The sequence below is a fragment of the Novosphingobium rhizosphaerae genome, from assembly GCF_050920675.1.
GTDB lineage: Bacteria > Pseudomonadota > Alphaproteobacteria > Sphingomonadales > Sphingomonadaceae > Novosphingobium > Novosphingobium rhizosphaerae.
In genome coordinates, this window is record NZ_CP137861.1 from 2,969,751 (window position 1) to 3,084,753 (window position 115,003).

The window sequence follows — 115,003 nt, forward strand, 5'->3', positions numbered from 1 at the left end:
GGCCAGCACGCGTGCCTGGTCCTCGCCATCCAGCTCGACGAGCGCGGCGGCCAGATCGGCCTTGGCGCCATCGGCAAAGGTCACGCGCGTGGCAAGCGCTGCGGGGAAGCCGGCAGGCAATGCCCGGATCGGCGCACCGGGCAGGATCACCGCGTGGTTGCCGGTGGCCAGCACCGCGCCCAGCTGCCGCCACAGCCCATCGGCTGTCGTCGCGTAAAGGGCGATCGCCCCGCGCGGCGCCAAGCGATAGCGATTGCTTTCGCCCACCGGCCCGGGCAGCGCCACCTCGATCCCCAGGCGGCTGCGGGTGGCATCGGCGCGCACGGCCTGGGCAGTTGCGCCGTGGCCCTGGCTTTCCAGCCAATCGGCCAGCATGGCAACCGCCGGATCGGCCACGGCGCGTGCACCGGCCAGGGCCGGGGGCGTGGCCACCGTGCCGCGCACCAGCCGCGCCAGGTAAAGCGGGCCGCCAGCCTTGGGGCCAGTGCCGGAAAGCCCGCGCCCGCCAAAGGGCTGAACGCCCACTACGGCGCCGATCGTGTTGCGGTTGACATAGAGGTTGCCCGCTTCCACCGCGCGCGTCACCCGCGCCACGGTTTCGTCCAGGCGCGTGTGCAGGCCAAACGTGAGGCCATAGCCGGTGGCATTGATCGCCGCGATCAGCCGATCGAGATTGCGCGCGGCATAGCGCACCACGTGCAGCACCGGCCCGAACACTTCACGGCCCAGCGCCTCGATACCGGGAATTTCAATCAGGGTTGGCGCCACGAACGTGCCGTGCACGCACGATGCGGGCAGGGGCAGGCGGTGGATGCGTGCGCCGCGCGCGGCCATGGCGGCCACGTGCGCTTCGATCCCGTCGCGCGCCTGGGCGGTGATCACCGGGCCGATGTCGGTCGCCAGCGTATCGGGGTTGCCCACCGCCAGTTCGGCCATCGCGCCGCGCAGCATTGCCAGGGTGCGGTCGGCCACGTCTTCCTGCAGGCACAGCACGCGCAGGGCCGAGCAGCGCTGCCCGGCACTGTCGAACGCCGAGGCGATGACATCGGCCACCACTTGTTCGGCCAGTGCCGAGGAATCGACGATCATCGCGTTCTGGCCGCCGGTTTCGGCGATCAGCGGGATGGGGCGGCCCATGGCGTCGCTGCGCGTGGCCAGGGTGCGCTGGATGATGCGCGCCACTTCGGTCGATCCGGTGAACAGCACCCCGGCCACGCCGGGCGCTTCCACCAAGGCGGCACCGATCGCGCCGTCGCCGGGCACGAGTTGCAAGACATCGGCCGGGATGCCGGCCTGGTGCAACAGCGCAACCATCTGCGCGGCGATCAGCGGGGTTTCCTCGGCCGGCTTGGCAAGCACCGGATTGCCCGCCACCAGGGCAGCGGCCACCTGTCCGGCAAAGATCGCCAGCGGGAAATTCCACGGCGAAATGCACACGACCGGGCCGAGCGGGCGGGTATGGGCCAGGCCACTGCGGGCCTGCACCGCGTAATAGCGCAGGAAATCGACCGCTTCACGCACTTCGCCCACGGCGTTGGCGGCGGTTTTCCCCGCTTCGCGCATGATCAGCCCCAGCAAGGCGCGGCCTTGTTCTTCCAGCAAGGTGGCCGCGCGCTCCAGCATGGCCGCCCGCGCGGCCACGGGCGTTGCTGCCCACACCGGCGCGGCACCTTGCGCGCGCGCCACTGCGGCGGCCGCCGCCTCGGGCGTGGCTGGCCAGACATGCCCCACCACGTCGCGGTGATCGGCAGGGTTGCAAACGGCCTCGCCGCCGTCCTGGTCGGCCGGGGTGCCGGCCTGCCAGGCCTGCTTGGCCGAAGCGTCCAGGCGGGGCGCCAGGTCGGCCAGCACCGCTTCGTCGGCCAGGTCCAGCCCAGCCGAATTGCGCCGATCGGCAAAGAGGGCAGCGGGTAGGGCCACCGCCGGATGCGGCGCGCCGGGATCGGCACTGGCCGCTACCAGCGCCACCGGATCGGCAGCGAGTTCTTCCACCGATACCGCCGGATCGTTGATGCGGTTGACGAACGAGGAATTGGCCCCGTTTTCCAGCAAGCGTCGCACCAGATAGGCCAGCAGCGTTTCGTGCGTGCCCACGGGGGCATAGACGCGGCACGGGCGGTTCAGCTTGTCCGCGCCCACCACCTGGTCATAAAGCCCTTCGCCCATGCCGTGGAGGCACTGGAACTCGTAATCGCCGATAACAAAGTCCGGGCCGGCCAGGTGCAGCACCGTGGCGACCGATTGCGCGTTGTGCGTGGCAAACTGCGGAAACACCACGTCGCGCGCCGCCAGCAGCTTGCGCGCACAGGCCACATAGGCAAGGTCGGTATGTACCTTTTGCGTGTAGACCGGGAAATCGGGCAAGCCATCCACTTGCGCGCGCTTGATTTCCGCGTCCCAATAGGCGCCCTTGACCAGCCGCACCATGATGCGCCGGTCGCTGCGCCGCGCCAGGTCCACGATCCAGTCGATCACGAAGGGGCAGCGCTTCTGATAGGCCTGCACCACAAAGCCCAATCCGTTCCAGCCCGCCAGTTCAGGATCGAGCGCCAGGGCTTCGAGCAGATCGAGTGACAGTTCCAGCCGATCGGCCTCTTCGGCATCGATGTTGAGGCCGATGTCATGCCCCTTGGCCAGCAGGCACAGTGCCTTCACGCGGGGCAGCAGTTCCGCTTTCACCCGCTCCACCTTGGCGCGGGCATAGCGCGGGTGCAGGGCCGACAGCTTGATCGAAATGCCCGGCCCGGCGTGGATGCCGCGCCCGGCGCTGGCCTGGCCGATCGCCGCGATCGCCTGCTCGTAGGATGCGTTGTAGCGGTCGGCATCGGCCGCCGTCATCGCCGCTTCGCCCAGCATGTCATAGGAAAAGGCAAAGCCCTTGGCCTCGCGCGGCGCGGCGCGGCGCAGCGCTTCCTCGATGGTTTCGCCGGTCACGAACTGCTCGCCCATCATGCGCATGGCCGCGTCCACCGCGCGGCGGATCACTGGCTCGCCCATCCGCGCGATCAGCCGCGTGAGGCTGGCACCCAGGCCTGCCTCATCCTCGGCCTGGACCAGACGGCCCGTCACCAGCAGGCCCCACGACGCCGCGTTCACGAACAGCGGGCGATCCTTGCCCACGTGGCCGCGCCAATCGCCCGGCGCGATCTTGTCGCGGATCAGCGCGTCGCGCGTGGCCACGTCGGGAATGCGCAGCAGCGCTTCGGCCAGGCACATCAACGCCACGCCTTCCGGGCTGCTCAGCGCATATTCCTGCACCAGCGACTGCACGGCGCCCGGTCGCGAGTCGGCGCGCAGGCTGGTGATCAGCGCAGAAGTGGTCGCCGCGATCGGCGCTTCCAATCCGGCCGGCACGCGCGCCTGTGGCAGCAGCGCGGCCACGCAGGCGCGCTCAGGCCGGCGCGTGGCAGCCGTGATCGCCTTGGACAACGGCGATTGTCCGGCAAGCGGCGGGGCAAAGCTGGCAAAGGGGTGGGCGGCAGGCGCAGTCTGATCCATGGCGCCATGGTATCATGGTGCTGGCAGGCCATTGGCCTTATTTCGTGCTCGCACCAATCCAGATAGCCTGAAAATGGCGGGTCAAACAGACCGCCCAGGCGCGCTCAGGCAACGGCCGCGGTCACCACGATTTCCACGCGCCAGGCCGGATCTGCCAGGCTCGCCTGGCCCGTGGCACGAGCAGGGGGCGGCACCTCGGCGACAAAGGCATCCCAGGCGCGGTTCATTTCGTCGAAATCGGCCATGTCGGCCAGCCAGATCATGGCTGACAGCATGTGTGCCTTGGTGCTGCCCGCCAGGATCAGCAGCCGTTCGATCTCGGCCAGGGCGGTGCGCGTCTGGTCGAACACGCTGTCGCCAGCCTCGCCCACCTGGCCGGCCAGATAGACGGTGCCGTTGTGGACCACGGCCTCGCTCATGCGGGGGCCCGGTTCGATGCGGATGATGGTGGACATGGCTGCGGCCCCTTGAACAAATGATACGCGCCGGGAAGCCTGTAAGCCGGGTTCTGTCGCACCGACGGTATCCCACTGGTGGACCGTATCGGCACGGGCAGCCATTCCTCTCGGCGGCCTGTTGCCAGGCCGCTCCAGCAACCAACCCGGGCAACTGGCGCGAAACCCGCCTGCATCTTTTCAGATGCGCGTTGCCCCTATTCGGTCTTGCTCCGGGTGGGGTTTGCCATGCCGCTTCCGTTGCCGGTCGCGCGGTGCGCTCTTACCGCACCCTTTCACCCTTGCCCGGGGCCCAAAGGCCCCGTCGGCGGTTTGCTCTCTGTGGCACTTTCCCTTGCCCGGTTTGCACCGGGCCGGCGGGCGTTACCCGCCACCCTTGTTTCGTGGAGCCCGGACTTTCCTCGGCATCAGACGAAGTGATGACGCGGCTGCCCGGCTCCCCGGCGCGAGGCGGTCACCTAGCATGGCCCAGATCGCGCGCCAACAGCAGTTCGAACAACAATGCGCCGATTTGTCCGTCCACCTGGCCATCGATCTTGTGCGGACGCCAGCGCCGCTGGAATGCCGCTACTGCGGCTTCCTTGTCGGTCACGTCATAGCCAAAGCGTTCCAGTGCCAGGAAAAACGCGCCTTCGTTGTCATAGAGTAGGCGCATCTTGGGGCGCGGGCGGGGCAGGGTGAGGTTGTAGCGCGCCAGCATGTCCCAATCGAACAACTCACCCGGATCGGTCTTGCGCGCCGGCGCCACGTCGGAATGGCCGACCACGTTGGCGCGGGGAATGTCGTGCCGGCGGACGATGTCACCCAGCAGCGGGACCAGGGCTTCCATCTGCGCATCGGGAAAGGGGCGATAGCCGAACTCGTGCCCAGGGTTGACCAGTTCGATCCCCACGCTCGCCGAATTGACGTCGGTGATCCCGCGCCAGAAACTGCGCCCGGCGTGCCAGGCGCGCTTGGCTTCATCGACCAGGCGCACCACCGTGCCGTCTTCGTCGATCAGATAATGCGCCGAAACTTCGGCTGTCGGGTCCTTCAGCCGCTCCAGCGCTTCGGCCCCGCTTTGCATGCCGGTGTAATGCAGCACGACCATGGACACCGGCAGCCGCCGCTCGTTGAAATTGGGCGACGGTTCTTCGCGATGGACCAGCCAGCGGTTCATGCCTGCCTGATGCGCTCAGCGAACCGGCAGCACCGCGCCCAGCACCAGGGCATCGGCAGCAACGTGGGTCTGGAAGCCGCCGCCCAGGCCCTGCGCCAATTGGTAGAGCATGGCGGCCGGCGCCGTGCGGCTGGAAAGATCGGCCGGGGCCAACGTGCCGGCCAGGGCCTGGCCGACCAGCGGATCGAAGGCGATGCGCGGCCCGCTCGCGCGGATCACCAGTTCGGTCGCGCCACCTCTTACTTCTCCCGCAATGTCCAGGTTGCCACCGCGCACCAGCGCTTCGATCCCGATCAGCGACAGGTTGAGCAGCGTCTTGACCGCCGCCTTGGGCAGCATGTCGTCGGCCAGCGCCCAAGCCACTGAAATGCGCGGGTTTGCCGCCACCAGCGCGTCAACCAGCGCGCGCGGTTCGTTCACCGGCACCATCTCGCCAAAGCCACCCGCCGCGCCGAATGCCAGGCGGAAAAAGCGCAGCTTGTTGGCCGAACTCGTCGCGCTTTGTTCCAGCAATTCCATGCACTTCTGGCGCATTTCCGGGTCGCGTTCCTCTGCCAGCAGTTCCAGCCCGTTGGTGAGCGCGCCCACCGGGCTCAACAGGTCGTGGCAAAGCCGCGAGCAGAGCAGGCTGGCAAGATCGAGGGTGGCGATGGTCATGGAACGTGGACAAGCCTTTACCAGATATGTGCGCGGGATCACGTGCCTGATGCACCCTCTCCCCGGCCAATCGCCTTAACCGTCTGCGACGCGATAGGAAAGCGCTTGAAATGCGGATGGCGCATCCCGCCACAACGTCACTTGCCCACCGGTCACGATTGCCCAGATCCGCCCGTCGCCAGCCCGGCTTGCAGAATCGGTGGCAGAAGGTTTTGCTAAGCCATTGGGGTGGCTGTGAAAATAGCCCAATATCGCGGGCCCTCCGGCGCGCGCCGTGCGGTGCGCGGCGATCAGCGCCAGGGGATCGATCTCGAAATGATGCAACGGATCTGGTGCCACATTGGTGCATTCCTGCGCCAGGCCGATGTGCAGGCCGGTACCCAGCAAGAGCCCGCACGCTTCGCGTGGGTGGGCCTGCGCCGCCGCGGCGAGCATCGTGGCATGGGCGGCGGGCGAAAGGGTGAGAAGAGCAGTCAGCTTCCCATGACCTCGGTCCCCTCGGCGCGGGCGGCCTGCGCGAGCGCTGTATCTGCCGTTGCGAGCGGCACCGCAAGGCGCTGGGCCAGTTCGAGATAGGCCGCGTCATAAACGGTCAGGCCATGTCGGCGCGCCAGGCGAAGGGTTGCGTTCCAGGCGTGCTGATCGGTTTCGGGATCTATGGCAATGGGCAACCGCGCGAGACGCGCCAAGGCTGCGTCCACATAGGCTTCGGTGCATCGTTGTCGGCGGGCCGCATTGCGAAGGACATTCGCCACTTCCAAACGCCAAAGACTTGGCACGAACGCCTTGTCATCAGCCACTGCGGTCAATACCGCGCGGCAGGCCGGGGTGTGCTCATCTTCAAACAGCCATGCAACGGCGATCGAGGCATCGAGCACAAGACTCACCCGCGGCGGCCCTCGTCCAACAAGTCGCGCAGCGAAAGCGTGCCAAGCGCCACGCCGGCGGCATTGGCAATAAGCTCGGCGGCAGCCGCTTGGGCATCCTGGCGAGCGGCCTGCCGGGCCTTGGGGCGGCGCACCACGATGTCGCCATCCAGCGATTCGATTTCCACCGGTTCGCCATCGGCCAGGCCCGACGCGCGAACCACGTCTAGCGGAACCCGGATCGCCAGGCTCTTGCCCCATCTACCCACCACAACCTTGGTCATCGGCCAAACCTTTCGAATACGGGATATCTTGGCATATTCCTGATTTGTGAGCAAGTGTGGCACACCCCTTGTCGCAGGCCGCAATCGTTCCCATATCGGCCTTCCAATGGGGGGAACCGACGACATTCTGACTGGCACGATCGCCGCGCCCGGCCGCCTTGACAAGGCACTGGCCGACGCCAGCGGGCTTTCGCGCGAGCGGGTCAAGGCGCTGCTCGAAGAGGGGCGCATCACGCTCGATGGTCAGGGCGTGCGCCAGGCCTCGCTCAAGGTTGCGGCCGGCGCCGCGTTTGCCGTGCAGGTTCCGGCGGCCATTCCGGCCGAGGCCGTGGCGCAGGACATTCCGCTGTCGGTGACTTATGAAGACGATGCGCTGATCGTGGTGGACAAGCCGGCCGGCCTGGTGGTGCACCCGGCGGCGGGCAATCTCGATGGTACGCTGGTCAATGCCTTGCTGCACCATTGCCGCGGCCAGCTTTCCGGCATCGGCGGGGTGGCACGGCCGGGCATCGTGCACCGGATCGACAAGGATACCTCGGGCCTCTTGGTCGTGGCCAAGAGTGATGCCGCGCACGAAGGGCTGGCGCGCCAGTTTGCCGACCATTCGATCATCCGGGCCTATAAGGCGGTTACGGTGGGGCAGCCGATCCCGGCTGCCGGCACGATTACCGGCGCCATCGCCCGGTCGGTGCATGACCGCAAGAAGATGGCGCTGGTGGCCGATGGGCGGGGCAAGCACGCCGTCACCCACTATCGCACGCTCGCACGCCTCGACGGTGCGGCCCTGGTGGAATGTCGATTGGAAACAGGCAGAACCCACCAGGTGCGCGTTCACCTTGCATCAATCGGGCATTCGCTATTGGGTGATCCTGTCTATGGACGCGCGCCCGCCAAAATTCGCCCCATCCTGGCCCGGATCGGCTTTGCCCGACAGGCGCTGCATGCGGCAGAATTGGGTTTCATTCACCCGATCAGCGGCGAAGCGCTCCATTTCACCAGTTCGACGCCCGTCGATATGACGGAACTGATTGTCGAACTGGGCGGTTCTTGAGTTCGATCATGGTATAAATCGATTACTGTGTATCAAAAGGATGTGTGGCCCCACCGGGGAATGCTCGCTAGAGGTTCTCCATCGGGGAACTGACGCGACGAAAGGATGTGTTCAGGTGAGCAACAAGACAGCAGTGGCCAAAGCCCCCGCGACCGTTCCGGCCCTGGGCGGGGAAGCCAGCCTCAACCGCTATCTCTCTGAGATTCGTAAGTTTCCGGTGCTGACGGCTGAGCAGGAATACATGCTCGCCAAGCGCTACCAGGAACATGCCGATCCCGAAGCCGCCGCCCAGCTGGTGACGAGCCACCTGCGACTCGTGGCCAAGATCGCCATGGGTTATCGCGGCTATGGCTTGCCCGTGTCCGAGCTGATTTCCGAAGGGAACATCGGCCTGATGCAGGGCGTCAAGAAGTTCGAGCCCGATCGTGGCTTCCGTCTGGCGACCTATGCCATGTGGTGGATCAAGGCCTCGATGCAGGAATTTATCCTGCGCTCGTGGAGCCTGGTCAAGATGGGCACCACCGCGGCGCAGAAGAAGCTGTTCTTCAACCTGCGGCGCATGAAGAAGAACCTCGAAGCGTTCGAGGATACCGATCTTTCGCCTGAAGACGTCCGCAAGATCGCAACCGACCTCGGCGTGCCCGAGCAGGAAGTGATCAACATGAACCGGCGCATGATCATGGGTGGCGATGCCAGCCTGAACGTGCCGCTGCGCGAAGACGGCGAAGGCACCTGGCAGGATTGGCTGGCCGACGATCGTCCGCTGCAGGACGAAACCGTGGCCGACGCCGAGGAAGCCCATTTCCGCCACGACATGCTGGTGGAAGCCATGGGCAGCCTCAACGAGCGTGAGCGCCATATCCTGACCGACCGCCGCTTGGTGGACGATCCCAAGACCCTGGAAGAACTGAGCCAGGTCTACAACGTCAGCCGCGAACGCGTGCGCCAGATCGAAGTGCGCGCCTTTGAAAAGCTGCAAAAGGCGATGCAGCGCATCGCCGGTGAACGGCACCTGCTGCCGGCCGGTTGAGCCTCTTTACCTTGAAAGCAAAAGCCCGGTTATCCAGTAGGATAGCCGGGTTTTTTGTTTGATGTTTCAAGAAGCGGGACCCCGGACGTGATCCGGGGGCCCACGCAACGCCTACCCCTCAATGAAAATCCCGCGAGCGCGGCAACACCCGCACTTGCCGGGGATGGCGGGCCATGGCCGGATCGGGCGTGGGCGCCGCGCCATCCTCGTGCAGCTGCGCCAGGGCCTCGCTGGCATCGTGTACCAGCGCGGCCATCAAGTGCACCACGCCTTCCTTGCTGCGCTGCACTTCGCCTTCGATCACCATGAGCCGCGCGGCCATGACCTGGCGCCGCTGTTTCTCGAAATCGCGCGCCCACAGCAGCGCATTGACCACGGCGGTTTCGTCTTCCAGCGTGATGAAGATGGCGTTGCCCTTGCCCGGCCGCTGGCGCACCAGCACCACGCCGGCCACGCGCACTTTCTGCCCATCCTTGCCGGCATTGACCTGCGCGCACGATAGCACCCCCTGCGCCGCGAAACGCGCGCGCAGGAATTGCATGGGGTGGCCTCTGAGCGAAAGCCGCTGGGTCTGGTAATCGGCCACCACTTCCTCCGCCATTGGCATGGCAGGCAGGGCGGCATCGGGCTCTGCCGCCAGTTCCGGCGCATCGAGCGCAGCGAACAGCGGCAATTGCCGGGGCGGCACGCGGCGCACGTCCCATCCCGCCTGGCGCCGGGAGCGGCCCAGCGATCCCATGGCATCGGCATCGGCGAGCAGAGCCAGCGCGCGCGAGGGCAGTTCCGCCCGCCGCGCCAGGTCTTCGGGAGAGGTGAAAGGCCCATCGATCCGCGCCCGTACGATGGAAGCGGCCCATTCTTCATGGAACCCGTCGATCAGGCGCAGGCCCAGGCGCAGCACGCGCTCTTCATCCAGCGTGCAATCCCACCAGCTGGCATTCACATCGGCGCCATGCACCTGCACGCCATGTTCACGCGCATCGCGCACCAGTTGCGCCGGGGCATAGAAACCCATGGGCTGGCTGTTGAGCAGGGCGCAGGCAAACACGCCGGGATAATGGCATTTCAGCCATGACGAGACATAGGCCAGCCAGCCGAACGCCTGCGCATGGCTTTCGGGAAAGCCATATTCGCCAAAACCCTTGATCTGTTCGAAGCAACGCTCGGCAAAGTCTTCCGGATAGCCGTTTTTCATCATGCCACCGATGAACTTCTCCTGATAGTTGGTAACAGTGCCGTGGTTGCGGAACGTGGCCATGGCGCGGCGCAGGCCATCGGCCTCTGGCGGGGTGAAGCCGGCAGCCACGATGGCCAGTTTCATTGCCTGCTCCTGGAACAGCGGCACGCCCAGGGTCTTTTCCAGCACGCTTTTCAATTGGCCTTCAGGGCCAGGGAAAACCACCGCCTCTTCGCCATTGCGGCGGCGGAGGTAGGGGTGGACCATGCCGCCCTGGATCGGGCCAGGCCGCACGATCGCTACCTGGATCACCAGGTCATAGAGCTCGCGCGGCTTCATGCGCGGCAGCATGGCCATCTGCGCGCGGCTTTCCACCTGGAACGTGCCTACGCTGTCGCCCTTGCACAGCATGTCGAACGTCGCCTTGTCCTTGCGCGGCACGGTGGCCAGCGAGAAACGACCCAACTTCAGCCGCTCCATCAGGTCGAAGCTCTTGCGGATGCAGGTGAGCATGCCGAGGGCCAGCACGTCCACTTTCATCAGCTGGAGCGTGTCGATGTCGTCCTTGTCCCATTCGATGAACGTGCGATCGGGCATGGCGGCGTTGTGGATCGGCACCAGTTCGTCCAGCCGGCTTTCGCACAGCACGAACCCGCCGACATGCTGCGACAAATGGCGCGGAAAGGTCAGCAGCCGGTCGACCATCTCGCGCAGCCGCGCGATCTCGCGGTTCTCAGGATCGAACCCGGCCTGCGACAGGCGCTCCTCGGGCAGCGAGCCGCGCCCCCAACTGCCCCAGACCGTGCCGGAAAGCCGCGCCGTCACGTCTTCGGAAAGGCCCAGCGCCTTGCCCACGTCGCGGATCGCGCTGCGCTGGCGATAGTGGATCACCGTCGCCACGATCCCGGCGCGCGCCCGGCCATAGCGGCGATAGATGTATTGCATCACTTCCTCGCGCCGCTGATGCTCGAAATCCACGTCGATATCGGGCGGTTCATGGCGCTCTTCCGACAGGAAGCGGGAGAACAGCAGGCGTTCCTGCACCGGATCGATCGGGGTGATGCCCAGCAGGTAGCAGACCAGCGAATTGGCGGCAGAGCCGCGCCCCTGGCACAGGATCGGCGGGGAAAGGCTGCGGGCATAGTGCACCACATCGTGCACGGTGAGGAAGTAATAGGCGTAATTTTTCAGTTTGATGAGGCGGAACTCCTCATCCAGAATCTTACGATAGCCCTCGGGCAGGCCAGCGGGAAACTGGCGGCCCGCGCTTTCCAGCACCAGGTGCTCCAGCCAGCCCTGCGGGGTCCAGCCGGGCGGGACGGGCTCGTGCGGATATTCGTACTCGATCTGGTCGAGTGTGAAAGTGATGCAATCCAGCCAATCTTGCCCCGCCACCAGCGCCTGCGGACACAGGGCAAACAGGCGCGCCATTTCGGCCGGCGGCTTGATATGCCGCTCGCCATTGGCGGCCAGGCGGCGCCCGGCGGCGCGCACCGTGGTGCCAAGGCGCGTGGCGGTCAGCACGTCGTGCAGGGGGCGGTCTGCGGGCACGGCGTAAAGCGGGTCGTTGCTGGCAATCAGCGGCACCCCGGTTTCCTGCGCCAGGGCCATGCGCCGGGCCAGTTCGCGTCCGTCGCGCCCGGCGCGGGGCATCGTGGCGGCCAGCCACAGATGCGGCGTTGCCGCGCGCAGCCGCTCCAGCAGATCGGCGCTGCCGTCCATGGCAATCAGGGCCAGGCCCAGCGCATGGTCCAGCAGATCGGGCAACGTGAGGTGGCAATCGCCTTTTTCCACGCGGCGATTGCCCAGCGTAAGCAGGCGGGTCAGCCGCCCCCAGGCCGCGCGCGTGGTGGGATAGGCGGCAATATCGGGCGTGCCATCGGCAAAGCACAGCCGGGCGCCCACTTTCAGGGCAAAGCCGTTCGCCCGCCCGCCCACCTTCCGCCAGGCGGCATGGGCGCGCACCACGCCGGCCACGCTGTTCCTGTCGGCAATGCCGATGCCTTTCAGGCCCAGGGCATGGGCCCGCGCAACCATTTCAGCCGGATGCGCTGCGCCGCGCAGGAAGCTGAAATTGGTGGCCGCCACCGGTTCGGCGAAGAACGGCGTGTCGCTCATGGAAACAGCCCGTGGACATACCAGGACGGCGCGTTTTCCATGCCGTCATAAAGCCCGCGCCGAAACACCCACAGACGGCGGCCGCGCGCATCCTCGATCCGGTAGTAATCGCGCGTGGTGCGGGCGGCGCCTTCGCCCATGTGGCCGCCGCGCTGGCGCCACCATTCGGGTGCAATGCGTTCCGGCCCTTCGGCGTGGATCACTTCATGCACTGCGCCGCGCCAGCGCAGGCGCAGCGGCGGGCCATCGGGCACCCCGGCAATCACTTCGATCCCCTGCGGCGGATCGAACAGCAGCAGGGGGCGTGGCATGGTCGGAAGATGAAATGAAACGGAGCCGTTCAATTCTGCGGCAGGCAGGCTGACTTGTGCGGCTTCGGGCATGTGCCGGTCGGCCGGGGCCAGGCGCAGAACGGCATCTTGGCCCAGGCGCACGCCCAGCCGGTCGATCAGCGCTTGCAGGCTGTCTTGCGTTTCCTCGCTCTGGTCCAGCCCGGTCTGTCGCGCATCAAGCGGATCGGCCCGCTTGACCGACAGCGTGATGGCATCGAAGCCAAAGCCGGGATCGATCGGGTCGGCCAGGCTGTCGATCCGCTCGCGCAGCAGGCGCACCACCAGCGGTGGATCGCGCGTGGGCTGGCCGGTTTCCACCAGCAGGCACCGCCGCGCGCCATCGCTGCGATGCAGAGTGAGGGCAAAATGGCGCCCGCCCAGGCGGCGCTGCTCCATCTGCGCGGCCACTTGGCGCAACAGATCCTCGGCCACTTCCAGCACGTCGTCAGTGCGGGCGATGGGTTCAGCAAAGCGCGCTTCGGCCCGGATCGGGGCCTGCACCGGCTGCGGCGCCAACGGCGCAGCCACATCGCCCATCACCTGGCGCAGGCGCAGCACCAGCCCTTCGCCAAAGCGGGCAGCGAGTGTTGGCGCCGGGCGCGTGACCAGGTCACCCAGCCGCTTGAGCCCGGCGCGGCGCAAGGCGGTGGTGGCGGCCTCGCCCAGGTCCAGCGCGGAGACGGGCAGGGCGGCCACGTCTTCGGCGCGGCGCTGGGCCAGGGTGCCATGGCGGGCGAGGGCACGCGCTGCCGCCGGATTGCCGGCCAGCGCATGGATTGTGGAAAGGCCTGCAATTTCAGTTGCCTTTGCCACCATCTTCGCTTCCGATCCGAAGAGATGCGCGCAGCCGCTGATATCGAGCAGCAGGCCATCGGGCGGATCGGGCATCACGCTGGGGGTCAGCGCGTGCATCGCCTTGGCCAGGTGCGTCAACAGCGCAGCATCAGCGGCCGGATCATGGGGCAGGGTGGCCAGATCGGGACAGCGGGCGCGGGCATCGGCCAGGGTCATACCCGGCGCCAGGCCCTGGCGGGCGGCATCGCGCTCCACCGCCATCAGCCGCAACGCCTGCCCGCTGCGCGCCACCAAGGCCAGCGGCGCGCCTTCGGGCAGCGGGTCTGTTGCCGTGGCTCTAACCCGTTCGCCCCTAACCCGTTCGCAGGGCAGCCATGGGAAGTACAGCGCCAGATGGCGCCGTCCTTGCGTTTTCGTTCCGTTTGGGGGTGCCGCCAAGGGACCCGGTGGTGTCCCGGAAACCGCCATGTTGTTCATCCCATTGCAAATGCCACGTCTGCCCCGCCGGCCCACCCCGCCAGCGCAGCGCCTCAACCGCGATCATCGGCAGGCCGGGCGGGCGCACTTGCGCGCCGGGTGGCGCCTCCAGCGGCAGGGATGGGGCACTGGCCACTTGCCAGCGGGTGTGCGCCGCACTGGGCTGGGCATTTGCCGCATGGCGCAGCAAGACCAACGGCGTCTGCGTGCGTTCGGCGGCCAGCACGAAGCGGCGGCTGGCGGTCAGGTCATAGCCCTTGAGCGGGCCTTCGCTTTCCAGCAGGACCAGCGCCAGGCCGGGGCAACGCGCCCCTTCCAGCCCGGCGCGCAGCAGGGCCGCGGCATCGCGCGCTTCCACCAGCAGCAGCCGCGCGGGATCGATACCCAACCGCGCCAGCCCTTCGCCATAAAGCCCCAGCCCTTGGCGCAAGGCCCCGCGCACCACCAGCACCGCGCCTGGGCGATTCGCCGTGCCCAATCCCAGGGCAAAGGCCAGCCCCGCCGCGCGATCATCGCCTTCCCCATGCACTTCATGCACTTGCCCCGCCGCCAGCACCGGCATCGGCCGGCGCAAGGCCGGCCTCAGACGCCAGGTGGGCGAAGAGAGGATCGGGGCGGAAGGCGTTTCCATGTTCCTATTATGTTCCATTTTGCCTGCCCTGTCGAGGCTGGCCGTTGGAACAGGTGGGGACAGCAGGATGCCTTGCCGCCCATGGCGCCGGCCAAGATCACGCAAAAAAGGCCGCACGACCATCTGGTTGTGCGGCCTTTTGTCACATAGGAGAACGGTTCACTTCATCGTGGGGATCACGAAACTTTGGTCCACCACGCCGCCTGATGTGCTGGGCCAGCGCTGGGTCACGGTCTTGGTGCGGGTGTAGAAGCGCACGCCGTCCATGCCGTATTGGTTGAGATCGCCAAAGCCCGAGCGCTTCCACCCGCCAAAGCTGTGATAGGCCACCGGCACCGGGATCGGCACGTTGATGCCAACCATGCCCACTTCCACCTTGGCGGCGAAATTGCGGGCGGCCGCGCCGCTGCGGGTGAACATCGCGACGCCATTACCATAGGCGTGGTTGGTGGCGAGCGCGATGGCCTGGTCCACATCCTGCGCGCGCACGATCTGGAGCACCGGGCCGAAGATCTCTTCCTGGTAGCTGCGCATTTCGGGCGTCACCCGGTCAAACAGCGTGGGCGCCAGGAAATAGCCGTTTTCATAGCCTTGCAGCGAGAAGCCACGGCCATCCACCACCAGTTCGGCGCCTTCATCCAGGCCCATCTGGATGTAGCTTTCGATCCGCGCCTTGTGCTGGGCGGTCACGACCGGGCCATAGTGCGCGGCTTCGTCGGTGGAAATGCCCACCTTGAGGCTGGCGATCCCGTCGATCAGGCGGGCGCGCAGTTCCTCGGCGGTTTTGTCGCCCACCGGCACCACCACGGGCAGCGCCATGCAGCGTTCCCCGGCCGAGCCATAGGCCGCGCCGAGAATGTCGCTGACGACCTGGTCGAAATCGGCATCGGGCAGCACGATGCCGTGGTTCTTGGCGCCGCCCATGCACTGCATGCGCTTGCCCGCCTGGGCGCCGCGCTGGTAGACATAGTTGGCGATGTCGGACGAGCCGACGAAGCTGACCGCCTTGATGCGCGGGTGGTCGAGAATGGCATCGACGGCCACCTTGTCCCCATGCACCACGTTGAACAGGCCCACCGGGCCGCCGGCTTCGAGGAACAATTCAGCCAGCATATTGGGCACCGAGGGATCGCGTTCCGACGGCTTGAGGATGAAGGCATTGCCGGTGGCGAGCGCCGGGCCGCTCATCCACAGCGGGATCATTGCGGGGAAATTGAACGGGGTGATCCCCGCCACCACGCCCAGCGGCTGGCGCATCGAGAACACGTCGATCCCCGGCCCGGCGCCTTCGGTATATTCGCCCTTGAGCAGGTGGGGGATCGCGCAGACGAACTCGATCACTTCCAGCCCGCGTTGGATATCGCCCTTAGCATCGGCAATCACCTTGCCGTGTTCGGCCGACAGCGCGTGGGCCAGCTTGTCCATGTCGCGTTCGATCAGGCGCTTGAATTCGAACATGACGCGGGCGCGGCGCTGCGGGTTGAGGGCGGCCCATTCGGGCTGCACGGCCGCGGCGAGCGCCACGGCCTGATCGACATCGGCCTCGCTCGCCAGGCCGACCTGCGCCTGCACTTCGCCGGTGTTGGGATCGAAAACGTCGCTCTTGCGGCCAGAAGTGGCGGCAACGGCGGCGCCGTTGAGGAAATGGTCGATCTGGCGCATGGCAACTCTCCCGGCAAAGTTTGATGCCTGCTTGTAGCCCGTGCGCAAATATCCTGATACTGGCATTTTCGCCAAACAGGCCGTGCAAATTTGCAGGAACACCATGCGCATTCGCCAGTGGGACGACTTGAGGATATTTCTGGAAGTGGCGCGCCATGGCCGCCTGACCGCCGCGGCCCGTGCGCTGGGGCTGGACCATTCCACTGTCTCGCGCCGGCTTGATGGGCTGGAAAGCGGGCTGGGGGCGCGATTGGTGGACCGTTCGCCCAGTGGCGCGCGGCTGACCGAGGCGGGCCGTGCCCTGCTGCTCCATGCCGAGCGGATCGAGGCGGAAACCCATGCGGCCGACAGCGCGCTGGGCGGGGTGGACACCGAATTGACCGGCACGGTGCGGGTGGCGACGCCGGCGGCTTTCGGCACATACCTGGTGGCGCCGCGCATGCCGCTGTTCATGGCCCGGCACCCGCGCATCGTGCTGGAACTGGCGCCCGAAACCCGCGCCGTCAGCCTCTCGCAACGCGAGGCGGACCTGGCCGTGACGCTCAAGCGGCCGCCGCGCGGGCGGCTCTATGCCCGGCAACTGGCGCCCTTCACCGTGGGCTTCTATGCCGCGCCCGCCTATCTGGAGCAGCACGGCACCCCCGAAAGCGTGGACGATCTTTCGCGCCACCGGCTGATTTCCTATATCGACGACCTGATCGACTGGCCCGAGCTGCGCTATCTGGATGAAGTGGCGCCGGGCATGCAGGCGCAGTTCCGCTGCACATCGGCCACGGTGCAACTGGCGGCGGTCCAGGCGGGCGGGGGCATCGGCCTGTTGCACACCTTTGCCGCCGATGGCGATCCCACTCTGGTGCGGGTCCTGCCCGATGTGGCGGTGCCACGCGCCTATTGGCTGGTGGTCCACGCCGAATTGCGCCGCTTGCCGCGGGTGCGCGCCGTGGCGGAATTCCTGGAGGAAGCGGCGCAGGGCGCGGGTCTTCACACAAAATAAGCCGCTGCCGGGGCAGACAATCACGCCACGCCTTCCTATCTGGATGGGCAACGACATCTTGCCGGAGCGCCCCTTTGACCGATACCGCCACGCTCGACGCCAAGTTTCCCCTGCTTGCCGCGCATGACCAGCCACCCTTTTCCGCAATCCGTGCCGACGACATCGTGCCGGCGATCACGGCCGCGATTGCCACGCACCGGGACGCCATGGCGCAATGCGTGGCCCGCGCCGGAGACCCGGCGATGCTGGCCTTCAAGGAAGAGGCCGACCGCCGCATCGGCGAGGCCTGGGGTGTGATCGGCCATCTGCTGGCCGTGACCAACACCCCGGAACTGCGCGCCGCCCATGCCCAGGCGCAGCCGCTGATCGCCGCGCACTTTGCCGCCGTGGGCCAGGACCGCGCGCTTTACGAAGCGATCCGTGCCATCGACCCGGCGGCGCTGGATTCGCTGGCGGCCCGTGCGCGGGAACTGGCGCTGCGCGATTTCGAGCTTTCCGGCGTGGCGCTCGATGGGCAGGACGCTAACGATTTTGCCGAGAACCAGGTGGAGCAGGGGCGCCTGGCCACCGAATATGCCAATGCCGTGATGGATGCGACCGAAGCCTGGAGCCTGCACGTGACCGACCCGGCACGGCTGGTCGGCGTGCCCGAGGCCGATCTGGCCGGCATGGCCGCTGCCGCGCAGGCCAAGGGGCATGGAGAAGGCTGGCTGATCACGCTGCACGCCCCGGTGGTGGTGGCCGTGCTGACTTATGCCCAGGACCGCGCGCTGCGCCAGGAAGTGAGCCGCGCCTATGCCACGCGGGCATCGGACCAGGGGCCGAATGCTGGCCAGTTCGACAACGGGCCGCGCATGGCCGCACTGCTGGCCCTGCGCGCCAGGGCGGCGCAGCTGCTGGGGCAGGGCGATGCCGCCAGCCTGTCGCTGGCCACCAAGATGGCGCAAAGCCCGGCGGCGGTGGAAGCATTCCTGACCGACCTGGCCGCCCGCACCCGCCCGCTGGCGCAGGCCGAACTGGCCGATCTGGCCACGTTTGCCCGCGCCGAACTGGGCATCGAGACGCTGGAGCCCTGGGACATGGGCTTTGCCACCGAGCGCGCGCGGCTGGCGCGTCATGCGCTCGATCAGTCCGAAATCCGCCGCTACCTGCCGCTGGACAAAGTGCTGCCCGCGCTGTTCGGCCATGTCGAGCGGCTGTTTGGCGTGACCTTCCGCGAAGTGGCGGGCGAGGGGTTGTGGCACGAGGACGTGCGCCGGTTCGACCTGTTCCGCGCTGGCCAGGATGCGCCGTTCGCCCGGCTTTACGCCGATTTCTTTGCGCGCGAAGGCAAGCGCGGTGGGGCGTGGATGAACGTGTGCCGCTCCCCCAGCCGCGCGGCGGAACAGGCGCAGATGCCGGTGGCCTATCTGATCACCAATTTCGCCAAGGCGGCGCCGGGCAAGCCCGCGCTGCTCCAGCATGCCGACATGGTGACGCTGTTCCATGAAATGGGCCACTGCCTGCATCACCTGCTGGGCGAGGGCGACTTGCCCTCCATCGGCGGGATCAGCGGGGTGGAATGGGATGCGGTGGAACTGCCGAGCCAGTTCCTGGAAAACTTTGCCTATGATGCGCACGTGCTCAAGGCGGCTTCGGCCCACGAGGAAACCGGACAGCCGCTGCCCGATGACCTGATCGCGCGCCTCAACGCGGCGCGGGGCTTCATGGGGGCGCTCGCCGTTTTGCGGCAGATCGAGTTCGCGCTGTTCGACATGCGCCTGCATCGCGCCGCGGCCGATGCGCCCGATGTGCAGGGCCTGCTCGATGCGGTGCGGGCCGAAGTGGCGGTGATGCGCTATCCGGCGTGGAACCGCTTTGCCCACGCGTTCAGCCACATCTTTGCCGGTGGCTATGCCGCGGGCTATTATTCCTACCTCTGGGCAGAGCTGCTTTCGTCCGACGCCTATGAGCAGTTTGCCCAGGCACCGCAGCGCCAGGGCGAGCTTGGCGCGGCATTCCGCCGCGAAGTGCTGTCCCAAGGCGGCGGACGCGCGGCCATGGACAACTACGTGGCGTTTCGCGGGGGCGCGCCCGATCCGGGTGCGCTGCTGCGCGTGCGCGGGCTGGCGGCCTGAGTGAAGGCGTGGTTTAGCAAATACATATGAAGTGCTCGTCACCCCGGACTTGATCCGGGGTGACGAAGAATGAAGTCAGCGCAAAGGCCGCTTTTCCAGCTTTCGCGCTAGGGTGCGGCGGTGCATGCCCAGGCGTCGCGCGGCTTCGGAAATGTTGAAATCGCATTCGACCAGGGTGGAGTGGATGTATTCCCACTCCACCGTCTTGATCGAGGACTTGCGCGTGTCGAGCGGCACGGTGGGGTCGCCACCCACCCGGCCGAACGCTTCCTCGATATCGTCGGTGTTGGCGGGCTTGGCCAGGTAGTGCGCCGCGCCCAGCTTGATGGCTTCCACCGCCGTGGCGATGGAGGCAAAGCCGGTGAGCACCACGATCCGGGTTTCGGGATCACGTTCGGCCAGCATGTGCACGCAAGTGAGGCCCGAACCGGTGCCGAGCTTCAAGTCCACCACCGCGAACTGGAAATCGTGGTGCTCCAGCAGCGCTTCGAGTTCGTCGGGCGTGGCGGCATGCTCCACGGCATAGCCGCGCCGTTCGAACGAGCGGCGCAGGGTGCGGGCAAAGGCGGGATCGTCTTCCACGATCACCAGCGGCAGGGCTTCGTCCTGCGCGGCCAGGATCAGTTCGCCCGGGGTCAGTTCAGGTGGCGTCGGTTCGGGATCGGTCATCAGGGTTCCCCCGTGCGATAAGCCAGCGAGGCCATCGGGATTTCCAGGCGCACCATGGCGCCGCGCGCGGTGCGGTTCTTCACGTCGACCCGGCCGCCCAGCTTGCGCACGACGTTGACGACCAGGAACAGGCCAAGGCCACCGCCGTCACGGCCCTTGGTGGAATTGTAGGGGCGGCCGATCGATTCCAGCATTTCCGGGGCGAAGCCGGGGCCTAGATCGAGCACGGTCAACACGATATCGCCGCCGGACATTTCCGCGCGGATTTCCACGAAATCGGGCGAGACTTCCAGGGCGTTGTCGATCACGTTGCCGATGATCTGGCGCAGCGCCGGATCGGCCACGATCGGGCGATCGGTCTGCACCATGTTGCGCAGGCGGATCGCACCGTGGCCGCGCGCGTTCCATTCGGCCGCAATGGTTTCGAGGAATTCGCTCAGCGTGGTGATCTGCGGGTTTTCGCCCCGCGCTTCCCCGGCGCTGAGCAGGATGCCTGAAAGGATCGATTTGCAGCGCTTGAGTTCGGAGGCCATGTCCTGCAACTCGTCGCGCAAGTCGGGATCGGCGATGATCGCCGGGTGGCGCTGCCAATCGCCCAGGATGACCGACATCGTCGCCATCGGCGTGCCCAGCTCATGCGCCGCGCCGGAGGCGAGCAGGCCGAGGCGGACGATGTGCTGTTCCTCCGTCGCCTGCTGGCGCAGCGCGGACAGCGCGGTTTCGCTCTGCCGGCGGTTGCGGTCCATGCGGATCACGAAGAACACCAGCAGCGCCGCGACCAGCACGAAGCAGACGAGGTTGCCCAACTGGAACAGCTCGATCGTGCCGTCGAAGGTGCCGGCGGGCAGATCGAGCGGGCGGTGGACGAAGGCGAGGCGAGCAACGATCAGCCCGGCCATGACGGCCACGATCGCGCTCCAGTTGGGCGGCAAAAGGATCGCCGCGATCACGATCTGCATCAGGAACAGGAAGGTGAACGGGTTGGACGTGCCGCCGCTGAAATAGAGTTGCCAGGCCAGCGCCAGCATATCGAGCGTGAGCGCGCCGAGCAGTTCGACATGGCTGTACCCCTCGCGCCCGCGATCGAGCAGCAGGGTAAGGCCATTGATCACCACCATCAGGATCGGCACGGCCACCAGCGGCGCCACGTCGAGCCTGACTCCCAGTACCTGCACGCTGACCCAGATGGCCACCAACTGGCCCGCCGCCGCGATCCAGCGCAATTGCACCAGCAGCGCCATGTTGCGCGCGCTGGCAGCGGGGTAGATCGGGCGGGTGGGTGACTGGGTCTGGGTCGCGTTCATCGCGCCTTGCGCCATACCATGATTGCCGCGCCAAGCGAGAGGGCGCAAAGGGCAAACCAGGTGAGCGCATAGGACAGGTGGTTGTTGGGAAACGCGATCACGGTCAGGCCCGTCACCGGCACCGGGGCGGCGGTGGGCCGTGGCGTTTCGCTTTGCGCATCGAGGAAATAGCGGGTTTCGCTGGCAACACCGCGCCGCGCGGCCATGACCGGCAGATCGCGGGCATACCAGCGTTCGGCTTCGGGCCGGTTGGCGCGAAGGAACGTGCCATGCGGTTCGTTGGGGCGGACGAGGCCGACGATGGCCACCGGCCCGGCCGGCACTGCAGCGCGGGCCGTATCCAGGCGGGTGCCCAGCGGCACGAAGCCACGGTTGATCCACACCGGGGCGGCGCCGCCGGGCGCGGCCAGCGGGACCATCACCCAATAGCCATTGCCCAGGTTGCTGGTGGCCGTGACGAGCACGGTGGCGGCGGGCAGGAAGCGGCCCGACAGGGTGACGCGGTGATAGGCGAGTGGCGCGATATCGCCCGCCGGAATGGCCGTGGGCGCGATGGGCGCGGCGTGCAGCGCGCGGTCCACATCGGCGATCAGTGCTTCTTTCCAGGCGAGGCGCTTGACCTGCCAGATGCCCAGGCCGGCAAAGGCCAGGGCCAGCACCAGCAGAATCGAAACGGGCAGCAAGCGCCGCCTGCTGCCCGTTTGCGGTGTCATGATCAGTCCATCTGCTCGGCGTGCATCGGCATCATGTTGGCGTTCATGTGGTACATCACCCACATCGAGCCGGAGATGACGATCAGCACGACCACGCCGGTGAAGATCAGGGCCAGCATGTTCCAGCCCCCTTCGGCCTTGCCGTTCATGTGCAGGAAGTAGACCATGTGCACGATGATCTGCACCACGGCGAAAGCCGCGATGACCAGGGCCGTGGTGGTCTTGTCGGCAATCGCGCCGCTCATCACCAGCCAGAACGGAATGGCGGTGAGCACCACCGAAAGCACGAAGCCGATGACGTAGTCGCGCAGCGAGCCGTGCGCTTCCTCGCCATGGTGGCCGATGGCATGGGGATTGGCGTCCCCATGCGCGTGGGCATGGGCCAGGTCGTTGTAGTTCTTCGCGCTCATCGCAGCATCCCCATCAGGTAGACGAAGGTGAAGACGCCGATCCACACGACGTCAAGGAAGTGCCAGAACAGCGACAGGCACATCAGGCGGCGCTTGTTGGCCTGGATCAGGCCCTTGCGCGAAACCTGCACCACCAGGGTGAACAGCCAGACCAAGCCGAACGTCACGTGGAGGCCGTGGGTGCCAACCAGCGTGAAGAAGGCCGAAAGGAACGCGCTGCGCTGGGGCGTGGCGCCTTCGTGGATCAGGTTGGCGAATTCATAGAGTTCGATCGACAGGAACGCCGCGCCGAACACGGCGGTGACCAGCAGCCACATCTGCGTCTGGCTGACCGAACCGCGCTGCATCGCCAGCATGGCAAAGCCATAAGTGATCGACGAGAACAGCAGCATCGAGGTGTTGAGCGCCACCAGCGGCAGCTCGAACAACTCGCGCGGGCCGGGCCCGGCGGCATAGTTGCCGCCGAGCACGCCGAACGCGGCGAACAGCATCGCGAAGATGAGGCAGTCGCTCATCAGGTAGATCCAGAAGCCCAGCATGGTGCTGTGGCCTTCGGGATGGTCGTGCTCGTTCAGGTCCCAGAACTTGCCCAGCTTGGCCAGCGAGGCCGAAGCGATGGAATCGGGCAGGGGCGCCGACGAATGGGTGGCATCGCTCATGCGGCGGCTCCCTGGGTCTGGCCAAGGCGTTCCAGCTGGGCCGTGCGCTGCGCCTCGACGGCGGCAACGTCTTCGGCCGGGATGTGGTAATCGCGCTTGTAGTTGAAGGTGTGGATGATCGCGCTGGCGATCAGGCCCACGAACGAAATGCCGGCCAGCCACCAGATGTGCCAGATCAGGCCAAAGCCAAGCACGGTGCTGATGCCCGCCAGGATCACGCCCGCGCCGGTGTTGCTGGGCATGTGGATCGGGCGATAGCCATCGAGCGGGCGGCCGACGCCGGCGCGCTTCATGTCTTCCCAGGCGTCCAGGTCATGGACGATCGGGGTGAACGCGAAGTTGTAGGCCGGCGGGGGCGAGCTGGTGGCCCATTCCAGCGTGCGGCCGTGCCACGGATCGCCGCTTTCGTCCTTGAGCTCTTCCCGCTTCCAGATCGACACGCCGTATTGCAGCACCATCGCGCCGATGCCGGCGGCGATCAGGACGGCGCCGAGCAGGGCCACGACGAAGAACGGCTGGAGGCTGGGATCGTCGAACACGCGGGTCCGGCGGGTCACGCCCATCAGGCCCATGATGTAGAGCGGGGTGAAGGCGATCCAGAAACCGGGCACCCAGCACCAGAAGCTGACCTTGCCCCAGAACTGGTTGAGCTTGAAGCCAAAGGCCTTGGGCCACCAGTAGTTGATTGCCGCGAACACGCCGAACACCACGCCTCCGATGATCACGTTGTGGAAGTGCGCGATCAGGAACAGCGAGTTGTGCAGCACGAAGTCGGCCGGGGGCACGGCGAGGAGAACGCCGGTCATGCCGCCGATGGTGAAGGTGAGCATGAACGCCACCGTCCACATCATCGGCAGGTCGAAGCGGATGCGGCCGCGATACATCGTGAACAGCCAGTTGAACAGCTTGGCCCCGGTCGGGATCGAGATGATCATCGTGGTGATGCCGAAGAAGCTGTTGACGCTGGCGCCCGAGCCCATCGTGAAGAAGTGGTGCAGCCACACCAGGTACGACAGGATGGTGATCACCACCGTGGCGTAGACCATCGAGGTGTAGCCGAACAGGCGCTTGCCCGAGAAGGTGGAGGTGACTTCCGAGAACACGCCGAAGATCGGCAGGATCAGGATGTAGACTTCCGGGTGGCCCCAGATCCAGATCATGTTCACGTACATCATCGGGCTGCCGCCGAAGTCGTTGGTGAAGAAGTTGGTCCCCACGTAACGATCGAGCGAGAGCAGCACGAGCACGGCGGTCAGCACCGGGAAGGAGGCGACGATCAGCACGTTGGTGCACAGCGCGGTCCAGGTGAACACGGGCATGCGCATCAAGGTCATGCCCGGCGCGCGCATCTTGATGATCGTGGCGATCAGGTTGATGCCCGAAAGCGTGGTGCCCACGCCGGCCACCTGCAGCGACCAGATATAATAGTCCACGCCGACCCCGGGGCTGTAGGCACGGCCCGACAGCGGCGGGAAGGCCAGCCAGCCGGTCTGCCCGAATTCACCCAGGAACAGCGAAGCCATGACCAGCACGGCGCCGCCCGTGGTCATCCAGAAGCTGAAGTTGTTGAGGAACGGGAACGACACGTCGCGCGCGCCGATCTGCAGCGGCACGACATAGTTCATCAGGCCGGTGACGAAAGGCATCGCGGCAAAGAAGATCATGATCACGCCGTGGGCGGTGAACACCTGATCGTAGTGATGCGCGTTGAGATAGCCTTCGCTGCCGTTGAACGCGATGGCCTGCTGGAGGCGCATCATGATCGCATCGGCAAAGCCGCGCATGAACATCACCAGGCCCAGGATCATGTACATGATCCCGATCTTCTTGTGATCGACGCTGGTGAACCATTCCTTCCAGAGATAGCCCCAGAGACGGAAATAGGTGAGCGCACCCACCAGCGCGATCCCGCCAAGGACCACGCCGGCGAATGTTGCCGCCACGATCGGTTCGTGGACGAAGGGTAGCTGCTCTAGGGAAATGCGTCCCAGGAGCGGGGACCACTGCGGCGGGGCAGTGGCTGGAAGGGGGACAGCGGTCATCGCGGTATCCATCGATCAGAAGAACAGGACTGGATCAAATCTGGTACGACTTGAGAATTCGGCAATCTGCCTCAAGAGGCAGGCTGCAGCAGCGGACCAGCCAGGCTGACCCGGGGACCGCTTGCCTGGTTGATGCCGGCGCCGCGCAGGCGGTCCAGCGTCTTGGGCGGGGCGGTTTCGGCGCCGGGGGCAGCCATCGGACGGTTGTCGCTGCAATAGGCCTTCACGAAGCGGTCGGTCTGGGCAATCACGCTGCCGGGCAGGACCGGGGTTTCGGTGGCGCGGCCGCTCTTGTCATAGGTGAGCGCCGCAACGTTGAGACGGGCCGCTTCCTTGGGCACGCCGCCCTTGGCATCGAGCATGGCCATCTGGCTGGCGCAGATCTTGCCGGGCTGCACGCACAGGTCGACCACGGCGTTGAACAGGTCGGGCGCGACAGAGGTATAGTGGTGCACGGGCTCGGCAATGCTGGGCTTGTCGAGCTGGAGATAGCTGTCGCGGGTCAGTGCGCCATCGTTCTTGCCGGCCTTCACGCTGGCCACCCACTGGGCGAACTGCTGGTCGGACACGGCGCGCGTGGCAAAGTGCATGTGGGAGAAGCCGGCGCCGCTATAGTGTGCGGAAATGCCCTGGAACGAGCCTTCGCTGTTGAACACGGCGTGCAGCTTGGTTTCCATGCCGGGCATGGTGTAGATCATGCCGGCCAGCGCCGGGACATAGAAGGTGTTCATCACGGTGGACGAAGTCAGGCGGAAGCGCAGCGGGCGACCCGCCGGAACGACCAGTTCGTTGACCGTGGCGATGTTCTGTTCAGGATAGATGAACAGCCACTTCCAGTCCATCGACACCACTTCGACATCGAACGGCTTCTCGTTCGAAACCAGCGGCGTCTGGGAATCGATGCGCGAAATCGCGCGGTAGGGATCGAGCAGATGGGTGCCCACCCAGGTGACGGCGCCCAGCGCGATGATGATCATCAGCGGCGCGGCCCAGATCAGCAGTTCCAGCTGGGTGGAGTGGTTCCAGTCCGGATCGTACTTGGCCTGCGTGTTGCTGGCGCGATAACGCCAGGCAAACAGCACGACCGTGGCCATGACGGGCACCACGATCAGCAGCATGAGCAAAGTGGCCACGATGACCAGGTCGCCCTGCTGGCGAGCGACGTCGCCCGCGGGGTTGAGCACAACCCAGTCGCAGCCGGCAAGCGGCAGGGCCAGGAGCGGGACGATGGCGCAGCGCAACAGGCGCGCCCGATTCAGGAGTTTCGCACGCATGGTGCGCACCTAGAAGCGGTGGCCTGTGCAAACGATAGGACATTTTGTCCAATCCCCTTCGCGGCTGCACAATTCCAATAGCGTATATCACAGGCAGGCTGCACATGCGGCCGGCCATTCGGCGCGTTTGCGAGAAATGCGCGGAAGCCAAGGAGTTTGTGTCAGCCATGACTGCTGCCGTAGTCGATTACAACGCAGAGCTGGGGAGCGATTCCCACGCCGGACACGGCCCGATTTCCCCCGGCGAGATCGCCATCGGCGTGATCATCGGGCGTACGTCGGAGTTCTTCGACTTCTTCGTCTATGCGATCGCATCGGTGATCGTGTTCCCGAAGGTGTTCTTCCCGTACCTCGATCCGCTCAACGCCACGCTGGCTTCGTTTGCGGTGTTCCCGCTGGCGTTCATCGCCCGCCCGGTCGGCTCGTTGTTCTTCATGTGGCTCGACCGCGCCTATGGCCGCGGCTTCAAGCTGACGGTGGCGCTGTTCGGCCTGGGTGGCTCGACCGCGGCGATCGCATTCCTGCCCGGCTATGCCGACCTGGGCCGCAACGCCGTGCTGCTGCTGGCGCTGTTCCGCCTTGGCCAGGGTTTTGCCCTGGGTGGCACATGGGATGGCCTGGCCTCGCTGCTCGCGCTCAATGCCCCCGAAGGCCAGCGCGGCTGGTATGCCATGATCCCCCAGCTTGGCGCGCCGCTTGGCCTGATCGTGGCCAGCCTGCTGTTTGCGTTCTTCACCTCGTCGCTGCCGGCCGAAGACTTCCTGTCGTGGGGTTGGCGTTTCCCGTTCTTCGTGGCTTTCGCGATCAACGTGGTGGCCTTGTTCTCGCGCCTGCGCATCGTGGTGACGCCCGAATTCCAGCGCCTGTTCGAATCGCGTGACCTGGTGGCCGAAAGCCCGCTCGTCACCATCCGCGAACAGTGGAAGACCATCCTGATCGGCGCCTTCGCCCCGCTCGCCAGCTTTGCGCTGTTCCACATGGTCACCGTGTTCCCGCTGTCGTGGGTGTTCATCTTCACCAGCGAAGAACCCACCCGCTTCCTCACCATCGAAGCCGGCGCTGCGGCCTTGGGCGTTGCTGCCATCGTGATTTCGGGCCTGGTGGCCGATCGCGTGGGCCGCCGCACCCTGCTGGGCTTCTCGGCCGCCGCGATCGCCGCGTTCTCGGGCTTTGCCCCGCAGTTGCTCGGCATCGGCGTGGCGGGCGAGATTTCGTTCATGCTCACCGGCTTCCTGCTGCTCGGCGTTTCGTTCGGCCAGTCTTCGGGCGCCGTGGCCGATGCGTTCGAAACCCGCCACCGCTACACCGGCTCGGCCCTGACTGGCGACTTGGCCTGGCTGCTGGGCGCGGGCTTTGCGCCTTATGCGGCGCTGTGGCTCTCGGCCAACTATGGCCTGCTTGCTTCGGGTGCCTACCTGCTTTCGGGCGCGGCCGGCACGATCTTCGCGCTGTGGGCGAACCGGACGGCGGCCACCCGCTAAATCGCGGTCGCAAGACACACAAAAAGGGCGGTTCGGACAGGCTCCGAACCGCCCTTTTTTGTCTCTATCTCCCCCTCCTCTTCAGAGGAGGGGGGCGGGGGGTGGTGGAAGCCTTGCGCTACCCATCGCACCACCCCCAAACCCCCTCCTCTGAAGAGGAGGGGGCTTTGTTCGCAGGTCAGGATTGTGCGGCTTGCACGGTATTGGCCAGCAGGCAGGCGATGGTCATCGGGCCAACGCCGCCGGGCACCGGGGTGACGGCGCGGGCGTGGTCCATTTCGTGCGCGGCGCAGTCGCCCACCAGGCGGGTGGTGCCATCGGGCTGGTTCACGCGGGTGATGCCCACGTCGATCACCACGGCACCGGGCTTGACCCAATCGCCCTTGACCAGTTCGGGCGCGCCGGCGGCGGCCACCACGATATCGGCCTTGCGCACGATGTCGGGCAGGCCCTGCGTGGCGATGTGGGTGACGGTAACCGTGCATTCGCGTTCCAGCAGCAGCATGGCCACCGGCTTGCCCACGATGTTGGACTTGCCGATCACCACGGCATCGAGCCCGCGATAGTTGTCGATCACGGTATCGAGCAGCATCATGCAGCCCAGCGGGGTGCAGGGCACCAGGCCGCCGGTGCCGGTGGAGAGGCGGCCGACGTTGACCGGATGGAACCCGTCTACGTCCTTGGCCGGGTCGATCGCATCGAGCACCTTGCCGGCATCGATCTGCGCCGGCAGCGGCAATTGCACCAGGATGCCGTGCACCGTGGCATCGGCATTGAGCGCGGCGATCAGGGCGAGCAGATCGTCCTGCGCGGTATCGGCTGCCAGGCGATGCTCGATCGAATGGATTCCCACTTTGGCGCATTGGCTGATCTTGCGGCCGACATAGACCTCGCTCGCCGGATCGTTGCCCACCAGGACGACGGCCAGGCCAGGCGTGGGCAAGCCATCGGCGACCATCTGCGCCACGGCCTGGGCGGTGGTGTTCGAAAGCGCGCGGGCGATTGCCTTCCCGTCGATAAGCGTAGCCATGTTCTCTCCCCTGGCAGTTGCGGTTTGCGGCTCTTGTCGGCCCAGCCCATAGCGCAAATATTGTATGTGTTGCATACAATATTTGCGTGAACGCATGGCGCGCGGACAAAAAAAGGGCCGGTCGGAAATCCGATCGGCCCGGGAAGTTTTGGGAGAGGATGCCTGAAAGGCCTTATCCGAATGACCCATTCAGAGCCGGCAAGCAAATGCGTTTCGCGCAAGGAAACATGCATTTTTTGCAATCAAAGCCCCGGAAACGTTGGATTGACAGCGGCCGCCAACATTTGCAGATAAAAATGCAAACGATTTTATGGGTTTGTGCAGCAGCATGGTGTTAGCGCTATCTCGGGTCGGCGATAATACCAATCGCAAATGCATTGGTATGCACCTTGTTCAACGCGCATCGTTGCCGCCACCGGCGTGGGCGGCAACCCCGGTTTTTGCGCGAATCACCCGGCGAGCAGGTCTGCCGCCAGCGCCTCGGCCACGCGAATCCCGTCCACTGCCGCCGAAAGAATGCCGCCGGCATAGCCAGCGCCTTCGCCGGCGGGATAGAGCCCGCGGGTGTTGAGGCTTTGCAGGTCCTTGCCGCGCGTGATCCGCACGGGAGAGGAGGTGCGCGTTTCAACCCCGGTCATCACCACGTCGGGGTGATCATAGCCAACCATCTGCCGGCCGAACACGGGCAGCGCCTCGCGCAGCGCATCGGTGACGAAATCGGGCAGGCATTCTTCCAGCGCCGTGAGGTGCACGCCGGGCTGGTAGGAGGGCACGATGCTGCCGAATTCGCTGCTGGGGCGGCGGGCCAGGAAATCGCCCACTTTCTGCCCCGGCGCCTGGTAGTTCGATCCGCCGGCCACGAAGGCGCGCTCTTCCCAATGGCGTTGCAGGGCAATGCCCGCCAGCGGATGGCCGGGAAAATCGCGTTCGGGCGTGATATCCACGACCAGGCCCGAATTGGCGTTGAATTCTGCGCGGGAATACTGGCTCATCCCGTTGGTCACCACGCGGCCTTCCTCGCTGGCTGCGGCGACCACGCGCCCGCCCGGACACATGCAGAAGCTGTAGACCGCGCGGCCATTGCTGGCCTGGTGCGCCAGGGCATAGGCCGCCGGGCCGAGCACGGGGTGCTTGGCGCAGGCGCCATAGCGGGCCTGGTCGATCAGGCTTTGCGGATGCTCGATCCGCACGCCGATGGCAAAGGGCTTGGCCTCGATATGCACGCCGCGATTGTACAGCACCTCGAAAGTGTCGCGCGCGGAATGGCCCACGGCCATGATCACGCGGCGCGCGGGCAGGAATTCCCCGTTGGACAAGTGCAAGCCGGCCAGGCGCCGCTCGCCAGCGGCGTCGGTCTCGACGGCGAAATCGTCGACGCGGGTGCCGAAGCGGTATTCCCCGCCCAGCTTCTCGATCGTTTCGCGCATCGACATGACCATGGTGACCAGGCGGAAGGTGCCGATATGGGGGTGCGCCTCGGTGAGAATGTCGTCAGGCGCGCCGGCCTTGACGAATTCCACCAGAACCTTGCGGCCCAAGTGGCGGGGGTCCTTGATCCGGCTGTAGAGCTTGCCATCGGAAAAGGTGCCGGCGCCGCCTTCGCCGAACTGCACGTTGGATTCCGGCGTCAGCACCGACTTGCGCCACAGCGCCCAGGTGTCCTTGGTACGCTCGCGCACGGCCTTGCCGCGCTCCACGATGATGGGTTTCAGGCCCATCTGCGCCAGGATCAATCCGGCGAGCAGGCCGCACGGGCCCGCGCCGATCACCACGGGGCGCTCGCCTTCGCCGGGCTGCCAGCCTGCGGGCGCCTTGACCGGAAAACGATAGGCGGTGTCGGGCGTGGGGCGCACGTGGCTGTCGCCGGCAAGGCGCGCCAGCACGTCGGCTTCATCCGCGTCACTCAGCGTCACGTCCACGGCATAGACCAGCTGGATCGCGTTCTTGCGCCGCGCGTCGTTGCCACGCTTGGCCACGGCAAAGCGCACGACCGCGCTTTCCGCCACGCCCAGGCGCGCGGCGATGGCGGGCAGCATGGCGGCGGGATCGTGATCGAGCGGCAGCTTGAGTTCGGTAAGACGCAACATGGGGTGCGCCTCTAGCCCTTGCGCGGCGCGAGGGAAAGCCGGATGAAGGGACCATGCGTTTCCCCCGTCCCGCCATTGCCGCGCTTGTCGCCATGTCCCTGGCATCACCGGCCCTGGCCGATGCGCCGCTGCCCACTAAGGCCGAGCGTGCGGTGCACGAGCGCGCGCTGACGCTTGACACCCATCTCGACACGCCGGCCTCGCTCGTGCTGCCGGGCTGGTCGATCACCCAGCGCCACAGCGTGGCGGCCGACCGCACGCAGGTGGACGTGCCGCGCATGGTGGCTGGCGGCCTCGATGGCGGGTTCTGGGCGATCTATACGCCGCAAGGGCCACTCGATCCGGCCAGCACGCGCGCGGCGCGGGATTATGCGTTTCGCCGCGCGGTGGCGATCCATGACATGGTGGCAGCGCATCCCGATGCCTTTGCGCTGGCAGACAAGGCCGCCGATGCCGCGCCCATTGCCGTCAGCGGGCGCCGCGTGGTCTATCTTTCCATCGAGAATGCCTGGCCGCTGGGCGATGACCCCACCTTGCTCCAGTCCTTTTATGCGTTGGGCGTGCGGATTTCGGGCTTTGCCCATTTCAAGACCAACCAGTTTGCCGACAGCAGCACCGATGCGGCCAAGTGGGATGGCTTGAGCCCCGCGGGCGTGCAGCTTCTGGCGGAAATGAACCGGCTGGGCGTGGTGCCCGATCTCTCGCACAGTTCCGATGCCGCGCTCGACGATGCGCTGCGCCTGTCGAAAGCGCCGATCATCCTCAGCCATTCGGGCTGCAAGGCGGTCTATGACCATCCGCGCAATATCGATGACGCGCACTTGCGCGCGCTGGCGGCGCAGGGCGGGGTCATCCAGATCAATTCGGTCTATGTGAAGAAGCTGGAGCAAAGCCCGCAGCGCAAGGCCGCGCTCGACGCGCTGGAGCAACGCTTTCCCGAAGACCGCGTGCTGACCGTGGCCGAGCGCGCCGATTACCTCGCTGCGCGCCAAAAGATCGACCGCGAATGGCCCGAACAGCGCGCCGGGTTCGACGATGTGATGGCCAAGCTGCTCCACGCGTTGAAAGTGGCCGGGGTGGACCACGTCGGCATCGGTCTGGATTGGGATGGCGGCGGCGGGGTGTCTGGCCTTGAGGACGTGGCCGACCTTCCGCGCCTGACCACCGCGCTGCTGCGCGCCGGCTATAGCGAGGCGGACGTGGCGAAGATCTGGTCGGGCAATGTGCTGCGGGTTTTGGCCGCGGCAGAGGCTGAGGCAGCGAAGGAGCAGGGCGCACCACACCCGCTCTAATTTTTGCAACCATCCGTTCCGATCATTGCGTTGGATCGATAGGGGGGTGGTCGCTATCATCGCCCCATCATGGTCGATCAGCCCCAGCTATCCCTTCCCATCTTGCCGCCAGAGGCCTTGGCACTGCCCGCCACAGAGGTTGAGGCCCAGGCCGCTGCCCAGCGCGATGGCTGGCAGATTCCGCCGGCGTGCGTGCCGGGCGTTATGGGCAACCTGGCGTTGCTGGCGCGCCATGCCGCGATCTTTGCCGGAAACGCCGCGTGATGTCCGCGCTCGAACAGGCTGCTGCTGTCCGCACTGGCAAGGCAAGCGCGGTGGACCTGGCGCAGGCCGCGCTCGCGCGTCTCGCGGCAGACCCGCATGTCGCGGTCACGCGCCTGCTGCCTGCACGCGCGCTGGATGAAGCCGCGCGGGTGGATGCCCTGGTGGCGCAAGGGCGCGATCCTGGGCCGCTCGCCGGAGTGCCCTATGGCGTGAAAGACCTGTTCGACGTGGCGGGCGAAGTGACCACGGCCGGTTCTGCCGTGCGCGCCGATGCCGCGCCGGCTGCCACCGATGCAGAAGCGGTGCGGCGCTTGGCTGCGGCGGGCGCGGTGCTGGTGGCGACGCTTAACATGGACGAATTCGCCTATGGCTTTGCCACGATCAACGCGCGCCATGGCACCACGCGCAATCCGCACGATCCCGCGCGGCTAGCCGGTGGCTCTTCGGGTGGATCGGCGGCGGTGGTGGCGGCGGGCGCGCTGGCCTTTGCCCTGGGGTCCGACACCAATGGTTCGATCCGCGTGCCGGCCAGCCTGTGCGGGCTCTATGGCCTGAAACCCACGCACGCCGACCTGCCGCTCGACGGCACCTTTCCCTTCGCCCACAGCTTTGACGATATTGGCCCCTTCAGCGGCAATCTGGCCGATCTGCGCGCGATCTGGGCGGTGCTTTCCGGGCGCGTGGATGTGGCGCCCACGGCGCTGCACCTGGGTGCACTGGGCGGCCGGTTTGCCGAAAACATCGATCCGGCCCAGGCCAGCGCCATTGCCGCGATCGTGGGCGAGGGGCCGTGGCTGACGCTGCCCGATCTGGCGCGCTATCGTTCGGCGGCGTTCCTGATCACCGCCTATGAGGGCGGCAACCTGCACCGCGCCGACCTGGCGCGCGCCGCGATGGCGTATGACCCGGCGGTGCGCGACCGGCTGATCGCCGGAAGCCTGCTGCCCCGCGCGCTCTATGATGCCGCGCAAGAATTGCGGGCCGCGGCGCGTGACCATGTTGATGCGCTGATGGAAGCGGCAGGCGTTGATGTGCTGCTGGCGCCGGCCACGCCCTGCACGGCGCCGGCGATTGCCGATCCGCGTATCCTGATCGACGGCGCCATGGTGCCCGCGCGCGCGGACCTGGGCATTCACACCCAGCCGATCACGTTCCTGGGCCTGCCCTCGCTTTGCGTGCCGCTGCGGCGGCCGGGACAACTGCCGCTGGGCTTGCAACTGATCGGGCGCCGTTTTGGCGAAACGGCTCTTTTCGCGTGCGCACAAATGCTGGAAGAACGGGGCGTGGTCGGTGCAACTGCGCCGGGGGCAATCGCGCCGCAAGACATCGCGCCACAAGAAATTTCAGGGGAATTGCAATGACAGAGGGCGTGGCGCAGCGGATCGGCGCCTATTTCGATTTCGCGGGGCGCGGCACCAGCATGCACACCGAAGTGGTGGCGGGCGCAACTACGTTCCTGACCATGGCCTATATCGTGCTGGTCAACCCTTCCATCCTCGGCCAGGCGGGCATGCCGGTGGCGGCGGTGGCGGCGGCCACGTGCTTTGCCGCCGCCTTCGCCTCGATCCTGATGGGCGTGGCGGCCAACACGCCGCTGGCGCTCGCACCAGGCATGGGTCTCAACGCCTATTTCGCGTTTACCGTGGTGGGGCAGATGCACGTGCCATGGCAGGTGGGCCTGGGCTGTGTGATGATTTCGGGGCTGGTGTTCCTGATCCTGACGCTGACGGGCGTGCGGCAGCTGATCGTCTCGGTCATTCCCAATTACCTGTTCGCGGCGGTCGCCGGGGGCATCGGCCTGTTCATCGGTTTCATCGGGTTGAAGGATGCGGGCATCGTGGTGGGCAACCCGGCCACGCTGGTGGCGCTGGGTGACCTCAAGAGCGCGGGACCGGCGCTGGCGCTGCTTGGCCTGCTGATCATCGGCGTGCTGTCGGTGTGGAACGTGCGCGGGGCCATGCTGCTGGGCATTGTCGCCACCACGCTGGTCGGCTGGTTTTCCGGCATGGTCCACGTCGCGCCGCAGCCCTACTCGCTCGATGCGCTCACTGCCACGGCGTTCCAGCTCGATCTGCCCGGCGTGCTCAAGCTTTCGGGCGGGGTGATCGAGATCGTCTTCGTGTTCCTGTTCGTCGATCTGTTCGACAATATCGGCACGCTGGTGGCCGTGACCAAGCGCGCCGGGCTGATGGACAAGGCGGGCCGCATTCCCGGCCTTAACCGCATCCTGATCACCGATGCCGTGGCGACGATGGTGGGCGCCCTGGCCGGCACCAGCACGGTCACGTCCTATGTGGAAAGCGCGGCCGGCGTGCAGGCGGGTGGGCGCACGGGCCTGACCGCGATCGTCACGGGCCTGTTGTTCTTCGCCACCATGTTCGTGGCGCCCTATGCACAGCTCGTTCCGCTGGCGGCGACGGCCCCGGCGCTGATCATCGTGGGCGGGCTGATGCTGCTGCCGCTGACCGAAGTGGAGTGGGAAGACCCGATGGCGGCGATCCCGGCGTTCCTGACCGTGGCGATGATCCCGCTGACCTTTTCCATCGCCAATGGCCTGGCGCTGGGCATCACTGCCCACGCCGTGCTCACCCTGCTGCGTGGCCGCGCGCGCAAGAGCGACTGGTTCCTGTTCGTGCTGGCGGCGCTGTTCGTGGCCCGGTTCGTGTGGATGGGGGCGGCATGATGCGCAAGTTCAAGACAATCCTTGCGGCAGCGGCAGCGCTGGTGGCCATTCCGCAGGCTGCGCAGGCCGCTGCCGTGACGCTCGATCCCACGCCGCGCACCTTGGTGCTAACCGCCTATGCCCCCGAATGGGAGGCCATGGCCGCCGTCATCACCCATGGCCGTCGCGTGAAAGTCAATGACCGTGAAATCGTGCTGGGTACGCTGGCCGGGCGGCCGGTGATCCTGATGTCGAGCGGCGTTTCCATGGTCAACGCGGCGATGAACACGCAGCTGGCCATCGACCATTTCAAGGTCAAGCGGATCGTCTTTTCCGGCGTGGCCGGCGGGGTGGATCCGGCGCTCAATATCGGGGACGTTTCGGTGCCCGAGCAGTGGGGCCAATACCTGGAAGTGATGTTTGCCCGCCAGACGGAAAGGCCGGATGGCACGAAGGGTTGGCAAACCCCATCGCCAAGCCCTGCCGGCGCGCCGGAAAACTGGCAGTTCATCTTCCCCAACGGCACCCGCGTGGGCAACGCGGTGGAACCGGCGAAGAACCATATCCTGCTGCCGGTCGATCCGGCGCTGGTTGCCCTGGCGCGCAAGGTGACGGCGGGCCTGACACTCAAGCGCTGCGTGGCCCCTTCGGCCGGGATGAGCGCGGAGGCCAAGCTCTGCCTGCCGCACGATCCCAAAGTGGAAGTGGGCGGCACCGGGGTTTCCGCCGGCGTCTATGCCGACAATGCCCAGTTCCGCGAATATCTGTTCCGCGCCTGGCACGCCCGCCTGCTCGACATGGAAAGCGGCGCGGTGATCCAGGTGGCCTATGCCAACCGCGTGCCGGCCATCGTGTTCCGCTCGCTGTCGGACCTTGCCGGTGGGGATGCCGATCGCAACATGGAATATGTGTTCGATCACGTCGCTTCGGTCAATTCGGCCACCGTGGTGCGCGCGTTCATCGCCGCGCTGCCGGATTGAGCGCGATGGCGGGTAAACTCCACACTGTGCGCGGGCGGGGCGGGATCGTCACTGCGCCGCATCACCTGGCCGCGCAGGCGGGCCTCGATGTGCTGAAAGACGGCGGCAGCGCGGCGCAGGCGACGATTGCCGTCGCCGCCACCCTGGCCGTGGTCTATCCGCATATGACCGGGCTCGGCGGCGATGGCTTCTGGCTGATCCGCGAGGCCGACGGGCGGGTGCATGCTGTGCATGGCGTGGGCGGGGCGGCGCAGGCGGCGACGCTCGATCGCTATGCCGGGCATGCCGCCGTGCCCTGGCGCGGGCCGCTGGCGGCCAATACCGTGGCCGGCACGCTCTCGGCCTGGGAAGCGGTGCTGGCCACCGAGCCAGCGCCCCTGCCGCTGTCTCGCCTGCTCGCCCCGGCGATTGCCCATGCCGAAGCGGGCGTGGCGGTGACCGCCGGGCATGCCGCCCTTGCGGCGAGCAAGGGGCCGGAACTGCGCGCGCAGCCGGGCACCTATGCCCAGGTGTTCGAACCCGAAGGGCGGCCCTTGCGCGAAGGCGACGTGCTGCGCCAGCCTGCCCTGGCCCGCACGTTGCGCCGGTTGGGTGAAGCGGGACCAGCCGATTTCTACACCGGCGCGCTGGCGGCGGACGTGGCGGCCGACCTTGCCGCGCTGGGCAGCCCGGTTGCGGCGGCCGATCTTGCTGCCCATCGCGCCACGCGGCCGGAACCGCTCGCTGTCGAAACGCAGGCCGGCACGCTCTACAACAGCGCACCGCCCACGCAGGGCGTGGCGTCGCTGCTCATCCTCGCCCTGGCCGAGCGTGCCGGGCGCAGCACGGGAGTGGGCTTTGCCCATGTCCACACGCTGGTGGAAGCGACCAAGCAGGCGTTCCTGTGGCGTGACGGGCATTGCGGCGATCCGGCCTATATGACGGTGGCGGCGCAAGACCTGCTGGACGATGCCGAGGCGCTCGATGCCATGGCGGCGCGGATCGATCCGGCCCAGGCGCTGCCCTGGCCGCAGCCGTCGCAATGGGGGGATACCTGCTGGTTCGGTGCGGCCGATGCGCAGGGGCAGGTCGTCTCGGCGATCCAGAGCACCTATTTCGAATTCGGCTCCGGCCTGGTGTTGCCGCAGACCGGGATCACCTGGCAGAACCGGGGCGCTTCGTTCCGCCTGACCGAAACCGGCTGGAATGCCTTGAAACCCGGGCGCAAGCCGTTCCACACGCTCAATCCCGCGCTGGCGGCGCTCGGCGATGGCCGCGTCATGGCCTATGGCACGATGGGCGGGGAAGGGCAGCCGCAGACGCAAGGCGCGGTGTTCAGCCGTCATGTGTGGCACGGGATGGATTTGCAGGAGGCGATTTCCGCGCCGCGCTGGCTCTTGGGGCGCACCTGGGGCGAGGACAGCACCACGCTCAAGATCGAGGATGGCTTTGCCCCGGAAGTCTATGCCGCGCTGGAAGCGGCGGGGCATGTGGTGGAGCGCGTCGGGCCGCTGACCGCAATGATGGGCCATGCCGGCGCGCTGGTGCGCCATCCCGATGGCGCGCTGGAAGGCGCGACCGATCCGCGCAGCGATGGCGGAGTCGCGGCATGGTGACGGGCGGCCCCCGTGCGGTGGCGCGTTGTCAGGCGCTGGGCCGCGCGCCCTATTCCGACATGGAGGGTGGACTCTATCGCGGCTGGCTTTCCCCGGCACACCGCGCCAGCGTGGCGCAAGTGGCAGCCTGGATGAGGGAAGCCGGGATGGCCACGCGCATCGACGGCGCGGGCAATCTGATCGGGCGCTATGAAGGCGCCGAGTATGGCCTGCCGCTGATCATCGCCAGCCATATCGACAGCGTGCGCGATGGCGGGTTCTACGATGGGCCGCTGGGCGTGATGCTCGGCATCGAATGCGTGGCCGCGCTGCATGAGGCCGGGCGGCGCATGCCTTTCGCCATCGAGGTTATCGCCTTTGGCGACGAGGAAGGCAGCCGTTTTCCCGCCGCGATGCTGACCAGCAAGGCCGTGGCCGGGCTGCTCGACGCCGTGCCGGAGATGGCCGATGCCGCCGGGGTTTCGCTGGCGCAGGCGCTGAGCGAATGGGGCCTTTCGCCCGAAACGCTGCTGGCCGCCCGCCATCCCGGCGCGCTCGCCTATCTCGAAGCGCATATCGAGCAGGGTCCGGTGCTGGAAGCGGAAGGCCTTGCGCTGGGCGTGGTGACGGGCATTGCCGCACAATTGCGCTATGAAGTGGACGTGGCGGGTCTCGCCGGCCACGCCGGCACCAGCGCCATGCCGCTGCGTCGCGATGGGCTGGCGGGGGCTGCCGAGATGATCCTGGCGATCGAGCGGATTGCCCGCGCCGATGCCAGCGATCTGGTGGCGACGGTGGGCCGGATCGAGGCCATGCCGGGCGCGGCCAACGTGATTGCCGGGCACGTGCGCTTCACTATCGACGTGCGGGCGGGCGAGGCGGCGCGACGGGATCGTGGGGCCGGTGCGATCCTGGCCGAAATCGCCACGATTGCCGCGCGGCGCGGTCTGTCGCTGAGCCATCGTCTGGTTCACGATCTGCCGCCGTCGCCCTGCGATCCGGCACTGATGGACAGCCTGGAAGCCGCGCTGGTTGCCGCTGGCCACCCGGCGCACCGGCTGGTTTCCGGGGCGGGGCACGATGCCATGAACCTGGCCCATCTATGCCCCACGGCCATGCTGTTCCTGCGCTGCCGCGGCGGCGTGAGCCACAATCCTGCCGAGCATGTCGAACCGGCCGACGCGCAAGCTGCGCTGGCGGTCATGCTTGGCTTCATCGAAAATCTGGGAGCGTCCTGTGCTTGATCCCTTGCTCTTTGGCGAAATCGATCCGCCCCAGCGCCTGTTGATGGGGCCGGGGCCGGTCAATGCCCATCCCCGCGTGCTGCGCGCGATGAGCGCCGATCTGCTGGGCCAGTTCGACCCGGAAATGACTGGCTATATGAACCAGGTCATGGCGCTCTATCGCCCAATCTTCGGCACGCGCAACCACTGGACCATGCTGATCGACGGCACGGCGCGCGCGGGGATCGAGGCGGCGCTGGTCAGCCTGATTCAGCCTGGTGAAACCGCATTGGTGGTCAATTTTGGCCGCTTTGGCTTGCTCTTGCAGGAAATCTTGACGCGGATCGGCGCAAAGTTCGAAACCGTTGATGCGCCCTGGGGCGAAGTGGTGCCGATGGAGGCGATCCGCGAGGCGGCCCTGCGCGTGCAGCCGCGCCTGATCTGCACGGTGCATGGCGATACGTCCACGACCATGGCCCAGCCGCTCGACGGCATTGGCGCGGTGGCGCGCGAAGTGGGCGCCTTGGTCTATGTCGATGCCACGGCCACGCTGGGCGGGATGGACATTGCTGCCGACCGCTGGGGCGCCGACGTGATTACCGGCGGCTTGCAGAAATGCCTGGGCGGGCCATCGGGCAGCGCGCCGATCACCATTTCCGATACAGCGGCAGAGGCGATCTTTGCCCGCCGCCACGATGAGAAGGGCATCCGCGCCGCCGATGCGGTGGACGGCACGGGGCCGCGCATCCCGTCGAACTATTTCGACCTCGCCATGATCATGGATTACTGGAGCGAGAAGCGCCTCAACCACCATACCGAGGCGACCACCATGCTCTATGGCGCCCGCGAATGCGCGCGGGTGGCGCTGGGCGAGGGGCTGGACGCGCGCTATCGCCGGCACAAGGCAGCGAGCGCGGCGATGAGCGCGGGGCTGCGCGCCATGGGCCTGACGCTGTTTGGCGACGACGCGCACCGCATGACCAACGTGACCGGCGTCTATATCCCGCAAGGCGTGGATGGCGAGGCGGTGCGCCGGGCGATGCGCGAGCATTTCGAGATCGAGATCGGCACGGCGTTCGGGCCGCTGATCGGCAAGATCTGGCGCCTGGGGGCGATGGGCTACAACGCGATGAAGCACAAGGTCTTGCTCACGCTCGGCGCGCTGGAAGCCTGCCTGGCGGCGCAGGGCGTGTCGCTGCCGCTGGGCGCCGCCGTGCCCGCTGCGCTGGCGGCGTGGGACGCGGAGATCATGGCATGACGCGCGATCTCGTCGGCTATGGCGCCATGCCGCCCGCTGCCCAATGGCCGGGCGGGGCGCGCGTGGCGGTAAACTTCGTGATCAATTACGAGGAAGGCGCGGAAAACAGCGTCTTGAATGGCGACGAACTGTCCGAAGGGTTCCTGTCCGACATGGTCGGCGCCGCGCGCCATCCGGCGCGGGCCATGGCGATGGAAAGCCTCTATGAATACGGCAGCCGGGCCGGGTTCTGGCGGCTGCATCGCCTGTTTGCGACGCGCGGCGTGCCGGTGACGGTGTTCGGCGTGGCGAGCGCCATGGCGCAGAACCCGGCGGCGGTAGAAGCGATGCTCAAGGCCGGGTGGGAAGTGGCGAGCCACGGCTTTCGCTGGATCGACTATCAATATGTGCCCGAAGAGGTGGAAGCCGCGCATATTGCCCAGGCCATTGCCCTGCACAGGCAGCTGACCGGCAGCCGCCCGCTGGGCTGGTATCAGGGCCGCACCAGCCCGCAGACCGCGCGGCTCGTGGCGCAGGAGGGCGGGTTTGTCTATGACGCCGACAGCTATGCCGACGACGTGCCCTATTGGGACGCGCAGCACGGGCACCCGCAACTGATCGTGCCCTACAGCCTCGATGCCAACGACATGAAGATGGTGGCGCTCAACGGCTTTACCGAGGGCGAGCAGTTCTTCCGCTATCTGCGCGATACCTATGACCAGTTGGCCGAGGAAGGCGGGCGGATGATGAGCATTGGCCTGCATGGCCGCATTGCCGGTCGCCCGGCGCGCGCGCGGGCCGTGGCGCGGTTTGTCGATCATGTGCTGGCCGATGGGCGCGGCTGGGTGGCGACGCGGCTGGACATTGCCCGCCACTGGATCGCGACGCACCCCTTTGGAGGCCAGGCGGCATGACCATCGACGATCCCGTGGCGCTGGCCGAAGTGGAGGCCGCCTTTGCCGCATACGAGCGCGCGCTGATGGCCGACGATATCCCGGCAATGGACGCGCTGTTTCACGATGCGCCCACCACCAACCGCTTTGGCGTGGGCGAAGTGCTCTATGGCATCGACGCGATCCGCGAATTCCGCAAGGGGCGCGGCGGCTCGCCGCAGCGCAAGCTGGGGCGCGTGGCGATCACTGTTTATGGACAGAATTTTGCCACCGCCGATGCCGAATTCTTTCGCGAAGGCTCGGTCCGGCGTGGACGGCAGAGTCAGGCCTGGGTGAAATTCGCCGATGGCTGGAAAGTCGTTTCGGCCCATGTCAGCCTGGAAGGGGACAGCCATTGACCGCCCTGTTCGAACATTCGCCCTGGGTGGAAGAGCGCGCCGATGCCGCGCCATCTTCGGGCGATCGCCATGCCGATCTGATGGCTGTGGTGTACGCCGCGACGCGCGCGGAGCAACTGGCGCTGATCCGCGCGCACCCCGAACTGGCGGGCAAGGCGGCTGTCGACGGCACGCTGACGCAGGCTTCCGCCGCCGAGCAGGCCTCGGCCGGGCTGGACCGACTGACGCCGGAGGAATTCGCGCGGTTTCATGCGCTCAACGCCGCCTATCGCGCGGCGCATGACATGCCTTTTATCATCTGCGTGCGGCTGACCGACAAGGCCGGCATCCTCGCGGCGATGGAAGCGCGCGCGCAGAGCGACACCGACACCGAAATCGCCACGGCGCTTGCCGAAATCGGCAAGATCACCCGGCTCCGACTGGAGGATATGGCATGAGCGAGAAACAACCCGTCGATATCCAGGCGCTGGCCGCACTGGAAGCGGACCTGGCGCGGCAACTGGCGCTGGTGGACAGTTTCGGTCCGGACTGGACGCGCCCGCGCACGCATCCGGACGGCCCCGTATATGACGTGGTGATCGTGGGCGGCGGCCAAAGCGGCCTTGCCACAGCGTTCGGCCTGAAGCGCGAGCGGATCAACAACATCCTGGTGCTGGATGAAAATCCTGCAGGCTTTGAAGGCCCGTGGGAAACCTATGCCCGTATGATCACGCTGCGCACGCCCAAGGGGCTGACGCCGATCGACTATGGCATTCCCGCGCTGACGCCGCAGGCCTGGTTCACCGCGTGTTTCGGCGCGGCGGCGTGGGAGGCGCTCGACAAGATCCCGCGCGGGGTATGGATGGACTATCTGCGCTGGTATCGCCGCGTGCTCAACCTGCCGGTGCGCAACGATGCCAGAGTGACTGGGATCACCCCGGCGGGCGAGGGGATATACAGCGTGGCCCTGGCCGATGGCGACGCGGTGCTGGCGCGCAAGGTGGTGCTGGCCACCGGCATCCAGGGCGGCGGCGAATGGCACACCCCGGCGATGATCCGCGAAAACCTGCCGCGCCATGCCTATGCCCATACCAGCGAGCCGATCGATCTCGCCGCGCTGAAAGGCAAGCGCGTCGGCATCCTGGGCGGCGGCGCCAGTGCATTCGACAATGCCAACCATGCGCTGGCGCAGGGCGTGGGCGAAGTGCACGTGTTCATGCGCCGCAAGATGCTGCCGCGCATCAACCCGATTCGCTTCATGGAGCGGGTGGGCTTCACCGCGCGCTATCCGGCGCTGAGCGACGCGGAAAAGTATAGCGCAATGGCTGCGTTTCTCTCGCACAACCAGCCGCCGACCAACGACACGTTCAATCGCGCGGCAAGCTGGCCCGGCTTTGGCCTGCATCTGGGCAGCCCGTGGACCGATGTGGCGTTCGAGGATGGCCAGGTCATCGTCACCACGCCGCACGACCGCTTTGCCTTCGATTTCGTGATCCTCTCGACCGGCCTCATATCCGATCCGCGCCTGCGGCCCGAACTGGCCGGGCTGGCCCCGCATATCGCGCTGTGGGGTGACAGGGTGGCCATGCCCGAGGCGGAGCGCAACGCCCTGATCGACGCGCATCCCTATCTGGGGGAAGCGTTCGAGTTCACGCCGCGTACGCCGGAAGCCGCGCCGCTGCTGCACGGTCTGTTCGCATTCAACTATTCCGCGCTGATCAGCCTGGGGCTGTCCGCCTCGGCGCTGTCGGGCATGAAGAACGCGCTGCCCCGCCTGGTGCGCGGCATTGCCGACCAGCTCTTCCTCGACGATCGCGAAGCGCTGCTGGCGCAGTTCATCGCCTATGACGAGCAGGAATTCGTGGGGGAATGGCCGCGCCCGGCCTCGGCGGTGGAGGCGGCGGCATGACCACGCTTTCCACCCATGTGCTCGATACCACCAGCGGCCGCCCGGCAAAGGGCATGCGGATCATGCTGTGGTCTGCCGATAGCCTGCTGGCCGAAGGCGAGACCGACGCCGACGGGCGTCTGCGCGATTTTCCCGCGCTGGAACCAGGCGCCTATACCCTGGCGTTTCATGTCGCCGAATACTTCCGTTCGGCTGGGCATGAACTGCCCGAGCCACCGTTCCTGGACGTGGTGCCGATCCATTTCGGGGTGGCGGACGGCGGGCATTATCATGTCCCGCTGCTCGCCTCGCCTTGGGCCTATTCCACTTATCGGGGCAGTTGACATGGCCTTGCGATTTGTCTGCGATGGGGAATTGGTGGAACTCGATGGCGTGGCGCCGGGCGATACCGTGCTCGATTTCCTGCGCGGCCGGGCGAGCAAGACCGGCACCAAGGAAGGCTGCGGCGAAGGCGATTGCGGGGCCTGCACCGTGCTGGTGGGAACGCCGGTACCGGGCGCGGACCGCCTGGACTGGCGCGCGGTCAATGCCTGCATCCAATTCCTGCCGATGCTGCATGGCAAGGCCGTGCTGACGGTGGATGGGCTGGGCGACAGCCTGACCCCGCTGCAACAGACCATGGCCTGCAATGGCGCGTCGCAATGCGGGTTCTGCACGCCGGGCTTTGTCATGTCGCTGCGCGGGCGGGCGATGGGCGCCGCTGGGTGTGACCTGCCGGTGGGCGATGTCCTGGCGGGCAACTTGTGCCGCTGCACCGGCTATGGCCCGCTGCTGGACGCGGGCGCGCAGCATCCCCCGGCAGAGCGCGACGATGCGCCCTTGCTGGCCATGCTGCGCCGCGCGGCGGGGCCGGCCTGTGGCCATGCCACCCTGCCCGATGGGCGCACCGCGCGCTGGTTCATTCCCGACAATGCCGATGCCCTGGCCACGCTTTTGGCGCAATATCCCGGCGCGCGGATCGTGGCCGGCGCCACGGACGTGGGCCTGTGGGTGACCAAGAAGCTGGTCGATCTGGAAACCGTGATTTTCGTGGGGGACGTGCCCGAACTGGGCGTGATCGACGATGGCGCCGAGGGCCTCACGCTGGGCGGAGCGGTGCGCTATGCCGATGCCCATGCCGCGCTGGCCCAGCTCAGCCCGGAACTGGGCGAACTGGTGCGGCGCCTGGGCGGCTTGCAGGTGCGCAATGCCGGCACGGTGGGCGGCAACATCGCCAATGGCTCCCCCATCGGCGATGGCCCGCCTGCGCTGATCGCGCTGGGCGCCACGCTGACCCTGCGCTCGGTGCGCGGGCGGCGGACGATGCCGCTGGAAGACTTCTTCATTGCCTATGGCCGGCAAGACCGCGCTGCCGATGAATTCGTCGAAAGCGTGTTCGTGCCGCGTCCGGGGGCGCAGGATGTGGTGCATATCTCCAAGCTCTCCAAACGGTTCGACAGCGACATTTCGGCGGTCTGCGGCGCGTTCCGCCTGACGGTGGAGCAGGGCACGATCACGGCGGCGCGCGTGGCGTTCGGCGGGATGGCGGCTACCCCACGCCGCGCGCCGCTGGCCGAAGCCGCGCTGACCGGCGCGCCCTTCACCGCCGCAACCATGGCCGCTGCGGCAGCGGCGATCCGCGCCGATTTCGCGCCCCTCAGCGATGTGCGCGGCAGCGCGGCCTATCGGCTGGAGGCAGCCGGCAATCTGGTCTGGCGGCTGTGGCACCAGGCACAGGGCCAGGCGGTGCGCGTGCAGGAGGTGGCCCTTGGCTGACACCCTGACGCAGACGCCCGGCCCGGTGGTGGGCATCGCCCATCGGCACGACAGCGCGCACCTGCATGTGGCGGGCAAGGCGCGCTATATCGACGACGAGCCCGAAGCGCCGGGCCTGCTGCACCTGGCCTTTGGCGTGTCGAGCGAAGCGCGCGCGCGGATCGTGGATATCGACCTTTCCGCCGTGCGCGCCGCGCCGGGCGTGGTGGCCGTCTATACCGCTGCCGATATTCCCCATGCCAACGATGTGGCCCCCGTGGCGGGCGACGATCGCCTGCTGGCCGATGGCGAAGTGGTGTGGCTGGGCCAGCCGGTGTTTCTGGTGGCGGCCACCAGCCGCCGCGCCGCGCGGCAGGCGGCGCGGCTGGGCACGATCCGCTATGAACGGCAGGACCCGATCCTCACCGTGGAACAAGCCCGCGCCGCGCAGAGCCTGATCGAGCCGACCCAGCGCATGGCGCGCGGCGATGCTGCCGCCGCGCTCGCCGCCGCGCCGCATCGCCTGGCCGGGCAACTGGCCATGGGCGGGCAGGACCATTTCTATCTCGAAGGGCAGATCGCGCTGGCCCGCCCGCTGGAAGACGGCCAGGTCCATGTGCTGTCTTCCACCCAGCATCCGAGCGAAGTGCAGCATCTGGTGGCGCACATGCTGGGCCTTTCTTCGGCCGACGTCACCGTGGAAGTGCGGCGCATGGGCGGCGCGTTCGGCGGCAAGGAAAGCCAGGCCGCGCTCTATGCCGCCGCCGCCGCATTGGTGGTGCACCACACCGGCCGCCCGGCCAAGTTCCGCGCTGACCGCGACGACGACATGGTGCAGACCGGCAAGCGCCACGATTTCTTGGTCGATTACGACGTGGGGTTCGATGGCGAAGGGCGGATCGAGGGCCTGCACCTCACGCTCGCCTCGCGCTGCGGCGCCACGGTCGATCTTTCGCCCGCGATCAACGACCGGGCGATGTTCCATGCCGACAATGCCTATTTCCTGCCCGCCGTGGAAATCGTTTCGGAGCGGCTGAAGACCAACATGGTTTCGGCTACCGCGTTTCGCGGCTTTGGCGGGCCGCAGGGCATGCTGGCCATCGAGCGGGTGATGGATGCGGTGGCCGGGCGCCTCGGGCTCGATCCGCTGGCGGTGCGGCAGGCCAATCTCTATGGCCCGGGCCGCGACGTGACGCCCTATGGCATGACCGTGGCCGACAATATCGCGCCCGAACTGATCGCCCGCCTGCGCGAGGATGGCGATTACGCGGCGCGCCAGGCCGCCGTGGCGCGGTTCAATGCCGAGAATGCGATCTTCAAGAAGGGTCTGGCGCTTACCCCGGTGAAGTTCGGGATCAGCTTTACCACCACCCATCTCAACCAGGCCGGCGCGCTGCTGCATGTCTATGCCGATGGCTCGATCCAGATCAACCACGGCGGCACCGAGATGGGGCAGGGCCTCTATACCAAGGTGGCGCAAGTGGTGGCCCAGGCCTTTGGCGTGGGGCTGGACCAGGTGCGGATCACCGCCACGCGCACCGACAAGGTGCCCAACACGTCGGCCACGGCGGCTTCATCGGGGGCAGATCTCAATGGCATGGCGGCGCTGAACGCGGCGCAGACCATCCGCGCGCGCCTGGCCGAGTTTTGCGCGCGCACCTTTGGCGGCGCGGCCGAAGATGTCGTGTTTGCCGGGGGACAAGTGCGCGCCGGCGGCGAAGCGATGCCCTGGGCCACGCTGTGCCGCCGGGCGCACATGGCGCGGATTTCGCTGTCTTCCACCGGATACTACGCCACGCCCGATCTGCATTATGATCGCGACGCCCACCAAGGCCAGCCGTTCTATTACTTCGCTTATGGCGCGGCGCTCGCCGAAGTGGTGATCGACACGCTGACCGGCGAACATCGCGTGCTGGCCGCCGACATTCTTCACGATTGCGGCCAGTCGCTGAACCCGGCGATCGACAAGGGGCAGATCGAAGGCGGCTTCATCCAGGGGCAGGGCTGGCTGACCAGCGAGGAGCTGGTCTGGGACGATGCGGGCAAGCTGCTGACCCACGCGCCTTCCACCTACAAGATCCCCACCGCCAACGACCGGCCCGACCGGCTGACCGTGACGCTGTGGAACGGGACCAACCACCGACCCACGATCCACCGCTCGAAAGCGGTTGGGGAGCCGCCGTTCATGCTGGCCAATGCCGTGTTTTCCGCGCTGGGCGCGGCGGTGATGGCCTGCAACCCGGCGGCGGGCTGGCCGGCGCTCGATGCCCCGGCCACGCCCGAGCGACTGCTGGCTGCGGTCGCCCGGCAACGGGGCGGCGTGTCATGACGTGGTGGGAAACGGCGCGGGCCTGGGCGGCAGACGCGCCGGTGGCGATGCTTTCCGTGCTGGCCAGCGAAGGTTCCGCGCCGCGCGGGCCGGGCACGCGCATGCTGGTGGGCATGGGGCGCACCTGGGGCACGATCGGCGGCGGCGCACTGGAATTCCAGGCGATCGAACAGGCGCGTCGCACGCTGGACCTGGCCCCTGGGGCCTGGCGCATCCAGGACTATCCGCTCGGCCCCCTGCTGGGTCAGTGCTGCGGCGGGCGGGTGCGCCTGCTGGTGGAGCACCTCGATCCACAAACCCTGGCTCCGTTGCAGGGCATGGAGGAAGGCGCGCTGCTGATAAGCCACTTTACGCCGCACCGGATCGACCGGCACTGGACGGCAGAAGGCCAACCTTCTGCGCTGTCCGCCCGGGGCGACAAGCCCGAAGCCGGCACCCGCATTCTGGAACCGGTGGGCCAATGGCGCCGCCCGGTCTATCTGTTCGGCGCCGGGCACGTCGGCCAGGCCATCGCGCGGCACAGCCATGGCCTGCCGCTGCGGCTGTGCTGGTTCGATACCCGGCCGATGTTCGAAAGCATCGACGGGGTTACCATCGTGCCCGACGACGCAATCCTTTCATGCGTGGCACAAGCCCCGCCGGAGGCTGCGATCGTGATCCTCACCCACGATCACGCACTCGACTATCGCCTCACCCGCGCCGCGCTGCAACGGCCGGCGGGTGGCTTTGTCGGCCTGATCGGCTCGGCGACCAAGCGCGCGCGCTTCGTTTCGCGCTTGCACGGCGATGGGCTCGATGCCACGGCGCCCGGCCGCCTGACCTGCCCGATCGGCGTGGCCGGCATCGGCGGCAAGGAGCCTGACGTGATCGCCATCGCGGTCTTGGCGCAATTGCTGCAGTTGCCAGCAGATGTGGCGGAAACAACAGAGAAAGTTTCGATCCTTGGGTAAGTTGCGTGCCTTTCGCGGGGAAATCCTGTCGGTGGGGGAAGACCCGCTCCAGGCAGGCGACGCGGTGGAATACCAGGCCGATGGCCTGCTGGTGGTGGAACAGGGCGTTATCGTGGCGCGTGGCGATCATGCCGATCTGGCGCCGCACTTTGCCGATGTGCCGGTTACGTCGCTGGGCGGGCTGATCGTGCCCGGCTTTGTCGATGCGCATATCCACTATCCGCAAATGGATCGCATCGCATCGCATGGTGAGCAGTTGCTCGATTGGCTGGAACGGCACATCTTTCCCGCCGAGACGGCCTTCGCCGATCGCGATCATGCCGATGAAGTGGCGCAGGCGTTCCTGGCCGAACTGCTGCGCCACGGCACCACGTCGGCGCTGGTCTTTCCCACCGTGCACGAAGGGTCGGTCGATGCGCTGTTCCAAGCGGCGCTCGCGCGGAACATGAGGCTGGCATCGGGCAAGGTCTTGATGGACCTGGGGCCCGAGGGGCTGAGGGACACCGTGGAGACGGCACGCGCGCAGACCGAGTCCTTGATCGCACGCTGGGCCGGGCGCGGGCGGCTGTCTTACGCCATCACGCCGCGCTTCGCGCTGACATCTTCGGACGAACAGCTTGCGCTGGCCGGGGAACTGCTGGCTGCTCATCCCGAAGTGCTGCTACACACGCACCTGGCCGAAAACCGCCACGAATGCGCGGCGGTGGCGGCGCGCTTTACCCAAGCGGCCGACTACCTCGACGTTTACGACCGCTTTGGGCTGGTCTCCGATCGGTCCGTATTTGCCCATGGCATCCATTTGTCCGAGCGCATGGGTACGCGCCTAGCGCAAAGCGGCGCCGGGATTGCCGTGTGTCCCTCGTCCAACCTGTTCCTGGGATCGGGCTTCTTCCACTTTGGCGAGGCAGACCGCCTGGGCGTGAAGCTGGGGCTGGGGACGGACGTGGGCGCGGGCACCAGCTTTTCGATGCTCTATACCCAGGGGCAGGCCTATCAGGCCGCCCTGGCGCGCGAGGAGCGGCTCGATCCGTTCCGCGCGCTCTACCTCGCCACCACGGGCAGCGCGCGGCTGTTGCATATCGCGGACAAGGTGGGCGCGCTCGCCGTGGGGCAGGAGGCCGATTTCGTCGTGCTCGACAGCGCGGCAACGCCGCTGCTGGCGCGGCGCTGTGCCGGGGCGAGCCTGGCCGAGCGGCTGTTTGCCATGCAAATCCTGGGTGATGATCGGGTGGTTCGGCAAACCTGGATCATGGGCGAATGCGCCTGGGACAAAGACAGCGCAAAAGGAGCGAATTGTGGTTGAATTGGAAGCCTTTGTGCGCGGCCTGCCCAAGGCGGAACTGCACCTGCACATAGAAGGCAGCCTTGAGCCGGAACTGATGTTCGCGCTCGCCCATCGCAACAGCGTGGCGCTGCCCTATCCCAGCGTGGAGGCGGTGCGCGCGGCCTATGCCTTTTCCAACCTCCAGGATTTTCTCGACATCTATTACGCCGGCGCGGGCGTGTTGCTGACCCGGCAGGACTTTCACGATCTCGCCATGGCCTACTTCGCACGCGCGGCCGCCGACGGCGTGCGCCATGCCGAGATCATGTTTGATCCGCAGACCCACACCGATCGCGGCGTGCCCTTTGCCGAAGTGATCGAGGGGCTGCTGTCTGCCATGGATGAGGCGAAGGCGCGCCATGGCATGACCAGCGCCCTGATCCTGAGCTTCCTGCGCCATCTGTCTGAAGACGCGGCCTTTGCCACGCTGGCCATGGCCGAACCGTGGCTCGATCGCATTGCCGCGGTCGGCCTCGATTCTTCGGAAGTGGGGCATCCGCCCGAAAAGTTCGCGCGGGTCTTTGCCGCTGCTGCGGCCAAGGGGCTCAAGCGCGTGGCCCATGCCGGGGAAGAGGGTCCGCCGGCCTATGTGCACGAAGCGCTTGACCTGTTGCAAGTGGACCGCATCGACCATGGCAATCGTGCGCTGGAAGATGAGGCCCTGGTTGCCCGTCTGGCGGCAGAGGGCATGACGCTGACGGTGTGCCCGCTGTCGAACCACAAGCTCTGCGTGGTCAACGATCTGGCCGATCATCCGCTGGACAGGATGCTGGATCTGGGCTTGGCAGCCACGGTCAATTCCGACGATCCGGCCTATTTCGGCGGCTATGTCGCCGATAATTATCTGGCCGTGGCGCGGGCACGTGGGCTTTCGCAGGATCATCTGGTGCAATTGGCCCGTAACAGCTTCACCGGCTCTTTCCTGCCAGCTGAAGCCATTGCCCGCCATCTGGAGGATATCGAGGCTTATGCTGCGGCACATTAAGCTCTTGGCCGTGGCGGCGCTGCTGGCGCTGTCTGCCACGGCGCAAGCGGCGCCGGAAAAGCGCCCAGATGCACGCAAGGTGATCATCGACGACGATGGCTTTGGCCTGATGCAGGTGATGCTGCTGTCTTCGCCCGATGTGGAGGTGCTGGGTCTCACCACGGTTTCGGGCAATGCCTGGGAAAACCGGGTCAGGGCGCAGGCGCTGCGTGGGCTGGAATGGATCGGGCGCACCGATGTGCCGGTGGTTCCGGGCGCCACGTTTCCCCTGCTCAATTCCGAAGTGCTGACGGAGCGGTGGGAGAAGGACCACGGGCCCCTGGTGTTCAAGGGCGCGTTCATGAAGCGCTGGGTGGAAGACACCCAGCAGGCGCCGCCGCCCTATCACGGACCCAACGATCCGGTGGACCTGCCGGGTGGCAACCCCACCACGCACGCTGTTGACGAGATCGCCGCCAATTTCCTGATCCGCATGGTGCACAAGTATCCCGGCCAGATCACCATCGTGGCCTGCGGGCCGATGACCAACCTGGCGCTGGCGCAGCGGCTGGACCCGGCGTTTGCCGGCCTGGCGCGCGAACTGGTCTACATGGGTGGCAGCCTGGCGCCGCGCCAGGTGATCGACAACCGCGCCGCCGCCGATTTCGCGCGGGAATTCGTCAACACCCCGCGCCGCGAATTCAACATCCGCTTCGATCCCGAGGCGGCCAGCATCATGGCCCGTGCGCCCTGGCGCAAGATCACGATGGTGCCGGTCGATCCTTCCACCGCAACGCAGCTCAGCCCCGCGTTGATCGCGCGGCTGGGCAAGGCCGCACGGCCGGGCGTGGACCGGTTCGTCACGGCGCTGGAGCCCGGTTTCCCGCTATGGGACGAGATTGCCGCCGCGGTCTGGCTCGATCCCGCGCTGGTGGCCACGCATCGCCGGCTCTATATCGATTTCGAAAGCCAGCAGGGCGCTGGCTATGGCGATACGCTCAGTTGGGACGAGGCCTATCACCCCGGCCTGGGCGAGCAGGCGCAGGACGTGATCCTGGCGATCGACGTGCCCAAGCTGGAAACGATGCTGGCGCGGCTGGTCGGGAAATAGAAGGCGGATCAGGCCAGCCGTTCGGGCACTTCGTTGGCCTGGCCGGTCAGCGTTTCGGTGGTGGCGACCGCTTCCCACGGGAACACGAACCAGCGCTTGTCGGTGGTGCGGTCGATCGTCTGCACCGCATAGTCAACGGTTTCGAGCGACACCGCGTTGTTGATCATCACCGCAAAGCGCAGGTGGTCTTCCACCGTATCGTGCGCGCGCAGCAGGCGGCGCAACTGGGCGATGGTGCGGCCGGAATCGTTGATATCGTCGATGATCAGGATGCGCTGGCCGGCCTTGGTCATCGTGGCGAGCTTGACCAGCAGTTCGTCGGCAAAGCCGGGCACTTTGGCCGACTGGTCGATCGACAGCATCGGCACATCCAGGATCTGGCTCATGTAGACCGCCGGGACCAGCCCGCCGCGCCCGATGCCGACGACGAAATCGGGCTTCCAATCGCCCGCGCCCACGGTGTGCGACAGCGTGCGCACGATCGCCAGGAAATCGTCATAGGCGATGTAATCGAAAACAGGCTGGGTCATGGCGCAGGTCCGCGTGGGATAGGGGAAAGCAGAAGGCGGGTGGCCACCCGTTCCGGCCAGTCCCGATTCGAAGTAGCCGCCCTTACAGGCTTGCTTAACTGGGGTCCATATAGTCGAGCGCGGTAAAGCTGTTCTGGATTTCCTGAAGCACGACATCGGCGGCATAGGACGTGGCGCGCGATGTGGCCGTGCACAGCGCCAGAGTCATCGGCTTGAGCACCGGGTCGGTAAGCGGGACGAATGCCAACAGGCCGCCTCGCACTTCGTTGGCCACGTCGAGCGAGGTGAGCAGGCCCAGGCCCACGCCTTCGAGCACGAGCGACGTGATCATCTGGATATTGTCGGATGAAGCCTTGCGCTCCAGCGGCATTTTCGACGTGCCGGCCAGTACCTGGACCTGCTGCGCCACGGCCAGCGGCGGCGCGGGCAGGATCATCGGCATGCCGGCGCAGGCAGAAAACCGGGCCGAGGCGCGGGCGGCAAAGGGATGGTCTGCCGGCACGACGAAGCCCAGGCGGATATTGGCATAGGCCAGCACGGTAAGATCGCGAAAGGTCTGCGGATCGAAGCATATGCCGAAATCGACTTCCCCACTGGCGATGGCCCCGCGGATGTGCTCGTTGGCCATCACCCGCACGTCCACGGTGATCCCGGGATAGCGGTTCTGGATCGTGCGGATGCGAGCAGGGATATAGCCCTTGGTGAGCGCGTCCATGATCGCGATGGTCACGTGCCCGCGCTTGAGCCCGCGCAAATCCTCGATCTGGGCGCGCACGTCGATCAGGCCTTTTTGCCAGCGCGTGCCGGCGGCCATCACGATTTCACCCGCAGCGGTCAGGCGCAGGCCCGTGGGCAACCGCTCGAATAGCGGCATGCCCAGTTCGGCTTCGGCATTGAGGATCTGGCGATCGATGGCCGAGGCCGAGACATTGAGTTCGTCGGCCGCCTTGCGAATGGAGCCCAGCCGGCCAACGGTCATGAAGTAGCGGAGGAAGCGGGAGAAGGCTGGCATTTGGGGGCTCTCTAATTTTTGCAACGCTCTGTCAAATTCATTGTGATTGATTGCAACGCCATAAGTCTTTTAGCAAGCTTCAGACACAAAATATCATTCAGGGAACGTGTTTTGGGGCGCATAACGGCAGCAAGGCCCGGCAATCAGCCAGGGGCCATCAAAAGGCTTGTGACCACGGGCAGCGCGATGATCGCGGCGCTTGCACTTGCCATGCCGCTGTCTTCGCACGCGGCCGAACCCGCGCTGCCGGCCGTGCCGGCGGTGCAGGCGATCCCGGTCAAGGTCATGGTGATCGCCAATTTCGAGCCCGGCGCCGATACTGGCGACGCGCCGGGAGAATTCCAGCTTTGGGCAGAGCGCGAGCACCTGGACGAAGTGATCCCGGTGCGTGGCGCGCTGCATCCGCTGCGCCGCAACGCCGACGGGCTCTATGGCATGGTGTGGGGTGATGCCCATTCGCTGGTGGTCACGCCCGAAATCCAGTTGATGGCGCTGCTGCTCGATCCGCGCTTTGATTTCTCGCACACCTATTGGCTGTTTACCGGCATTTCCGGCGCCGATCCCAAGGCCGCCTCGGTAGGCAGCGCCGCCTGGGCGCGCTGGGTGGTGAGCGGCGACGCGCTGCGCGAGTTCGCCGAGGCCGATGTGCCCAAGGGCTGGCCTTATGGCCTCTTTGCCATTGGCGCCAAGGCACCGGGGCAATTGCCGCAATCGGCCGACAGCTTTGGCGGGATGACCGACACCAGCTCGCTGGGCATGGCCGTGCCGCTCAACCAGGGATTGGCGCAATGGGCCTTTGCGCTCAGCAAGGACACGCCGATTCCCGATACGCCCGCGCTCAAGGCCGCGAGGGCGCGCTGGAAAGGCTTTCCCCAGGCGCAGCGTCCGCCTTTCGTGCTGATGGGCGAAACGCTGGGTGCGCTGCGTTATTGGCATGGCGCCGGGCGCACGCAATGGGCACGCGATTGGGTCAAGCTGTGGACCCAGGGCCAAGGCCGCTTCGTGATGACCAACATGGAAAGCCAGTTGATGGCCGGCACCATGCTGGCTGCCAGCCGGGCGGGTCTGGTGGACATGAGCCGGGTGATGGTGCTGCGCAGTGCCAGCAACCCCTCGATGCCGCCACCGGGCCAATCGCCGCTGGCAAGCGTCGGGGACGAAGGACCGGGCCAGGTCGCAGCCTATGAAGCAAACTATCGCGTTGGCGCGGTGGTGGTGCATCGGCTGCTGGCGGATTGGCCGCGCTATCGCGACAGCGTACCGAGCGCGGGCCAACCATGAGGCTGGGGGCTGCCAAAGCCGCGCTATTGGCGGGGGCCCTGGCCTTTGGCCTGGCCGGCGCTGCGCCGCTCTGGGCCAAGTCTGGCACGCCCGTTTTGACGCATGCAAACCGGGCACGCGAAGCGGCCATGGGCGCGATCCTGGCCAAGGCCGCGCGCGATCCGGGGGAGTTGCGCCTGCTACTGCGATCCTTTCCCAAGGGCGGCGATCTGCACAACCATCTGTCGGGCGCACTCTATGCCGAAGACATGATCGCCTGGGCCGGGCGCAAGGGGCTGTGCGTGGCGGCGGATGGCGCCGGCTTTGCCTCTCCGCCATGCACACCGGGCGGCGATGCGGCCAGCCTGGGGGCAACCCAGCCCGCGCTCTATGCCAGGCTGGTAGACAGCCTGTCCACGCGCGCCTGGCAATCCGGGGTAGGGGCGGGTGCCACCAGCGGCCATGACCAGTTCTTTGCCACGTTCGATCGTTTTGCACCTGCCTTGGTGGGCGAAGACGCCCAGGCAATGATCGCGGCGCGGCGCCAGGCGGCCCGCGATGGCCTGCTGTATCTGGAACTGGACCACAACCCGCCCGCGCTGCTGGGCGCTGCCCTGTCTGCCCCGGCCCAGTCGCTCGACAGGGCTGGCCTGCCCGCTTTCCTGGCTCAAGAGGGGCCGCGCCTGGCCGCGCTGGTTCCGGCCATGCGCGCGCAGATCGATGCAGCGGAAGCCGAAGCCCGCGCTGGCATGGCTTGCGGCACGCCCCGGGCAGAGCCGGGCTGCGCGGTGGCGGTCCATTACCTGGCATGGGCGCTGCGCGACGTGCCGCCCGCGGCGGTGTTTCGTGCGCTGATCCTCGCTTTCGCCCTGGCCGAGCAGGACCCGCGCTTTGTTGGCGTCAATATCGTCCAGCCCGAAGACTGGCCCGTGGCCCGCGCCGATTACGATCTGCACATGGCGATGTTCCGCCTACTGGAACAGCGCCATCCCGGCGTCGCCGTCTCGATGCATGCGGGCGAACTGGCATTCGGCCAGGTTCCGCCCGCAGACCTGGGCGATCATATCGAAAAGGCAGTCGCCTCGGGCGCGCGGCGCATCGGCCATGGTGTCGATATCGCCTTTGAAGACCACGGCCGGCAAACCCTGACGCGCATGGCCCGCGATGGCGTGGCCGTGGAAATCAACCTCACCAGCAATGCCGTGATCCTGGGGGTGAAGGGCGCCGATCATCCGCTGGCGCTCTATCGCCGCCACGGCGTGCCGGTGGTGCTGGCCACCGACGACCAGGGCGTGCTGCGCACCGACCTTACCAACGAATACGTCCGCGCCGTGCGCGAGCAGGGCCTGGGCTATGCCGATCTCAAGGCCATCACGCGCGCCAGCCTGGAATACAGCTTCCTGCCCGGCGCCAGCCTGTGGCGCGGCCGTGAGCCCGGCCAATGGGCCGCGCCCTGTGCCAACGCGGCACTGGCAACCGCCGCCTGCCAGGCCTTCCTCGCCGGCAGCGAAAAGGCCCGCCTGCAAATTGAACTGGAACGCAGGCTTGACCGGTTCGAGGCCGAAGAGATCGCACAAGCGACCCAAGTTTCGAAGAAAGCAGCATAATTACAAAGGCATAAAATCAAAGCCAGGCCCGGGAGGGGCGCGAAGGCGAAAAAACAGCAACGGACGGCGCGCCCACCGCGGCGCGGCCCGATCATGGGGGTTATTGAAAATGAGCAAGATGCAAGCACGGCCGCACCAACCCACACCCACGCGCGCCACATCCACGCGAGCAGGGCGCCGCGCCCTGGTGGCCCTGGCCCTGTTGGCGGGCACCGCCATGGCCCGTCCGGCCCTGGCCGACCAGGCCGCTCCGGCGCCCGAAGCCGATGGCGACAAGCCCGAAATCGTCGTGTCGGGTTCGCTCGGCGCGCTGCCGCTGAAGGACGTCGGCTCGGTCTTCGGGTTCGACAAGACCCTGGCCGAAACGCCGCGCGCGGCTTCGTCGGTCAGTTCCGAACAGCTTGAACGCTTTGGCATCACCCAGATCTACGATCTCGTCAGCCAGGTGCCCGGCACGTTCACCAGCTCGTTCTTCGGCACCGGCGGCGCGCTCGACATTCGCGGCACCCCCGGCGAAGTCTATTTCCGCGGCATGCTGCGCCTGGAAAACCCCGGCAACTATCCCACCCCGATCGCCGCGGCCGACCGCATCGACATCGTGCGCGGCCCTGCCTCGCCGATCTATGGTCCGTCCAAGACCGGCGGCTACATGAACTTCTTGCCCAAGACGGCGCGCGCCGCCAATGGCACCTATGCGCCCGAGGCGCACGGCTTCCTCAGCTATGACACGGGCAGCTGGGCGCGCAGCGTGCTCAAGGGCAGCGTGACCGGCCCCGGCAAGATCGGCGACCACCAGTTCGGCTACAGCCTCTATGCCGAAAACGAGGATTCGGGCAGCTATTACCGCAATATCCACCCGCGCAACCTGGTGCTTTCGGCGGCGTTCGACACCGACATCACCAGCAACCTGCGCACCGAATTCGGCGGCATGTACCAGAAGTTCCGCGGCCAGCAGAATGGCGGCTGGAACCGCCTGACGCAGGATCTGGTCGATAACGGCACTTACATCACCGGCAATGCCAGCACCTCGGTCGATACCAATGGCGATGGCCAGATTTCGCGCTCGGAAGCCTACGCCGCCAATGGTGGCAAGGGCTTGACCATCTTCGGTTCTTTCGGCTGCGGCGGCGGCATCGGCGCTTCGGGCTGGACCGACGCCTGCCTCAAGGCGAACTATCCCGATCTGGCGCTGGTCAACCCCGGCACCACCAAGCTGAGCAAGCGTGACACGCTGACCGGCCCCAACGACAAGCTCAACAACGACCAGAAGACGTTCTATTTCGACCTGATCTGGACCGGGCCGGGCAAGCTCGAGATCAAGAACCAGGTCTTCTACGACGGCACCAAGAATCTCAACGAGAACTATTACGGCTTCTCGCAGATGATCGATTCCTACGTGCTGGAAGACAAGGTGGTGATCAGCGACAGCTTCACCACCTCGGGCGCCAAGATCTCGGTCCAGGCGGCACCCTCGCTGCGCTATACCAAGTTCAAGTTTGCCGACGACTTTGGTGTGGAGCTGTGGAACCGGCCCGATATCACCACCGGCTATACCGCCGCGTCCACGCGCCAGCTTTCGACCGATTGCGATTGCGATTATTCGGATTACCTGAAGGGCCACTATCTCGATGTCGGCCTCGCCGGCCTCGTCGATGTCGATTTCGATTTCGGACTGGACCTGATCGGCGGCCTGCGCTGGGACCACGTGCATGCAGAATCGACGGCGATCGAAACCAAGTATGATCCAACCTCTCTGCCCCTATTGGTGCCCAAGGCGAAGGGCAACGACAGCGGCCTGTCGTGGAACGGGAGCATCTCCTATCGCACGCCGATCGGCCTGATCCCCTATTTCACCGCCTCGCGCCAATCGACCGTGGTGGCCGGGGAAGGGGCTGAAATCCAGCCGGCAGCAATCGCTTCGGGTACGTTCCTCTCGGCTTCGCGCCTCTATGAAGCCGGGGTAAAGGGCGAATTCCTCGACAAGCGGCTCTATGCGGCGGTCTCGGTCTACAAGCAGGAGCGCACCGACGTCGTTTCCGACAGCCCGCTGACCAACCAGTCGATCCGCACCAAGGGCGTCGAAGCCGAAGTGCGCTGGTCGATCGATCGCCACGCGCTGGTCACCGCCAACTACACCTATATCGACGTGGTCAATATCTCGGCGCTCTCCAGCGGCGGCTATTTCAACTACTTCGGCATCGGTGATCTGGTGAACGTCAAGGATGCCTCGCTCTATCTGGGCGGCAGCCAGATCGGCTACCTGTTCCCCAGCACCAATTCCGAGGCCCGCCGCCCCGGCATTCCGCACAACGTGGTTTCGGCCACCGGCACTTATGCGTTCGACAATGGCCTCGCGGTCAATGCCGACGTCAGCCATGTGGACTCGGTGTTCTCGGGCTATAGCCAGAAGGTGCGCCTGCCGGCCTATTGGCTGGTCAATGCCGGCGCTTCGTTCACCACGGGGCCGTGGCTGTTCCGCGCCGTGGTCAAGAACCTCAACAACGCGCGCTATTTCCGCGCGGGTGGCCAGGATCTGTTCGGGGCCGACATCGCGCTGCCGCAACAGCCGCGCAGCTTCCAGGCGACCATTCAGTACAAGTTCTGATCCCTCGGGCAGGGCGGCGGTGTTCTGCCGCCCTGCCAACCTGTTATCGGATAAAGATGATGTTTGATATGAAGGGCCTGCGCCGCGCCGCCACCGCCTTGGCTTTGTTGGCAGGGGTTACCGGCACCATGGCTCAAGCTGCGCCGACGCCTTCGGTGCCCCCCGCTGTCTCGGCCGCACTGCGCTGCGCACCCGGTGGGCCTTGCGCTGCCAAGTTTCCGGTCAAGGTCGTGATCGTGACCATGTTCGAGGTTGGCCAGGACACCGGCGACGCGCCGGGCGAATTCCAGTTCTGGCGCGAGCGGCGCAAGCTCGACGTGCGTATTCCGTTTCCACAATCGCACCACGATCTCTATTACAACCCGCAGAGCCAGATCCTGGGCATGGTAACCGGCATGGGCTCGATCCGCTCGGCGACCGCCACGCTGGCCCTCGGGCTCGACCAGCGGTTCGATCTTTCCCACGCCTATTGGCTGGTGGCGGGTATCGCCGGGGTCGATCCACACCAGGCCACCATCGGTTCCGCCGTCTGGGCGCATTACCTCGTCGATGGCGACCTGGCGCACGAGATCGACGCCCGCGAAATTCCCGCCGACTGGAAAAGCGGCTACTTTGCGCTGCACTCCAATGGTCCTGGTGACAAGCGTCCGCAGCAGGCGGACGAGGGCGAGATGTTTGCGCTTAATCCCAAGCTGGCGGATTGGGCCTATGGCCTGACCAAGGACATCAAGCTGGCCGACAGCGCCGAACTGGCATCGGCCCGCGCGCCTTATGCCGGCATGGCGCCCGCGCAATCGCCACCCAAGGTCATGACCGGCGACAACCTGGCGGCCATGACGTTCTGGCACGGCGCCAAGATGACCGACTGGGCGCACGATTGGGTAGACTTCTGGACGGCGGGCAAGGGTGTGTTCGTCACCTCCGCGATGGAGGAAACCGGCACGTTCCAATCGATCGACTATCTCGCGCGCATCGGCCGGGCCGATCGCAACCGGGTGATGGTGCTGCGTGGGGCATCCAATTTCACGATGCCGCCACCCGGTGAAGCGCCGGCGGAATACCTGCTCAAGGAAAACCAGAACTATTCGGGCATGCGCGCCTCGCTCGAAGCGCTTTACACGGTGGGCTCCAAGGTCGTCGACACGCTGCTGGCCGATTGGCCGCGCTATGCCAAGGCGCCGCCGCAATGAGCAGTCTGGCCGTCATCCATGCCGATATCGTGGCCACGATGGATGATGCGGCAACGGAAATCGCCGATGGCGGCGTGGTGTGGCGCGATGGCGCGATCGTGGCAGTGGGTAGCACGGCCGATCTGGCCCCGCTGCTCGATGGCATCGAAATCATCGATGCGCGGGGCTGCGTGGTTACGCCCGGCCTCGTCAACACCCACCACCACCTCTATCAGTCACTCACCCGCGCGGTGCCGGGTTGCCAGGACGCCTCGCTGTTCGGTTGGCTCAAGACGCTGTATCCGATCTGGGCGCGCTATACCCCCGACGACGTGTTTGCAGCGACGCAACTGGGGCTGGCCGAACTGGCGCTGTCGGGCTGCACGCTGTCTTCGGACCACCTCTATCTCTTTCCCAATGGTGTGCGCCTGGAAGACACCATTGCCGCCGCGCAAGGCGTCGGCATCCGCTTCCACCCCACGCGCGGGGCGATGAGCGTGGGCGAAAGCCTGGGCGGCCTTCCGCCAGACAGCCTTGTGGAACCCGAACCGGCGATCCTGGACGACATGGTGCGCGTGATCGATGCGTTCCATGATCCCGCCGATGGCGCGATGGTCCGCGTGGGCGTGGCGCCATGCTCGCCGTTTTCGGTCAGCCGCGAACTGATGCGCGATGCCGCGATCCTGGCGCGCGACAAGGGTGTGATGATGCACACCCACCTGGCCGAAGACGCTGACGACGTGCGCTACAGCTTGGAGAAATTCGGCTGCCGGCCGGGGGACTATGCCGAAAGCCTGGGCTGGACCGGGCCAGACGTGTGGCACGCCCACTGCGTGCAGCTCGATGCGGCCGAAATCGCCCTGTTTGCCCGCACCCGCACGGGCGTGGCCCATTGCCCGTGCTCCAACTGCCGCCTTGGCTCGGGCATCGCACCGGTGCGCGCCATGCTGGATGCAGGGGTGCCGCTTGGCCTCGGCGTCGATGGCTCCGCTTCCAGCGACAGCGGCAACCTCTTGGCCGAAGCGCGCCAGGCCATGCTGCTCCAGCGCGTGAACGGCGGGGCAGGGGCGCTTTCCGCGCGCGAAGCCTTGCGCATGGCGACGCGTGGCGGCGCCCAGATCCTGGGCCGGCATGATTGCGGGCAACTGGCCGCGGGCAAGCGCGCCGACCTGGCGATCTGGCCGGTGGACGAGATCGCATCGAGCGGCAGTTGGGACAAACTCGCTGCGCTGGTCCTCGCGCCACCACCGGGGCCGCGCGACGTGTTCGTCGAAGGCCGCGCGGTCGTGCGTGATGGAGAACTGGCGCGGGTTTCGCGCCAAAGCGTGGCGGCCGGCGCGCAGGCCGCGCTCGCTCGGTTGATGGCATAGGCACAGGAAGCGAAGGCAGCAGCGATGGCATCAGCAGCATTACCCGAAGCGGCACCGGCCGATGCCGCCACCGGCGACGGTCTCACGCCCGAGCAGCGCCGCGATCCTGCCTATGTGCCGCCGCTGCCGATGGCGGTGGCGCTGGGCGTGCAGCATGTGCTGGCCATGTTCGTTTCCAACATCACCCCGCCGATCATCGTGGCGGGGGCGGCCGGCTTCGGCTTTGGTTCGGCCGATCCGTCGGCACTGATCTACATGATCCAGGCCGCCATGCTGTTTGCTGGCGTGGCCACGCTGTTGCAGACCGTGGGCCTGGGGCCGATCGGCGCGCGCCTGCCGCTGGTGCAGGGCACCAGTTTCGCGTTCATTTCGGTGATGATCCCGATCGTTGCCGGCAAGGGCGTGGAAGGCATGGCCGCGCTGACCACGGCGGCGTTCCTGGCCGGGCTGCTTCATGCCGGGCTCAGCCGCCTGGTCGGCCCGATTCGCTTTGCCCTGCCGCCGCTGGTCACCGGCCTTGTCGTGTTGATGATCGGCCTGTCGCTGGTGCGCGTCGGCGTGGAATATGCCGCTGGCGGCGTCACTTTGCGCGGGCAGCCGGCCTATGGCGCGCCGGCCAGCTGGTTCCTGGCCGGGGTGGTGGTCTTCGTGACTCTGGGCCTCAAGTTCTTTGGCAAGGGCGTGCTGTCCACTGCGGCGGTGCTGCTCGGCCTGCTCGCCGGCTATGGCGTGGCCCTGATCATGGGGCGGGTGGATTTCGCGCCGGTGGCCCAGGCGCACTGGGCCATGCTGCCGCGCTTCCTCGCCTTCGGATGGGAACTCTCTCCCTCGGCGATCCTCGGCTTCTGCCTGATCGGCTTCGTCTCCTCGATCGAATCGATCGGCGATGTCGAGGCGATCTGCGAAAACGGGGCGGGGCGCCGGGCGACGGACCGCGAAGTGATGGGCGCGGTGGCTGCCGATGGCGTGGGCACCGCGCTCTCCGCCCTGTTCGGCGCCATGCCCAACACCACCTTCAGCCAGAACGTGGGCCTGATCGCCATGTCGGGCCTGATGAGCCGCTTCGTCGTCACGCTGGGCGCCGTGTTCCTGATCGTCTGCGGCCTCTTGCCCAAGATCGGCGCGGTGATCACCACCGTCCCGATCGAAGTGCTGGGCGGCGGGGTGATCGTGATGTTCGGCATGGTCGCATCCTCGGCGCTCGCCATGCTCTCGGGCGTATCCTGGAACCAGCGCAACATGCTGGTGGCCGGCACCGCGCTGTCCGTTTCGCTCGGACTTCAGCTGGAGCCGGAGGCGCTGGGCCATTTGCCCGAAACCGCGCGCATCCTGCTGTCTTCGGGTGTGTTGCCGGTGGCGGTAATTTCGGTGGTGCTCAATCTGGTGCTGCCAAAAGAGATCTGACTGCGCGGATTTTTGCAACGCTGCGTCAGAATCAATGCGTTTGATCGAACGCGCGCTCGACAGCATCATGGCTGCATCGCATGGAATTCAACGAGGTATCGCCCATGGCCACCGCCCTGATCGCGCCAGATGAACCGGCCCTGCCACACGGCTGCACTTTCGCACCAAAGGACTGGGCGATCCTAGCGCAGCACTGGTACCCCGTCGCCCTGGCGCGCGAAGTGGGCGAGGCGCCGCTCAAGGCCAAGCTGCTGGACCAGCCGCTCGTGCTCTATCGCGCGCAAGGTGGCATCGTCATCGCGCCCGATCGTTGTCCGCATCGCGGCGTGCCGTTGAGCATGGGGCGTGCCAACGGGCAGGGCGTGGAATGTCCGTATCACGGGCTGACGTTCGGCGCCGCTGGCCGCTGCGTCCACATTCCTGCCCAGCCGCAGCGTTCGATCCCGGCGCAATTCCACCTGGCCACCTATCCTGCGGTTGAACGCTTTGGCCTGGTGTGGACATGCCTCGATCCCGCGGCGGGGGAGCCCGGCCCAGACGCGATCATCGCCGTGCCGCATTGGGACGAGCCTGGCTTCCAGCAGATCGTCTGCCCATGGATCGACATTCATGGCTCTGCCGGGCGGCAGATGGAAGGCTTCCTCGACGTTGCCCATTTCGCCTTCATCCACACCGAAAGCTTTGCCGATCCCGACAATGCCCAGGTGCCGGACTATCGCCCCCGGCGCACGCTCCAGGGGTTCGAGGCAGAATATTGGAGCAACGTCGCCAACTATCCCAAGGGGGTGGACAAGGCGCCTGCCGGCTTCCGCTGGCTGCGCCATTTCCGCTGCCACGCGCCGTTCACTGCCACGCTGGAAGTGCATTTCCCCGGCAGCGACCGCCTCGTGATCCTGAATGCCGCCTCGCCGATGTCGGCCACGCAGACGCGTCTGTTCGTGCCGATCGCACGCAATTTCGACACCGACCAACCGGTGCAAGGCGTCTATGATTTCAACCGCCAGGTGTTCGAGGAAGACAAGGCCATGGTCGAAGCGCAATGGCCCGCGCGCCTCCCGCTCGAACCTACCGCCGAAGCGCACCTGGCGGCCGACATGAGCTCGATGTTCTACCGCCGCGCGCTGCGCGACATGGGGCTGAGCGGGGGGTAATGGCGGAAGGGGTGGGATTCGAACCCACGGATGCTTGCACATCGGCGGTTTTCAAGACCGCTGCAATCGACCACTCTGCCACCCTTCCTGGCGCGCCGCCGATAGCGGTTGTCACGCGATGCGCAAAGAGGTTTTGCACGGGCCATCCACGCAAAATGCGCCGGCGGGCCGATTTTCGGCGGCCTTGGGGCATCACCCCGGCGCGCGGGTGTTCCATTGTCGGGCAAGGCATGCAAGACAGCCTGCAATGATGGCCCAATCGATCCCTTTCGTTTCAAGCGTTAACCTTTCTCGTGCCGCACCGTGGCGCGCGGCCGGCCGCAAGGCCTGGCGGCGCCTGGCCATGGGTGCGGCCCTGGTGCTGGCGGCATTGGGTGGCCCAGCCGTGGCGCAAGACAGCGAGGAAGCCGGCTTCCAGGGGTATCTGCAACTGCTGGCGGCCAAGGCGCGCGGGGCCGGCGTGCGTGAACAGACCATCGGCAGCGTCCTGCCGGGGCTCACGTTCAACCCACGCGTGATTGCGTTCGATCGCAGCCAGCCCGGCGGCGGACCGTCCACCGGCGGAATCCCCTCGTTCGAGCCCTATCGCCGCCGCCATGTCGATGCCGGGCGCATTGCCAAGGGGCAGCGCATCTATGCCGAATCGGGCCAGCAGATTGCCGCCATCACCCGCCGTTACGGCGTGCCCGGGCCGGTGATCCTGGCGATCTGGGGCCATGAAAGCAATTTCGGCAGCTATACCGGCGATTTCGATCTGCCGCGCTCGCTGGCCTCGCTGGCCTATGAAGGGCGTCGGCGCGATCTGTTTGCCGATGAATTCATCGCCGTGCTCAAGATGATCGATCGCGGCGTGCCCCGGCAGAAACTGGTGGGCAGCTGGGCCGGCGCCTTTGGCAATCCGCAGTTCCTGCCCAGTGTCTATCTGCGCGTGGCGCAGGATGCCGATGGCGATGGGCTGGCCGATATCTGGTCCAGCCGGGCCGATACATTGGCCTCGATCGCCAACTATTTCCGCGATGCCGGGTGGCGGCCGGGCGAGCCCTGGGGATTTGCGGTGACGGCGCCGGCCGGGCTCGATCGCACGAGCCTGGGCACCACGTTGGCCAGCCCGCGTTGCCCGCAGGTCTTTGCCCGCCACAGCCGCTGGCGGACCGTGCGCGAGTGGCGTGCATTGGGCATCGTGCCACAAGCAGGCTATTGGCCTGCCGGCGATGATACACTGGCGACGTTTTTCGAGCCGGACGGGCCAGGGCGGACTGCCTATTTGCTAACCGGAAATTATCGGGTCATCCTCGATTACAACTGCTCGAACTTCTACGCCCTTTCCGTGGGATTGCTCGCCGATGAAATCAGCCGCTAGCCGCCCGGCCTTGTTTAGGACCGCCCTGATCGCCGCTGCCTGTGCCACGCCGTTGCTGGCTTTTGGCGGCCTGGTTCACACTGCTGCGGCCCAGCCGCTCTCTGGACCGGCGGCGGATTATCCGATGGTGCTGGGCGCGCCTTTCGCCGTGGACGGCGTGACCTATACGCCCGCCGACACGCTCAATTACGATGCCGTCGGCTATGCCGTGCCCGATAGCGCGGGCGAGGGTGGGATCAGCGGATCGCACCGCACGCTGCCTTTGCCCTGTTATGTGGAAGTGACCGCGCTCGACAGCGGGCGCACGATCCTGGTGCGTCTGGAACGGCGCGGGCCGATGCAGGGCGATGGACTGGTGGCCTTGTCGCCCGGCGCCCTCGCGCAGCTTGGCCTCACCGGCGCGCATGCGCCCGTGCGCGTGCGGCGGGTGAACCCACCCGAAGTGGAGCGTGCGCTGCTCCGCAACGGGCAGCATGCCCCGCAGCGCATGGATACGCCGCCAGGCCTGCTCACCGCGCTCAAGCGCAAGCTGGGCATCCTGCCACCGGCAGACCCGCGGCCGGAAGTGCTGGCCGCCGCTTTGGCAGGCACGGCGCCGACAGCGCAACCGCCCGTGCCCACGGCGCCGCGGCCGGGGAGCCCGGCCAGCGCGCCACAGGCCCGTCCGGTTACGACCCGCAACACCACGCCGATGCCGGCACCCCGGCCGCCATTGCCGAGCCCGGTGGCAAGCCCGCCCAAGGTGGCTGCGCCGCCAAAGCCGGCTGCTTCAGCGCCGGTTCCGCCCAAGCCAGCCGTCGCCAAACCCGCTCCGGCGGCAAAGCCCGAGCCCAAGCCGGCGCCGAAACCGGAAGCCAAGCCCGCCGCCGCCAGCACGGGTGGGGGCTATGCCGTTCAGGTCGGCGCCTTTTCTACCCGTGCCAATGCGGAAAAGGCCGCGCGTGAAGTGGGCGGCACTGTCTTGCCCGCCGGCAAGTTCTTCCGGGTCCGTATCGGTGCGGCTTCGCAAGACCAGGCCAAGGCGGCACTGGGCAAGGCGAAGCGGGCGGGCTATGCGGATGCGCAGATCCAGCGCGCGCCATAGGCTGCCTGGCTTTCTGGCCCATTCGTAAACTCGGGGTTTTGCTTGCGCCGTCTGTTTTCCGTTGCTGTTGCCGCCGCCGCTGTCGCTGCGGCGTTCGCGGCCGTGCCCGCCCAGGCGATCCGGTCTCCCCATGTGGAGGTTTCGGCCGATCCGGCGCGTCCGCCTGAAGTGGTGGCGCCGATCGCGCTGCTGATCGACGTCAATTCCGGGCGCGTGCTGTTCGAGCGGCAATCGCACCGCCGCTTTGTGCCCGCCTCGCTCACCAAGATCATGACCAGCTATGTCGCGTTCGAACTGGTAAAGCAGGGCAAGCTCAAGCTTGACGCCAGCTTTCCCATGCGGCCCGAAACGTTTCGCCAGTGGCACCGCGTGGGCAGCACGATGTTTTTGGAAAACAACAGCCAAACGCGCGTGGCCGACCTGCTCGAAGGGATCGTGACGGTTTCGGCCAACGATGCCTGCGTTGTCCTGGCCGAGGGTGTTTCGGGCAGCGTGCCGGGCTTTACCGCGCTGATGAATGCACAGGCCCGCGCGCTGGGCATGCGCGACACGCACTACAACACACCCAATGGCTGGATGGACGAGGGCCGCACGTATGTTTCGGCGGCCGACCTGGCCACGCTCAGCACCGCGCTGATCACCCGCCACCCGGATTTCTACCGGCGCTTCTATGGCCATGAAACCATGATCTGGAACGGCATCAAGCAGCGCAACCACAACCCGCTCTATGGCGCGGTGCCGGGCGCCGATGGTGTAAAGACGGGCTTCACCAACGAGGCCGGCTATGGCCTTGTCGGCTCTGCCCAGCGCGGCGGCCGCCGGTTGATGATGGTGGTTGGCGGCTATGACCGTCCGCAGGACCGCGCGCGCGATGGTGCCGCGTTGCTCGAATGGGGCTTTGCCGCGTTCGACGAGACGCCGCTGTTCGCACCCGGTGCGCATCTGGGCAGCGCGCGGGTGCAGGGTGGCACCGTCGCGAGTGTTGGCCTGGTGGCGGCGCGTCCGCTCGCCATGCTGGTGCCGCATGGGCAGAAAGTGCGACCCACGCTGTCGATCCGCTACAAGGGGCCATTGCGTGCGCCGATCGCCAAGGGGCAGGACGTGGCTCTGCTGATCGTCCGTGCTCCGGGCCAGCCCGAAGCGCGGCTGCCGCTGGTCGCGGCCGAGGCGGTGCCGGCGGGCGGCATGCTCGACCGTCTGCGCGACGGGTTCACCGCAATGGTGGGCCGGTGAACGCGATGTCTTCCACCGGCCGCTTCATCGTCTTCGAAGGTGGGGAAGGGGCGGGCAAGTCCACCCAGGCGCGCCTGCTGGCCGCTGCGCTGACGGCCCATGGCATCGAGGTCTTGCTTACCCGTGAGCCTGGCGGCACGCCGGGTGCGGAGGCGATCCGCGGCCTGCTGCTCAGCACCCAGGGCGCGGATTGGGGGCCAAGGGCCGAAGCATTGCTGTTCGCCGCGGCGCGGGCCGACCATGTCGAGCGGTTGATCCGCCCGGCGCTGGAACGCGGCGCATGGGTGATCTGCGACCGCTTCATCGACAGCAGCCGCGCCTATCAGGGCGGCGGCAACGGGCTTTCCGATGCGGAGGTCATGGCCCTGCATGCGATCGGCAGCCAAGGCCTGTTGCCCGATTGCACCATCCTGCTCGAACTGCCGGCGCAAGAAGCCGCCGCGCGCTGTGCCCTGCGCGATCAGGGCGTGTCCGACCGCATCGGCGGGCGCGAGGCGGCCTATCATGCCCGCGTGGCCGAGGCGTTCGATCGCTTTGCCCAGGCAGAACCGGCGCGCTTTGCCCGCATTTCCGCACTCGGCACGCCCGACCAGGTCGCCACGCGCATTCTGGCGGTGCTGGCACCGTGGATGGCGGCGTGATGCTGATCGGGCACGAGCATCCGTGGGAAACCTGGCGCGCGGCGATGGCCGGGCAGCGCATGCACCATGGCTGGCTGCTGGCCGGGCGCGAAGGGCTGGGCAAGGCCAGCTTCGCGCTGGAAGCAGCGGCCGAACTGGTGGCAGAGCCGGGCGTGAGCCAACCACCCGCGCATCAGCATCCCGATATCCTGCTGCTGGAGCCGCTGCCCGCCAACGATGACGAGGCCAAGAAGCGCGACGAAGGCCGCCCTTATGCGCGCAAGCGCAACATCAATGTCGACCAGATCCGCACGATGCTCCATCGCCTGCACACGCGGCCGACGCTCGGCGCGCGCAGAGCGGTGATCGTGGACGCGGCCGACCACCTGGAGAAAGGCGCAGTCAACGCCCTGCTCAAGGGTTTGGAAGAACCACCCCAGGGTACGTTCTTCCTGCTGGTGGTCCATCAGCTCGGCCGCCTGCTGCCCACGGTGCGCTCGCGCTGCCAGGTCTTGCGGTTCCGGCCGCTCGATCCCGAGGAATTGAACGAAGCCGTTTCATTGGCCGCGCCGGAACTGGACGCGGAGACACGCAGTGCGGCGATTGCCGTCGCGCATGGCTCGCCGGGGGCGGCATTGATGTTTGCCGCGCACGATCTGGGCCGCCCGCTCGCGCTGCTGCGCCGTATCCTGCGCGAGGGCGATCCCGATCTGGCGCTGCGCGGCGAACTGGGCGCGGCACTGGGGGCAAGGCCGGATCGCGAGCGGCTGCTGGCAACGATCGAGGCGGCGCGGACCGTGCTGGGCGAGGCGGTGGTGGAAGCAGGCGCAGACAATCGCCTCAGGATCATTGCCGCGCACCAGCATCTGGTGGAGCTGGCGCGCGAAGTGCCGACGCACAACTTCGAGCCCGCGCTGCTGGTTATGGAAATCGGCGGGTTGCTGGCGCGCGCTGCTCGCACTAGAGCGGGGGCAACATCCCGCTGAAGGAAGCGACTGTCGCCATGGGCGAACCTTATTACATCACCACCGCCATTTCCTATCCCAACGGCAAGCCGCACATCGGCCATGCCTATGAAGCGATCGCCGCAGACGTGATCGCCCGGTTCCACAAGGCGATGGGCCGCGACGTGCGCCTGCAGACCGGAACCGACGAACATGGCCTGAAGATGGCGCAAAAGGCGCGCGACCTGGATTTGACGCCGGCGCAGCTGAGCGACCAGATGTCGCAGCATTTCATCGATATGGCGCACGCGCTTAACGTCAACTATGACGTATTCCTGCGCACCACCGAACCGCGCCACCACACCGCGAGCCAGGAAATCTGGAAGCGGATGGAAGCCAACGGCGATCTCTATCTCGATCGCTACGAAGGCTGGTACTCGGTGCGGGACGAGGCCTATTACGACGAGAGCGAGCTGGTCGAAGGGGAAGGGGGAGCCAAGCTTTCGCCCCAGGGCACGCCAGTGGAATGGACCGTGGAGGAAAGCTGGTTCTTCCGGCTATCCAAGTACCAGGACAAGCTGCTCGCGCTCTATACCGAAAACCCCGATTTCATCCGGCCCGAGGCGCGCCGCAACGAGATGATCGCGTTCGTGTCGCAGGGGCTGCGCGATCTTTCGGTCTCGCGCACCAGCTTTGACTGGGGCGTGAAGGTTCCGGGCAGCGACAACCATGTCATGTACGTGTGGGTCGATGCGCTGACCAACTATCTCACTGGCCTGGGCTGGCCGGAAGAAACTGATGCCTTTGCAAAGTATTGGCCGGCAAATCTGCACCTGATCGGCAAGGACATCGTGCGGTTCCACACGATCTACTGGCCCGCCTTCCTGATGAGCGCCAACCTGCCGGTGCCGCACCAGGTGTTCGGCCATGGCTTCCTGCTCAATCGCGGGCAGAAGGAATCCAAGTCGCTGGGCAACGTGACCGATCCCATCGCGCTGGCGGAGACGTTTGGCGTGGACGCGGTGCGCTATTTCTTCATGCGCGAAGTGGCGTTCGGGCAGGATGGCTCGTGGTCGCCCGATGCGATCGTGACGCGCTGCAATGCCGAGCTGGCCAACAGTTATGGCAACCTGGTGCAGCGCGTGCTTTCCATGATCTTCAAGAACATGGATGGCAAGCTCGACACGTTTTCGAGCACCGAGGCCGATGACACGCTGTTGGCCACCGTACATGGTGCGGCCGCCGAGGATTTGCCGCGCGAGTTTGCCGCGCTCAACTTCTCGGCCGGGATCGAGGCCTGGATGCGCGCGGTCTTTGCCTGCAACGCCTATATCGACGAGCAGGCGCCCTGGACGCTGCGCAAGACCGATCCGGAACGAATGCGCGCCGTGCTGCTTACCTTGTTCATGGCCATTCGCGACCTGACCATTGCCATTGCCCCGGTGGTGCCGACTGCTGCCGGCAAGGTGCTGGACCAGCTCGGCATTCCGGCCGAACAGCGCGGCTTTGGCGCCCTCGGCCATGCCGGGTGGTACATGGAGCGCGTGGCGACCGGCGAAGCGCTGGCGCAGCCCGTGGGCGCATTCCCGCGCCTGGAGCTGCCGGCCGAGGAAGGCGCAAGCGCCTGATGCTGATCGATTCCCACTGCCATCTGATTTACGAAGGGCTGGTCGACCGGCAGGCCGAGGCGCTGGAGGCAGCGCGCACGCGCGGCGTGCGCGGGTTCCTCAACATCTCCACCCGGCAACGCGAATGGGAGGCGGTCGTGGCCGTCGCCCATCGCGAGGCGGATGTCTGGGCGAGCGTCGGCATCCATCCACACGAAGCAGATGGCCATGCCGATCTCGGCGCGGCCGTGCTGGCGGCGGCGACCCACGATCCGCGGGTGATCGGTATCGGCGAAACCGGGCTCGACTATTATTACGATCATTCCGACCGCCAGGTTCAGCAGGATCTGTTCCGCGTGCATATCGGCGTGGCCCGCGACACCGGGTTGCCGCTGATCATCCACACGCGCGATGCGGAAGATGACACGTTGCGCATCCTGACCGAGGAGATGGGGAAGGGGGCCTTCCCCGCGCTGATCCACTGTTTCACCGCCACGGCCGAATTTGGCCGGGCGGTGCTGGATCTGGGCCTGACCATCTCGATTTCTGGCATCGTCACGTTTAAGAACGCCAAGGACTTGCAGGCCTTCGTTGCGACCATACCCGACGATCGGCTGCTGGTGGAAACCGATGCACCGTTCCTGGCGCCGATTCCGCATCGGGGCAAGAAATGCGAACCGGCGTTCGTGGCCGATACCGCGGCCTTCGTGGCCGGCCTGCGTGGCGTTTCGCTGGAACAACTCGGCGCGCAGACCACCGATAACTTCTTCAAGCTGTTTGTGAAGGCGGAAAGGCCGGCGGCATGAAGCTGGTGATGCTGGGTTCGGGCACGTCAACCGGCGTGCCGCGCATCGGCAACGACTGGGGCGATTGCGACCCCGGCGAACCGCGCAACCGCCGCACGCGCGTGGCCATCGTGGTAGAGGGTGCGGACGGTTCGCGCATCCTCGTCGATACGCCAACCGACTTGCGGCATCAGTTACTGGCCACCGAGATCGACCGTATCGACGGCGTGGTGTGGACGCACGATCACGCCGATCACACGCACGGCATCGATGATCTGCGTCCGCTGCGCATGGGCCGCGGCGCGCCGATCCCGGGCTATGCCGCCGATGAAACCGTGCGGCGGCTGCGGCAGCGCTTTGGCTATGTCTTTGCCGGGCAGCACGGCTATCACACGATCTGCAATCTCGATAACCTCGATCGCGTGCGGATGGTGGCGGGCATCGGCATCAGCCATTGCCAGATGGACCATGGACCTGCGCAATCGACTGCTTTCCGGTTCGACCAGAATGGCAAATCCATTGGTTATGCCACGGATTTTTCAGAAATAAATGCCGAGATGATCAACCTGTTCTATCGGGTTGACGTGCTTGTGGTCGATGCCCTGCGGCGCCAGCCACATCCCACGCATGCGCATCTGGCCATGGCGTTGGAACTGGTGGAAGCATGCCGTGCCAGCCAGGCGGTGCTGACGCATCTCGACAAGTCAATGGACTATCGCGCGCTGTGCGCAGAAACGCCCGATCACGTCCAGCCTGGCTATGACGGATTGGAGATCACCCTGTGAGCGCCATGCCATGATCACGCCAGATCGCATCGTTGCGTTGATCGGCTTGGCCATGGCTTTGGTCCTCGTGTCTCGCCACGGCGCCTTTCGCCGTGTGGCATGGGGCGCCAGGGCGCAGATGGCCTTGATCTGGATCGTGATCATCGTGCTGACGGCCTTGGCTTATGACTGGGTCACCCAGCGTTGATCCGCGTGATGGCTGTCCTTCATTTTACATAATACATCTTATCCATCATAGATAACCCGCTGCGCATGGGTGACATCGGCCGCCCTTCGCAGTAGGATTTGCACCCATGACGACGCTCTCCCAACCGGTCACCAATGGTTCTCCCGCGCTCGATCGCCTGCTGGCAATCATGGCCCGCCTGCGCGATCCGCAGCAAGGCTGCGAGTGGGATCTCGCTCAGGATTTCGCGACGATCGCGCCGTACACGATCGAAGAAGCCTATGAAGTGGCCGACGCCATCGCGCGTGGCGACATGGCGGCGTTGCGCGAGGAACTGGGCGATCTGCTGTTGCAGGTGGTGTTCCACAGCCGCATGGCGCAGGAGGCCGGCCTTTTCCGCTTTGATGACGTAGCGGCGGCCATCGCCGACAAGATGGAAGCGCGCCATCCCCACATTTTTGGCGGTGAAGACGATGAAGGCCAATCGCGCGAGGAGCGCTGGGAAAATCGCAAGGCGGCCGAGCGCGCCGCCAAGGGCGAGCAGAGCGCGATGGACGGCGTGGCCCTGGCGCTGCCGGCACTGATGCGCGCGGAAAAGCTGCAGAAGCGCGCCGCCCGTGTCGGTTTCGATTGGCCTGATCTGGCAGGCCCGGCAGCCAAAGTCATCGAGGAACTGGATGAACTGGCCGCCGCACAGAGCGAGGCGCACAAGTTGGAGGAAGCCGGTGACCTGCTGTTTGCCGCCGTCAACGCGGTGCGCGCCAACGGCATCGCACCCGAGGACGCGCTGGCCCGCGCCAATGCCAAGTTCGAGCGGCGCTTTCGCGCTATGGAAGCCCTGGCCGGCGGCCAGTTCGCGACACTCGACCTCGACCGCCAGGAAGCCTTGTGGCAGGCGGTTAAAGCCTCAGAGCGTGGTGAAACGGCCGATATCAGCCAGGCTTAGCCGCACCGTCAGGCGCAGCGCCGATTGGTCCTCGTTCGCTTCCTCGCTCAGCACTTCGCCATGGGCGTGAAGCCAGGCCAGGCGCTGGCCATCGGCCACCGGCACGGTCAGTTCCAGCACTTGCGCGCCACCGGTGAGCAGTTCGCTCAAGACGTCGAGCAGCGCATCGACGCCTTCCCCGGTCACCGCCGAAATCGGCACGACGGGCTGTTCGGGCACGGCATGGGCAATGATCGCCTCGCGCGTCTCGCGGTCCTCGGTCGATAGCAGATCCCACTTGTTCCATGCCTCGACGATGGGGATATTGCTGCCCCCTTCCCCGATAACGCCCAGATCGGCCAGGATTTCTTCCACTTCGGCTTTCTGCTGCGCGGCCGCCGGATTGGCGATATCGCGCACGTGCACGATCACGTCAGCGGCGGTCACTTCTTCCAGCGTTGCGCGAAACGCGGCGACAAGCTGGGTCGGCAGATCGGAAATGAAGCCGACGGTGTCGGACAAGATGGCCTTTTCCACGCTCGGCAAGCGGATCGCCCGCATCGTGGGATCAAGCGTGGCGAAGAGCAGGTCTTCCGCCATCACCGTTGCCCCGGTCAACCGATTGAACAACGTGGATTTGCCGGCATTGGTATAGCCAACCAGGGCAATCACCGGCCAAGGCGCGCGTTGGCGCCGCTCGCGGTGCAATCCGCGCGTGCGGCGCACTTGCTCAAGTTCGCGGCGCAGGCGGCCCATACGGTTGCGGATCATCCGCCGGTCCGCCTCGATCTGGGTTTCGCCGGGACCACCCAGGAAGCCGAAGCCGCCGCGTTGCCGCTCAAGGTGAGTCCACGAACGCACCAGACGGCCGGCCTGGTAATCGAGGTGGGCAAGCTCCACCTGCAGGCGCCCTTCGGCCGTGGCGGCGCGTTCCCCGAAGATTTCGAGGATCAGCCCGGTGCGGTCGATCACCTTGCGCTTGAGCTTGTCTTCCAGGTTGCGCTGCTGGATTGCCGACAGCGAGCCATCGACGATGACCAGCTCGGCCTCGTTCTGCGCGATACTGACGGCCAGGCGTTCCACCTGCCCTTCCCCGAACAGCGTTCCGGGGCGCACGGCGCGGATCGGCACGATAAAGGCATCGACCACGTCGATACCGATGGCGCGGGCCAGGCCCTGCCCTTCTTCCAGGCGCGCTTCGGCGTCTTCGCCCAAGCCGCCGCGCTGGCGAATATCGGGCAGAACGACAATGGCGCGCGCACCGCGGCTGACTTCGCCTTCGATGTCACCCGCGTTGCGACCAAATTCAAACGTGCTCAGTTCGCTTCGCCTTCCCAGTCACCCGTCAGATCGACGTGGCCGGCAGGCTGGATCGTCGAGACGGCGTGCTTGTATGCAAGCTGCACATAGCCTTCGCGTTCCAGCAACATGCAAAAAAGATCATAGGCGGCAACCTTGCCCTGCAGCATCACGCCGTTGACCAGGAACATCGTGACCTGGACGCCGGCATCGCGCACGCTGGACAGGAACACTTCCTGCAGGAGGCGCTTCTTGCCGTTGTCGTCCCCGCCGCTCTGGAAGTGCGCGACCGACAGTTGCTGGCCCGGCATGATCGTGGAGATCGCGTGCTTGTAGACCAGCTGCGACTGGCCATCGCGGCGCAGCAGGATCGAGAAGTTGTCGAACCAGGTGACGATACCCTGCAGCTTGACGCCCTTCACCAGGAACATGGTGACGGGAATCTTGTTCTTGCGCAGGTGGTTGAGGAACACGTCCTGAAGGTTCTGGCCCTTCACCGCGCCACCCGAAGAAGCGGGGGCCGATGCAGCAGGCGCCGATGCAGGCGCGCTGGCCGTGGTCTCGGCCGGGGCGGCTTCTGCCTTGGCGCGGGGACGTGCGGAGAGTGTCTTTCCGGTCATTTCGCGTGACTCCGTTATATTGGCGGGCCTTCTTGAGGCTGCGCGATCTGGCCCATGATCATTGCGGTGCAAGATGACACCACAATGGCCACAAGCCGGGTTCGATCCTTGTCTTATGGCCGCTTCGCGTCCGCGTAAACCGGGTTTTTGTCGCAAACCTTCGCTTATGCGTAAAAGCCGCGAGCGACAGAACCGAAATTCAGTCTTCGTCCTCGTCGTCGCGCCGCTCCGCCATGCCCAAGAGCTTGAGCTTGCGATGCAGGGCCGAGCGTTCCATCCCGATGAAGCTGGCGGTCTTGGAAATGTTGCCGGAAAAGCGGCGGATCTGCACCTTGAGGTACTCGCGCTCGAAATTCTCGCGCGCCTCGCGCAGCGGCACGCCCATCAGCGCAGACGTGCCGGTTTCGTTGCCCAGGCGGGTCGAAACGATTTCGGCAGGCAGCATGTCGGCCTCGATCCGGGCCAGGCGCTCGCGCGGGGTGAGGATGATCGTGCGTTCCACCACGTTGCGCAGCTGGCGCACGTTGCCGGGCCAATCATAGCTTTGCAGCGCGGCCATCGCCTCTGGCGTGATGCCCGGCGGGGAAACGCCCTGCTCGCTGGCATAGCGGGTGAAGAAATGGTCGACCAGCGCGGGAATATCGTCGCGCCGCTCGGTCAGTGGCGGGATCGTCACGGGAACGACATTGAGGCGGTAGAACAGGTCTTCGCGGAAACGCCGCTCGGCAATTTCCTTTTCCAGCGGGCGGGACGAGGACGAAACGACGCGCACGTCCACGCGGATCTGGCGATGCCCACCCACGCGCACAAAGGCCTGCTCGGTCAGCACGCGCAGGATGCGGGCCTGGCTCGACGGCGGCATGTCGGCCACTTCGTCGAGAAACAGGGTGCCGCCATCGGCCATTTCCAGCAGGCCGGCGCGCACCAGCTTGCCATCGGCTTCCTCGCCGAACAGTTCCTGTTCAAAGCGTTCGGGCGTGATGCGGGCGGAATTGACCGTGATGAACGCGTTCTGTGCGCGCGGGCTCCAACTGTGCAGCAGGCGCGCGGCCACTTCCTTGCCCGATCCGGCCGGCCCGGTGATCAGCAGGCGGCTGCCGGTATTGGCCACGCGCTTCAGCGTGGCGCGCACCTGGTTGATCGCGGCGGAATTGCCGGTGAATTCCTCCGAAGCGACGAAGCCCTGGCGCAGGCGCTGGTTTTCGCGGCGCAGGCGCTCGGTTTCGGTCGCGCGCTCGACCAGCAGCAACAGACGCTCTGCCTCGAACGGCTTTTCCAGGAAATCCATGGCGCCCCGGCTGATTGCCGAAACGGCGGTATCGATGTTGCCGTGGCCCGAGAAGATGATCACCGGCAGTTCCGGCTCGCGCTTCTTGATCTCGTCCAGCACTTCCAGCCCGTCCATCGGGCTGCCGTGCAGCCACACGTCGAGCAGCACCAGGCTGGGCCGCCGTTCGTCAACCGCAGCGAGCGCAGAGGTGCTGTCGGCGGCCAATCGGCAGCCATAGCCTTCGTCGCTGAGCACCCCCGCAACCAGTTCGCGGATGTCACGTTCATCGTCGACGATGAGGATATCGAGAGCCATGGGAAGTATTGGTCCTGTGGAAAAGTCTGGTGGAATCCTGTGGTCTGGCAGGGGATCAGTGTTGCGTGGCGGTCACCGTTTCGCCCGGTGGCGCCGTTGCAGGGATTGTGGCCTGGGCCACGGGATCGCGGGCGAAGCGCATGGTGACGCGCGTGCCGCCCGCCGGTTCGGCGGCAAAGGCCATGTCGCCGCCATGTTCCTCGACAATCTTGTTGACGATTGCGAGGCCAAGGCCCGTGCCCTTTTCACGGGTGGTGACATAGGGTTCGAGGATGCGTTCCCGCTCCACCGGCAGGCCCACGCCATTGTCGATCACGGTGACCGTGACCGATGTGGCATCGTCATCGAGCAGCACCGCGATACGACCGCGATAATCGAGATCAGCGGCTTTGGCACGCTGTTGCTCAATCGCCTCGACCGCGTTCTTGAGCACGTTGGTCATGACCTGGCCGAACTGGTGCCGGTCGCACTGGAACGGGACGGAAGCGGCCTCGCTGGAGAACGTGAACGTCACGTCGGCATGGGCCACTTCCTGCAGGAACAGGGCCTGGCGCACAAGGTCGCTGGCGTCCTCGCTGCGGAACACCGGCTTGGGCAGGCGCGCGAAGGAGGAGAACTCGTCCACCATCTTGCGCAAGTCACCCACCTGGCGGATGATCGTCGCGGTCAATTCCTCGAACAGTTCGGGATCGGTCAGGATCTGGCGGCGATAGCGACGCTTCAGGCGCTCGGTGGCCAACTGGATCGGAGTGAGCGGGTTCTTGATTTCGTGCGCGATGCGGCGGGCCACGTCTGACCAGGCCGCGCGGCGCTGGGTGATCAACTGGCGGGTGATATCCTCGAAGGTGATCACGTGGCCGTGGCGATCGGCCCGCGCCTTGACCGCCAGGGTGAGCAAGTCCCCCTGGCGCGCATATTGCACGATGCCACTGCTTTCGCCGTTCGCCACCAGTTGCGCGATCTGCGGCGCGATTTCGGCCAGGGGGCGGCCGTCGGCCGAAACGCCGGGATCTTCGAGCAGCAGCTTTTGCGCCGAGGAATTCATCAGCTGGATCGTGCCGTCCGGGCCGACCGAAACGATGCCCGCGGTGATCGATTCCAGCACCGTTTCGATAAACACGCGGCGCACGTCGAGCTGGGCATTGGCGTTGACCAGGGCTTGGGTCTGCCCTTCGAGCTGCGCGGTCATGCGGTTGAACGCGCGGGTCAGCATGCCGACTTCGTCCACGTCCTTGCCCGGCGCCACCCGCATGGCAAAGTTGCCGCTGCCCACGCTGCGCGCGGCCTTGACCAGTTCGATCAACGGGGCAACCTGGCGATCGGCAAAGCGCAGCGCAACCCACACCGCCAGCACCACCAGCGCGAGGCTGATGATGAACAGTGCCACGTTGAAGCGCAGCTGGATGGCGCGCGCGCTGCGGGTGAGCACGTCATAGGCGCTCAGCACGCTTTTGGCGCGCTCGAACTGGTTGAGGGCCAGCTTGTCGGAATTGCGGGCGACGTAAAGGTAGATGCCGCGCTGGTGATCGATCGTGGTGACCGCCTCGATGCGCTCGGCCGAAGCCTTGACCACCACCTGCTCGCCGGCGTCGAGCTTCTTCAACTCGTCGGGGGTGATGCGCTCGCGATCGTCCTTGACGTTGGGATCGACGATGGCGGCGGTGCGCAAGGTGCCGTCGCGGGCGCGTTCGATGATCGCGCTCTCGTCCATCTTGCGGCTGTAGACCTGCCAGGAATAGCCGGCGAGGAAATCCTGGCTGGTGATCGGTGCCTGGTCGAAATAACCACGCACGTCTCCGGCCATGGCGACGCTTTCACGCCCCACGTCGCGCAGCTTGTCGGCATAGTAGCCGCGCGCCAGGCTGCTGGCATTTTCCAGCATCCCACGGGAATCGTTGGAAAACCAGAATTCCACGCCGGACTGGAACAGCAGCGAGGCAAAGATCACCACCAGCAGGGTGGGAATGGCCGCGATCAGCGAGAACAGCCAGACGAGGCGCACGTGCAGGCGCCCGCTGGTGCCAAGGCCGCTGCGCGCCGCGCGGGCGAGCGCCAGGCGGCGTCCGGCCAGCACGATCAGCGCCATGGCCGGCACGAGCGAACCGATCAGCAAGACCGAAGTGAGCCGCGCGGGCAGCAACTGGTTGGCCGCGCCATTGGCACTGACCGTCTGCCACGATACCGCAAGCATCGTGATCAGCGCCGTTCCGGCGGTCATTTCCAACAGCAGGAACACGTTGGCACGCCGCAGGGCGACCAGCAGCCGGCGCCACCAGCGCGGCAGGCGTTTGCCCGAACGTGTTGCAATTGCGACCATCGTGGCGCCTTTACAACGCCGCTGTTGCAAAATTGCAAGTGTTTTTGTGACAGCTTGCCCCGCCGTATCGCCGCTCAGCGGCCACCCAGCGCATCCTCGGGCGCGATGCCCAGATCGACCAGGCGTTTGCGCAAGGTGTTGCGGTTGATCCCCAGCAATTGTGCGGCGCGCAGCTGGTTGCCGCCGGTCTGCGCGAGCGCATGGAGGAACAGCGGCCGCTCGAACGCGGCCAGCGCGGCATCATAGAGCATGCCCGGCTCCGGCCGCGCCTGGGCCAGGTAAGCCTCGAGCGCGGCGGCGAAATCGGCCGGGGCGCTGGCCGGGTTGCCCCCTTCCCCTTCTGCGGTGCGGGCAGCGCCACTATCGGCTGCCAGCAAGGGCTCGATCGTGGCGTCGTCGATCACGTCGTCGCGCGCCAGCAGGGCCAGGCGGAAGATGAAATTGCGCAGTTCGCGCACGTTGCCGCGCCAGGGCTGTCGTGCCAGCAAGGCGGCGCCGGCTGCCGAAAGCTGCCGACGGGGCAGGCCTTCCGTGGCGGCGCGGGCCAGGAAATGGCGCGACAGCGCCTCCACATCGTCGGCCCGGTCACGCAGCGGGGGCAGCTCGATCGGGACCACGGCAAGGCGGTAATAAAGGTCTTCGCGGAACGTGCCGGCGGCGATCATCGGCACCAGATCGCGGTTTGTGGCCGCGATGATCCGGCAATCGAGGGCAATTTCCTCGGTCCCGCCCACGCGCCGGATGCGCCCCGATTGCAGCGCGCGCAGCAGGCGGGTCTGAGCCTCGAGCGGCATGTCGCCGATTTCATCGAGGAACAGGGTGCCGCGCGCAGCCTGTTCGAACTTGCCGATCTGGCGCGCCACCGCGCCGGTGAAGGCGCCCTTTTCGTGCCCGAACAGTTCGCTCTCGATCAGTTCGTGGGGAATGGCGGCAGTGTTGACGGCCACGAACGGGCCGTCGCGGCGATTGCCCAGCTGGTGGATCGCCTCTGCCACCAGTTCCTTGCCGGTGCCGGATTCGCCCAAGATCAGCACGGTCAGATCGTTGCGCAACACGCGCGTGATCATGCGATAGACCGCCTGCATGGCCGGGCTGCGGCCCACCAGCGGCAGGCCCTGCCCGAGGTCGTCCGCCGCATCGGGCAGGTCGCCACCGTCGAGCGCGCCGAGCGCCTGGCGCACCGTGCGCACCAGTTCTTCCAGGTCGAACGGCTTGGGGAAATATTCGAACGCCCCGGTGTCGCTGGCGCGCACTGCGGTATCGAGCGTGTTCTGGGCCGAGAGGATGATCACCTGCATGCGCGGGAACGCCGCGCGCACCGGCGGCAAGGTTTCGATCCCATCGCCATCGGTAAGCATCACGTCGGTCAACATGAGGCCATAGGCCTTGCCGGCCAGCAGGCAATCGCGCCCGGCAATGCTGTCGCAGCGATCGACGTGAAAGCCCTCCGCCTCCAGCGCGGCGGTGATGACGATGGCGATCGAGGAATCGTCCTCAACCAGGAGAATGGATTCTTTCATGGCCTCAATCGCTCTGGACGGTGCCCGCAACGGGCAGGTGCAGGCGGAAGTGAGTCCATCCGCCAGCCTCGTCGCGATCGTGGGTGATGCGGCCGTTCATTTCGCGCACCAGTTTCTGCACCAAGGCCAGGCCCAGCCCTTGCCCGTTCTTCTTGGCCGTGACGAAGGGTTCGAAAATGTGATCGCGCAGGGCGGGGTCGATGCCTGGCCCATTGTCGCTGACGCGCACTTCGATCGGCAGGCGCAGCGGCTTGCCGGCACGGGAATGCACCTGGATGCCGCTGGCAAAGCGTGTGCGCACGACAATTCGGCGGTTGGCCTGGCCTTCGCATGCCTCGCGCGCGTTGGTCATGAGGTTGAGCAGCACTTGCACCAGCGCATCGGGATTGGCCGTGACGGGCGGCAGCGAAGGATCGAATTCCTCGTGCACCAGCACCGCGCCGGGATCGCTGGCCGCGATCACCGCCTGGGCGCGGCGCACCGCCTCGTGCAGGTTGCACGGCACTGCCGGTTCGCGAATGCGGCGGGAAAGCGATTGCATGTGATCGATCAGCTTGGCGACGCGGTCTACTTCGGCCGTGATCAGCCCGGTCAGCGCGCGATCGGCCTCGCCCAGCTTGCGATCCAGCAACTGCGCCGCGCCACGGATGCCGGCCAGCGGGTTCTTGATTTCGTGCGCCAAGACCTCGGGCGCGCGCAGGGCGCCGGTCTCGCCGCCGCCAACGCCAGGCACATCGTCGCTAAGGCCTTCGACCCCGCTCATTTCATGCAGCACCAGCATCTGCCAACCGGGATGATGCTGCACCGGCGCAGTCATGACATCGAGCGCCCGTGGGCTTTTCCCGCCAAGGCCCACGCGCACGCGCCGCGCCACCAGATGCGTTTCGGCATCGGCCAGGCGGCTCATGATCAAGGGTTCCTCGAACGCGAGAATGTCGGCCAGGGCCTTGCCCACCACGCGCCGCGCGCCTTGCCCCAGCAACTGTTCCGCCGCCGGGTTGACCGCCGAAATCGTCATGTCGGGCGCCAACAGCAGCACGGCCAGCGGAAAGCTGGCGATCATGCGCTTGGGATCGGGCCGCACCAGATGTTCGGCACGGGTGCGGTCCATGCCTTGGGTCATGCCGCTTCGCGGGTGTGGAGCGGCGCGTAGAACGCTTCGAGATTGTCCAGCACGTCGGCCGCGTCGTCGATGAAATTGACGCGATTGCGGAATTCAGCCGAGCCCGGCAGCCCCTTGGTGTACCAGCCCAGGTGCTTGCGCGCCATGTTGACGCCGGTCACCGGGCCATAGTGTTCGAGCATGGCGTTGTAATGCTCCACGATCAGGCGGTACTGCTCCTCGATCGTGGGATCGGGGCGCACTTCGCCGGTCTGCAGCCAGTGCATGACCTGGCCGAGCAGCCAGGGCCGGCCATAGGCGCCGCGCCCGATCATCACGCCGTCGGCGCCGCTTTGCGCCACGGCCTGCGCCACGTCCTCGATCCCGCAGATATCGCCGTTGACGACCACGGGGATCGTCACCGCGTCCTTCACATTGCGCACGAAAGCCCAGTCGGCGCTGCCCTTGTACATCTGGTTGCGGGTGCGGCCGTGGACGGTGATCATCTGCGCGCCCAGATCCTGCGCGATGCGCGCGAGTTCGGGGGCATTGAGGCTGTCATGGCACCAACCCATGCGCATCTTGACCGTGACGGGCACTTTGACCGCCTTGACCGTCGCCTCGATCAGGCGGGAGGCCAGCGGCACTTCGCGCATCAGGGCAGAGCCGGCATAGCCGTTGACCACCTTGCGTACCGGGCAGCCCATGTTGATGTCGATGATGGCGGCGCCACGATCTTCGGAAAGCTTGGCCGCCTCGCCCATCTGTTCGGGATCGCAGCCGACCAGTTGCATCGAAACGGGTTCTTCCGTCGGGTGCCAGGCCCATTTCTGGATCGACTGGCGTGTTTCGCGGATCGCAGCGGGGCTGGCGATCATTTCCGTGACGTTCAGGCCCGAACCGAAGCGCCGCACCATCAGGCGGAACGGCAGATCGGACACGCCCGTCATCGGCGCCAGCACCACCGGGCAGCCAATGCGCACGGGGCCGACGTCGAGCGGGGCAAGAACGGGGGGAACGGGAACCTGGGTCATGATCTGCGTATAACTGCCTAAAAAACAGGCAGCCTATAGTCCAAGACGCCCCGCCGGGCAAGCGGGCTATCCGGGCGAGCGCAAGCGCCGCTTGGCTTCGCTCCGCCCTGCTGGTAGAGGCGCACCTCGCATGAACCCTGCCCCTCCCCTTTCAACCGAAACCAAAGCACCTGCAACCGCCGCAATCGTGGTGGCGGCGGGCAAGGGCCTGCGCGCGGGCGGCAGCGTGCCCAAGCAGTTCGCTGTTTGGCACGGCAAGCCCCTGGTGCGCCACAGCGTGGAATCCCTGATCGGAGCCGGCGTGGCGCCGATCGTGGTGGCGATCCCGCAGGGCTGGGAAGAGGCGGCAGGCAATGCCCTGCAGGGCTTGCCCGGCGTCGCCCTTGTCCAGGGTGGAAGCACCCGCCGGGAATCGGTGGCGCTGGCGCTTGAAGCGCTGGTGGACGATGCACCCGCGCGCGTGCTCATCCACGATGCGGCCCGGCCTGTCCTGCCCCACGTTGTGATCCATGGACTGTTGGCGGCGCTGGAGAACGTGGCCGGGGCGATTCCCGTGCTGCCCGTGGTCGACAGCGTGGTGCGCGGCACCGATGGCCTGCGCCACGCGGCGGTGGAGCGTGACGGGCTCTATCGCGTGCAGACGCCGCAGGCCTTTCATTATCCTGCCATCCTGGCCGCGCATCGTGGCTGGACCGCCAACACCGGGGGTGGCGCCGCCGAAGCGGGCGACGATGCGCAAGTGGCCGATGCCGCCGGCCTGCCCGTCGCGCTGGTGCCGGGAGACGAGGCGCTGCGCAAGGTGACCTTTGCCGCCGATCTGGAGAGTGCCGACATGTCTGTTCATCCGCGCGTTGGAATGGGCTTTGACGTCCACCGCCTGGTAGCGGGCGAGGAACTGTGGCTGTGCGGGGTGAAGATCGACCACGACAAGGGCCTGGCGGGGCATAGTGATGCCGACGTGGCGATCCACGCGCTGGTCGATGCCTTGCTGGGCGCGATCGCGGCGGGCGACATCGGCGATCATTTCCCGCCGTCCGATCCGCAATGGAAAGGCGCCTCGTCCGATCGCTTCCTGGCCCATGCCGCCACCCTTGTGGCGCAGAGCGGCCAGGCCATCGCCCATGTCGACGTGACGATCATCTGCGAAGCGCCCAAGATCGGCCCGCACAAGGCCGCAATGCGCGCCCGCCTGGCGGAAATCCTCGCCCTGCCGATAGACCGCGTGAGCGTGAAGGCCACCACCACCGAACGCCTGGGTACCACCGGGCGCGGTGAAGGCATCGCCGCCCAGGCCGTGGCCACCGTGGTGCCGCGATGATCCGCGCCGCTTCCGCAACCCTGGCGCTGGGCGCGCTGCTGGCCAGCCAATGCGCGCAGGCCGCCGCGCCGGCTTGCCTCGAAACCGCTGATGTCAATGCCATGGTGTCCTATGCCCTGCCCGCAGTCATGGACAGCGCGATGACCTATTGCGCGCCGCACCTGGCGCCGCAGGGGTTCTTTGCGCGTGAAGGCCAGGGCATGGTGCAGCGCTATGCCCTGGCCAAGCCCGCGGCCTGGCCCCGCGCCAAGGCCGCGCTGATCAAGCTGGCGCAGACCGACCAGGACAAGACCATCGCCCAGATGGCCAACCTGCCCGACAAGGCGCTGCAACCCTTTGCCGATGGCATGCTGGGGCAGATGGTCACCGAGGCGCTCAAGCCCGAGAATTGCCGGCCGCTGGAACAAATGACGCGCTTGCTCGCGCCGCTGCCGCCCGAAAACACCGCAGGATTGTTTACCTTCATTATCCGCATGGTGGATACGCCATCGCGCAAGCCGGGCACCCAGCCCCGCAAATCCGGGCTGCCGCTGTGCCCGGAAACCCCGTAAGAACTGAAAGCACCCCTATCATGCCCCCGGAAACCGATTGCCTTCTCCCGCCCGATATCGTGGCGCTGGCCCAGCGCGTGATCGATGAAAATCGCCGCCTGGGCCGGACCGTGGCCCTGGCGGAAAGCTGCACCGGCGGCATGGTGGCAGCGGCGCTGACCGAGATTGCCGGCTCGTCGGCCGTGCTCGATCGTGGCTTCGTCACGTATTCCAACGAGGCCAAGCACGAAGTGCTGGGTGTTTCGATGGACGTGATCGATGCCGTGGGGGCGGTTTCGGTGGCCACCGCATGGTCCATGGCGCAAGGCGCCCTTGCCCATTCGCGCGCCGACGTGGCCGTGGCCATCACCGGCATTGCCGGGCCCGATGGCGGATCGGAACAGAAGCCGGTGGGCACCGTGGTGTTCGCGCGCGCGCAACGCGGGCAGAACCCGGAAGACATCATGGCCGAGACGCGGCTGTTCGACCAATGCCGCACGCGCAGCGCCGTGCGCCACCAGGCAACGCTGTGCGCGCTGGATCTGTTGCTGCCGCCGGGCGAGGAATGAGGGGCTAGCGCCCTCCTCCCCTCTCGCGGCGGTTATGCGGGTTGTTCGGTGCCGTAGAGTTTGGCTGCGCGGGTTTCGAACGCGGCGACCATCTTGCGGAACGCGCGATCGAGATATTGGCCGGCGAGCTTTTCGAACAGCGCGTTGCGGAACGTGAAATCCACGTTGAAATCGATCACGCAGCCGGTGCCATCTTCGCCTGGGCGAAAAGCCCAGGTGTTGGACAGGCTTTTCATCGGACCATCGAGATATTCCACCTCGATCCGGGCGTTATGGGCCTGGTCGGGCGCGACCTTGCGCACGCGCGAGGTGAACTTTTCGCGCAGCGCGTTGAAACCGACGAGCATGTCGGCCACCATTTCGGTTTCGCTGTCCGTCTTGATCCGCGTGGCCACCACCCAGGGCAGGAACTCTGGGTAGCGGCGCACGTCGGCAACCAGGTCGAACATCTGCTCCGGCGACCATTGCAGCCGCCGCTGTTCGGCAATGCGCGGCATTTCAGGCCCCGGTACGTGCCGCCGCCTTGGCCAACTGCGCCTCGCGCGCGGCGCGCATCTGGGCAAAGTCTTCGCCGGCGTGATAGCTCGACCGGGTAAGCGGGCTCGACGCCACCTGCAGGAAGCCCTTGGCCCGCGCGATCGCGCCATAGGCATCGAAGGCCTTGGGCGTGACGAATTCCATCACCTTGGTGTGCTTGGGCGTGGGCTGGAGATACTGGCCCATGGTGAGGAAGTCGATCTGGGCCGAGCGCATGTCGTCCATCACCTGGTGCACTTCCAGGCGTTCCTCGCCCAGGCCGAGCATGATGCCCGACTTGGTGAAGATCATCGGATTGAGCCGCTTGACCTGCTCGAGCAGGCGCAGCGAGGCGTAATAGCGCGCGCCGGGGCGGATCGTGGGATAGAGCCGGGGCACGGTTTCCAGGTTGTGGTTGTAGACGTCCGGCCCCGCTTCCACGATGGCGGCGACGGCGCTTTCCATCTTGTTGCGGAAATCGGGCGTGAGGATTTCGATCGTGGTCTGCGGCGTCTGCTCGCGCAGCGCCTTGATCACCTTGACGAACTGGCTGGCGCCGCCATCGGGCAGGTCATCGCGGTCGACCGAGGTGATCACGATATGCTCTAGCCCCATGCGCGCGGCGGCTTCGGCCACGTGGCCTGGTTCGGATGCATCGACCGCGCGGGGCATGCCGGTCTTGACGTTGCAGAACGCGCAAGCGCGGGTGCACACGTCGCCCAGGATCATCACCGTCGCGTGTTTCTTGGTCCAACACTCGCCGATGTTGGGGCACGCGGCCTCTTCACACACCGTGTTGAGCTTCAAGTCGCGCATCAACTGGCGCGTCTCGCCATAGCCCTTGCTGGTGGGCGCCTTTACGCGAATCCAGTCAGGCTTGCGGGTGCGCTGCGGCTGGATGGGCTCTCGGTTGCTGGCAGTGTCGGTCATGCCAGCGCAGATAGGCGCATCTTGGGGCACTTGAAAGTGTCAAATGAACACGGCATGCCCTTTGGCCATGGCAAACCCGACTTCCCCCGAGCTGGAACAGCTTATCGCCGGCTATCGCCGCTTCCGTGACAATGGTTGGACCCCGCATCGTGAGCGCTGGGAGCGCTTGCGCGAAGGTCAGGAGCCCAAGGTGATGATCATCGCCTGCTCCGACAGCCGCGTCGATCCTGCCCAGGTGTTCGACACCGATCCTGGCGAAATGTTCGTGGTGCGCAACGTGGCGGCCATGGTGCCCCCCTTCGAAACCACGCCCGGGCACCACGGTGTTTCGGCCGCCCTGGAATTTGCGATCCAGGTGCTCAAGGTCAAGGAAGTGGTGGTGATGGGCCACGGCATGTGCGGCGGCTGCCGCGCCGCGCTGACCCAGGAAATGGCCGGCACCGCCCGCGGCCAAGGCGGCTTCGTGGCCGACTGGATCTCGCTGCTGGACGATGCGCGCAAGCCCGTGGTGGCCGAGCACGGCACCACCGGCCGCACTGCGGAACGGGCCATGGAACTGGCCGGCGTCAAAGCCAGCCTGGCCAACCTGCGCACGTTCCCCTGGGTGCAGGAAAAGGAAGCCGCTGGCGAATTGACCTTGCGCGGCGCGTTCTTCGCCATTTCCGACGGCATCCTGCACCTGCTGGACGAGGAAACCGGCGCGTTCACCCCTGCGGCCTGAAGCGATCCATTCCCGCAACGAAAAAGGGCGGCCCCGCAAGGAGCCGCCCTTCTCGTTTCGGGTAATCCCGAAGGACGCTTACTTGGCGCCCTTGGTGATCACATACTGGGTCCACAACTGGGCCAGCGGGGCGCGCACGCCGCCGGTGACGGTGGCAAAGGCGGCCTTGGCTTCATCGTACTTGCCCTGGTCGGACAAGGCGATGCCCAGGCGGGTTTCCACACGGTCCTTGTCGGCCTGGGCGGGAATGCCCTTGGCCAGCGCGGCCTTGTAAAGCGCTTCGGCCTTGGCCGCTTCGCCATACGAGAGGTAAGCGTCGGCGGTGATGGCCGAGAGCTTGCCGTCGGCGGCCTTGGCCGCGTCACGCTCCAGCGCGCCCAGCGAGGCCTTGTCGCCTGCGGCGATACGGGCCTTCGCCTGGCTCAGCGCGTCGGACACGAACGGGTCGGAAGCAGAGATCGCGCCTGCGGCCACGCCCTGCTCGGCAATCTTCTGCACTTCGCCGGGCAGGCGACGCGGGTCGGCGGCCTGGATGTATTCGACGTATTCGCGGCCGGTGTACTGCTTGTCCACGCCCAGCGCGCCGGTGCGCTGGAACAGACGGCCCAGGTCGACCGATTCTTCCTTGCCGAACTGGCTGAATTCACGGGTCAACTGGCCAGCGCCCAGCCAGTTGATCGGGGTGGGATCGGCAGTCACCGAGAGCAGGCCCCATTCGATCGCCTGCGGGCCAAGCTTGGCGTTATAGGCAATGACCTGGCCACGCTTGTACCAGCTGACCGGCACGGTGCCGTTGGCCGCCTTGCGGGTGGCCACTGCGGCCTTGAGCGCATCGAGCGCCTGCGTCGGCTGGTTCTGCTGGACATAGGAATCGGCCAGCAGTTCGGCCGCGTTGTCTTCGCTGTAGTTGGCGTCAACCGCTGCCTTGAGCGCCTTGGTCGCGGTGGCATAGTCCTTGTTCTGGTAGGCCGTGGCACCCAGGAAATACTGCACCATCGGCTGCTTGTCGGCGCCGAGCTGGCCGCTGTCGGCCATGTTCTGCAGGCCCTTCTGCTGCAGGGCGCCGTCGCCCAGCGCACCGCCGAGGATCTGCTGCCACTGGCCCAGGATCAGGCGGTCGAGCGGCGTCTTGGCGCCGGTTTCCACCGGACCGAGTTCCGACACCAGCTTTTGCGCGCCGGCCTTGTAATCGGCATCGGCGGCCTTGCCCTTGGTGGCCTGCCAATCGTTGAACGACTTCTGGAACGGCGCGGCAGCTGCCGCGAATTCCTTGGAATTGCCGCCGCCTTCTTCCTTCTTGGCTTCCTTGGCGATCGCGGGGGCGACCATGGCGCCCATGCCAAGGCCACTCGCCAGCGCAACGGCCACAGCCGCGCGCGCAATCGTGCCCTTACCCGAATTCCACAAAGAACCGCGCATCTTGTATCTCCTGTTCGACCCCGACATTGCCCGTGCCGTTTGGCAAACACAGTCCAATGCCGCTTACCCTGGTCGGCCCTGCGCTAGTGGCGCGGAATGACGCCCTTGGCAACACTTGGCACATTAGGTGCCACGCCGTGAACGCGGATTGAATGGCAATTCGTCCTGCCGTTCAGGCAGCTTGTCGCATGTGTGGAAAACTGATCGCAAGATATGTCGGAAACGGCATGCTTGCTGGCCTTTTGCGCGAAAGGCGCCTAGGGGCAATTCTTTCCAGACAACGAAACGACAAAGCCACCATCGTGAGCGACGACACACCCAATCTCGATCCCACCCCCGGCACGCCGGAACACGAATTCCAGCGGATCGACATCGTCGACGAAATGAAGACCAGCTACCTCGATTACGCGATGAGCGTGATCGTGGCGCGTGCGCTTCCCGATGTGCGCGACGGCCTCAAGCCGGTCCACCGCCGCATCCTGTGGACCAGCCACGAGAACGGCTTCACTTCGACCAAGCCCTATCGCAAGTCCGCCCGCATCGTGGGCGATACCATGGGTAAGTATCACCCCCATGGCGACAGCGCGATCTATGATGCGCTGGCGCGCATGACCCAGGATTGGTCGATGCGCCTGCCGCTGATCGACGGCCAGGGCAACTTCGGCTCCATGGACCCTGATCCGCCGGCCTCGATGCGCTATACCGAAGCGCGCCTGGCCAAAGTGGCGGACTCGCTGCTGGCCGATATCGACAAGGACACGGTCGACTTCCAGCCCAACTACGACGGCGCGGAAAACGAACCGCAGGTTCTGCCGGCGCGCTTCCCCAACCTGCTGGTCAACGGCGCGGGTGGCATCGCGGTGGGCATGGCCACCAACATTCCGCCGCACAACCTGGGCGAAGTGATCGATGGCTGCCTGGCCTATATGGACAACCCGCTGATCTCGATCGACGAGCTGATCCAGATCATCCCCGGCCCGGATTTCCCCACTGCCCCGCTGATCCTGGGCGCTCACGGCGCGCGCAAGGCCTATACCGAGGGCCGCGGATCGATCATGATGCGCTGCTGTCACGAGGTGGAGGAAGGCCGCGGACGCGACGCCAACCGCCGCTCCATCGTGCTGACCTCGATCCCCTATCAGGTGGGCAAGTCCAACCTCGTCGAAAAGATTGCCGAAGCCGCCAAGGACAAGCGGATCGAAGGCATTTCCGACATTCGCGATGAATCCAATCGTGAAGGCGTGCGCGTGGTCGTGGACCTCAAGCGCGATGCCTCGCCCGAGGTGGTGCTCAACCAGCTGTGGCGCAACACCCCTGCCCAGTCCAATTTCCCGGCGAACATGCTGGCCATCCGTGGCGGCCGCCCGGAAATCCTGACGCTCAAGGACATCATCGAAAGCTTCGTGCGCTTCCGCGAGGAAGTGATCACGCGGCGCACCAAGTTCGAACTGAGCAAGGCGCGCGATCGCGCCCATGTGCTGCTTGGCCTGGTCGTGGCGGTGACCAACCTGGATGAAGTGGTCAAGATCATCCGTGGTTCGGCCAACCCGGCCCTGGCGCGCGAGGCGCTGCTGGCGCGCGAATGGCCGATGGGCGAAATCGCGCCCTATATCCGCCTGGTCGAAGCGATCGAAGACGATGCCGTGGCCGGCGAAGGCACCTATCGCCTGTCGGAAATCCAGGTCCGCGCCATCCTCGATCTGCGCCTGCACCGCCTGACGGCGCTGGGCCGTGACGAGATCGGCGACGAACTGGAAAAGCTTTCCACCGCGATCAAGGAATACCTGGCGATCTTGGCCGACCGGCAGAAGCTATATGCCGTGATGCGCCAGGAACTGGTGGACGTGCGCGCCGCCTATGCCACGCCGCGCCTGTCGCAGATCATGCCGGCGGCCGATGGCATCGACGACGAAGACCTGATCGAGCGCGAGGACATGGTCGTGACCGTCACGCTCGACGGTTATATCAAGCGCACCCCGCTTTCCACGTTCCGCGCCCAGGCCCGTGGCGGCAAGGGCCGCTCGGGCATGGCGACCAAGGAAGAGGATGCCGTCGCCACGATGTTCGTGGCCAGCACCCACACGCCCGTGCTGTTCTTCTCCACCGCCGGCAAGGTCTATCGCCTGAAAGTGTGGCGCCTGCCCGAAGGCGGCGCTGCCACCCGCGGCCGCCCGGTGGTCAACCTGCTGCCCGCGCTGGACCAGGGTGAGACGATTGCCGCCGTGCTACCCTTGCCGGAAGACGAGGCGGAGTGGGGCAACCTCAACGTCATGTTCGCCACGGCCAAGGGCAACGTGCGCCGCAACGCCATGGATTCGTTCGCCAATATCCCGTCGAACGGCAAGTATGCGATGAAGTTCGAGGAAGACGGCGAGGACCGCCTGATCGGCGTGGCGCTGCTGTCCGAAGGGGACGATGTGCTGCTGGCAAGCCGCGCGGGCAAGGCCATCCGCTTCCCGGCGGACGATGTGCGCGAGTTCCAGAGCCGCACGTCCACCGGGGTGCGCGGCATGGCGCTGAAGGACGGGGACGAAGTGATCTCGCTCTCGATCCTGCATCGTGCCGGCGTCAAGGACCAGGACGAGCGCGAGGACTACTTGCGCTTTGCCCCATGGAAGGCCGAGAAGGAAGGCGAACCGCAGATGAGCGCCGAACGCTACCAGGAACTGGTGGCCAAGGAGCAGTTCATCCTAACGGTCTGCGCCAACGGCTATGGCAAGCTGTCTTCGGCCTATGAATATCGCCGCACCGGGCGCGGTGGCCAGGGCATCACCAATATCGACAATATCGGCCGCAACGGGCCGGTGGTCGCCAGCTTCCCCGCCAGCCAGGCCGACCAGCTCATGCTTGTGACCGACCAGGCCAAGCTGATTCGCCTGCCGCTTTCCTCGCTGCGGGTGATCGGGCGCGGTTCCGCCGGGGTGCGCCTGTTCAACGTTTCGGGCGACGAGCACGTTGTGGGCGCGGTGCGCCTCGCCGAGCAGGACGCCGAGGAAGGTACCGAAATCGCCGATGTCGAAATCGACACCGGCGAAGCGGACGGCAACGCCGGGCCGGCTGCTGCCGATGAAGGCGGTGCCGACGAATGAGCACCCATGATCCCATTGCCTACAAGGTGTTGACCGCCGAGCAGCGCGCGCAGCTGGAAAGCGGCATGTTTGGCGGCGCCCCGGTGGACCTGGCCGATGGCTATATCCACATGTCCACGGCGGGTCAGTTGACCGAGACGGTGGACAAGCACTTTGCCGGGCAGAGTGACCTGCACGTGGCGGCCGTCGATCTGCTGGCCCTGGGCGAAGCCGTGCGCTGGGAAGTCTCGCGCGGCGGGGCACAGTTCCCGCACCTTTACGCTCCGCTGCCGCTGGCGGCGGTGGTGGCGCTGGAGCCCTTGGCCCGCCAGGTCGATGGCAGCGTGGCGCTTCCCGACGCGACGTAACGGTGATGACGCATCAGATTCACATCATCGGTGGCGGCATGGCCGGCAGCGAGGCGGCCTGGCAACTGGGGCGGCGCGGCTTTCGCGTGCGGCTTTCGGAAATGCGCGGCAGCGGGGAAACCACCGCCGCGCACCAGGGCCAAGGCCTGGCCGAGCTGGTCTGCTCCAACTCGTTCCGCTCCGACGACGACGAGAAGAACGCCGTGGGCCTGCTGCACCACGAAATGCGCCGCTGCGACAGCCTGATCATGGCCGCCGCCGACAAGGCGCGCGTGCCTGCCGGCTCTGCCCTGGCGGTGGACCGCGACGTGTTTTCCGCCGCTGTCGAAGCCGCGCTGGGCGAACTGCCCAATGTCGAGGTGGTGCGCGAACGCGTCGATGCGCTGCCTGCCGATGGCATGACCATCGTGGCCACCGGGCCGCTCACCGCGCCATCGCTGGCGGGCAGCATCGGCGCGGCGACGGGCGCGGAAAGCCTGGCGTTTTTCGATGCCATTGCCCCCATCGTCTATCGCGATTCCATCGACATGGACATTTGCTGGATGGCGAGCCGGTGGGACAAGGCCGCCGGCCCGGAAAGCACCGGCAAGGATTACATCAACTGCCCGATGAACAAGGAGCAGTACCAGGCGTTCCGCCAGGGCCTGCTCGACGGCGAAAAGACCGTGTTCAAGGAATGGGAGGCCAACACCCCCTATTTCGATGGCTGCATGCCGATCGAGGTGATGGCCGAGCGCGGCGAGGACACCTTGCGCTTTGGCCCGATGAAGCCGGTGGGGCTGGACGATCCGCGCACCGGGCGCTGGCCCTATGCCGTGGTGCAGCTGCGCCAGGACAACAAGCTGGGCACGCTGTGGAACATGGTGGGCTTCCAGACCAAGCTCAAGCATGCCGAGCAGGTGCGCCTGTTCCGCACCATTCCCGGCCTGGAAAACGCCGAGTTCGCGCGACTGGGCGGCCTGCACCGCAACACTTTCATCCATTCACCCACGCTGCTGGACCGGCAGTTGCGCCTGAAATCGGCGCCACGCATCCGCTTTGCCGGGCAGATCACCGGCTGCGAAGGCTATGTCGAAAGTGCCTCGGTCGGCATGCTCGCGGGCCTGATGGCGGCAACCGAACTGGCGGGCCGGGACTGGACGCCGCCGCCCGCCACCACGGCGCTGGGCGCGCTGCTCGGCCACATTACCGGCGACGCCGAGGCCGAGACCTATCAGCCGATGAACGTGAACTTCGGGTTGTTCCCGCCGGTCGATCCTTCGGTGAAGAAGAAGGTGCGCAAGGAAGCCTATACCGCGCGGGGCAAGGCGGATTTCGGGCCTTGGTTGGCGAGTTTGGTTTGAGGGTTCCACCACCCCCAAGCCCCCTCCTCTGAAGAGGAGGGGGCTTTCTTGTCAGTGCTTTAGCTCCCCTCCTCTTCGCAAGGAGGGGTTGGGGGTGGTGCGAAGCCTGGCGCAACCTCAGAATGCTTCCTCGGCAAAGTCCATCACCGAGCCCTTGCCGGCCTTGATCGCCAGGAACAGCGAAGCCGACTGCGGCAGCAGCTTTTCATAGAAGAAGCGCGCGGTGTCGATCTTGGCCTTGTAGAACGCCGGTTCGCCCGTGCCCGACATCAGCGCGCGCGAGGCGATCTTGGTTGCCTTGGCAAAGCAATAGGCCATGGCGACCAGGCCCATCAGGCGCAGGTAATCGGTGGCAGCCGCGCCGCCTTCTTCCGGATCCTTCATGCCGCGCTCGGCGATCATTGCCGTTGCGCCTTGCAGCGCCTCGAACGCGCGCTTGAGGCCGGCAACCATCTTGCCGATCGCGGGATCTTCCGCGTTCGCTTCGATGAAGTCGCTGATCGGGTGGAACAGGCTGCGCAAGTAGCGGCCCATTTCGGCCGGCATCTTGCGGCCGACGAGGTCGAGCGCCTGGATGCCGTTGGTGCCTTCATAGAGCATGGCGATGCGCGCATCGCGCATGTACTGCTCCACCCCGCTTTCACGGATGAAGCCGTGGCCGCCATAGCATTGCACCGCAAGGCTCGCGCTTTCGAGGCCGAGGTCGGTGAACATCGCCTTCACCACCGGGGTCATCAGCGCGACAAAGTCAGACGCGCGCTGGCGCTGTTCCGGCTCTGCCCCGTGCTTTTCGGCGTCGAGCGCACGGGCCACCCAGGCCGAAACGCCGCGGCAGCCTTCGTTCCACGCGCGCATGGTCAGGAGCATGCGGCGCACATCGGGATGCACGATGATCGGGTCGGCCGGCTTGTCCGGGTGCTTGGGGCCAGACAGCGAGCGCCCTTGCAGGCGGTCCTTGGCATACCACACGGCGGACTGGTACGCCGCCTCACCAATGCCCAGGCCCTGGATGCCGACGCCGACGCGCTCGGCGTTCATCATCGTGAACATGGCTTCGAGCCCGCGATGGGGTTCACCGATCAGCCAGCCCTTGGCATCCTCGAACTGCATCTGGCAGGTGGCCGAAGCCTTGAGGCCCATCTTGTGTTCGATCGCGGTGCACTTGGCGCCGTTGCGCACGCTGGGATTGCCATCGGCATCGGGCAGGTACTTGGGCACCAGGAACAGGCTGATGCCCTTCACGCCCTTGGGCGCATCGGGCAGGCGGGCCAGTACCAGGTGGACGATGTTGCTGGTCAGGTCGTGCTCGCCGGCGGAGATGAAGATCTTGGCGCCGTTGATCTTGTAGCCGTCATCGCCATCGGGGTCGGCGCGGGTGCGCAGCAGGCCCAGATCGGTGCCGCAATGCGCCTCGGTCAGGCACATGGTGCCAGACCATTCGCCGCTGACCATCTTGGGCAGGTAGTCCTGCTTGAGCGTGTCGTTGGCATAGACCGTGAGCGCCGCGATCGCGCCGTTGGTGAGGCCGGGATAGAGGCTGAACGACACATTGGTGGCGCAGATCATTTCCTCGACCAGCTTGCCAACTGCCTCGGGCGCGCCCTGCCCGCCCCATTCGGGTGGCAGCACCAGGGCGTTCCAGCCGCCTTCGGTAAAGGCCTTGTAGGCTTCGATAAAGCCCTTGGGCGTGCGCACAACGCCGTTTTCCAGCGTGCAGCCCTCCTCGTCACCGCTGCGGTTGAGCGGCAGCAGCACGTCCTGGCACAGCTTGGCCGCTTCGGTCAGCACCGCTTCGGTCAGGTCAGGGGTGAAATCGGCCAGGGCGGGAATGTCGCCATAGCCATCGTCGGTGTGCAATTCGTTGAGCACGAAGCGCATGTCGCGCAGGGGAGCGGTATAGATCTGCATGGCAAATCTCCTCAATCAGTTGCGAAGCGGCTTGCCGGTCTTGAGCATATGCTCGATCCGGGCCTGTGTCGCGGGATTGCGCACCAGGCTGGTGAATTCGCGACGCTCGGCCGCCAGCAGGTCGTCTTCAGTCACGGTATCGATCAGGTCAGCATCGCCGCCCGTCAAGATGCGCGCAAGGGCACCGGATACCACTTCGTCGTGCGGGGTGGCCAGGCCACGGGCGCGGAAGCCCTGCACCGCCATGTCGAGCGCGGTCTTGCCACCGGCACCGGGCAGGCGGAACACCGGCGGTTCGGGCGGGCGATAGCCTTCGGCCAGGGCCAGCGCGCGAGCCTTGGCATCGGCCAACAGGCGGTCGCGGTTCATCGTCACCTGGTCGGTCGGGCGCAGGAAGCCATGTTCGATCGCCTCGGCCGCCGATTTCGAGACGGTGGCGGTGGAGACGGTTTCGAACACCTTCGCCACGGCCGGCATCGGCCCCTTGGGCAGCGCCGGATTGTGGCGCCAGCGATCTAGCATTTCGCCGTTGCCGCCCCAGCCCGGCACCAGCCCGACACCGCATTCGACCAAGCCGATGTAGCTTTCCGCATGGGCCTGGATGGCATCGCAATGGAGCAAGACTTCGCAGCCGCCGCCCAGCGCCATGCCCGAGGGCGCACCGACCACCGGGAACGGCGCGTATTTCAGCGCCTTCAAAGCCTGCTGCCCGCCGGCCACCAGCTTTTCGATCTCGCCCCAGGCGGCGATGTTCATGGCGAACAGCGCGAGGCCCAGGTTGGCGCCGGCCGAGAAGTGGCTGCCTTCGTTGTAGATGACCAGGCCCTTGAACTTTTCGGCCACCAGCGGGATCGCCTGGCCGATCAGCTTCATCACCTCGCCATCCAGGGCATTCATCTTGCCGGTGAATTCGAGCGCGGCGACGCCATCGCCCACATCCCACAACGCGGCCGAAGCGGTCTTGAGCAGCGGCTTGGCCGAGAGCTTGATGTCTTCGAGCAGGACCACGCCTTCGGGGCGGGCGACATCGTGGTATTCGCCATCCAGCCCCAGCGCCTGGCGCTTGCCGCCTTCGACGCGATAGAACGGGCGACCGGCGGCCAATTCCACGATGGCGGGCACCGGCTTACCTTCGGCCTTGAGCCGATCGGCAAACGCGGCGGTGCCGAGCTTGTCGATCAGTTCGAAGGGGCCGAACTTCCAGTTGTAGCCCAGCTTCATCGCCACATCGATGGCGACGATATCGTCAGACGCCTGCGGCACGAGGCTGGCGGCATAGGACAGCGTGGGGCCGAGCACGGCCCAGGCATAGGCGCCCAGCTTGCCCGAGAGGCCGACGAGCGCGCGCAAGTCCTTGAGCGCGGCGCCCGGAATGGTCGGCGGCTTGGCCGTGGGGCGGTATTCGCCGCTCACTAGGTCGATCGCTTCCTTGCGCTTTCCGGCTTCGCGGTTGAGGCGATAGAAGCCGCCCTTCCCCTTGCGGCCGGTGTAGCCATCGGCGATCATCTTGGTGATCAGCGGATGATCGACGGCAATCGCGCGATAGGCGTCGTCCGCCGGCAGCGTGGCGGTTAGGCTGGCCTTCAGATGCGGCATCAGGTCGATGCCGACGAGGTCCACCAGGCCGAACACGCCGGTCTTGGGCACGCCGATCGGCTTGCCCACCACGGCATCGGCTTCTTCCACCGTCAGGCCCAGGTCCAGCGCGGCGTTGATCGCCTGCTGGATCCAGAACGTGCCGACACGGTTGGCGAGGAAGCCTGGCGTGTCCTTGGCGCGCACCACCGTCTTGCCCAGGGCGCGATCGGCAAAGTCGCTGACCTTGGCAACCAGCGCCGCGTCGCTGGCCGGGCCAGCAACGACTTCGAGCAGGCGCATGTAGCGCGGCGGGTTGAAGAAGTGGGTGATCAGGAAATCGCGGGCAAAGCCCTCGCTGCGCCCGGCGACGAGCTGTTCGAGCGGGATCGTCGAGGTGTTGGACGACACCGCCGTGCCGGGGCGGCGCACGGCCTCCAGCTTTTCATAGAGGGCGTGCTTGAGGTCGAGCCGCTCGACAATGGCCTCGATCACCCAGTCGCATGTCGCAACGCGGGCGAGGTCATCTTCGATATTGCCGACTTCCACCAGCTTGGCGGCGCGCTTGCTCATGAAGGCGGCAGGTTCGGCCTTGCGCAGGCGTTCCAGCGCACCCTGCGCCACCGCGTTGCGGTTGGCCGGATCGCGCACGATATCGAGCAGCAGGACCGGCACGCCGGCATTGGCCACCTGGGCGGCGATGCCCGCGCCCATGGTGCCCGCGCCGATCACGCAGACTTTCTGGATGGCTTCTGGCATCAGATCGCCTCCAGAACCGTGGCGATACCCTGCCCGCCACCGATGCACTGGGTGGCCAGGGCATATTTGCCGCCGGTGCGCTGCAGCAGGCTGGCGGCCTTGCCCACGATGCGCGCGCCGGTGGCGCCGAGCGGGTGGCCCAGGGCGATGGCGCCGCCATCCAGGTTGATCTTGGCGGTATCCAGGCCAAGATCGGCGATGCAGGCCAATGCCTGGCTGGCAAAGGCTTCGTTCAGTTCGATCACGTCGAGATCGGCAACCGAAATACCCGCGCGGGCCAGGGCCTTGCGGCTCGACTCGACCGGGCCGATGCCCATGATTTCAGGCGCACAACCGGAAATCGCCATCGACTTGATGCGCGCCAGGATCGGCAGGCCATGGGCGCGGGCATAGTCTTCGCTCGCCACGATCACGGCGCTGGCGCCGTCAGTCAGCGGGGAGGACGTGCCGGCCGTGACCGTGCCGGTGGCGCTGAACGCGGGCTTGAGGCTGGCGAGCGCTTCGGCCGTGGTGCCGGGCCGCGGGCAACCGTCGGTATCGACCACACCGGCCTTGGTCTCGATTGGCACGATCTCGTCCTTGAGCTTGCCCGCAGCAATCGCGGCGGCGGCCTTCTGCTGGCTGGCCACGGCGAACGCTTCCTGCGTTTCACGCGAAAGGCCGTACTGGCTGGCGAGGTTTTCGGCGGTGTCACCCATGCCGATATAGGCCTGGCTGGCCTTGGCCAGCGCCGGGTTGGGCAGCGGGTTGAAGCCCATCATCGGCACGCGGCTCATCGACTCGACGCCGGCGGCGATGAACACTTCGCCCGATCCCGCGGCGATCTGGCCCACGGCATAGTGGATGGCACTCATCGAAGAGCCGCAGAACCGGTTGACCGTCATCCCGCCGACCGAGCGGGGCAAGCCGGCGATCAGGCCGATCAGGCGCGCCACGTTGAAACCCTGTTCGCCTTCCGGGAAAGCGCAGCCGACGATCAGATCCTCGATGGCATCGGAGGCAAGGCCGGTGCGTTGCACCAGTTCCTTGATGACGGCGGCAGCGAGATCGTCGGGCCGAGTGCGGGCGAGCGCACCCTTGCCGGCAAGGTGGAACGGCGACCGGGCATATCCGGCGATGACCGCATTTGGCATGATTTTCGGCATCCTCGTCAGGTGGGGCAGCTACCCCGAGCACTTCCGATAGCACGGAATCACCCTTGGCGCTGCTTTCGTCCGTAATGGTGCTCAACTTTCCCTATACGTCAACCAAAATTTGGGGCATAGAGTGAGTCGCACACCGGCCAGGCAAGAAAGGCTGGGTGGAAACCGGATATCGAAACGCACGGCCGCCTGTTTGGTTCTGGGCTTTCGGTTGTTGGGTCGAGGATGAAGAATGATGAAAGGAAAGCCGTTGTTGGCGATCACCGTAGTGTCCCTGATAGGGGCAACGGTGGGCGCCTATGCCACCCCCGCCATGGCGGCACCGGAACAGGCCATCGGCCGCTGGTCCACGCCCACCAAGCACGGTGTCGTCGAAATTGCGCCTTGCGGCCCGTCGATCTGCGGCCGCCTGGTGGAATCTGACAGCATACGCGCCAATCCCGCCTTTGCCGACGGCAACAACAAGAACGCCGCGCTGCGCAATCGCCCGCTCAAGGGGCTGACCATTCTGCAAGGTTTCACGCGCAGCAACGACGGTTGGCAAGGCGGATCGATCTACAATCCCGAGGACGGCGGCACGTACAAGGCGACGATCACGATCGCCGATCCCGACACGCTCAAGCTGAAGGGCTGCATCGTGTGGCCGCTGTGCAAGACGCAGACCTGGAAGCGGCTGCGCTGACGTGAAGACACCACAAGCAACAAGAATTTGCATGGGAGTGAGAGAGATGAACCTGAACAACCGCCGCACCCTGGCTTGCGCCATGCTTCTGGCGGGCACGGCCGGCCTGGCCAGCCCTGCCCTGGCTGGCGGCTTCTATCTTCAGGACCAGTCGGCCAAGGCCACCGGCCGCGCCTATTCGGGCGAAGTGGCCGATACCGGCGTCGACAGCCTGTGGTGGAACCCTGCCAGCATCGCCGGGATGACCGGCGGCGAGGCCGCGCTCAATGCGACGGGCATCCTGCCTTCGGGCGACGTGGTGAACAACGGCACCCTGATCAAGCGCCCCGGACAGCCGGCGGCCGCCGTTGGTGGCGACAGCGTGGCCCACAATCCAATCCACAAGGGCGTCGTGCCCTCTGGCGCGATCGCCCATGCCCTGGGCCGTGACTTGGCCGTGGGCCTGGCGGTGACCGCCCCCTACAACTTCACCACCGAATATTCGGGCACCAGCTGGGCGCGCTACACCGCGCTGACCACCAAGCTCCGCACGATCGACATCCAGCCAAGCGTGGCATTGCAGCTTACCCCGGTGATTTCGATCGGTGCTGCGGTCAACGTGGAACACGCCGACGCCACGCTGGGCAATGCCCTGCCCAACCTGCTGGCCGCGCTGCCCGATGGCAGCCAGACCTTGAAGGGCAAGGGTTGGGACGTGGGCTATTCGGCCGGCGTGCAGTTCCGCGGCAAGGCCGTGACCGTGGGTCTCAGCTACAAGTCTGCCATCACGCACAAGCTCAACGGCGACGTGGTGATTGCCGGGCTGCTGGGTCCGCTGGCCGCCAATAACGGGACGATTTCCACGCAGGCGGAATTCACCACGCCCTGGCAGCTGACGTTCGGCGGCCGCTGGAAAGTGAGCCCGGTCTTCACGCTCAACGCGCAGGCCACCCGCTTTGGCTGGGCCGAATTCGATTCGATCAAGCTGGGCAGCCCGCTCAACACCGCCATTCCCGAAGACTATCGCAACACCTGGGCGGTTTCGGTGGGCTTTGACGCCGATCTGAGCCCCAAGTGGACCGTGCGTGGCGGCGTGCAGCGCGACGTTTCGCCCGTGCAGCCGACCGATCGCGATGCCCGCGTGCCCGATAGCAATCGCTGGAACTTTGCCCTGGGCGCGACTCACTCGCTCAGCCGCGCGTTCAAGATCGACGTGGCCGCCAATTACCTCACGCTGGCCAATGCGCCGATCAATCGCGTGACCGCCGCTTATGCCGGCACGGCCGCGCAAACGCCGATCCTGGTCAACGGCGAATTGCAGAAGGCCCACGTCGTGGTGCTCTCGCTGGGTGGACGGATCGCGTTCTGATCACCCAAGGCGCCGGAACCCGCGTGGGTTCCGGCGCCATCCCTTCCCTCCAGCCGGAAGCTGTCATGGTCGCTGCCCCCCCTACCAAGGCTATTTCGCAAACCGACGCCCTGCCGCCCGACTGGTCCCCGCCGGTGATGCTGCTGGGCGACCTGATCGACAACGCCGTACGCGATCACGGCGATCGGCCAGCGGTGGATTTCATGGGCCGCACCTGGACCTATCGCGCGCTGGGCCGCATGGTCGAGCGCGCGGCGCGGGGTTTCCAGGATCTCGGGCTGGGCAAGGGCGACCGGGTGGCGTTGTGCCTGCCCAACACACCCTATTACATCGTGCTCTATTTCGCCGCGCTCAAGATCGGCGCGGTCGTCGTCAATCTCAACCCGCTCTACACGCAAAGCGAGATGTGCCACCTGTTGAAGGACAGTGGCGCGCGCGTTGTGGCCGTTCCCGATCTGCGCGAGATCCACGGCAAGGTTCTGGCGATCGCCGACGAGTGCCAGCTTGCCACGATCCTGGTCTGTCCGATGGCCGGCATCCTGCCGCGCGTGAAAGCCTGGGGCTGGCGCCTGTTCAAGCGCCGCGATCACGCCCGCTATGCCCACGATGCGCTGCACATGCGCTTTTGCGACCTGATCGCGCGGGGCGATCCGCCCAAGCCGGTGGCACTGGCGCCCGATGACCTCGCCGTGCTGCAATATACCGGCGGCACCACCGGCACGCCCAAGGGCGCGATGCTGACCCATCGCAATCTCACGGCCAATGCCTTGCAGCAGCAGGCGCATATCCACGGCGATCTGCCCGCGCCGCAGCGCACCCTGGCGGTGCTGCCGTTCTTTCACGTCTTCGCGCTGACGGCGGTGCTCGATTTCTCGATCCTGGTAGGATCGGAACTGGTGCTGATGCCGCGGTTTGAAATGGGCGCGATGCTGGCGACAATCAAGCGCAAGCCGCCCACGCTGTTTTTCGGCGTGCCCACGCTGTTCATCGCCATGAACGCGCTCGACGATGCCAAGGTGCCCGATCTGTCCGCCCTGCGCGCGTGCATTTCTGGCGGCGCGCCGCTGCCGCTCGAAGTGCGCCAGACGTTCGAGCAGCGCACCGGCGCGCGGGTGTGCGAAGGCTATGGCCTGACCGAAGCCTCGCCCATTGTCACGTGCAATCCCGTGGATGGTGACATTCGCGCCAACAGCTGCGGACAGGCCTTCCCGGGCACCGTGATCGAGATCCGCGATCCCGAAAATCCCGAAACCATCCTGCCGCTTGGCACCAATGGCGAAGTCTGCGTGCGCGGGCCGCAGGTCATGGCCGGATATTGGCAACGCCCCGAGGATACCGCCAAGGTCTTTGTCGATGGCGCACTGCGCACGGGCGACGTGGGCCATCTGGACGAGGACGGCTATCTCTACCTGGTCGACCGCCTCAAGGACCTGATCCTGAGTGGGGGATACAACGTCTATCCGCGCGTGATCGAGGAAGCCGCCTATCTGCACCCTGCAATCGAAGAAGCCATCGCGATCGGCGTTCCCGATCGCTATCGCGGGCAAAGCGCCAAGCTTTTTGTCAAGCTGCACGCCGGCACCAGCGTAGCACCCGAGGCGATTCTGGCTTTCCTGGCCGAGCATCTCAACAAGATCGAGGTGCCGCGGGCCGTGGAAATTCGCGACAGCCTGCCCAAGACGATGGTGGGCAAGCTGTCGAAGAAGGAACTCGTGGCCGAAGAGCGCGCCAAGGCCGAAGCCGAAGCTGCGGCGGCCGCCACCAGCCCCGCCTGATCGGGCAGCGATCAGGCCGTTGCAATCCGCGTGTTGCGGCGCAATAGGTAAAGCCATTTTGGGGGGAACTTTGGCCACCATGATAGACACTCTGCCCGATCCGCCAGAGGCGGCAGCAGAACCGCCGCCACCCGCACCCGAGGATGGGCTGCAGGGAATCCAGGACGTGGCCAAGCGCCTTGGCGTTACGCATCGCACCCTGCGCTTCTACGAAGACAAGGGCCTGATCGAGCCGGCGCGCGTGGGCAACACGCGGATCTATTCGCACCGCGAAGTGGCGCGGATGCAGTTGATCCTGCGCGGCAAGCGCCTGGGCTTCACCATCCGCGAGATCAAGGAATTCCTCGATCTCTATGATGTCGATCCAACCCGGCTGGAACAATTGCAGCATCTGGTGGCGCATATCCGCAGCCGGTTGCGCAAGCTGGAAAGCCAGCATAGCGCCTTGCTCAAGACCATGACCGAGCTTCAGGCGATGGAAGCCGAAGCGATCGACAAGATCGGCGAGCTTACCGGTTCAAGGCGGGGCGCGGCCGCCACTTGAGCAGCCGCGCCGGCAGCGCTTCGGCCGTGCTGACGATGATGATCCCCGCAAGGATCATCAGGGACCCGGTGATGAACGCGGCATCGAGGCTGTCACCCAGCACGAAGACGCCGGCCGCCACGCCGAACATCGGCGTCATGAAGCTGAGCACGCCAAGCCGCGCGGCGCTATAGCGGCGCAGCAGTGCATACCATGTAAGGTAGCTGAGGAACGCGACGATCACGACCTGAAAGCCCAGGCTCGCCAGCAGGCCCTGCGTGACATGCACGGCAGTTTCGCCGAGCACCGGCGCCGCCAGGGTGCACAGCAGGAACGCGCCCATCAACTGGTAGAACAGCGTGACCGACGCCGGGGCATTGGCCAGCGTCGAGTTGCGCAGCACCAGCGTGGTGCAGGCCCAGCCGCACGCACCGCCCAGCGCCAGGGCATCGCCCAGGCTGCCATGGGGATACCCCGCGCCCTCGCCCCCGCCGCTGAACGCCAGGACGACCCCGGCAAATGAGAGGGCAATCCCCACCCACTGCCCTGCGCGCAGGCGCTCGTCGGGCCGCAACAGGCCCAGGCCCAGCGCAGCCCCGATCGGCGCGGTATAGAGGTAGATCGTCACGTGCGAGGCACTGGTAAAGCGCAAGGCTTCGCCTGCCAGCAGGAATTCGGTGCCGAACAGCATGCCGATGGCCAGCCCGGGCAGCACTGTGCCGCGATTGATCGCATGCCCTTCCCCGCGCCACAGCACCACCGCCAGCGTGGCGAGGCCCGCAAGGCCCGAGCGCAGACCCATCTGCAGCAGCGGGCTCATCGCGCTGGCCACCAGTTTGATGGCAACCTGCTGCGATCCCCAGATCGCGCAAAGCACGACCATGATGGCAACGGCAGCGGCATCGACAGGCTTGCGATCGGTCACGAAACGTCCGGTATGATGAGGGGAAATGGCCGGCGCGCCTTAGTCGATATTTCGCCCCGGGGCCAGTGTCGCGCCGCTGGCCATAAATCCTGCCCCTAGGGGAAATGCCGCAGGGCCACCTTACTGCGATTTCAGGCTGCTACCGTAATTCATGGCCCGTTCTGCGGAGTGTGCCATGAGTTTTACCCTCAGTCTGGGCCCGAAGGCCAACATGCAAACCATCGCCGACGCGTGGGCCAGCCTGGCTGACGCGCTGGAATCGCACGCTTCGCTCGTGCTCGATCTCTCGGACGTGGCCGATGCCGATCTTACGCTGGTGCAACTGGTGGAAACCGCGCGCCAGCATGCCGTGCGGGACAGCCGCGCGCTGCGCCTGTCCGCCCCGGCCAACCCGGCCGTGGCCGCGCTGCTGGCCCGTGCCGGCTTTCTGACCGAGCCGAGCACGGAAACCCTCGAATTCTGGTTCCACGGAGAACTTCCGCAATGACGGCCTCGATCCTCACCGTTGACGATTCCAGCAGTCTGCGCCTGGCCACCCGCATCGCGCTGACCGGCGCGGGCTACACCGTGACCGAGGCCTGCGACGGCCTGGAAGGCCTGGGCAAGGCGCAGGGCCAGAAGTTCGACATGATCATCACCGATCTCAACATGCCCAACATGGATGGCCTGTCGATGATCCGCGAGATCCGCAAGCTGCCTATCCAGATGGGCACGCCGATCATCTTCCTGACCACCGAGTCGGACGATGCCATCAAACAGGAAGCCCGCGCTGCCGGCGCCACCGGCTGGCTGGTCAAGCCATTCCAGCCCGACCAGCTGCTGCGCATTGCCAAGAAGGTGTTGGGCCGATGAGCGATTCTGACCCGATAGCCGCGTTTCGCGTGGAAGCCGGCGACCTGCTCGACCAGATCGAACAGGCCCTGCTCGACTTGTCCAACCGCCTCGACGATCGCGGGTTGATCGATGCCGTGTTTCGCGGCCTGCACACCCTCAAGGGTTCGGGGGCGATGTTCGGCTTTGATGCGCTGGCGACGTTCACGCACCATTGCGAAACTGCGTTCGATCGCGTTCGCAAGGGCCTGTTCCCGGCAACGGCGGAACTGGTCCACGTGATCCTTTCGGCCATGGACCACATGCGCGCGCTGGTCGATGGCGATGGCGCCGGGCTGGAAGCCACCGGCGACGCGATCCTGGCGCGGCTGCAGGCGGCCTTGCCCGAAGGCGGCGCCACGGTTCAGGCGCCCTTGGCCGCCGCGCAGGCCGCCACGGCGGACGAGCCCCCTGCCACCGGCTGGCATCTCGTCTTCCGGCTGCCGGCAACGGCGATGGCCAATGGTACCAACCCGTTAAGCCTGCTGGACGAGCTGCGCGAGCTTGGCGATTGCCGGGTGGTGGCGCTGTGCGACCGCCTGCCTGCGCTGCCCGATCTGATCCCCACCGAATGCATGATCGGCTGGGACATCACGCTGACCGGCAATGTCAGCCGCGACGCGATCGAGGACGTGTTCATCTTCGTGATGGACGACATGGAAATGTCGCTCACCCCGTTTGCCATAGCGCAGGAAGCCGCCCACGCGCCGGGTAGCGTCGATGCGCCCTCCCCCGCGTTGCCCAGCCCCGCCGCCACGCCGCAGGCTGTCGCCGCGCCGGCGGCTGCCGAAGGTGCTGCGCGCCAGGCGCCGCGCGCGGGCGAAAGCGTGCGCGTGCCGGCCGAACGCCTCGACGTGCTGATGGACCGCGTGGGCGAACTGGTCATCGTGCAAAGCCGCCTGTCGCAATTGGCCAACAGTGGGCTGATCGGCGCGACCGGCGAAGTGGCACTGCGTTCGATTTCCGAAGAAATCGAACGGCTCGTCAGCGAAATGCGCGACACCATGATGGTCTTGCGCATGGTGCCCATCGCCAACCTGTTTGGCCGTTTCCGCCGCCTGATCCACGATCTGGCGCGCGACACCGGCAAGGCGATCGAACTGCTGACCGACGGCGAGGCCACCGAGGTGGACAAGACCGTGACCGAGCAATTGGCCGATCCGATCGTCCACCTCATCCGCAATGCCTGCGACCACGGCCTGGAAGCGCCCGATGAACGCCTTGCCGCCGGCAAGCCGGTGACCGGGCAGGTCATGCTTACCGCCGCCCACGCCGGGGGCGAAGTGCTGATCACCATCACCGACGATGGGCGGGGCATCAACCGCGAGCGGGTGCGCGCGAAGGCCGAGGGCAACGGGCTGATCCAGCCGGGCCAGGCGCTGTCGGACCATGAACTGCTGCAACTGATCTTTGCGCCGGGATTTTCCACCGCCGCGCAAGTGACCAACCTGTCCGGGCGCGGCGTGGGCATGGATGTGGTCAAGCGCACGATCGAGGGCCTGCGCGGCACGATCGACATCGCCAGCCAAGAAGGCAAGGGTTCCACCTTTACCCTGCGCATCCCGCTGACCCTGGCGATCATCGAGGGGCTGCTCGTGCGGGTGGGCACGGGTTGCTATGTCATTCCGCTGGCCGCCGTCGAAGAGTGCATCGAGCTTTCGGCCGACGAGGACCTGCGCACGCGCGGACGCAGCATGATCCGCCTGCGTGATGCACTGGTGCCATTCTTGCGCCTGCACGATCTGTTCGAAACCGGGGCAGAGCCCGATCCGCACCAGAAGATCGTGGTGATCTCTGCCGCGGGTGAGCGCGTGGGCCTAGTGGTGGACCAGATCATTGGCAGCCACCAGACCGTGATCAAGTCGATGTCCAACGTGCATCGCGCGGTCAACAGCTTTTCCGGCGCGACGATCCTGGGCGATGGCAGCGTCGCCCTGATCCTCGACATCATGCAACTCGTGGCTTCGGGCCAACAGCGGGAGGCACGGCTGCGCGCCGTGGGCTAAGCGATGACCGACACCCCCAAAACGCCGTGGGACGACCATGGCCAGCTTGAAGTCCTCACGTTCGACGTGGGCACCGAGCAACTGGCGATCGAAGCCACCGATATTCGCGAAATCGTCGATCTGCTGCCGGAAACACGCGTGCCCGGTGCCGCGCCGCTGGTGGCCAGCATCGTCAACTATCGTGGCAAGATCATTCCGATCGCCGATCTGCGCGTGGCGTTCGGCATGCCGATCACCCCACCCACGCCCGACAGCCGCATCGTGGTGATCGAAACGCCGATCGATGGCGAAGCGACGCATATCGGGCTGCGCACCGACAAAGTGCACGAAGTGGCGATGCTGTCGCGCAGCGACAGTTCGGAACCGCCGCAGGTGGGCCTGCGCTGGCGCCGCGAATTCGTGCGCGAATTCGTGCGTCGCGCCGACGGGGTCATCGTGCTTCCCGCCCTGGGCGCCATTTTCGACGCCACGCCAAGACAATCGAGCAGGGGCGCGGGCCATGAATGATTGCTGCCGCTCTGCCAAGGGAAAGGCCTGAAACCATGTCACTTCACGCGCTATTGACCGGATTTCCGGACCACACCCTGCACGAAATCGCCCGCGTCGAGGCCGCCATCGCATCTGGCGATCTTGACGCGCGGTTGATCGGCAACGGCGGTGGCCGCCAGGCACGCGTTCTGGCCGATGCCATCAACCACCTGCTCGACACCGCCACGCGCCCGATGGGCGAATTGACTGCCAGCGTGCGCACGATGGCGGCCGAACACGATCGTGGGGATATCGACATCGCCTTGCCGGTGGACCGCTTCAACGGCGACTTGAAGGAAGCTGCGACCGCGATCAACGACATGGTCGGCCAGCACATTGCCGTGAAGAAAAAGGCGATGGCCTGCATCAAGGCTTTCGGCCAAGGCGATTTCGATGCGCCGATCGAACAGTTTCCCGGCAAGAAGGCGTTCATCAACGACAATATCGAGGATCTGCGGCGCAACCTGCGCGAGATCACCGGCGAAATCCAGCGTCTGATCAAGGCATCGACCGCCGGGGAACTCGAACAGCGCGGCGAAGCGCACCGCTTTGCGGGGGACTTTGCCGGTTTGGTGCGGGGCATCAACAGCATGCTCGACGCGATCCTCGTGCCCATTGCCGAGGGCAATCGCGTCCTGGCCAAAGTCAGCGACGGGGATCTGCGCGAGAAGGTGGAGATCGTCTGTGATGGCGATCACCAGCGCATGAAGAACGCGATCAACCGCCTGGTCGACAACTTGCGCGAATTTTCCAACCAGGTTGGCGAAGCGGCTGAAAACGTGTCATCCGGCAGCCAGCAACTTGCCGCCAGTTCGCAACAGGTTTCGGAAGGCGCTTCCGAGCAGGCCGCCGCAGCCGAGCAGGCCTCTTCCGCGATGGAAGAAATGGCGGCCAACATCAAGCAGAACGCCGACAACGCCGCACAGACCGAAAAGATCGCGCGGCAGTCTTCGCGCGATGCCGAAAGCTCGGGCGCGGTGGTGAACCGCGCGGTGGAAGCCATGCGCACGATCGCCGACAAGATCGGCATCGTCCAGGAGATCGCCCGGCAGACCGACCTGCTAGCGCTGAATGCCGCGGTCGAGGCCGCGCGCGCCGGTGAGCACGGCAAGGGCTTTGCCGTGGTGGCCAGCGAAGTGCGCAAGCTCGCCGAACGCAGCCAGACCGCTGCATCGGAAATCGGCGCGGTTTCGGCCGACACGGTCAAGGCCGCAACGGAAGCGGGCGACATGCTCACGCGCCTGGTGCCCGATATCCGCCGCACCGCCGAATTGATCAGCGAGATCAGCGCCGCCTGCCGCGAACAGGACATCGGCGCGGCGCAGATCAATGAAGCGATCCAGCAGCTTGACCAGGTGACCCAGCAGAACGCCGGCGCGTCTGAGGAAGTTTCGGCCACGTCGGAAGAGCTCGCCGCCCAGGCAGACGAGCTGCAGGCCAGCCTTGCGTTCTTCCAGCGGGAAGACGCCTTGCGCCAGGTTACGCGCAGCGCCAAGCGCACTGCAACGCGCACTACCTCCAGCAAACCGGTGGCGAAAGCGGTCCGCCGGCCAAGCAGGTCCGTCCCTTCCCGGCTGGGTTCGCTTGCCGACCAGCAGGCCCGATTGAAGGGCTTTGCGATCGATCTCTCGGCCGGTGGCGAGGACGACGACGACGATGACTTCAGGCAGGGCGTCGGATGATCGCCGCGATGCCCTGTTGCCACGCGGCAGCCTGTTTTCCCTGACCTGAAACCGACCAACGGCGGCGCTTGCGATCTTGGCCGCACCCAGATGCAAAAGCGAGGACCCGTCGCCATGCGTGCAACAATCAAGTTGAAACTGGGGGCCACCTTCGTGGCTCTGATCTTGATGATGACGGCCATTGCCGGCCTTTCGATCAATTCCCTCGGCTCGCTCAACAGCGCCATGAGCGATGTCATCTCCGGCCCCGCTGCGCGCCTGTCGCTGGCGCAGGAGACGTCCATCGAGATGAGCAAGCTGGTGCGCTTTGAAAAGAACATGGCGCTGACCGATGATCTTGGCCTTACGCGCGATTGGAACACCCAGTCGGAAAACACCATACGTGCGATCGAAGACCTGATCGACAAGGGCGCCCAGACTTCCACCGAAGACGTGCGCCCGCTGTGGAACCGTGCCGACGAACAGTGGAACGCGCTGAAGGAAGCGAACACGCGCATGCGGGCGCTGGCCATGCGCAACGACAACGATGCTGCCGCCAAGATCTCGATCACCGATGGCCGTCGTGCTGCGGTGGAAATGGAAAAGACCTTGAACGACATCGTGGCGAGCCAGGACAAGGCCATGCGCGAAGCGGCAAGCCGGACGGCCTCGCTCTATGGCAGCGTGCGGACGATCGTGGTGGTCGTTACGCTGCTGGCATTGCTGGTCGCGGTGGGCGGCGCCGTGTGGATCGGCCGCATGGTTGCGCGCGGCCTGCGCCAGATCAACGCGGCGGTCAGCAACGTTGCCGAAGGCGATCTCGATCACCTGGTCGAAATCACCTCCAACGACGAGATTGCTGAAGTCATGCGCGCGCTCAACGCCATGATCACCAACTTGCGGGCTACGGCCGACATCGCCGACGAAATCGCCCTTGGCGACCTGGAAACCCAGGTCAAGCTGCTGTCTGACCGCGACCGGCTGGGCAAGGCGCTGATCGCGATGATCGACAACATGCGGGCCGCGGCCAATGTGGCCAACAGCCTGTCGGAAGGCGACCTGACGGTGAACCACACCGCCTCGTCCGAGCGGGACCGCCTGGGCAATTCGCTGGTGTCGATGATCAACCGCCTACGCGACGTGGTTTCGGAATCGACGGCTGCAGCGGAAAACGTCTCGGCCGGCAGCCAGCAACTGGCCGCCAGTTCGGAACAGCTTTCGCAAGGCGCGACGGAACAGGCCGCCGCGGCCGAGCAGGCCTCTGCCTCGATGGAGGAGATGGCCGCCAACATCAAGCAGAACGCCGACAACGCCGCGCAGACCGAAAAGATCGCGCGCCAGTCGTCCAAGGATGCGGAAAGCTCGGGCGTGGTGGTCAACCGCGCGGTCGATGCGATGCGCACGATCGCCGAGAAGATCGGCATCGTCCAGGAAATCGCCCGGCAGACCGACCTGCTCGCGCTGAATGCCGCGGTCGAAGCCGCGCGGGCGGGCGAACACGGCAAGGGCTTTGCCGTGGTGGCCAGCGAAGTGCGCAAGCTGGCCGAACGCAGCCAGACCGCCGCATCGGAAATCGTGGCGGTGTCGTCGGACACGGTGAAGGCTGCCGCCGAAGCGGGTGAAATGCTGGGCAAGCTGGTGCCCGATATTCGCCGCACCGCCGAGCTGATCAGCGAGATCAGCGCTGCCTGCCGCGAGCAGGACATCGGCGCCACGCAAATCAACGAGGCGATCCAGCAACTCGACAAGGTGACGCAGCAGAACGCCGGCGCATCCGAACAGATTTCGGCCACGTCGGAAGAACTTGCCGCCCAGGCCGAAGAGCTTCAAGCCAGCATCGCCTATTTCCGCATCGAGGAACATGGCCGCGCGGCGGGGCGCGCGACTGCGCCCAAGCCTTTGGCCAAGGCGGCCAAGACCGCAGTGCGCACGCCCAAGGGCCCGGTGCGCAAGGGGCGTCCCGGCTCGATCGCCGAGCAGAAGGCACGCCTCAAGGGCTTTGCCCTGGACATGGCGCCTGGCAGCGCCGACGAAGACGACGCTGATTTCGGCCAGGCTGCAGCATGACCGCGCCCGCCCCTTGCGCCACGCTCGCCCGCGATGATCTCCAGGTCGTGACGTTCGGCCTGGGGCGGGAAGTCTTTGCCGTGCCGGTCGTGCTGGTGCGCGAAATCCTCGATTACCAGGCACCCAGCCACGTGCCCGGCGGCCCGGCCCATTTCCTGGGCCTGACTGACGTGCGCGGGCTGGGCGTGCCCACCGTGGATTTCCGCCGCCGCCTGGGCTTGCCACCGGCCGAGCCCACGCTGGCCACGCGGATCATCATCCTGGACGTGCCGCTGCCCGATCGCACCCTGGCGCTGGGCATCGTCATCGACCGCGTGCTCGCCGTCGTCACGCTTTCGGGCGAACGGATCGAGCCGGCACCCGACATCGGCACGGAATGGAGCGCACAGTTCGTCCACGGCGTGGTTCGCGATGCCGACGGTTTCGTGGTGGTGCTGGACCTGCCGCGCATCTTTGCGGGCGAAGATCCGGTGCTGGCCAACCCGCCCATTTCCCCCGGGATGCCGATAGCGGGAGGCTGCCCATGTCCGTGTTGACCTGAAAGGCGCCAGGCCGCCCGTCGATCCGCGGGCGCCACCAGACCGAATTGCCCCCAACAGCTTCAGGGGAATAGCCATGCGTCCCACTATCAAGATCAAACTGGCGGCTACCTTTGCCGTTCTCATCATCGTCATGGCGGCCGTGATCGGCCTGTCGATCAGCCGCCTCAACACGCTCAATTCGGCGATCACCGAGGTGATCGCCGGCCCGGTCGTGCGCCTCAGCCTGGCGCAGGAAGAAGTCATCGAGGTCAACCGCCTGTTGCGCCGTGAAAAGAACATGGCCCTGACTTCCGACCTTGCCCTGACCGCCAAGTTCAACACCGAATCCGATGCCACAGTCCAAAAGATCGAGGGAATCCTGGCCAAGGGCACCGAGCTTGCCAGCGAAGAAGGCAAGCCGTTCTGGGCCAAGCTCGCGCAGCAGTGGCAGGTGCTCAAGGATGCCAACCGCCGCATGCGCGCGCTGGCCATGGAAAACCGCAACGAAGAAGCCGCCAAGATTTCCATCACCGATTCCCGCATCGCGGCCACGGCGATGGAAGACACGCTGGAGCAGCTGGTGCAGATCCAGCAGAAGCAGATGAAAAAGGCGGATTCGGATACCAACGATCTTTATAATGCGGCGCGCTCGCTGCTGATCGCGGCGGGGGTGATTGCCCTGCTCATCGCGCTTGCCGGGGCGTATTGGATCGGCCGGGTCGTTTCGCGTGGCCTGGGCAAGATCACCAGCGTGGTCGACGCGGTGGCAGTGGGCGACCTTGACGTGACAGTAACGGCCGACAGCGACGACGAGATCGCCGACCTGATCGCCCTGGTCAACCAGATGACCGCCAACTTGCGCAAGACGGCTGAACTCGCCGACCTGATCGCCAATGGCGATCTGACGGTGAACCATGTGGCGCTGTCGGAGCGCGACAGGCTGGGCCTTGCGCTGGTCGCCATGATCGATCGCCTGCGCGACGTGGTATCGGATGCCAGTGCGGCTTCGGAAAATGTTTCGGCCGGCAGCCAGCAACTCGCCGCCAGCTCGGAACAGGTCTCGCAAGGCGCGACCGAGCAGGCCGCCGCGGCCGAGCAGGCCTCTGCCTCGATGGAAGAGATGGCGGCGAACATCAAGCAGAACGCCGACAACGCCGCGCAGACCGAAAAGATCGCGCGCCAGTCGTCCAAGGATGCAGAAGCCTCGGGCGTGGTGGTCAACCGCGCGGTGGAAGCCATGCGCACGATCGCCGACAAGATCGGTATCGTCCAGGAAATCGCCCGGCAGACCGACCTGCTCGCGCTGAATGCCGCGGTCGAGGCCGCGCGCGCGGGCGAACACGGCAAGGGCTTTGCCGTGGTGGCCAGCGAAGTGCGCAAGCTCGCCGAGCGCAGCCAGACCGCCGCATCGGAAATCGGCGCCGTCTCGTCTGACACGGTCAAGGCCGCGGCCGAAGCGGGCGAGATGTTGACCCGCCTGGTGCCCGATATTCGCCGCACCGCCGAGCTGATCAGCGAGATCAGCGCCGCCTGCCGCGAACAGGACATCGGCGCAGCCCAGATCAACGAGGCGATCCAGCAGCTTGACCAGGTGACGCAGCAGAACGCCGGCGCCTCCGAAGAGATTTCGGCCACCTCGGAAGAACTCGCCGCCCAGGCCGAGGAGCTGCAGGCCAGCATCTCGTACTTCAAGGTGGATGCCAATGCCCGCCCGGCCGTGCGTGCCGCCGCGCCTGCGGCCAAGCACAAGCCGCATGCCGCCAAGCCCGCCAAGGCCAAGGCCACAGCGGCGAAACCGGCAGCCCGCAAAGGCGCGCGCCCTGGCTCGATCGGAGACCAGCAGGCACGCCTCAAGGGCTTTGCCATCGACATGACCGCTGGCGCCGCCGACGAAGACGACGCCGATTTCGGCCAGGCCGTGGCATGACCGCGCCCGCCCCTTGCGCCACGCTCGCCCGCGATGATCTCCAGGTCGTGACGTTCGGCCTGGGGCGGGAAGTCTTTGCCGTGCCGGTCGTGCTGGTGCGCGAAATCCTCGATTACCAGGCACCCAGCCACGTGCCCGGCGGCCCGGCCCATTTCCTGGGCCTGACCGACGTGCGCGGGCTGGGCGTGCCAACGGTGGATTTCCGCCGCCGCCTGGGCCTGCCACCGGCCGAGCCCACGCTGGCCACGCGGATCATCATCCTGGACGTGCCGCTGCCCGATCGCACCCTGGCGCTGGGCATCGTCATCGACCGCGTGCTCGCCGTCAGCACGCTGTCGGGCGAACGGATCGAGCCGGCACCCGATATCGGCACGGGATGGCGCGCGGAATTTGTCGATGGCGTGGTGCGCGAGGCCGAGGGCTTTGTCGTCATCCTGGATGTGGCGCGCATTTTCGGCAGCGAAGACAGCGTTGTGGCGCAAGTGGAGTATTGATCACGTGGCATCGTCCCCCCTTGCAACCATCCCCCTGGCGCCGCCCGGCACCAACGATGGCATCACGCCGCGCACGTTCAAGCACCTGTCCACTTTCATCTATGACCAGTGCGGCATCCGCATGCCCGCCGCCAAGCAGACCATGGTGGAAGGCCGCCTGCGCCGCCGCGCGCGGGCGCTGGAATTCGACACGCTGGAAGCCTATTGCCGCTTCGTCCTGGGCGAAGGCGCGGACAGCGACGAAGTGGTCCACCTCATCAACGCGGTGACCACCAACAAGACCGATTTCTTTCGCGAACCGCGCCATTTCGAATACCTGGGCCGAACGATCCTGCCCGCGATGGCGGCCAAGCGGCGCCAACTGATACGCGCGTGGAGCGCGGCGTGCTCCACCGGGGCGGAGCCCTATACCATCGCCATGGTCATGGAGGATTTCGCGCAGAACAACGGCGGCCCCGATTATGCGATCCTTGCCACCGACCTCGATACCAACGTGCTCGCCACCGCGCGCAAGGGCATCTACCCCCGCGACATGATCGAGGCCGTGCCGGCAACGCTGCGCCAGCGCTTCGTCGGCATGGGCCAGGGGGCACGCGGCAACGAGGCGCGGATCCATCACCG

The 115,003-nt window shown here is 66.3% G+C and carries 98 protein-coding genes, 1 tRNA gene and 1 other RNA gene (2 of these 100 only partly in view); 62 read left to right on the forward strand and 38 right to left on the reverse strand.

Annotation, left to right across the window (positions count from 1 at the left end; all coding sequences use genetic code 11):
- The 8 genes from putA to R9J51_RS13620 form a co-directional block, all read right to left on the reverse strand.
- Positions 1–3,498 carry the 5' portion of a trifunctional transcriptional regulator/proline dehydrogenase/L-glutamate gamma-semialdehyde dehydrogenase gene (putA, locus tag R9J51_RS13585; RefSeq protein ID WP_179504742.1) on the reverse strand. It extends 165 nt beyond the left edge of the window, so only the first 3,498 of its 3,663 coding nucleotides appear in the window; its start codon is at positions 3,496–3,498; its stop codon lies beyond the left edge, outside the window.
- A gap of 104 nt (positions 3,499–3,602) precedes the next feature.
- Entirely contained in the window at positions 3,603–3,953 is a 351-nt protein-coding gene (locus R9J51_RS13590) for a RidA family protein (RefSeq protein ID WP_179504743.1), read from the reverse strand.
- A gap of 26 nt (positions 3,954–3,979) precedes the next feature.
- Positions 3,980–4,397, reverse strand: an RNA gene (gene rnpB / locus R9J51_RS13595) — RNase P RNA component class A.
- 10 nt (positions 4,398–4,407) lie between these two features.
- Entirely contained in the window at positions 4,408–5,112 is a 705-nt protein-coding gene (locus R9J51_RS13600) for an N-acetylmuramoyl-L-alanine amidase (RefSeq protein ID WP_168554939.1), read from the reverse strand.
- A gap of 15 nt (positions 5,113–5,127) precedes the next feature.
- A complete protein-coding gene (locus R9J51_RS13605; protein WP_168554940.1) occupies positions 5,128–5,769 on the reverse strand; it encodes a histidine phosphotransferase family protein in 642 nt (213 codons plus the stop codon).
- Between the two features lie 75 nt (positions 5,770–5,844).
- The gene (locus tag R9J51_RS13610) at positions 5,845–6,204 is read right to left on the reverse strand and encodes a M67 family metallopeptidase (RefSeq protein ID WP_179504744.1); all 360 of its coding nucleotides are present in this window, start codon (positions 6,202–6,204) and stop codon (positions 5,845–5,847) included.
- Positions 6,205–6,242: 38 nt separating this feature from the next.
- Positions 6,243–6,656, reverse strand: a complete 414-nt coding sequence (locus R9J51_RS13615) for a type II toxin-antitoxin system VapC family toxin (protein ID WP_179504745.1) — start codon at positions 6,654–6,656, stop codon at positions 6,243–6,245.
- Positions 6,653–6,919 (reverse strand): AbrB/MazE/SpoVT family DNA-binding domain-containing protein, encoded by a 267-nt coding sequence (locus R9J51_RS13620; protein WP_179504746.1) that lies wholly within the window; start codon positions 6,917–6,919, stop codon positions 6,653–6,655. Before R9J51_RS13620 ends, R9J51_RS13615 begins: the two co-directional genes overlap by 4 nt.
- 106 nt (positions 6,920–7,025) lie before the next feature.
- On the opposite strand from R9J51_RS13620, the gene R9J51_RS13625 reads away from it, so the two are divergent.
- Together R9J51_RS13625 and rpoH are read left to right on the forward strand one after the other, a co-directional pair.
- Positions 7,026–7,970 (forward strand): RluA family pseudouridine synthase, encoded by a 945-nt coding sequence (locus R9J51_RS13625; RefSeq protein WP_179504747.1) that lies wholly within the window; start codon positions 7,026–7,028, stop codon positions 7,968–7,970.
- 115 nt (positions 7,971–8,085) lie between these two features.
- Entirely contained in the window at positions 8,086–9,000 is a 915-nt protein-coding gene (rpoH, locus tag R9J51_RS13630) for an RNA polymerase sigma factor RpoH (RefSeq protein WP_229814998.1), read from the forward strand.
- Between the two features lie 118 nt (positions 9,001–9,118).
- Here the strand turns inward: rpoH and R9J51_RS13635 are convergent, their stop codons facing one another.
- From R9J51_RS13635 to R9J51_RS13650, 4 genes are all read right to left on the reverse strand, one after another.
- Entirely contained in the window at positions 9,119–12,295 is a 3,177-nt protein-coding gene (locus tag R9J51_RS13635) for an error-prone DNA polymerase (RefSeq protein WP_179504748.1), read from the reverse strand.
- On the reverse strand, positions 12,292–13,890 hold the full coding sequence (locus tag R9J51_RS13640; protein WP_179504749.1) for a Y-family DNA polymerase: 1,599 nt from the start codon (positions 13,888–13,890) through the stop codon (positions 12,292–12,294). The genes R9J51_RS13635 and R9J51_RS13640 overlap by 4 nt, the downstream gene beginning before the upstream one ends.
- A complete protein-coding gene (locus tag R9J51_RS13645) occupies positions 13,775–14,530 on the reverse strand; it encodes a hypothetical protein (RefSeq protein ID WP_179504750.1) in 756 nt (251 codons plus the stop codon). Before R9J51_RS13645 ends, R9J51_RS13640 begins: the two co-directional genes overlap by 116 nt.
- A gap of 159 nt (positions 14,531–14,689) precedes the next feature.
- Positions 14,690–16,192, reverse strand: coding sequence for a CoA-acylating methylmalonate-semialdehyde dehydrogenase (locus tag R9J51_RS13650; RefSeq protein ID WP_169474463.1), 1,503 nt, complete (start codon positions 16,190–16,192; stop codon positions 14,690–14,692).
- Positions 16,193–16,295: 103 nt separating this feature from the next.
- Here R9J51_RS13650 and R9J51_RS13655 point away from each other — a divergent pair, with 103 nt between their 5' ends.
- Together R9J51_RS13655 and R9J51_RS13660 are read left to right on the forward strand one after the other, a co-directional pair.
- Entirely contained in the window at positions 16,296–17,186 is an 891-nt protein-coding gene (locus R9J51_RS13655; protein ID WP_210425468.1) for a LysR family transcriptional regulator, read from the forward strand.
- Positions 17,187–17,260: 74 nt separating this feature from the next.
- Entirely contained in the window at positions 17,261–19,303 is a 2,043-nt protein-coding gene (locus tag R9J51_RS13660) for a M3 family metallopeptidase (RefSeq protein ID WP_179504751.1), read from the forward strand.
- A 75-nt stretch (positions 19,304–19,378) separates the two neighbouring features.
- Here the strand turns inward: R9J51_RS13660 and R9J51_RS13665 are convergent, their stop codons facing one another.
- The 7 genes from R9J51_RS13665 to cyoA all read right to left on the reverse strand — a co-directional run bounded on the left by R9J51_RS13665 (position 19,379) and on the right by cyoA (position 26,374).
- The gene (locus tag R9J51_RS13665; RefSeq protein ID WP_169474465.1) at positions 19,379–19,972 is read right to left on the reverse strand and encodes a response regulator transcription factor; all 594 of its coding nucleotides are present in this window, start codon (positions 19,970–19,972) and stop codon (positions 19,379–19,381) included.
- Positions 19,972–21,276: an ATP-binding protein gene (locus tag R9J51_RS13670; protein WP_246865910.1), complete on the reverse strand. Its 1,305-nt coding sequence runs from the start codon at positions 21,274–21,276 to the stop codon at positions 19,972–19,974. Before R9J51_RS13670 ends, R9J51_RS13665 begins: the two co-directional genes overlap by 1 nt.
- A complete protein-coding gene (locus R9J51_RS13675; protein ID WP_179504752.1) occupies positions 21,273–21,989 on the reverse strand; it encodes an SURF1 family protein in 717 nt (238 codons plus the stop codon). The genes R9J51_RS13670 and R9J51_RS13675 overlap by 4 nt, the downstream gene beginning before the upstream one ends.
- A gap of 2 nt (positions 21,990–21,991) precedes the next feature.
- Positions 21,992–22,399 carry a cytochrome o ubiquinol oxidase subunit IV gene (gene cyoD, locus R9J51_RS13680; protein WP_168554949.1) on the reverse strand — a complete coding sequence of 136 codons (408 nt, stop codon included), beginning with the start codon at positions 22,397–22,399 and terminating at the stop codon, positions 21,992–21,994.
- Positions 22,396–23,058, reverse strand: coding sequence for a cytochrome o ubiquinol oxidase subunit III (gene cyoC, locus R9J51_RS13685; RefSeq protein ID WP_169474467.1), 663 nt, complete (start codon positions 23,056–23,058; stop codon positions 22,396–22,398). Before cyoC ends, cyoD begins: the two co-directional genes overlap by 4 nt.
- Entirely contained in the window at positions 23,055–25,100 is a 2,046-nt protein-coding gene (cyoB, locus tag R9J51_RS13690) for a cytochrome o ubiquinol oxidase subunit I (protein ID WP_179504753.1), read from the reverse strand. The genes cyoC and cyoB overlap by 4 nt, the downstream gene beginning before the upstream one ends.
- A 71-nt stretch (positions 25,101–25,171) precedes the next feature.
- A complete protein-coding gene (gene cyoA / locus R9J51_RS13695; protein ID WP_179504754.1) occupies positions 25,172–26,374 on the reverse strand; it encodes a ubiquinol oxidase subunit II in 1,203 nt (400 codons plus the stop codon).
- A 167-nt stretch (positions 26,375–26,541) separates the two neighbouring features.
- On the opposite strand from cyoA, the gene R9J51_RS13700 reads away from it, so the two are divergent.
- Positions 26,542–27,855, forward strand: coding sequence for an MFS transporter (locus tag R9J51_RS13700; RefSeq protein ID WP_168554953.1), 1,314 nt, complete (start codon positions 26,542–26,544; stop codon positions 27,853–27,855).
- A 178-nt stretch (positions 27,856–28,033) separates the two neighbouring features.
- Here R9J51_RS13700 and R9J51_RS13705 read toward each other — a convergent pair whose 3' ends face one another.
- Both R9J51_RS13705 and R9J51_RS13710 read right to left on the reverse strand, forming a co-directional pair.
- Positions 28,034–28,885 (reverse strand): bifunctional 5,10-methylenetetrahydrofolate dehydrogenase/5,10-methenyltetrahydrofolate cyclohydrolase, encoded by an 852-nt coding sequence (locus R9J51_RS13705; RefSeq protein WP_168554954.1) that lies wholly within the window; start codon positions 28,883–28,885, stop codon positions 28,034–28,036.
- 449 nt (positions 28,886–29,334) lie between these two features.
- Positions 29,335–30,972 carry an FAD-dependent protein gene (locus R9J51_RS13710; protein ID WP_179504755.1) on the reverse strand — a complete coding sequence of 546 codons (1,638 nt, stop codon included), beginning with the start codon at positions 30,970–30,972 and terminating at the stop codon, positions 29,335–29,337.
- Between the two features lie 53 nt (positions 30,973–31,025).
- On the opposite strand from R9J51_RS13710, the gene R9J51_RS13715 reads away from it, so the two are divergent.
- From R9J51_RS13715 to R9J51_RS13805, 19 genes are all read left to right on the forward strand, one after another.
- Positions 31,026–32,264, forward strand: coding sequence for a dipeptidase (locus tag R9J51_RS13715; RefSeq protein ID WP_432787472.1), 1,239 nt, complete (start codon positions 31,026–31,028; stop codon positions 32,262–32,264).
- A 69-nt stretch (positions 32,265–32,333) separates the two neighbouring features.
- Entirely contained in the window at positions 32,334–32,528 is a 195-nt protein-coding gene (locus tag R9J51_RS13720; RefSeq protein WP_169474470.1) for a hypothetical protein, read from the forward strand.
- Positions 32,525–33,889, forward strand: a complete 1,365-nt coding sequence (locus tag R9J51_RS13725) for an AtzE family amidohydrolase (protein ID WP_179504756.1) — start codon at positions 32,525–32,527, stop codon at positions 33,887–33,889. Before R9J51_RS13720 ends, R9J51_RS13725 begins: the two co-directional genes overlap by 4 nt.
- Positions 33,886–35,211: an NCS2 family permease gene (locus tag R9J51_RS13730; protein ID WP_179504757.1), complete on the forward strand. Its 1,326-nt coding sequence runs from the start codon at positions 33,886–33,888 to the stop codon at positions 35,209–35,211. Before R9J51_RS13725 ends, R9J51_RS13730 begins: the two co-directional genes overlap by 4 nt.
- Positions 35,208–36,170, forward strand: a complete 963-nt coding sequence (locus tag R9J51_RS13735; protein ID WP_218843476.1) for a 5'-methylthioadenosine/S-adenosylhomocysteine nucleosidase — start codon at positions 35,208–35,210, stop codon at positions 36,168–36,170. Before R9J51_RS13730 ends, R9J51_RS13735 begins: the two co-directional genes overlap by 4 nt.
- A gap of 5 nt (positions 36,171–36,175) precedes the next feature.
- Positions 36,176–37,765: a gamma-glutamyltransferase gene (locus tag R9J51_RS13740; protein ID WP_179504758.1), complete on the forward strand. Its 1,590-nt coding sequence runs from the start codon at positions 36,176–36,178 to the stop codon at positions 37,763–37,765.
- A complete protein-coding gene (locus R9J51_RS13745; RefSeq protein ID WP_179504759.1) occupies positions 37,759–38,988 on the forward strand; it encodes an allantoate amidohydrolase in 1,230 nt (409 codons plus the stop codon). Before R9J51_RS13740 ends, R9J51_RS13745 begins: the two co-directional genes overlap by 7 nt.
- 43 nt (positions 38,989–39,031) lie before the next feature.
- On the forward strand, positions 39,032–40,225 hold the full coding sequence (locus R9J51_RS13750) for a pyridoxal-phosphate-dependent aminotransferase family protein (RefSeq protein WP_218843622.1): 1,194 nt from the start codon (positions 39,032–39,034) through the stop codon (positions 40,223–40,225).
- On the forward strand, positions 40,222–41,118 hold the full coding sequence (gene puuE, locus R9J51_RS13755) for an allantoinase PuuE (RefSeq protein ID WP_179504761.1): 897 nt from the start codon (positions 40,222–40,224) through the stop codon (positions 41,116–41,118). The genes R9J51_RS13750 and puuE overlap by 4 nt, the downstream gene beginning before the upstream one ends.
- Entirely contained in the window at positions 41,115–41,495 is a 381-nt protein-coding gene (gene hpxZ / locus R9J51_RS13760) for an oxalurate catabolism protein HpxZ (protein ID WP_179504762.1), read from the forward strand. Before puuE ends, hpxZ begins: the two co-directional genes overlap by 4 nt.
- A complete protein-coding gene (gene uraD / locus R9J51_RS13765) occupies positions 41,492–41,932 on the forward strand; it encodes a 2-oxo-4-hydroxy-4-carboxy-5-ureidoimidazoline decarboxylase (RefSeq protein ID WP_179504763.1) in 441 nt (146 codons plus the stop codon). The genes hpxZ and uraD overlap by 4 nt, the downstream gene beginning before the upstream one ends.
- The gene (locus R9J51_RS13770) at positions 41,929–43,383 is read left to right on the forward strand and encodes a flavin-containing monooxygenase (RefSeq protein WP_179504764.1); all 1,455 of its coding nucleotides are present in this window, start codon (positions 41,929–41,931) and stop codon (positions 43,381–43,383) included. The genes uraD and R9J51_RS13770 overlap by 4 nt, the downstream gene beginning before the upstream one ends.
- Positions 43,380–43,706 (forward strand): hydroxyisourate hydrolase, encoded by a 327-nt coding sequence (uraH, locus tag R9J51_RS13775; protein WP_179504765.1) that lies wholly within the window; start codon positions 43,380–43,382, stop codon positions 43,704–43,706. The genes R9J51_RS13770 and uraH overlap by 4 nt, the downstream gene beginning before the upstream one ends.
- A gap of 1 nt (position 43,707) precedes the next feature.
- Positions 43,708–45,138, forward strand: coding sequence for a xanthine dehydrogenase small subunit (xdhA, locus tag R9J51_RS13780; RefSeq protein WP_179504766.1), 1,431 nt, complete (start codon positions 43,708–43,710; stop codon positions 45,136–45,138).
- Positions 45,131–47,446, forward strand: coding sequence for a xanthine dehydrogenase molybdopterin binding subunit (gene xdhB, locus R9J51_RS13785; RefSeq protein ID WP_432787475.1), 2,316 nt, complete (start codon positions 45,131–45,133; stop codon positions 47,444–47,446). Before xdhA ends, xdhB begins: the two co-directional genes overlap by 8 nt.
- A complete protein-coding gene (gene xdhC / locus R9J51_RS13790) occupies positions 47,443–48,396 on the forward strand; it encodes a xanthine dehydrogenase accessory protein XdhC (protein WP_179504768.1) in 954 nt (317 codons plus the stop codon). The genes xdhB and xdhC overlap by 4 nt, the downstream gene beginning before the upstream one ends.
- Entirely contained in the window at positions 48,389–49,699 is a 1,311-nt protein-coding gene (gene guaD, locus R9J51_RS13795) for a guanine deaminase (protein WP_432787477.1), read from the forward strand. Before xdhC ends, guaD begins: the two co-directional genes overlap by 8 nt.
- Positions 49,689–50,705, forward strand: a complete 1,017-nt coding sequence (locus R9J51_RS13800; RefSeq protein ID WP_432787997.1) for an adenosine deaminase — start codon at positions 49,689–49,691, stop codon at positions 50,703–50,705. The genes guaD and R9J51_RS13800 overlap by 11 nt, the downstream gene beginning before the upstream one ends.
- Positions 50,689–51,795: a nucleoside hydrolase gene (locus R9J51_RS13805; protein ID WP_179504771.1), complete on the forward strand. Its 1,107-nt coding sequence runs from the start codon at positions 50,689–50,691 to the stop codon at positions 51,793–51,795. Before R9J51_RS13800 ends, R9J51_RS13805 begins: the two co-directional genes overlap by 17 nt.
- Positions 51,796–51,803: 8 nt before the next feature.
- Here R9J51_RS13805 and R9J51_RS13810 read toward each other — a convergent pair whose 3' ends face one another.
- A complete protein-coding gene (locus R9J51_RS13810; RefSeq protein ID WP_168554972.1) occupies positions 51,804–52,325 on the reverse strand; it encodes a phosphoribosyltransferase in 522 nt (173 codons plus the stop codon).
- Positions 52,326–52,419: 94 nt separating this feature from the next.
- On the reverse strand, positions 52,420–53,337 hold the full coding sequence (locus R9J51_RS13815; protein ID WP_168554973.1) for a LysR family transcriptional regulator: 918 nt from the start codon (positions 53,335–53,337) through the stop codon (positions 52,420–52,422).
- A gap of 168 nt (positions 53,338–53,505) precedes the next feature.
- Here R9J51_RS13815 and R9J51_RS13820 point away from each other — a divergent pair, with 168 nt between their 5' ends.
- The 7 genes from R9J51_RS13820 (at position 53,506) to R9J51_RS13850 (ending at position 63,903) form a co-directional block, all read left to right on the forward strand.
- Positions 53,506–54,618 carry a purine nucleoside permease gene (locus R9J51_RS13820; protein ID WP_432787478.1) on the forward strand — a complete coding sequence of 371 codons (1,113 nt, stop codon included), beginning with the start codon at positions 53,506–53,508 and terminating at the stop codon, positions 54,616–54,618.
- Positions 54,615–56,204, forward strand: coding sequence for an adenosine deaminase (locus R9J51_RS13825; RefSeq protein WP_218843478.1), 1,590 nt, complete (start codon positions 54,615–54,617; stop codon positions 56,202–56,204). The genes R9J51_RS13820 and R9J51_RS13825 overlap by 4 nt, the downstream gene beginning before the upstream one ends.
- Before the next feature lie 109 nt (positions 56,205–56,313).
- Entirely contained in the window at positions 56,314–58,809 is a 2,496-nt protein-coding gene (locus tag R9J51_RS13830; protein ID WP_179504772.1) for a TonB-dependent receptor plug domain-containing protein, read from the forward strand.
- Positions 58,810–58,865: 56 nt separating this feature from the next.
- Positions 58,866–59,999: a purine nucleoside permease gene (locus R9J51_RS13835; protein ID WP_432787479.1), complete on the forward strand. Its 1,134-nt coding sequence runs from the start codon at positions 58,866–58,868 to the stop codon at positions 59,997–59,999.
- Positions 59,996–61,348, forward strand: a complete 1,353-nt coding sequence (locus R9J51_RS13840) for an 8-oxoguanine deaminase (protein ID WP_179504773.1) — start codon at positions 59,996–59,998, stop codon at positions 61,346–61,348. Before R9J51_RS13835 ends, R9J51_RS13840 begins: the two co-directional genes overlap by 4 nt.
- 24 nt (positions 61,349–61,372) lie before the next feature.
- Positions 61,373–62,752, forward strand: coding sequence for a nucleobase:cation symporter-2 family protein (locus R9J51_RS13845; protein ID WP_179504774.1), 1,380 nt, complete (start codon positions 61,373–61,375; stop codon positions 62,750–62,752).
- 80 nt (positions 62,753–62,832) lie between these two features.
- Entirely contained in the window at positions 62,833–63,903 is a 1,071-nt protein-coding gene (locus R9J51_RS13850) for a Rieske 2Fe-2S domain-containing protein (RefSeq protein ID WP_432787480.1), read from the forward strand.
- Here R9J51_RS13850 and R9J51_RS13855 read toward each other — a convergent pair.
- Positions 63,904–63,991: transfer RNA gene (locus R9J51_RS13855), tRNA-Ser, on the reverse strand. It abuts the gene before it with no gap.
- A 255-nt stretch (positions 63,992–64,246) separates the two neighbouring features.
- On the opposite strand from R9J51_RS13855, the gene R9J51_RS13860 reads away from it, so the two are divergent.
- The 10 genes from R9J51_RS13860 (at position 64,247) to mazG (ending at position 73,433) form a co-directional block, all read left to right on the forward strand.
- Positions 64,247–65,263, forward strand: coding sequence for a lytic murein transglycosylase (locus R9J51_RS13860; protein WP_179504775.1), 1,017 nt, complete (start codon positions 64,247–64,249; stop codon positions 65,261–65,263).
- Positions 65,264–65,273: 10 nt separating this feature from the next.
- On the forward strand, positions 65,274–66,347 hold the full coding sequence (locus tag R9J51_RS13865) for an SPOR domain-containing protein (protein ID WP_432787481.1): 1,074 nt from the start codon (positions 65,274–65,276) through the stop codon (positions 66,345–66,347).
- A gap of 42 nt (positions 66,348–66,389) precedes the next feature.
- Positions 66,390–67,580, forward strand: a complete 1,191-nt coding sequence (locus R9J51_RS13870; RefSeq protein ID WP_432787482.1) for a D-alanyl-D-alanine carboxypeptidase family protein — start codon at positions 66,390–66,392, stop codon at positions 67,578–67,580.
- Between the two features lie 5 nt (positions 67,581–67,585).
- A complete protein-coding gene (gene tmk / locus R9J51_RS13875) occupies positions 67,586–68,221 on the forward strand; it encodes a dTMP kinase (RefSeq protein ID WP_179506476.1) in 636 nt (211 codons plus the stop codon).
- The gene (locus tag R9J51_RS13880) at positions 68,221–69,186 is read left to right on the forward strand and encodes a DNA polymerase III subunit delta' (protein WP_179504777.1); all 966 of its coding nucleotides are present in this window, start codon (positions 68,221–68,223) and stop codon (positions 69,184–69,186) included. Before tmk ends, R9J51_RS13880 begins: the two co-directional genes overlap by 1 nt.
- A gap of 17 nt (positions 69,187–69,203) precedes the next feature.
- Positions 69,204–70,772, forward strand: a complete 1,569-nt coding sequence (metG, locus tag R9J51_RS13885) for a methionine--tRNA ligase (protein WP_179504778.1) — start codon at positions 69,204–69,206, stop codon at positions 70,770–70,772.
- Positions 70,772–71,557, forward strand: coding sequence for a TatD family hydrolase (locus tag R9J51_RS13890; protein ID WP_179504779.1), 786 nt, complete (start codon positions 70,772–70,774; stop codon positions 71,555–71,557). Before metG ends, R9J51_RS13890 begins: the two co-directional genes overlap by 1 nt.
- Positions 71,554–72,321, forward strand: a complete 768-nt coding sequence (locus R9J51_RS13895) for an MBL fold metallo-hydrolase (protein WP_179504780.1) — start codon at positions 71,554–71,556, stop codon at positions 72,319–72,321. The genes R9J51_RS13890 and R9J51_RS13895 overlap by 4 nt, the downstream gene beginning before the upstream one ends.
- 10 nt (positions 72,322–72,331) lie before the next feature.
- Complete coding sequence (locus tag R9J51_RS13900; protein ID WP_168554984.1) at positions 72,332–72,508, forward strand: hypothetical protein; 177 nt, start codon at positions 72,332–72,334, stop codon at positions 72,506–72,508.
- Positions 72,509–72,614: 106 nt separating this feature from the next.
- Entirely contained in the window at positions 72,615–73,433 is an 819-nt protein-coding gene (gene mazG, locus R9J51_RS13905) for a nucleoside triphosphate pyrophosphohydrolase (RefSeq protein WP_179504781.1), read from the forward strand.
- Here mazG and hflX read toward each other — a convergent pair.
- The 7 genes from hflX to dusB all read right to left on the reverse strand — a co-directional run bounded on the left by hflX (position 73,395) and on the right by dusB (position 82,889).
- Positions 73,395–74,732, reverse strand: coding sequence for a GTPase HflX (gene hflX, locus R9J51_RS13910; RefSeq protein ID WP_179506477.1), 1,338 nt, complete (start codon positions 74,730–74,732; stop codon positions 73,395–73,397). The two genes, mazG and hflX, sit on opposite strands and share 39 nt — an antisense overlap.
- Entirely contained in the window at positions 74,729–75,331 is a 603-nt protein-coding gene (hfq, locus tag R9J51_RS13915) for an RNA chaperone Hfq (RefSeq protein ID WP_168554986.1), read from the reverse strand. Before hfq ends, hflX begins: the two co-directional genes overlap by 4 nt.
- Positions 75,332–75,530: 199 nt before the next feature.
- On the reverse strand, positions 75,531–76,916 hold the full coding sequence (locus tag R9J51_RS13920) for a sigma-54-dependent transcriptional regulator (RefSeq protein ID WP_168554987.1): 1,386 nt from the start codon (positions 76,914–76,916) through the stop codon (positions 75,531–75,533).
- 55 nt (positions 76,917–76,971) lie between these two features.
- On the reverse strand, positions 76,972–79,233 hold the full coding sequence (locus tag R9J51_RS13925) for a sensor histidine kinase (protein WP_168554988.1): 2,262 nt from the start codon (positions 79,231–79,233) through the stop codon (positions 76,972–76,974).
- Between the two features lie 74 nt (positions 79,234–79,307).
- Entirely contained in the window at positions 79,308–80,753 is a 1,446-nt protein-coding gene (locus R9J51_RS13930) for a sigma-54-dependent transcriptional regulator (RefSeq protein WP_179504782.1), read from the reverse strand.
- A gap of 4 nt (positions 80,754–80,757) precedes the next feature.
- Positions 80,758–81,864, reverse strand: coding sequence for a two-component system sensor histidine kinase NtrB (locus R9J51_RS13935; RefSeq protein WP_246865916.1), 1,107 nt, complete (start codon positions 81,862–81,864; stop codon positions 80,758–80,760).
- 8 nt (positions 81,865–81,872) lie between these two features.
- On the reverse strand, positions 81,873–82,889 hold the full coding sequence (dusB, locus tag R9J51_RS13940; RefSeq protein ID WP_179504783.1) for a tRNA dihydrouridine synthase DusB: 1,017 nt from the start codon (positions 82,887–82,889) through the stop codon (positions 81,873–81,875).
- A gap of 130 nt (positions 82,890–83,019) precedes the next feature.
- Between dusB and R9J51_RS13945 the strand changes: the two genes are divergently transcribed.
- Genes R9J51_RS13945 through R9J51_RS13955 form a run of 3 tightly spaced genes read left to right on the forward strand, consistent with a single transcriptional unit; the run spans position 83,020 to position 85,306 of the window.
- Positions 83,020–84,207: a bifunctional 2-C-methyl-D-erythritol 4-phosphate cytidylyltransferase/2-C-methyl-D-erythritol 2,4-cyclodiphosphate synthase gene (locus R9J51_RS13945; RefSeq protein ID WP_179504784.1), complete on the forward strand. Its 1,188-nt coding sequence runs from the start codon at positions 83,020–83,022 to the stop codon at positions 84,205–84,207.
- Positions 84,204–84,758, forward strand: coding sequence for a hypothetical protein (locus R9J51_RS13950; RefSeq protein WP_179504785.1), 555 nt, complete (start codon positions 84,204–84,206; stop codon positions 84,756–84,758). The genes R9J51_RS13945 and R9J51_RS13950 overlap by 4 nt, the downstream gene beginning before the upstream one ends.
- A gap of 20 nt (positions 84,759–84,778) precedes the next feature.
- Positions 84,779–85,306: a CinA family protein gene (locus R9J51_RS13955; RefSeq protein ID WP_168554993.1), complete on the forward strand. Its 528-nt coding sequence runs from the start codon at positions 84,779–84,781 to the stop codon at positions 85,304–85,306.
- Positions 85,307–85,338: 32 nt separating this feature from the next.
- Here R9J51_RS13955 and R9J51_RS13960 read toward each other — a convergent pair whose 3' ends face one another.
- Together R9J51_RS13960 and lipA are read right to left on the reverse strand one after the other, a co-directional pair.
- Positions 85,339–85,803, reverse strand: a complete 465-nt coding sequence (locus R9J51_RS13960; protein ID WP_168554994.1) for a type II toxin-antitoxin system RatA family toxin — start codon at positions 85,801–85,803, stop codon at positions 85,339–85,341.
- A gap of 1 nt (position 85,804) precedes the next feature.
- Positions 85,805–86,752: a lipoyl synthase gene (gene lipA, locus R9J51_RS13965; RefSeq protein ID WP_168554995.1), complete on the reverse strand. Its 948-nt coding sequence runs from the start codon at positions 86,750–86,752 to the stop codon at positions 85,805–85,807.
- A gap of 67 nt (positions 86,753–86,819) precedes the next feature.
- Between lipA and R9J51_RS13970 the strand changes: the two genes are divergently transcribed.
- A complete protein-coding gene (locus R9J51_RS13970) occupies positions 86,820–87,473 on the forward strand; it encodes a carbonic anhydrase (RefSeq protein ID WP_168554996.1) in 654 nt (217 codons plus the stop codon).
- Between the two features lie 78 nt (positions 87,474–87,551).
- Here the strand turns inward: R9J51_RS13970 and R9J51_RS13975 are convergent, their stop codons facing one another.
- On the reverse strand, positions 87,552–88,892 hold the full coding sequence (locus R9J51_RS13975) for a tetratricopeptide repeat protein (RefSeq protein ID WP_168554997.1): 1,341 nt from the start codon (positions 88,890–88,892) through the stop codon (positions 87,552–87,554).
- Between the two features lie 302 nt (positions 88,893–89,194).
- Here R9J51_RS13975 and gyrA point away from each other — a divergent pair, with 302 nt between their 5' ends.
- Genes gyrA through trmFO form a run of 3 tightly spaced genes read left to right on the forward strand, consistent with a single transcriptional unit; the run spans position 89,195 to position 93,671 of the window.
- Positions 89,195–91,981 (forward strand): DNA gyrase subunit A, encoded by a 2,787-nt coding sequence (gyrA, locus tag R9J51_RS13980; RefSeq protein WP_179504786.1) that lies wholly within the window; start codon positions 89,195–89,197, stop codon positions 91,979–91,981.
- Positions 91,978–92,328, forward strand: coding sequence for a DUF952 domain-containing protein (locus tag R9J51_RS13985; RefSeq protein ID WP_179504787.1), 351 nt, complete (start codon positions 91,978–91,980; stop codon positions 92,326–92,328). The genes gyrA and R9J51_RS13985 overlap by 4 nt, the downstream gene beginning before the upstream one ends.
- Before the next feature lie 5 nt (positions 92,329–92,333).
- Positions 92,334–93,671, forward strand: coding sequence for a methylenetetrahydrofolate--tRNA-(uracil(54)-C(5))-methyltransferase (FADH(2)-oxidizing) TrmFO (gene trmFO, locus R9J51_RS13990; protein WP_179504788.1), 1,338 nt, complete (start codon positions 92,334–92,336; stop codon positions 93,669–93,671).
- Between the two features lie 117 nt (positions 93,672–93,788).
- Here the strand turns inward: trmFO and R9J51_RS13995 are convergent, their stop codons facing one another.
- Genes R9J51_RS13995 through R9J51_RS14005 form a run of 3 tightly spaced genes read right to left on the reverse strand, consistent with a single transcriptional unit; the run spans position 93,789 to position 99,046 of the window.
- Positions 93,789–95,579: an acyl-CoA dehydrogenase C-terminal domain-containing protein gene (locus tag R9J51_RS13995; protein WP_179504789.1), complete on the reverse strand. Its 1,791-nt coding sequence runs from the start codon at positions 95,577–95,579 to the stop codon at positions 93,789–93,791.
- A 15-nt stretch (positions 95,580–95,594) separates the two neighbouring features.
- A complete protein-coding gene (locus R9J51_RS14000; protein ID WP_179504790.1) occupies positions 95,595–97,913 on the reverse strand; it encodes a 3-hydroxyacyl-CoA dehydrogenase/enoyl-CoA hydratase family protein in 2,319 nt (772 codons plus the stop codon).
- Entirely contained in the window at positions 97,913–99,046 is a 1,134-nt protein-coding gene (locus R9J51_RS14005) for a thiolase family protein (RefSeq protein ID WP_179504791.1), read from the reverse strand. Before R9J51_RS14005 ends, R9J51_RS14000 begins: the two co-directional genes overlap by 1 nt.
- A gap of 322 nt (positions 99,047–99,368) precedes the next feature.
- On the opposite strand from R9J51_RS14005, the gene R9J51_RS14010 reads away from it, so the two are divergent.
- The 4 genes from R9J51_RS14010 to R9J51_RS14025 all read left to right on the forward strand — a co-directional run bounded on the left by R9J51_RS14010 (position 99,369) and on the right by R9J51_RS14025 (position 103,404).
- On the forward strand, positions 99,369–99,737 hold the full coding sequence (locus R9J51_RS14010; protein WP_248290385.1) for a DUF2147 domain-containing protein: 369 nt from the start codon (positions 99,369–99,371) through the stop codon (positions 99,735–99,737).
- A 46-nt stretch (positions 99,738–99,783) separates the two neighbouring features.
- Positions 99,784–101,085 carry an OmpP1/FadL family transporter gene (locus R9J51_RS14015; RefSeq protein ID WP_168555004.1) on the forward strand — a complete coding sequence of 434 codons (1,302 nt, stop codon included), beginning with the start codon at positions 99,784–99,786 and terminating at the stop codon, positions 101,083–101,085.
- Positions 101,086–101,222: 137 nt separating this feature from the next.
- Positions 101,223–102,860 carry a long-chain-fatty-acid--CoA ligase gene (locus R9J51_RS14020; RefSeq protein WP_168555542.1) on the forward strand — a complete coding sequence of 546 codons (1,638 nt, stop codon included), beginning with the start codon at positions 101,223–101,225 and terminating at the stop codon, positions 102,858–102,860.
- 79 nt (positions 102,861–102,939) lie between these two features.
- Positions 102,940–103,404: a MerR family transcriptional regulator gene (locus tag R9J51_RS14025; protein WP_168555005.1), complete on the forward strand. Its 465-nt coding sequence runs from the start codon at positions 102,940–102,942 to the stop codon at positions 103,402–103,404.
- Here the strand turns inward: R9J51_RS14025 and R9J51_RS14030 are convergent.
- Positions 103,370–104,308, reverse strand: coding sequence for a DMT family transporter (locus R9J51_RS14030; protein WP_179504792.1), 939 nt, complete (start codon positions 104,306–104,308; stop codon positions 103,370–103,372). The genes R9J51_RS14025 and R9J51_RS14030 overlap by 35 nt on opposite strands.
- A gap of 175 nt (positions 104,309–104,483) precedes the next feature.
- On the opposite strand from R9J51_RS14030, the gene R9J51_RS14035 reads away from it, so the two are divergent.
- The 10 genes from R9J51_RS14035 to R9J51_RS14080 form a co-directional block, all read left to right on the forward strand.
- On the forward strand, positions 104,484–104,795 hold the full coding sequence (locus R9J51_RS14035; protein ID WP_432787489.1) for an STAS domain-containing protein: 312 nt from the start codon (positions 104,484–104,486) through the stop codon (positions 104,793–104,795).
- A complete protein-coding gene (locus R9J51_RS14040) occupies positions 104,792–105,160 on the forward strand; it encodes a response regulator (protein WP_168555007.1) in 369 nt (122 codons plus the stop codon). Before R9J51_RS14035 ends, R9J51_RS14040 begins: the two co-directional genes overlap by 4 nt.
- A complete protein-coding gene (locus R9J51_RS14045) occupies positions 105,157–107,184 on the forward strand; it encodes a chemotaxis protein CheA (protein ID WP_179504793.1) in 2,028 nt (675 codons plus the stop codon). The genes R9J51_RS14040 and R9J51_RS14045 overlap by 4 nt, the downstream gene beginning before the upstream one ends.
- 3 nt (positions 107,185–107,187) lie before the next feature.
- On the forward strand, positions 107,188–107,691 hold the full coding sequence (locus tag R9J51_RS14050; protein ID WP_168555009.1) for a chemotaxis protein CheW: 504 nt from the start codon (positions 107,188–107,190) through the stop codon (positions 107,689–107,691).
- 35 nt (positions 107,692–107,726) lie between these two features.
- Entirely contained in the window at positions 107,727–109,394 is a 1,668-nt protein-coding gene (locus R9J51_RS14055) for a methyl-accepting chemotaxis protein (RefSeq protein WP_211184751.1), read from the forward strand.
- Between the two features lie 114 nt (positions 109,395–109,508).
- Positions 109,509–111,440 (forward strand): methyl-accepting chemotaxis protein, encoded by a 1,932-nt coding sequence (locus R9J51_RS14060; RefSeq protein WP_179504795.1) that lies wholly within the window; start codon positions 109,509–109,511, stop codon positions 111,438–111,440.
- Positions 111,437–111,976, forward strand: a complete 540-nt coding sequence (locus R9J51_RS14065; protein ID WP_432787491.1) for a chemotaxis protein CheW — start codon at positions 111,437–111,439, stop codon at positions 111,974–111,976. Before R9J51_RS14060 ends, R9J51_RS14065 begins: the two co-directional genes overlap by 4 nt.
- A gap of 79 nt (positions 111,977–112,055) precedes the next feature.
- Positions 112,056–113,888 carry a methyl-accepting chemotaxis protein gene (locus tag R9J51_RS14070; RefSeq protein ID WP_179504796.1) on the forward strand — a complete coding sequence of 611 codons (1,833 nt, stop codon included), beginning with the start codon at positions 112,056–112,058 and terminating at the stop codon, positions 113,886–113,888.
- Positions 113,885–114,382 (forward strand): chemotaxis protein CheW, encoded by a 498-nt coding sequence (locus tag R9J51_RS14075; protein WP_168555014.1) that lies wholly within the window; start codon positions 113,885–113,887, stop codon positions 114,380–114,382. The genes R9J51_RS14070 and R9J51_RS14075 overlap by 4 nt, the downstream gene beginning before the upstream one ends.
- Positions 114,383–114,386: 4 nt before the next feature.
- Positions 114,387–115,003, forward strand: the 5' portion of a protein-coding gene (locus R9J51_RS14080) for a CheR family methyltransferase (protein ID WP_248290314.1). 253 nt of this gene lie beyond the right edge of the window; the window shows 617 of its 870 coding nt (coding positions 1–617); its start codon is at positions 114,387–114,389; its stop codon lies off the right edge, out of view.

What these genes read in the sequence shown, in the direction of transcription:
- R9J51_RS14045 (WP_179504793.1), top strand. Translation starts at nt 105,157, where the DNA reads ATGAGCGATTCTGACCCGATAGCCGCGTTTCGCGTGGAAGCCGGCGAC.
- R9J51_RS13645 (WP_179504750.1), bottom strand. Translation starts at nt 14,530, where the DNA reads ATGGAAACGCCTTCCGCCCCGATCCTCTCTTCGCCCACCTGGCGTCTG.
- R9J51_RS13930 (WP_179504782.1), bottom strand. Translation starts at nt 80,753, where the DNA reads ATGAAAGAATCCATTCTCCTGGTTGAGGACGATTCCTCGATCGCCATC.
- R9J51_RS13730 (WP_179504757.1), top strand. Translation starts at nt 33,886, where the DNA reads ATGACAGAGGGCGTGGCGCAGCGGATCGGCGCCTATTTCGATTTCGCG.
- hfq (WP_168554986.1), bottom strand. Translation starts at nt 75,331, where the DNA reads ATGACCGGAAAGACACTCTCCGCACGTCCCCGCGCCAAGGCAGAAGCC.
- R9J51_RS13860 (WP_179504775.1), top strand. Translation starts at nt 64,247, where the DNA reads ATGGGTGCGGCCCTGGTGCTGGCGGCATTGGGTGGCCCAGCCGTGGCG.
- R9J51_RS13620 (WP_179504746.1), bottom strand. Translation starts at nt 6,919, where the DNA reads ATGACCAAGGTTGTGGTGGGTAGATGGGGCAAGAGCCTGGCGATCCGG.
- R9J51_RS13590 (WP_179504743.1), bottom strand. Translation starts at nt 3,953, where the DNA reads ATGTCCACCATCATCCGCATCGAACCGGGCCCCCGCATGAGCGAGGCC.
- R9J51_RS14015 (WP_168555004.1), top strand. Translation starts at nt 99,784, where the DNA reads ATGAACCTGAACAACCGCCGCACCCTGGCTTGCGCCATGCTTCTGGCG.
- R9J51_RS13830 (WP_179504772.1), top strand. Translation starts at nt 56,314, where the DNA reads ATGAGCAAGATGCAAGCACGGCCGCACCAACCCACACCCACGCGCGCC.
- R9J51_RS13880 (WP_179504777.1), top strand. Translation starts at nt 68,221, where the DNA reads ATGCTGATCGGGCACGAGCATCCGTGGGAAACCTGGCGCGCGGCGATG.
- hpxZ (WP_179504762.1), top strand. Translation starts at nt 41,115, where the DNA reads ATGACCATCGACGATCCCGTGGCGCTGGCCGAAGTGGAGGCCGCCTTT.
- R9J51_RS13945 (WP_179504784.1), top strand. Translation starts at nt 83,020, where the DNA reads ATGAACCCTGCCCCTCCCCTTTCAACCGAAACCAAAGCACCTGCAACC.
- puuE (WP_179504761.1), top strand. Translation starts at nt 40,222, where the DNA reads ATGACGCGCGATCTCGTCGGCTATGGCGCCATGCCGCCCGCTGCCCAA.
- R9J51_RS13950 (WP_179504785.1), top strand. Translation starts at nt 84,204, where the DNA reads ATGATCCGCGCCGCTTCCGCAACCCTGGCGCTGGGCGCGCTGCTGGCC.
- tmk (WP_179506476.1), top strand. Translation starts at nt 67,586, where the DNA reads ATGTCTTCCACCGGCCGCTTCATCGTCTTCGAAGGTGGGGAAGGGGCG.
- R9J51_RS13650 (WP_169474463.1), bottom strand. Translation starts at nt 16,192, where the DNA reads ATGCGCCAGATCGACCATTTCCTCAACGGCGCCGCCGTTGCCGCCACT.
- R9J51_RS13935 (WP_246865916.1), bottom strand. Translation starts at nt 81,864, where the DNA reads ATGGACCGCACCCGTGCCGAACATCTGGTGCGGCCCGATCCCAAGCGC.
- xdhC (WP_179504768.1), top strand. Translation starts at nt 47,443, where the DNA reads ATGACGTGGTGGGAAACGGCGCGGGCCTGGGCGGCAGACGCGCCGGTG.
- R9J51_RS13640 (WP_179504749.1), bottom strand. Translation starts at nt 13,890, where the DNA reads ATGGCGGTTTCCGGGACACCACCGGGTCCCTTGGCGGCACCCCCAAAC.
- R9J51_RS13665 (WP_169474465.1), bottom strand. Translation starts at nt 19,972, where the DNA reads ATGACCGATCCCGAACCGACGCCACCTGAACTGACCCCGGGCGAACTG.
- cyoA (WP_179504754.1), bottom strand. Translation starts at nt 26,374, where the DNA reads ATGCGTGCGAAACTCCTGAATCGGGCGCGCCTGTTGCGCTGCGCCATC.
- R9J51_RS14060 (WP_179504795.1), top strand. Translation starts at nt 109,509, where the DNA reads ATGCGTGCAACAATCAAGTTGAAACTGGGGGCCACCTTCGTGGCTCTG.
- R9J51_RS14035 (WP_432787489.1), top strand. Translation starts at nt 104,484, where the DNA reads ATGAGTTTTACCCTCAGTCTGGGCCCGAAGGCCAACATGCAAACCATC.
- R9J51_RS13675 (WP_179504752.1), bottom strand. Translation starts at nt 21,989, where the DNA reads ATGACACCGCAAACGGGCAGCAGGCGGCGCTTGCTGCCCGTTTCGATT.
- R9J51_RS13655 (WP_210425468.1), top strand. Translation starts at nt 16,296, where the DNA reads ATGCGCATTCGCCAGTGGGACGACTTGAGGATATTTCTGGAAGTGGCG.
- xdhA (WP_179504766.1), top strand. Translation starts at nt 43,708, where the DNA reads ATGGCCTTGCGATTTGTCTGCGATGGGGAATTGGTGGAACTCGATGGC.
- R9J51_RS13975 (WP_168554997.1), bottom strand. Translation starts at nt 88,892, where the DNA reads ATGCGCGGTTCTTTGTGGAATTCGGGTAAGGGCACGATTGCGCGCGCG.
- R9J51_RS13715 (WP_432787472.1), top strand. Translation starts at nt 31,026, where the DNA reads ATGCGTTTCCCCCGTCCCGCCATTGCCGCGCTTGTCGCCATGTCCCTG.
- R9J51_RS13735 (WP_218843476.1), top strand. Translation starts at nt 35,208, where the DNA reads ATGATGCGCAAGTTCAAGACAATCCTTGCGGCAGCGGCAGCGCTGGTG.
- R9J51_RS13805 (WP_179504771.1), top strand. Translation starts at nt 50,689, where the DNA reads ATGCTGCGGCACATTAAGCTCTTGGCCGTGGCGGCGCTGCTGGCGCTG.
- R9J51_RS13705 (WP_168554954.1), bottom strand. Translation starts at nt 28,885, where the DNA reads ATGGCTACGCTTATCGACGGGAAGGCAATCGCCCGCGCGCTTTCGAAC.
- R9J51_RS13670 (WP_246865910.1), bottom strand. Translation starts at nt 21,276, where the DNA reads ATGAACGCGACCCAGACCCAGTCACCCACCCGCCCGATCTACCCCGCT.
- R9J51_RS13920 (WP_168554987.1), bottom strand. Translation starts at nt 76,916, where the DNA reads ATGGCTCTCGATATCCTCATCGTCGACGATGAACGTGACATCCGCGAA.
- R9J51_RS13890 (WP_179504779.1), top strand. Translation starts at nt 70,772, where the DNA reads ATGCTGATCGATTCCCACTGCCATCTGATTTACGAAGGGCTGGTCGAC.
- R9J51_RS13700 (WP_168554953.1), top strand. Translation starts at nt 26,542, where the DNA reads ATGACTGCTGCCGTAGTCGATTACAACGCAGAGCTGGGGAGCGATTCC.
- R9J51_RS14010 (WP_248290385.1), top strand. Translation starts at nt 99,369, where the DNA reads ATGGCGGCACCGGAACAGGCCATCGGCCGCTGGTCCACGCCCACCAAG.
- R9J51_RS13825 (WP_218843478.1), top strand. Translation starts at nt 54,615, where the DNA reads ATGAGGCTGGGGGCTGCCAAAGCCGCGCTATTGGCGGGGGCCCTGGCC.
- R9J51_RS14025 (WP_168555005.1), top strand. Translation starts at nt 102,940, where the DNA reads ATGATAGACACTCTGCCCGATCCGCCAGAGGCGGCAGCAGAACCGCCG.
- R9J51_RS13610 (WP_179504744.1), bottom strand. Translation starts at nt 6,204, where the DNA reads ATGCTCGCCGCGGCGGCGCAGGCCCACCCACGCGAAGCGTGCGGGCTC.
- R9J51_RS14005 (WP_179504791.1), bottom strand. Translation starts at nt 99,046, where the DNA reads ATGCCAAATGCGGTCATCGCCGGATATGCCCGGTCGCCGTTCCACCTT.
- cyoC (WP_169474467.1), bottom strand. Translation starts at nt 23,058, where the DNA reads ATGAGCGATGCCACCCATTCGTCGGCGCCCCTGCCCGATTCCATCGCT.
- R9J51_RS13770 (WP_179504764.1), top strand. Translation starts at nt 41,929, where the DNA reads ATGAGCGAGAAACAACCCGTCGATATCCAGGCGCTGGCCGCACTGGAA.
- R9J51_RS13750 (WP_218843622.1), top strand. Translation starts at nt 39,032, where the DNA reads ATGGGGCCGGGGCCGGTCAATGCCCATCCCCGCGTGCTGCGCGCGATG.
- R9J51_RS14075 (WP_168555014.1), top strand. Translation starts at nt 113,885, where the DNA reads ATGACCGCGCCCGCCCCTTGCGCCACGCTCGCCCGCGATGATCTCCAG.
- R9J51_RS14040 (WP_168555007.1), top strand. Translation starts at nt 104,792, where the DNA reads ATGACGGCCTCGATCCTCACCGTTGACGATTCCAGCAGTCTGCGCCTG.
- R9J51_RS14020 (WP_168555542.1), top strand. Translation starts at nt 101,223, where the DNA reads ATGCTGCTGGGCGACCTGATCGACAACGCCGTACGCGATCACGGCGAT.
- R9J51_RS13835 (WP_432787479.1), top strand. Translation starts at nt 58,866, where the DNA reads ATGATGTTTGATATGAAGGGCCTGCGCCGCGCCGCCACCGCCTTGGCT.
- R9J51_RS14070 (WP_179504796.1), top strand. Translation starts at nt 112,056, where the DNA reads ATGCGTCCCACTATCAAGATCAAACTGGCGGCTACCTTTGCCGTTCTC.
- R9J51_RS13625 (WP_179504747.1), top strand. Translation starts at nt 7,026, where the DNA reads ATGGGGGGAACCGACGACATTCTGACTGGCACGATCGCCGCGCCCGGC.
- R9J51_RS13810 (WP_168554972.1), bottom strand. Translation starts at nt 52,325, where the DNA reads ATGACCCAGCCTGTTTTCGATTACATCGCCTATGACGATTTCCTGGCG.
- R9J51_RS13600 (WP_168554939.1), bottom strand. Translation starts at nt 5,112, where the DNA reads ATGAACCGCTGGCTGGTCCATCGCGAAGAACCGTCGCCCAATTTCAAC.
- uraH (WP_179504765.1), top strand. Translation starts at nt 43,380, where the DNA reads ATGACCACGCTTTCCACCCATGTGCTCGATACCACCAGCGGCCGCCCG.
- R9J51_RS13845 (WP_179504774.1), top strand. Translation starts at nt 61,373, where the DNA reads ATGGCATCAGCAGCATTACCCGAAGCGGCACCGGCCGATGCCGCCACC.
- R9J51_RS14050 (WP_168555009.1), top strand. Translation starts at nt 107,188, where the DNA reads ATGACCGACACCCCCAAAACGCCGTGGGACGACCATGGCCAGCTTGAA.
- R9J51_RS13895 (WP_179504780.1), top strand. Translation starts at nt 71,554, where the DNA reads ATGAAGCTGGTGATGCTGGGTTCGGGCACGTCAACCGGCGTGCCGCGC.
- R9J51_RS13900 (WP_168554984.1), top strand. Translation starts at nt 72,332, where the DNA reads ATGATCACGCCAGATCGCATCGTTGCGTTGATCGGCTTGGCCATGGCT.
- metG (WP_179504778.1), top strand. Translation starts at nt 69,204, where the DNA reads ATGGGCGAACCTTATTACATCACCACCGCCATTTCCTATCCCAACGGC.
- trmFO (WP_179504788.1), top strand. Translation starts at nt 92,334, where the DNA reads ATGACGCATCAGATTCACATCATCGGTGGCGGCATGGCCGGCAGCGAG.
- R9J51_RS13850 (WP_432787480.1), top strand. Translation starts at nt 62,833, where the DNA reads ATGGAATTCAACGAGGTATCGCCCATGGCCACCGCCCTGATCGCGCCA.
- R9J51_RS13720 (WP_169474470.1), top strand. Translation starts at nt 32,334, where the DNA reads ATGGTCGATCAGCCCCAGCTATCCCTTCCCATCTTGCCGCCAGAGGCC.
- R9J51_RS13840 (WP_179504773.1), top strand. Translation starts at nt 59,996, where the DNA reads ATGAGCAGTCTGGCCGTCATCCATGCCGATATCGTGGCCACGATGGAT.
- R9J51_RS13925 (WP_168554988.1), bottom strand. Translation starts at nt 79,233, where the DNA reads ATGGTCGCAATTGCAACACGTTCGGGCAAACGCCTGCCGCGCTGGTGG.
- R9J51_RS13740 (WP_179504758.1), top strand. Translation starts at nt 36,176, where the DNA reads ATGGCGGGTAAACTCCACACTGTGCGCGGGCGGGGCGGGATCGTCACT.
- R9J51_RS13995 (WP_179504789.1), bottom strand. Translation starts at nt 95,579, where the DNA reads ATGCAGATCTATACCGCTCCCCTGCGCGACATGCGCTTCGTGCTCAAC.
- cyoD (WP_168554949.1), bottom strand. Translation starts at nt 22,399, where the DNA reads ATGAGCGCGAAGAACTACAACGACCTGGCCCATGCCCACGCGCATGGG.
- R9J51_RS13605 (WP_168554940.1), bottom strand. Translation starts at nt 5,769, where the DNA reads ATGACCATCGCCACCCTCGATCTTGCCAGCCTGCTCTGCTCGCGGCTT.
- lipA (WP_168554995.1), bottom strand. Translation starts at nt 86,752, where the DNA reads ATGACCGACACTGCCAGCAACCGAGAGCCCATCCAGCCGCAGCGCACC.
- R9J51_RS13970 (WP_168554996.1), top strand. Translation starts at nt 86,820, where the DNA reads ATGGCAAACCCGACTTCCCCCGAGCTGGAACAGCTTATCGCCGGCTAT.
- dusB (WP_179504783.1), bottom strand. Translation starts at nt 82,889, where the DNA reads ATGACCCAGGTTCCCGTTCCCCCCGTTCTTGCCCCGCTCGACGTCGGC.
- R9J51_RS14055 (WP_211184751.1), top strand. Translation starts at nt 107,727, where the DNA reads ATGTCACTTCACGCGCTATTGACCGGATTTCCGGACCACACCCTGCAC.
- R9J51_RS13815 (WP_168554973.1), bottom strand. Translation starts at nt 53,337, where the DNA reads ATGCCAGCCTTCTCCCGCTTCCTCCGCTACTTCATGACCGTTGGCCGG.
- R9J51_RS13635 (WP_179504748.1), bottom strand. Translation starts at nt 12,295, where the DNA reads ATGAGCGACACGCCGTTCTTCGCCGAACCGGTGGCGGCCACCAATTTC.
- cyoB (WP_179504753.1), bottom strand. Translation starts at nt 25,100, where the DNA reads ATGACCGCTGTCCCCCTTCCAGCCACTGCCCCGCCGCAGTGGTCCCCG.
- mazG (WP_179504781.1), top strand. Translation starts at nt 72,615, where the DNA reads ATGACGACGCTCTCCCAACCGGTCACCAATGGTTCTCCCGCGCTCGAT.
- R9J51_RS13960 (WP_168554994.1), bottom strand. Translation starts at nt 85,803, where the DNA reads ATGCCGCGCATTGCCGAACAGCGGCGGCTGCAATGGTCGCCGGAGCAG.
- R9J51_RS13955 (WP_168554993.1), top strand. Translation starts at nt 84,779, where the DNA reads ATGCCCCCGGAAACCGATTGCCTTCTCCCGCCCGATATCGTGGCGCTG.
- R9J51_RS13745 (WP_179504759.1), top strand. Translation starts at nt 37,759, where the DNA reads ATGGTGACGGGCGGCCCCCGTGCGGTGGCGCGTTGTCAGGCGCTGGGC.
- R9J51_RS14065 (WP_432787491.1), top strand. Translation starts at nt 111,437, where the DNA reads ATGACCGCGCCCGCCCCTTGCGCCACGCTCGCCCGCGATGATCTCCAG.
- R9J51_RS13710 (WP_179504755.1), bottom strand. Translation starts at nt 30,972, where the DNA reads ATGTTGCGTCTTACCGAACTCAAGCTGCCGCTCGATCACGATCCCGCC.
- R9J51_RS14000 (WP_179504790.1), bottom strand. Translation starts at nt 97,913, where the DNA reads ATGCCAGAAGCCATCCAGAAAGTCTGCGTGATCGGCGCGGGCACCATG.
- R9J51_RS13985 (WP_179504787.1), top strand. Translation starts at nt 91,978, where the DNA reads ATGAGCACCCATGATCCCATTGCCTACAAGGTGTTGACCGCCGAGCAG.